Source organism: Ensifer sp. ENS09, from assembly GCF_014852425.1.
In the GTDB taxonomy this organism is placed as follows: Bacteria; Pseudomonadota; Alphaproteobacteria; order Rhizobiales; family Rhizobiaceae; genus Ensifer.
On sequence record NZ_JACVBP010000004.1, the window covers coordinates 515,495 to 630,837 of the forward strand.

General features: G+C 63.2%; 102 protein-coding genes (2 of these 102 running past the window's edge). 51 read left to right on the top strand and 51 right to left on the bottom strand.

The genetic code is table 11. From position 1 onward, the window contains the following. Nucleotides 1–43: the 3' end of an ABC transporter ATP-binding protein gene (locus tag IB267_RS22720; RefSeq protein ID WP_192449686.1), read on the top strand. 722 nt of this gene lie to the left of the window's left edge; 43 of the gene's 765 nt are visible here — the last part of the coding sequence; the start codon falls outside the window, past its left edge; it ends in the stop codon at nt 41–43. Between the two features lie 10 nt (nt 44–53). Next, nucleotides 54–1,205, top strand: a complete 1,152-nt coding sequence (locus IB267_RS22725) for a M20 aminoacylase family protein (protein WP_192449687.1) — start codon at nt 54–56, stop codon at nt 1,203–1,205. 26 nt (nt 1,206–1,231) lie between these two features. On the opposite strand, the gene IB267_RS22730 is transcribed toward IB267_RS22725, so the two are convergent. Both IB267_RS22730 and IB267_RS22735 read right to left on the bottom strand, forming a co-directional pair. Next, entirely contained in the window at nt 1,232–2,608 is a 1,377-nt protein-coding gene (locus tag IB267_RS22730) for an FAD-containing oxidoreductase (RefSeq protein ID WP_192449688.1), read from the bottom strand. Then, a complete protein-coding gene (locus tag IB267_RS22735) occupies nt 2,605–3,072 on the bottom strand; it encodes a DUF4126 domain-containing protein (RefSeq protein ID WP_192449689.1) in 468 nt (155 codons plus the stop codon). The genes IB267_RS22730 and IB267_RS22735 overlap by 4 nt, the downstream gene beginning before the upstream one ends. 333 nt (nt 3,073–3,405) lie before the next feature. Between IB267_RS22735 and IB267_RS22740 the strand changes: the two genes are divergently transcribed. The 14 genes from IB267_RS22740 to IB267_RS22805 all read left to right on the top strand — a co-directional run bounded on the left by IB267_RS22740 (nt 3,406) and on the right by IB267_RS22805 (nt 16,026). After that, nucleotides 3,406–4,317, top strand: a complete 912-nt coding sequence (locus IB267_RS22740) for an ABC transporter substrate-binding protein (RefSeq protein ID WP_192449690.1) — start codon at nt 3,406–3,408, stop codon at nt 4,315–4,317. 99 nt (nt 4,318–4,416) lie between these two features. Next, nucleotides 4,417–5,586: an ABC transporter permease gene (locus IB267_RS22745; protein WP_192449691.1), complete on the top strand. Its 1,170-nt coding sequence runs from the start codon at nt 4,417–4,419 to the stop codon at nt 5,584–5,586. Beyond that, complete coding sequence (locus IB267_RS22750; RefSeq protein WP_192449692.1) at nt 5,583–6,521, top strand: ABC transporter ATP-binding protein; 939 nt, start codon at nt 5,583–5,585, stop codon at nt 6,519–6,521. Before IB267_RS22745 ends, IB267_RS22750 begins: the two co-directional genes overlap by 4 nt. Next, the gene (locus tag IB267_RS22755) at nt 6,521–7,258 is read left to right on the top strand and encodes an ABC transporter permease (RefSeq protein ID WP_192449693.1); all 738 of its coding nucleotides are present in this window, start codon (nt 6,521–6,523) and stop codon (nt 7,256–7,258) included. Before IB267_RS22750 ends, IB267_RS22755 begins: the two co-directional genes overlap by 1 nt. A 78-nt stretch (nt 7,259–7,336) precedes the next feature. Further along, nucleotides 7,337–8,149, top strand: coding sequence for a pirin family protein (locus IB267_RS22760; RefSeq protein ID WP_192449694.1), 813 nt, complete (start codon nt 7,337–7,339; stop codon nt 8,147–8,149). A gap of 241 nt (nt 8,150–8,390) precedes the next feature. Next, nucleotides 8,391–9,548: a Gfo/Idh/MocA family protein gene (locus IB267_RS22765; protein WP_043613483.1), complete on the top strand. Its 1,158-nt coding sequence runs from the start codon at nt 8,391–8,393 to the stop codon at nt 9,546–9,548. Between the two features lie 13 nt (nt 9,549–9,561). Continuing rightward, nucleotides 9,562–10,446, top strand: coding sequence for a carbohydrate ABC transporter permease (locus IB267_RS22770; protein ID WP_192449695.1), 885 nt, complete (start codon nt 9,562–9,564; stop codon nt 10,444–10,446). Further along, nucleotides 10,443–11,300: a carbohydrate ABC transporter permease gene (locus IB267_RS22775; RefSeq protein ID WP_192449696.1), complete on the top strand. Its 858-nt coding sequence runs from the start codon at nt 10,443–10,445 to the stop codon at nt 11,298–11,300. Before IB267_RS22770 ends, IB267_RS22775 begins: the two co-directional genes overlap by 4 nt. Nucleotides 11,301–11,338: 38 nt before the next feature. Continuing rightward, entirely contained in the window at nt 11,339–12,568 is a 1,230-nt protein-coding gene (locus IB267_RS22780) for an ABC transporter substrate-binding protein (protein WP_192449697.1), read from the top strand. A gap of 95 nt (nt 12,569–12,663) precedes the next feature. Further along, on the top strand, nt 12,664–13,797 hold the full coding sequence (locus tag IB267_RS22785; RefSeq protein WP_192449698.1) for an ABC transporter ATP-binding protein: 1,134 nt from the start codon (nt 12,664–12,666) through the stop codon (nt 13,795–13,797). A gap of 154 nt (nt 13,798–13,951) precedes the next feature. Next, nucleotides 13,952–14,728, top strand: coding sequence for a helix-turn-helix transcriptional regulator (locus IB267_RS22790; RefSeq protein WP_192449699.1), 777 nt, complete (start codon nt 13,952–13,954; stop codon nt 14,726–14,728). Nucleotides 14,729–14,817: 89 nt separating this feature from the next. Further along, complete coding sequence (locus IB267_RS22795) at nt 14,818–15,213, top strand: VOC family protein (protein WP_192449700.1); 396 nt, start codon at nt 14,818–14,820, stop codon at nt 15,211–15,213. Between the two features lie 55 nt (nt 15,214–15,268). Continuing rightward, nucleotides 15,269–15,673, top strand: a complete 405-nt coding sequence (locus tag IB267_RS34015) for a VOC family protein (protein WP_192449701.1) — start codon at nt 15,269–15,271, stop codon at nt 15,671–15,673. Beyond that, nucleotides 15,670–16,026 (top strand): DUF1801 domain-containing protein, encoded by a 357-nt coding sequence (locus tag IB267_RS22805; RefSeq protein ID WP_192449702.1) that lies wholly within the window; start codon nt 15,670–15,672, stop codon nt 16,024–16,026. The genes IB267_RS34015 and IB267_RS22805 overlap by 4 nt, the downstream gene beginning before the upstream one ends. A gap of 36 nt (nt 16,027–16,062) precedes the next feature. Here IB267_RS22805 and IB267_RS22810 read toward each other — a convergent pair whose 3' ends face one another. Both IB267_RS22810 and IB267_RS22815 read right to left on the bottom strand, forming a co-directional pair. After that, nucleotides 16,063–17,538 carry a M81 family metallopeptidase gene (locus IB267_RS22810; RefSeq protein WP_192449703.1) on the bottom strand — a complete coding sequence of 492 codons (1,476 nt, stop codon included), beginning with the start codon at nt 17,536–17,538 and terminating at the stop codon, nt 16,063–16,065. 122 nt (nt 17,539–17,660) lie between these two features. Further along, nucleotides 17,661–18,158, bottom strand: a complete 498-nt coding sequence (locus IB267_RS22815) for a hypothetical protein (RefSeq protein WP_192449704.1) — start codon at nt 18,156–18,158, stop codon at nt 17,661–17,663. Nucleotides 18,159–18,272: 114 nt separating this feature from the next. On the opposite strand from IB267_RS22815, the gene IB267_RS22820 reads away from it, so the two are divergent. From IB267_RS22820 to IB267_RS22845, 6 genes are all read left to right on the top strand, one after another. Continuing rightward, complete coding sequence (locus IB267_RS22820) at nt 18,273–18,662, top strand: RidA family protein (RefSeq protein WP_192449705.1); 390 nt, start codon at nt 18,273–18,275, stop codon at nt 18,660–18,662. A gap of 71 nt (nt 18,663–18,733) precedes the next feature. Beyond that, nucleotides 18,734–19,597 (top strand): MurR/RpiR family transcriptional regulator, encoded by an 864-nt coding sequence (locus IB267_RS22825; RefSeq protein ID WP_043613460.1) that lies wholly within the window; start codon nt 18,734–18,736, stop codon nt 19,595–19,597. A 21-nt stretch (nt 19,598–19,618) separates the two neighbouring features. Then, nucleotides 19,619–20,395 (top strand): SDR family oxidoreductase, encoded by a 777-nt coding sequence (locus tag IB267_RS22830; protein ID WP_192449706.1) that lies wholly within the window; start codon nt 19,619–19,621, stop codon nt 20,393–20,395. Nucleotides 20,396–20,418: 23 nt separating this feature from the next. After that, on the top strand, nt 20,419–22,338 hold the full coding sequence (locus tag IB267_RS22835) for a beta-N-acetylhexosaminidase (protein WP_192449707.1): 1,920 nt from the start codon (nt 20,419–20,421) through the stop codon (nt 22,336–22,338). 11 nt (nt 22,339–22,349) lie between these two features. Then, nucleotides 22,350–23,792: a M81 family metallopeptidase gene (locus IB267_RS22840; RefSeq protein WP_192449708.1), complete on the top strand. Its 1,443-nt coding sequence runs from the start codon at nt 22,350–22,352 to the stop codon at nt 23,790–23,792. A 179-nt stretch (nt 23,793–23,971) separates the two neighbouring features. Continuing rightward, entirely contained in the window at nt 23,972–25,192 is a 1,221-nt protein-coding gene (locus IB267_RS22845) for an MFS transporter (RefSeq protein WP_192449709.1), read from the top strand. A gap of 1 nt (nt 25,193) precedes the next feature. Here the strand turns inward: IB267_RS22845 and IB267_RS22850 are convergent, their stop codons facing one another. The 14 genes from IB267_RS22850 to IB267_RS22915 form a co-directional block, all read right to left on the bottom strand. Next, nucleotides 25,194–25,832 (bottom strand): hypothetical protein, encoded by a 639-nt coding sequence (locus tag IB267_RS22850; protein WP_043613450.1) that lies wholly within the window; start codon nt 25,830–25,832, stop codon nt 25,194–25,196. A 263-nt stretch (nt 25,833–26,095) separates the two neighbouring features. Next, nucleotides 26,096–27,769 carry a urocanate hydratase gene (gene hutU, locus IB267_RS22855; RefSeq protein WP_192450030.1) on the bottom strand — a complete coding sequence of 558 codons (1,674 nt, stop codon included), beginning with the start codon at nt 27,767–27,769 and terminating at the stop codon, nt 26,096–26,098. Between the two features lie 2 nt (nt 27,770–27,771). Continuing rightward, entirely contained in the window at nt 27,772–28,590 is an 819-nt protein-coding gene (hutG, locus tag IB267_RS22860; RefSeq protein WP_192449710.1) for an N-formylglutamate deformylase, read from the bottom strand. A 1-nt stretch (nt 28,591) separates the two neighbouring features. Beyond that, nucleotides 28,592–30,127, bottom strand: a complete 1,536-nt coding sequence (gene hutH / locus IB267_RS22865) for a histidine ammonia-lyase (RefSeq protein WP_192449711.1) — start codon at nt 30,125–30,127, stop codon at nt 28,592–28,594. Then, entirely contained in the window at nt 30,124–31,368 is a 1,245-nt protein-coding gene (gene hutI, locus IB267_RS22870; RefSeq protein ID WP_192449712.1) for an imidazolonepropionase, read from the bottom strand. Before hutI ends, hutH begins: the two co-directional genes overlap by 4 nt. Nucleotides 31,369–31,666: 298 nt before the next feature. Continuing rightward, nucleotides 31,667–32,251 (bottom strand): phosphonate metabolism protein/1,5-bisphosphokinase (PRPP-forming) PhnN, encoded by a 585-nt coding sequence (gene phnN / locus IB267_RS22875; protein WP_192449713.1) that lies wholly within the window; start codon nt 32,249–32,251, stop codon nt 31,667–31,669. Beyond that, nucleotides 32,248–33,387 carry an alpha-D-ribose 1-methylphosphonate 5-triphosphate diphosphatase gene (locus IB267_RS22880; protein WP_192449714.1) on the bottom strand — a complete coding sequence of 380 codons (1,140 nt, stop codon included), beginning with the start codon at nt 33,385–33,387 and terminating at the stop codon, nt 32,248–32,250. The genes phnN and IB267_RS22880 overlap by 4 nt, the downstream gene beginning before the upstream one ends. Nucleotide 33,388: 1 nt before the next feature. Then, complete coding sequence (locus IB267_RS22885) at nt 33,389–34,096, bottom strand: DUF1045 domain-containing protein (protein WP_192449715.1); 708 nt, start codon at nt 34,094–34,096, stop codon at nt 33,389–33,391. 127 nt (nt 34,097–34,223) lie between these two features. Next, nucleotides 34,224–35,741 (bottom strand): phosphonate ABC transporter, permease protein PhnE, encoded by a 1,518-nt coding sequence (gene phnE / locus IB267_RS22890; protein WP_192449716.1) that lies wholly within the window; start codon nt 35,739–35,741, stop codon nt 34,224–34,226. Nucleotides 35,742–35,750: 9 nt separating this feature from the next. Beyond that, nucleotides 35,751–36,713 (bottom strand): phosphonate ABC transporter, permease protein PhnE, encoded by a 963-nt coding sequence (phnE, locus tag IB267_RS22895; protein ID WP_192449717.1) that lies wholly within the window; start codon nt 36,711–36,713, stop codon nt 35,751–35,753. Between the two features lie 170 nt (nt 36,714–36,883). After that, entirely contained in the window at nt 36,884–37,789 is a 906-nt protein-coding gene (gene phnD / locus IB267_RS22900; RefSeq protein ID WP_034799586.1) for a phosphonate ABC transporter substrate-binding protein, read from the bottom strand. A gap of 84 nt (nt 37,790–37,873) precedes the next feature. Next, nucleotides 37,874–38,716 (bottom strand): phosphonate ABC transporter ATP-binding protein, encoded by an 843-nt coding sequence (phnC, locus tag IB267_RS22905; protein WP_192449718.1) that lies wholly within the window; start codon nt 38,714–38,716, stop codon nt 37,874–37,876. Between the two features lie 241 nt (nt 38,717–38,957). Further along, nucleotides 38,958–39,341: a YciI family protein gene (locus IB267_RS22910; RefSeq protein WP_192449719.1), complete on the bottom strand. Its 384-nt coding sequence runs from the start codon at nt 39,339–39,341 to the stop codon at nt 38,958–38,960. Nucleotides 39,342–39,452: 111 nt separating this feature from the next. Continuing rightward, entirely contained in the window at nt 39,453–40,613 is a 1,161-nt protein-coding gene (locus IB267_RS22915; RefSeq protein WP_192449720.1) for a glycosyltransferase, read from the bottom strand. Between the two features lie 212 nt (nt 40,614–40,825). On the opposite strand from IB267_RS22915, the gene IB267_RS22920 reads away from it, so the two are divergent. Continuing rightward, nucleotides 40,826–42,346, top strand: a complete 1,521-nt coding sequence (locus tag IB267_RS22920) for a lipopolysaccharide biosynthesis protein (protein ID WP_192449721.1) — start codon at nt 40,826–40,828, stop codon at nt 42,344–42,346. A 12-nt stretch (nt 42,347–42,358) separates the two neighbouring features. Here the strand turns inward: IB267_RS22920 and IB267_RS22925 are convergent, their stop codons facing one another. The 5 genes from IB267_RS22925 to IB267_RS22945 form a co-directional block, all read right to left on the bottom strand. Beyond that, on the bottom strand, nt 42,359–43,393 hold the full coding sequence (locus IB267_RS22925; protein WP_192449722.1) for a sugar-transfer associated ATP-grasp domain-containing protein: 1,035 nt from the start codon (nt 43,391–43,393) through the stop codon (nt 42,359–42,361). After that, entirely contained in the window at nt 43,393–44,430 is a 1,038-nt protein-coding gene (locus tag IB267_RS22930) for a sugar-transfer associated ATP-grasp domain-containing protein (protein WP_192449723.1), read from the bottom strand. Before IB267_RS22930 ends, IB267_RS22925 begins: the two co-directional genes overlap by 1 nt. Continuing rightward, nucleotides 44,430–45,389 carry an ATP-grasp fold amidoligase family protein gene (locus IB267_RS22935; protein WP_192449724.1) on the bottom strand — a complete coding sequence of 320 codons (960 nt, stop codon included), beginning with the start codon at nt 45,387–45,389 and terminating at the stop codon, nt 44,430–44,432. The genes IB267_RS22930 and IB267_RS22935 overlap by 1 nt, the downstream gene beginning before the upstream one ends. A gap of 196 nt (nt 45,390–45,585) precedes the next feature. Continuing rightward, a complete protein-coding gene (locus tag IB267_RS22940; protein ID WP_192449725.1) occupies nt 45,586–46,713 on the bottom strand; it encodes an FAD-binding oxidoreductase in 1,128 nt (375 codons plus the stop codon). Between the two features lie 95 nt (nt 46,714–46,808). Further along, entirely contained in the window at nt 46,809–47,759 is a 951-nt protein-coding gene (locus IB267_RS22945; protein WP_192449726.1) for a LysR family transcriptional regulator, read from the bottom strand. A gap of 234 nt (nt 47,760–47,993) precedes the next feature. Here IB267_RS22945 and IB267_RS22950 point away from each other — a divergent pair, with 234 nt between their 5' ends. Continuing rightward, nucleotides 47,994–49,181 (top strand): acyl-CoA dehydrogenase, encoded by a 1,188-nt coding sequence (locus IB267_RS22950; protein WP_034799596.1) that lies wholly within the window; start codon nt 47,994–47,996, stop codon nt 49,179–49,181. A gap of 11 nt (nt 49,182–49,192) precedes the next feature. Further along, a complete protein-coding gene (locus IB267_RS22955; RefSeq protein ID WP_192449727.1) occupies nt 49,193–50,368 on the top strand; it encodes a CaiB/BaiF CoA-transferase family protein in 1,176 nt (391 codons plus the stop codon). Nucleotides 50,369–50,470: 102 nt separating this feature from the next. On the opposite strand, the gene htpG is transcribed toward IB267_RS22955, so the two are convergent. Next, on the bottom strand, nt 50,471–52,360 hold the full coding sequence (gene htpG, locus IB267_RS22960; RefSeq protein WP_192449728.1) for a molecular chaperone HtpG: 1,890 nt from the start codon (nt 52,358–52,360) through the stop codon (nt 50,471–50,473). A 357-nt stretch (nt 52,361–52,717) separates the two neighbouring features. On the opposite strand from htpG, the gene IB267_RS22965 reads away from it, so the two are divergent. Genes IB267_RS22965 through fabI form a run of 4 tightly spaced genes read left to right on the top strand, consistent with a single transcriptional unit; the run spans nt 52,718 to nt 57,895 of the window. Continuing rightward, entirely contained in the window at nt 52,718–54,934 is a 2,217-nt protein-coding gene (locus IB267_RS22965) for a DUF3141 domain-containing protein (RefSeq protein WP_192449729.1), read from the top strand. A gap of 14 nt (nt 54,935–54,948) precedes the next feature. Continuing rightward, nucleotides 54,949–55,905 carry a phosphate acetyltransferase gene (locus tag IB267_RS22970; protein WP_192449730.1) on the top strand — a complete coding sequence of 319 codons (957 nt, stop codon included), beginning with the start codon at nt 54,949–54,951 and terminating at the stop codon, nt 55,903–55,905. Nucleotides 55,906–55,907: 2 nt separating this feature from the next. Continuing rightward, nucleotides 55,908–57,092: an acetate/propionate family kinase gene (locus IB267_RS22975; RefSeq protein WP_192449731.1), complete on the top strand. Its 1,185-nt coding sequence runs from the start codon at nt 55,908–55,910 to the stop codon at nt 57,090–57,092. Nucleotides 57,093–57,109: 17 nt separating this feature from the next. Next, complete coding sequence (gene fabI, locus IB267_RS22980; protein ID WP_089043777.1) at nt 57,110–57,895, top strand: enoyl-ACP reductase FabI; 786 nt, start codon at nt 57,110–57,112, stop codon at nt 57,893–57,895. 122 nt (nt 57,896–58,017) lie between these two features. Here the strand turns inward: fabI and IB267_RS22985 are convergent, their stop codons facing one another. Continuing rightward, complete coding sequence (locus IB267_RS22985; protein ID WP_192449732.1) at nt 58,018–59,493, bottom strand: NAD-dependent succinate-semialdehyde dehydrogenase; 1,476 nt, start codon at nt 59,491–59,493, stop codon at nt 58,018–58,020. 254 nt (nt 59,494–59,747) lie between these two features. Continuing rightward, nucleotides 59,748–61,016, bottom strand: a complete 1,269-nt coding sequence (locus tag IB267_RS22990) for a 4-aminobutyrate--2-oxoglutarate transaminase (protein ID WP_192449733.1) — start codon at nt 61,014–61,016, stop codon at nt 59,748–59,750. A 225-nt stretch (nt 61,017–61,241) separates the two neighbouring features. Between IB267_RS22990 and IB267_RS22995 the strand changes: the two genes are divergently transcribed. Then, nucleotides 61,242–62,054 (top strand): MerR family transcriptional regulator, encoded by an 813-nt coding sequence (locus tag IB267_RS22995; protein WP_192449734.1) that lies wholly within the window; start codon nt 61,242–61,244, stop codon nt 62,052–62,054. A gap of 8 nt (nt 62,055–62,062) precedes the next feature. On the opposite strand, the gene IB267_RS23000 is transcribed toward IB267_RS22995, so the two are convergent. The 4 genes from IB267_RS23000 to fba all read right to left on the bottom strand — a co-directional run bounded on the left by IB267_RS23000 (nt 62,063) and on the right by fba (nt 66,693). Further along, the gene (locus IB267_RS23000) at nt 62,063–63,340 is read right to left on the bottom strand and encodes a DUF2254 domain-containing protein (protein WP_089043781.1); all 1,278 of its coding nucleotides are present in this window, start codon (nt 63,338–63,340) and stop codon (nt 62,063–62,065) included. A 287-nt stretch (nt 63,341–63,627) separates the two neighbouring features. Continuing rightward, nucleotides 63,628–63,840, bottom strand: coding sequence for a hypothetical protein (locus IB267_RS23005; RefSeq protein WP_192449735.1), 213 nt, complete (start codon nt 63,838–63,840; stop codon nt 63,628–63,630). After that, complete coding sequence (locus IB267_RS23010; RefSeq protein WP_192450031.1) at nt 63,837–64,967, bottom strand: DUF2092 domain-containing protein; 1,131 nt, start codon at nt 64,965–64,967, stop codon at nt 63,837–63,839. Before IB267_RS23010 ends, IB267_RS23005 begins: the two co-directional genes overlap by 4 nt. A gap of 682 nt (nt 64,968–65,649) precedes the next feature. After that, on the bottom strand, nt 65,650–66,693 hold the full coding sequence (gene fba / locus IB267_RS23015; protein ID WP_089043784.1) for a class II fructose-bisphosphate aldolase: 1,044 nt from the start codon (nt 66,691–66,693) through the stop codon (nt 65,650–65,652). 759 nt (nt 66,694–67,452) lie between these two features. Here fba and IB267_RS23020 point away from each other — a divergent pair. The 4 genes from IB267_RS23020 to IB267_RS23035 are packed head-to-tail and all read left to right on the top strand — an operon-like array spanning nt 67,453 to nt 72,755. Then, nucleotides 67,453–69,051: a peptide ABC transporter substrate-binding protein gene (locus tag IB267_RS23020; protein WP_192449736.1), complete on the top strand. Its 1,599-nt coding sequence runs from the start codon at nt 67,453–67,455 to the stop codon at nt 69,049–69,051. A 54-nt stretch (nt 69,052–69,105) separates the two neighbouring features. Beyond that, nucleotides 69,106–70,029 carry an oligopeptide ABC transporter permease OppB gene (gene oppB / locus IB267_RS23025; RefSeq protein ID WP_034799616.1) on the top strand — a complete coding sequence of 308 codons (924 nt, stop codon included), beginning with the start codon at nt 69,106–69,108 and terminating at the stop codon, nt 70,027–70,029. After that, nucleotides 70,022–71,152: an ABC transporter permease gene (locus IB267_RS23030; RefSeq protein WP_192449737.1), complete on the top strand. Its 1,131-nt coding sequence runs from the start codon at nt 70,022–70,024 to the stop codon at nt 71,150–71,152. Before oppB ends, IB267_RS23030 begins: the two co-directional genes overlap by 8 nt. A 1-nt stretch (nt 71,153) precedes the next feature. Beyond that, on the top strand, nt 71,154–72,755 hold the full coding sequence (locus IB267_RS23035; protein WP_192449738.1) for an ABC transporter ATP-binding protein: 1,602 nt from the start codon (nt 71,154–71,156) through the stop codon (nt 72,753–72,755). A 73-nt stretch (nt 72,756–72,828) separates the two neighbouring features. Here IB267_RS23035 and IB267_RS23040 read toward each other — a convergent pair whose 3' ends face one another. Both IB267_RS23040 and IB267_RS23045 read right to left on the bottom strand, forming a co-directional pair. Continuing rightward, nucleotides 72,829–74,190 carry a sigma-54 dependent transcriptional regulator gene (locus IB267_RS23040; RefSeq protein ID WP_192449739.1) on the bottom strand — a complete coding sequence of 454 codons (1,362 nt, stop codon included), beginning with the start codon at nt 74,188–74,190 and terminating at the stop codon, nt 72,829–72,831. Continuing rightward, nucleotides 74,187–76,013, bottom strand: a complete 1,827-nt coding sequence (locus IB267_RS23045; RefSeq protein WP_192449740.1) for a sensor histidine kinase — start codon at nt 76,011–76,013, stop codon at nt 74,187–74,189. The genes IB267_RS23040 and IB267_RS23045 overlap by 4 nt, the downstream gene beginning before the upstream one ends. A 235-nt stretch (nt 76,014–76,248) precedes the next feature. Here IB267_RS23045 and IB267_RS23050 point away from each other — a divergent pair, with 235 nt between their 5' ends. Next, a complete protein-coding gene (locus IB267_RS23050) occupies nt 76,249–77,178 on the top strand; it encodes a VOC family protein (RefSeq protein ID WP_192449741.1) in 930 nt (309 codons plus the stop codon). A 162-nt stretch (nt 77,179–77,340) separates the two neighbouring features. After that, entirely contained in the window at nt 77,341–77,943 is a 603-nt protein-coding gene (locus IB267_RS23055; protein ID WP_192449742.1) for an alpha/beta hydrolase, read from the top strand. On the opposite strand, the gene IB267_RS23060 is transcribed toward IB267_RS23055, so the two are convergent. From IB267_RS23060 to IB267_RS23095, 8 genes are all read right to left on the bottom strand, one after another. Beyond that, on the bottom strand, nt 77,944–79,056 hold the full coding sequence (locus IB267_RS23060; RefSeq protein ID WP_192449743.1) for an ABC transporter permease: 1,113 nt from the start codon (nt 79,054–79,056) through the stop codon (nt 77,944–77,946). Between the two features lies 1 nt (nt 79,057). Beyond that, on the bottom strand, nt 79,058–80,206 hold the full coding sequence (locus IB267_RS23065) for an ABC transporter permease (protein ID WP_192449744.1): 1,149 nt from the start codon (nt 80,204–80,206) through the stop codon (nt 79,058–79,060). Then, the gene (locus tag IB267_RS23070) at nt 80,203–81,933 is read right to left on the bottom strand and encodes an ATP-binding cassette domain-containing protein (protein ID WP_192449745.1); all 1,731 of its coding nucleotides are present in this window, start codon (nt 81,931–81,933) and stop codon (nt 80,203–80,205) included. The genes IB267_RS23065 and IB267_RS23070 overlap by 4 nt, the downstream gene beginning before the upstream one ends. After that, nucleotides 81,930–82,937 carry a secretion protein HlyD gene (gene hlyD / locus IB267_RS23075; protein ID WP_192449746.1) on the bottom strand — a complete coding sequence of 336 codons (1,008 nt, stop codon included), beginning with the start codon at nt 82,935–82,937 and terminating at the stop codon, nt 81,930–81,932. The genes IB267_RS23070 and hlyD overlap by 4 nt, the downstream gene beginning before the upstream one ends. Then, nucleotides 82,934–83,635 (bottom strand): CerR family C-terminal domain-containing protein, encoded by a 702-nt coding sequence (locus IB267_RS23080; protein ID WP_192449747.1) that lies wholly within the window; start codon nt 83,633–83,635, stop codon nt 82,934–82,936. The genes hlyD and IB267_RS23080 overlap by 4 nt, the downstream gene beginning before the upstream one ends. Before the next feature lie 181 nt (nt 83,636–83,816). Beyond that, entirely contained in the window at nt 83,817–84,983 is a 1,167-nt protein-coding gene (locus IB267_RS23085) for an HPP family protein (RefSeq protein ID WP_192449748.1), read from the bottom strand. A 146-nt stretch (nt 84,984–85,129) separates the two neighbouring features. Continuing rightward, a complete protein-coding gene (locus IB267_RS23090) occupies nt 85,130–86,488 on the bottom strand; it encodes a HAMP domain-containing sensor histidine kinase (RefSeq protein ID WP_192449749.1) in 1,359 nt (452 codons plus the stop codon). Continuing rightward, nucleotides 86,485–87,159 (bottom strand): response regulator transcription factor, encoded by a 675-nt coding sequence (locus IB267_RS23095; protein ID WP_192449750.1) that lies wholly within the window; start codon nt 87,157–87,159, stop codon nt 86,485–86,487. Before IB267_RS23095 ends, IB267_RS23090 begins: the two co-directional genes overlap by 4 nt. A 271-nt stretch (nt 87,160–87,430) precedes the next feature. Between IB267_RS23095 and IB267_RS23100 the strand changes: the two genes are divergently transcribed. The 4 genes from IB267_RS23100 (at nt 87,431) to IB267_RS23115 (ending at nt 91,348) form a co-directional block, all read left to right on the top strand. Beyond that, a complete protein-coding gene (locus IB267_RS23100) occupies nt 87,431–89,143 on the top strand; it encodes a phosphoethanolamine transferase (RefSeq protein ID WP_192449751.1) in 1,713 nt (570 codons plus the stop codon). A 158-nt stretch (nt 89,144–89,301) separates the two neighbouring features. Next, nucleotides 89,302–89,673 carry a hypothetical protein gene (locus IB267_RS23105; RefSeq protein ID WP_192449752.1) on the top strand — a complete coding sequence of 124 codons (372 nt, stop codon included), beginning with the start codon at nt 89,302–89,304 and terminating at the stop codon, nt 89,671–89,673. Between the two features lie 215 nt (nt 89,674–89,888). Beyond that, nucleotides 89,889–90,560 (top strand): metallophosphoesterase family protein, encoded by a 672-nt coding sequence (locus tag IB267_RS23110; protein ID WP_192449753.1) that lies wholly within the window; start codon nt 89,889–89,891, stop codon nt 90,558–90,560. A gap of 113 nt (nt 90,561–90,673) precedes the next feature. Then, nucleotides 90,674–91,348, top strand: a complete 675-nt coding sequence (locus IB267_RS23115; protein ID WP_192449754.1) for an HAD family hydrolase — start codon at nt 90,674–90,676, stop codon at nt 91,346–91,348. Nucleotides 91,349–91,407: 59 nt separating this feature from the next. On the opposite strand, the gene IB267_RS23120 is transcribed toward IB267_RS23115, so the two are convergent. Next, on the bottom strand, nt 91,408–92,997 hold the full coding sequence (locus IB267_RS23120; RefSeq protein WP_192449755.1) for an ABC transporter substrate-binding protein: 1,590 nt from the start codon (nt 92,995–92,997) through the stop codon (nt 91,408–91,410). A 165-nt stretch (nt 92,998–93,162) separates the two neighbouring features. Continuing rightward, the gene (locus tag IB267_RS23125) at nt 93,163–93,849 is read right to left on the bottom strand and encodes a GntR family transcriptional regulator (RefSeq protein ID WP_043613592.1); all 687 of its coding nucleotides are present in this window, start codon (nt 93,847–93,849) and stop codon (nt 93,163–93,165) included. 239 nt (nt 93,850–94,088) lie between these two features. Between IB267_RS23125 and IB267_RS23130 the strand changes: the two genes are divergently transcribed. The 4 genes from IB267_RS23130 (at nt 94,089) to IB267_RS23145 (ending at nt 98,986) form a co-directional block, all read left to right on the top strand. Beyond that, complete coding sequence (locus tag IB267_RS23130; protein ID WP_192449757.1) at nt 94,089–95,120, top strand: amino acid ABC transporter substrate-binding protein; 1,032 nt, start codon at nt 94,089–94,091, stop codon at nt 95,118–95,120. 175 nt (nt 95,121–95,295) lie between these two features. After that, on the top strand, nt 95,296–96,444 hold the full coding sequence (locus IB267_RS23135) for an amino acid ABC transporter permease (RefSeq protein ID WP_192449758.1): 1,149 nt from the start codon (nt 95,296–95,298) through the stop codon (nt 96,442–96,444). Nucleotides 96,445–96,447: 3 nt separating this feature from the next. Continuing rightward, nucleotides 96,448–97,554, top strand: coding sequence for an amino acid ABC transporter permease (locus tag IB267_RS23140; protein WP_192449759.1), 1,107 nt, complete (start codon nt 96,448–96,450; stop codon nt 97,552–97,554). Beyond that, entirely contained in the window at nt 97,547–98,986 is a 1,440-nt protein-coding gene (locus IB267_RS23145; protein WP_192449760.1) for an amidohydrolase family protein, read from the top strand. Before IB267_RS23140 ends, IB267_RS23145 begins: the two co-directional genes overlap by 8 nt. A 16-nt stretch (nt 98,987–99,002) precedes the next feature. On the opposite strand, the gene IB267_RS23150 is transcribed toward IB267_RS23145, so the two are convergent. Together IB267_RS23150 and IB267_RS23155 are read right to left on the bottom strand one after the other, a co-directional pair. Then, a complete protein-coding gene (locus IB267_RS23150) occupies nt 99,003–99,590 on the bottom strand; it encodes a YqaA family protein (RefSeq protein ID WP_192449761.1) in 588 nt (195 codons plus the stop codon). 129 nt (nt 99,591–99,719) lie between these two features. Continuing rightward, nucleotides 99,720–100,628, bottom strand: coding sequence for an AraC family transcriptional regulator (locus tag IB267_RS23155; RefSeq protein WP_192449762.1), 909 nt, complete (start codon nt 100,626–100,628; stop codon nt 99,720–99,722). Nucleotides 100,629–100,725: 97 nt separating this feature from the next. Between IB267_RS23155 and IB267_RS23160 the strand changes: the two genes are divergently transcribed. After that, nucleotides 100,726–101,469, top strand: coding sequence for an SDR family oxidoreductase (locus IB267_RS23160; protein WP_192449763.1), 744 nt, complete (start codon nt 100,726–100,728; stop codon nt 101,467–101,469). Nucleotides 101,470–101,498: 29 nt separating this feature from the next. Here the strand turns inward: IB267_RS23160 and IB267_RS23165 are convergent, their stop codons facing one another. The 3 genes from IB267_RS23165 to IB267_RS23175 form a co-directional block, all read right to left on the bottom strand. Continuing rightward, on the bottom strand, nt 101,499–102,308 hold the full coding sequence (locus tag IB267_RS23165) for a phosphate/phosphite/phosphonate ABC transporter substrate-binding protein (RefSeq protein ID WP_192449764.1): 810 nt from the start codon (nt 102,306–102,308) through the stop codon (nt 101,499–101,501). Nucleotides 102,309–102,440: 132 nt separating this feature from the next. After that, a complete protein-coding gene (locus IB267_RS23170) occupies nt 102,441–104,723 on the bottom strand; it encodes a methyl-accepting chemotaxis protein (RefSeq protein ID WP_192449765.1) in 2,283 nt (760 codons plus the stop codon). Between the two features lie 160 nt (nt 104,724–104,883). Further along, on the bottom strand, nt 104,884–105,531 hold the full coding sequence (locus IB267_RS23175) for a TetR/AcrR family transcriptional regulator (protein ID WP_192449766.1): 648 nt from the start codon (nt 105,529–105,531) through the stop codon (nt 104,884–104,886). A 134-nt stretch (nt 105,532–105,665) separates the two neighbouring features. On the opposite strand from IB267_RS23175, the gene ligD reads away from it, so the two are divergent. From ligD to IB267_RS23205, 6 genes are all read left to right on the top strand, one after another. Then, on the top strand, nt 105,666–108,137 hold the full coding sequence (gene ligD / locus IB267_RS23180; protein WP_192449767.1) for a DNA ligase D: 2,472 nt from the start codon (nt 105,666–105,668) through the stop codon (nt 108,135–108,137). Between the two features lie 26 nt (nt 108,138–108,163). Further along, nucleotides 108,164–109,048: a Ku protein gene (locus IB267_RS23185; protein ID WP_043613327.1), complete on the top strand. Its 885-nt coding sequence runs from the start codon at nt 108,164–108,166 to the stop codon at nt 109,046–109,048. Continuing rightward, nucleotides 109,048–110,133 (top strand): tetratricopeptide repeat protein, encoded by a 1,086-nt coding sequence (locus IB267_RS23190; protein ID WP_192449768.1) that lies wholly within the window; start codon nt 109,048–109,050, stop codon nt 110,131–110,133. The genes IB267_RS23185 and IB267_RS23190 overlap by 1 nt, the downstream gene beginning before the upstream one ends. Nucleotide 110,134: 1 nt before the next feature. Beyond that, complete coding sequence (locus IB267_RS23195; protein WP_192449769.1) at nt 110,135–110,776, top strand: alpha/beta family hydrolase; 642 nt, start codon at nt 110,135–110,137, stop codon at nt 110,774–110,776. Between the two features lie 13 nt (nt 110,777–110,789). Then, nucleotides 110,790–111,563 (top strand): exodeoxyribonuclease III, encoded by a 774-nt coding sequence (xth, locus tag IB267_RS23200; protein WP_192449770.1) that lies wholly within the window; start codon nt 110,790–110,792, stop codon nt 111,561–111,563. Nucleotides 111,564–111,725: 162 nt separating this feature from the next. Further along, nucleotides 111,726–111,932, top strand: a complete 207-nt coding sequence (locus IB267_RS23205) for a molybdopterin-binding protein (RefSeq protein WP_043613318.1) — start codon at nt 111,726–111,728, stop codon at nt 111,930–111,932. 58 nt (nt 111,933–111,990) lie between these two features. Here IB267_RS23205 and IB267_RS23210 read toward each other — a convergent pair whose 3' ends face one another. The 4 genes in view from IB267_RS23210 to IB267_RS23225 are tightly spaced (at most 23 nt apart) and all read right to left on the bottom strand, a layout consistent with a single transcriptional unit that may run on beyond the window. Beyond that, nucleotides 111,991–112,500, bottom strand: coding sequence for an SAM-dependent methyltransferase (locus IB267_RS23210; protein WP_192449771.1), 510 nt, complete (start codon nt 112,498–112,500; stop codon nt 111,991–111,993). Then, nucleotides 112,475–113,299: an ABC transporter ATP-binding protein gene (locus IB267_RS23215; protein WP_192449772.1), complete on the bottom strand. Its 825-nt coding sequence runs from the start codon at nt 113,297–113,299 to the stop codon at nt 112,475–112,477. Before IB267_RS23215 ends, IB267_RS23210 begins: the two co-directional genes overlap by 26 nt. Next, nucleotides 113,296–114,303, bottom strand: coding sequence for an iron ABC transporter permease (locus IB267_RS23220; protein WP_246810792.1), 1,008 nt, complete (start codon nt 114,301–114,303; stop codon nt 113,296–113,298). Before IB267_RS23220 ends, IB267_RS23215 begins: the two co-directional genes overlap by 4 nt. Before the next feature lie 23 nt (nt 114,304–114,326). Next, nucleotides 114,327–115,343, bottom strand: partial view of an iron ABC transporter substrate-binding protein gene (locus tag IB267_RS23225; RefSeq protein WP_192449774.1) — the 3' portion only. The gene runs 21 nt beyond the window's last position; 1,017 of the gene's 1,038 nt are visible here — the last part of the coding sequence; its start codon lies beyond the right edge, outside the window; the stop codon is at nt 114,327–114,329.

The window sequence follows — 115,343 nt, forward strand, 5'->3', positions numbered from 1 at the left end:
TCCGCAATCGGCGCGGCTGCGCCAGTTCCTGCAGATGGCTTGAGGAGGCCGAAATGCGCGACGCCAATTTTTCCGAGTTCCTGCCCGAGCTCGTCGACATCCGCCACAGGCTGCACGAAATGCCCGAGATCGGCCTTTCCGAGGTGAAGACCTCCGATTTCGTCGCCGGCCTCTTGCAATCCTGGGGCTTCGAGGTCACCCGTGGTCTCGCGACAACCGGCATCGTTGCAACGCTGAAGCGCGGCAACAGCAACCGCGCCATCGGCTTTCGCGCCGATATGGACGCGCTGCCGATGCAGGAAGAGACCGGCCTTGCCTATCAGAGCAAGCATCCGGGCGCGATGCACGCCTGCGGCCATGACGGCCATACCAGCATGCTGCTCGGCGCGGCCTGGGCGCTGTCGAAGGACGAGAGCTTCAACGGCACGGTTCACCTGATCTTCCAGCCGGCCGAGGAAAACTTCGGTGGCGGCAAGCTGATGATCGAGGACGGCCTGTTCGAGCGTTTCCCTTGCGAACGGGTCTATGCGCTTCACAATTGGCCGGGTCTTCCGGTCGGCCAGTTCTCCAGCCGCGCCGGCGCCATGGCGGCGTCGATCGACGTGCTGACGCTGACGATCAAGGGCAAGGGCGGCCACGGCGCGCAGCCGGAACTGACGGTGGACCCGGTCGTCGTCGGCTCCAGCGTGGTGATGGCGCTGCAGACGCTGGTCTCGCGCAACGTCTCGCCGCACCAGCCGTCCGTATTGACGGTCGGCTCGTTCCAGGCGGGTTCCGCCTCCAACATCATTCCGGATACCGCGGTGCTGGAAATCAGCATGCGCGCCATGGACCCTGTCGTCCGTAAGCAGTTGCAGGAGCGTGTCGAGCAGATCGCCCGCCTGCAGGCGGAAAGCTACAACGCCGAAGCTGTCTTCGACTGGCAGGTCGGCTATCCCGCAACGATCAACGATGCCGAGGCGGTCGAGGACGCGCGTGCGGTGATCGCCGACACATTCGGCACGGATGCCTATGTCGAGTTGCCTGAGCCGCTGATGGGCAGCGAGGACTTCTCGTTCCTGCTGGAAAAGGTGCCGGGCGCCTATGTGCTGATCGGCAATGGCGACAGCAGCGGGCTGCACACTACCCGCTACGATTTCAACGACGACATTCTTGAGCGCGGCGCGACCTATTTCTACCAGCTCGCACGCGCAGCGCTCGTTTAAGCGCGCGGCATCAAACGCCCGGCCGCTCAGGTGGCCGGGTGAAGGTCGCCGAAGACCGTCGGGATCAGCTCGGACACGGTCGGGTGGATATGAACCGCGTGCGTAATTGTCGTGTAGGGCTTGCCGGCATACATGACGTCGAGGATGCTCTGCACCGCCTCGTCGCCGCTCGTTCCGAGGATCGATGCACCGAGGATCTCGTTGCTTTCGGCGTCGACGATCACCTTCATGAAGCCTTCGGTCTCGCCCTTTTCCACGGCGCGGCCGACGCGGGTCATCGGCCGCGTGCCTATGAGCAGCTTGCGTCCTGACTTGCGCGCCTCGGTTTCCGTCATGCCGGCGCGTCCGAGCGGCGGATCGATGAAGAGGCCGTAGGTCGAAATGCGGTCGCTGACCTTCCGCGCCTCTCCGTCGAGCAGATTGGCGGCAATGATCTCGAAGTCATTATAGGCCGTGTGGGTGAAGGCGCCGCGGCCGTTGCAGTCGCCCATCGCGAAAATATGCGAGACGTTGGTGTTAAGCGTCTCGTCGACTTCGACATAGCCGCGAGCGTCGGTCTTGACGCCGGCGCGGTTAAGATCGAGATCGTCGGTGTTCGGCCGGCGCCCGGTCGCGAGCAGCAGGTGAGAGCCGACGATCTCGGGTGCGCCCGCCGTGCAATCCACGCCGGCGACGACATCGTCGCCGCTCCTGGCAAAGCGGATGCACTCGGCATTGAGGCGAAACTGGATGCCCTCTTTTTCGAGGATCGCGAGAATGGCGTCGGAAACGTCCGTATCCTCGCGGCCGATCAGCCGCGGCCCCTTCTCGATCACGGTGACTTCGGAGCCGAAGCGACGGAACATCTGCGCAAACTCGAGCCCGATGTAGCTGCCGCCGACGACGATCAGGTGGCGGGGCAGGGTGTCGAGATCCATGATCGAGACGTTGGTGAGATACGGTACGTCCGCGACACCAGGGAAGTCCGGGGTCGCGGCGCGCCCGCCGACATTCAGAAAGATCTGGTCGGCCGAGAGAAGCGTGTCGCCGACCCGGATCTCGTGCGGGCTTTCGAAGCGCGCGTGGCCCTGGAACACGGTGCAGTTCTCCATACCTTTCAGCCAGTTTTCGATGTTTCCACGGGAGGTGAACCGCACCGTGTCCTTGCGCGCCATGACGCGGGCAAAGTCGATGGTGACGGGGCCGGTCGTCACGCCATAGTCTGCGCCTCGTCGCGCCAAATGTGCGGCATAGGCGCTCGCGACCATCGCCTTGGTCGGCATGCAGCCGGTGTTGACGCAGGTGCCGCCGAAGTGCTTGCGCTCGATCAGGGCGACGGTTTTGCCGGCCGCCGTGAGCCGCCCGGCAAGCGATGGGCCGGCCTGGCCAGCGCCGATGATGATTGCGTCGAAATGTTTCGTCATGAGACCGAGGACACCACCCAGAGTGCGAGGAGAACGGCAACAGCATCCTCGAGAAGGGCGATCGGCAGGTCCTTGCCGCCGATGGCCGCAACGAGGCGCTTGCGCGCTTCATAGCCGCCGAGCGTTCCGATAATTGCACCGATGACGCCGGCAACCAGTGCGGGGAGCATAGCACCTCCGACCGTGCCAAGCACGGCGCCGCAGAAGGCGCCCGAAACGATGCGGGCGCCGAACTGCTGGGGAACCTTGCGGCTTGGCGTGCTCGGCAACTGATCGCCGACGAACTCCACGAGCGCCAGAAGGCCGGCGACATAGGGCGTGAACCGGAAGCCCATGAAGGCTGCCCAGGTGCCGCTGAGCGGCAGCCAGCCGGCGGCTGCGCCAATGCTGACGGCGGCGGGTGCGGTCATGGTGCGCAGGCCGGCAACCACGCCGATAAGCAGCGCGAGAAGATAGATCGACATGAATTCCCCGAACGTTCGCCGGGCGAGCCCGGCCGTCAGCCCCAGACGGGTCGGGTCGGGCGGCTTCGCGACCAAGAATGAAAGCGGTTGTTTTTGGCGGGCCGCAATCAGAGTGGCCGACAATGCCGGCCTTTGCAATCGCGCAATCACCGGCGGTTTCTCTTAGTCTATGCTTTCGATCGTCTTAGTCGCCGGCGAGATTATTCACCTGCTACAGTCTCTGCGTGCAACCCTATTTTTTGCCGGGGCCTGACATATATGGAATGCCTTGCCCCGACGGAGCGGGCGTTCCGTGATCAAACTTGCGGAGCGAAACTCGAGGAGAGACCCATCATGCGCCTAACCAGACTGCTTATCGGAACTGCCCTTGCCTTCACGCTGACTGCTGCCGCGGCGAGTGCCGATGTGGTCGTATCCTCGAAGATCGACACGGAGGGCGGTGTGCTCGGCAACATCATCCTTGCGGTGCTCAACGCCAACAACATCAAGACGGTCGACCGCGTCCAGCTTGGGGCGACGCCGGTCGTGCGCAAGGCGATCACCGCCGGCGAGATCGACATCTATCCGGAATATACGGGCAATGCCGCCTTCTTCTTCGAAAAGGCCGACGATCCGGTCTGGAAGGATGCGGCCAAGGGCTATGAGACGGCCAAGAAGCTCGACTACGACGCCAACAAGATCGTCTGGCTGACGCCGTCACCGGCCAACAACACCTGGGCGATTGGCCTGCGCAAAGAAGTGGCCGACGAAAACAAGCTCAAGACGCTGAGCGACTTTGGCAAATACATCGCTGGCGGCGGCAAGGTCGTACTGGCGGCGTCGTCGGAATTCGTGAACTCGGCCGCCGCACTGCCGGCGTTCCAGACGACCTACGGCTTCACTTTGAAGCAGGACCAGCTCATCACGCTTTCCGGCGGTGATACCGCCGCAACGATAGCGGCCGCTGCGAACCAGACGAACGGCGCGAACGCGGCCATGGTCTATGGCACCGACGGTGGAATTGCGCCGTCCGGCCTCGTCGTGCTGGAGGATGACAAGGCGGTGCAGCCCGTCTATCAGCCGGCCCCGATCATCCGCGAAGCGGTGCTCAAGGAAAACCCGCAGATCGAGGAACTCTTGAAGCCGGTTTTCGAGAAGCTGGACTTGGTGACGCTGCAGGAGCTGAACGGCCGCGTGCAGGTCGGCGGCGAACCGGCCAAGGCGGTTGCCGAGGACTTCCTGAAGAAGAACGGTTTCCTGAAATAAGTTGACGGACACCCGGGACGCTGGTCGGATGGCCGGCGTTCCGGGGATAGGCCTGCGGGTGCCGGAGACGCGCCGGCACAGGCGGGGAGGGAATGTGGTTTGAAAGCACTCCGCTTTGACAAGCTCGGAGCGATCATTGCGGTCTTGGCGCTCGGCGGTGCCTTCATCGCACCTTTTGCGACGTTTCGTGCCAACCGTATCGTCGCCGGTGAGGTCAAGTCGGTGGCCGACGCCTTGCCTGCGGGCGGGAGTGCCGTGCTGCTGGCCATCGTGGTCTGCGCGGTGGTCGTCGCGCTACTGCGCTCGCCCGCTTATCTGCGTCTCGCTGCGGCCTTTGTCACGCTCGCCACGCTGGCGCTCGGCATCGGTGTTGCCGCCACGCATCTGACGCCTGAAGCCAACACGTATGCCCGGGTGTCGCCCGCTTCGGGCTTCTGGATCATGCTCTTTGCCTTCGGGCTGCTCGCCGCAGACGCCTTGACGCGACTGCGGCCGGCGCCTTTCGTGCGCGTCGTGGTGCTCGTCGCCGTGCTTGGCTTTATCGGGATACTCTTGCTTTCCGGCACCTGGGATGGTCTTTCCATTCTGAAGGAGTATGCGAGCCGGGTGGACACGTTCTGGGCGGAGGGCCGGAAGCATGTGACCCTGGCGCTCGGCTCGCTCGTCGCCGCGACCCTCGTCGGCATTCCGCTCGGCATCCTCTGCCACCGGGTCACGCGACTGCGCGACGGATTGCTCGGCGTGCTGAACGCGATCCAGACGATCCCGTCGATTGCGCTCTTCGGGATTCTCATCGCCCCGCTCGGCTGGATCGCCCTCCATGTGCCGGGCGCCGCTTCGATCGGCATTCGTGGCATCGGCGTTGCCCCGGCCTTCGTCGCCCTCTTCCTCTATTCGCTGCTGCCTGTCGTCGCCAACACCGTCGTCGGACTGGCCGGCGTTCCGCGAGACGCGAACGACGCCGCGCGTGGCATCGGCATGACCGATTGGCAACGGCTGGTCGGCATCGAATTTCCGCTGGCCTTTCCGGTGATCCTCACCGGGATCCGCATCGTGCTCGTCCAGAATATTGGCCTTGCGACCATCGCTGCGCTCATCGGCGGCGGCGGCTTCGGCGTCTTCGTCTTCCAGGGCGTCGGCCAGACCGCGATGGACCTCGTGCTGCTCGGTGCCGTCCCGACGGTCGTGCTGGCGTTCGCCGCGGCGATCGTGCTCGACGCGGTCATCGAGATGGCCACACCCAACACCAGGCAGGCAGAGGCCGCATGATCGAGATCGAGAACATCACCAAGCGCTATGGCGAAAGCACCGTTGTCGATGACGTCAGCCTGACGATCGCGCCGCGCACGGTCACGGTCGTCGTCGGCACTTCCGGCTCCGGCAAGACCACGCTTCTGCGCATGGTCAACCGGCTGGTCGAGCCAACGTCGGGTACAATCCGCCTCGACGGCGAGGACAATCGTTCGCTACCGGGTTATGAGTTGCGCCGACGGATCGGCTACGCGATCCAGGGGCACGGCCTGTTTCCCCATCGCACTGTCGCTCAGAACATTGCGACCGTGCCGACCTTGCTCGGATGGGAGCGGGCGCGCATCGATGCGAAGGTGGAGGAACTCCTGCGCCTTTTCCAGCTCGATCCTGCTGATTTCGGTCCACGCTTCCCACACGAACTTTCCGGCGGCCAGCAGCAGCGTGTCGGCGTTGCCCGGGCGCTTGCCGCCGAGCCGAAGGTGCTGTTGATGGACGAGCCCTTCGGGGCGCTCGATCCGATCATCCGCGCCAAGGCGCAGGACGACCTGCTTGCCATCCAGAAACATTTTCAGACGACGATCATTCTCGTCACTCACGACATGGAAGAGGCCTTTCACCTGGCCGATCGCATCGCCGTCATGGACAAGGGCAAAGTTGTTCAGTACGCGACCCCCGCCGAAATGCTGCTGAAGCCGGCCACCCCCTTTGTCGAAAGCCTGATTGGGTCGGGCGAACGGCCCTATCGTCTGCTGGCGATCGCGCCGGTTTCGAGCGCGGTGGAGCCCGGGGCCGCAGAAGGCGCGCCGATTTCGAGCGATGCCAGCCAGAGGGAAGCCTTGGCCGAACTCCTCTGGTCCGGACGAGATGCCCTGCCGGTTGCAGGTCCAGACGGCGCCGTGATCGGCAAGGTTAGCCTCAAGGGGCTGGCCAAACGCGCGGCCGGTCCAGCCTGATGCCGAAGCTCGCCACCCTCATTCGCATCGCGGTTTTCATGGCTCTGGTCGCGTTCCTGCTGCAGCCCCATTGGTTCGAGCCGCTGCTGCGACCGCTGGTGCAGGACAACGCCCCTGTCATCTACAACCAGGGAAGCCTGCTGCAGCTGACGTTCTTGCATCTGCGCACGGTGGCGCTGGCGGTAGCAGCGGCCGCGCTGGTTGCACTGGCGCTTGCCATTCTCGTCACGCGCACCTCGGGAGCGGAATTCCTGCCGCTCTCGCGAAGCCTGGTGAATATCGGTCAGACTTTTCCGCCCGTTGCGGTCCTGGCGCTAGCGGTTCCGATCTTCGGCTTCGGCGAAAAGCCGACGCTGATCGCGCTCTTCCTCTACGGCCTGTTGCCGATTTTCGAGAATGCGCTGACGGGGCTGACGACCTTGCCTCCGTCGGTCATGGAGGCGGCGCGCGGTGCCGGCATGACCAGCGGCCAGCGGCTTCTCAAAGTCGAGCTGCCGCTGGCGATGCCGGTGATCCTGGCCGGCATCCGGCTTTCGGTGGTCATCAGCCTCGCAACCGCGACGATCGGATCGACGGTCGCCGCAAAAACGCTTGGCGAAGTGATCATCGCCGGGTTGCAGTCGAACAACCTTTCCTTCGTCGTTCAGGGGGGCCTGATCGTCGCAACGCTTGCAGTGCTTTTGCACGACGGGTTGCAGGCGGCGGAGCGGAAGCTTGCCGCGCGCATGGGCCGCTGAAGCCGCCTCACGGAACGGCCCAGGGGGCGCTCGCCATTCATCGGCGTGCCAAGCCGCAGCATCGTGTTAGAATGGACGATGCTTTATCGAGGGGCCAGAAGTCCGGTCGTCAGGGATGCCGGCGGATTTGTCGCCAGGCTCAACATGCCCGGATGGCTGCTGCCCTGGCCGCGCGATCATGGTTATGGTCCCCTGGCGATGGTCGTGGAATCGATGCTTTCGCCGGGTCGGCTGATCGCCATGCACGAGCACCGCAACGACGAAATCCTGTCCTGGGTGCCGGATGGCCTCATGCGCCACAACGACCGCTCGATCGGCGAGCTGGTCATCGACAGCGGACACCTGATGGTGATGAATGCGGGCACGAGCTTCTGGCATTCCGAAGAGACGTTGCCTGATGATCCGCCGCTCAGGATGCTCCAGATCCTCGTGCGTCCGCATGGCCTCGATCTGCCGCCGAACATCCAGCATGGGCCGATTGCCGCCGGGGCGGTCAACGAGTGGCGGCATCTTGTCGGGCCGGAAGGTGGGGCGGCTCCGTTTTTCGTCCGCAACGCCATCGACTTTTTCGACCTGCGACTCGAGGCCGGGGCAGGTACAACGTTTCCCCGAGTAGCAGGCCGTCACCTCTATTTCTATGTCTTCTCCGGTGCGATACAGGCGGGTCGAGCCAGTTTCCGCGCGACGGAGCAGGGTCTGTTCCCCGCCGATGAAGCTTTGGACCTTGTCGCCACCCGCGACGCAATGGTCGTTGCGTTCCTGATCGAGCCGGATGCGCCTGTCGCGAGACGAGGGACGGTCGGCGATCACCGAAAAATCCCGCCGCCCTATCTGGCTCGGCCCTTGCTCGGGCTTCTGCGCTGGCGTGACCGCCTGGTCGGAAAAACGTGAACCGTGAAAAAGATCGTTCCGCAACGTGCAGTGGTCTGGACCGCTTTCCTCCTGCCGTAGAGTTGCGCTGTATGCACCCTCTTTAGTTGTCCATGAAATGCCTGCTTTGTCGGCATTTGCCTGAGATATGAAAATGAATTTCACAATTTTACGAAATATGCGGATTTGAGTTGACGGCCTGAAAAAACTGTCCCAGTCTGCGAAAATAAATTACGCCAGAAGGCAGGGGAACAGGACGAGCATGAAAGTTGGCATCATCGGACTCGGATTCCGTTTGGGTTATCTCGGCTATGTCTTCAAGGCCATGGACGAGAGCTTCGAAATCGCCGGATACGTCGATCCGAACCCGGCCGGTCTGGCCACGCTCACCGAAAAAGGCATCTCTCCCGGCAAGGCCTATGCCACACCGCAAGAGTTGATCGCCAACGAGAAGCTCGATCTCCTGATGATCGGCTCGCCCAACCACATGCACCTCGACCATATCCGGATCGGCCTCGAAGCCGGCCTGAAGGTCTTCAGCGAAAAACCGATCGTGACGACGATCCAGGAGAGCCTGGAACTCGCAGCGCTCATGGCGAAGTTTGGTCATGAGCGGCTGATGGTCGGTCTCGTCTTGCGCTATGCGCCCATGTACCGCGATCTCCGCCAGGCGCTTGCTGAAGGCAAGCTTGGCCAGGTGGTCTCGATCGAGGCATCCGAGCATATCGAGCCCTATCACGGCGCCTTCTTCATGCGCGACTGGCGCCGCTACGAGCGCTATTCCGGCAGCTTCATGCTGGAGAAATGCTGCCACGACCTCGACCTCTACAATGGCGTCGTCGGTGCTCGCCCGGAACGCGTCGCGAGCTTCGGTGGCCGCAAGAGCTTTATCCCCGCCAACGATCCGGCCCGCGAAGGCATCAACGACCTCGAACTCTTCCACCGCAAGCCGAGCGGCTGGATGGGGTCTGACAAGGTCTTCGACAGCGACGGGGACATCATCGACTACCAGGTTGCGATCGTCGAATATGCCAATGGCGTCGGCATGAACTTCCACACCAATCTCAACGTGCCGGACCAGTTCCGCCGCTTCTGCATCATGGGGTCGCGCGGTATGGCCGAGGGCGATTTCATTCGCGGCTACTTCGACGTGCACGAGATGCTGACCGGCAAGAAGGTCATCGAGAACAAATACAAGGCCACCGAACTGTCGCAGCACTACGGTGCCGACGAGCAGATGGCGACCGATATCATCGGCCATGTGCGCGACGGCCGGCCGCTGCCGGTTTCGACGCGCGATGCGCTGGAAGCCGGCATCCTGGCGCTCTCCATGGACGAGGCTCGGCGCAAGAAGAGCGTCATAGACCTCCGGCCCATATGGGACCGTTTCGACGAAGCCCTGCATTCCCGCGCGGCGTAAGGGGAGGCGACGGATGAGTGTTCAACGCAGCACAGTCATCTTCGCCTGGATCCTGCTTCTTCCTGCTGTTCTCTACGTCACGGTGATCGTCGCCTATCCGCTGGTCGACACCTTCATCCTGTCGTTTACGGACGCGTCGCTGAAGAAGACGACCAATTGGGTCGGCTGGACCAACTACGACAAGATCTTCAACGAGACCTTCGCCGAGGTCATCTTCCGGACCTTCGTCTGGACGTTCTTCTCGGTGTCGATCAAGATGATCATCGGTGTTTTCGGCGCAACGATGCTGAATGCCGCCGTGCCCGGCCGGGCGCTGTTCCGTCTGCTCACCATGCCGCCATGGATCGTGCCGATGGCCATCGGCATCTTCATGTGGGGCTGGATGTACAACGGCCAGTTCGGCATGATCTCCGGCGTGCTGCAGAACCTCGGCCTCAGCAATGGACCGATCGCTTTCCTGGCGCGGGGCGAAACCGCCTTCTGGGCGACGATCGTCACCGACGTGTGGATCGGCGTGCCATTGGTAACGCTCTACATGCTGGCGGCCATGCAGGCGATCCCGCAGGATCTCTACGAGGCCGCCTGGACCGACGGGGCAGGGCGCTTCTATCGCTTCCGCCGCATCACGCTGCCGCTGCTCGTGCCGTCGCTGATCACCATGTCGATGTTGTCGCTGATTGCGACCTTCAACTCCTTCGACATCATCTGGATCCTCACCCAGGGCGGTCCCAATGGTGAGACGACCACGATGATCATCGACACCTATCGCACCGCGATCGGATCGAAGAAGTATGGCGAAGGGGCGGCGCGTGCGGTGCTGATCTGCATCTTCCTGTCGATCTTCTGCTTTGCCTATTTCCGGGTCACCAGCCGTCTTTCTCAGGGGGAACAGAAATGAGCCAGCCGGCCCTGATCAATCGCTACCGCTGGTACGAGCTTGTCGGAATCTATGCCGGTATCTTCGTGTTCCTGTGCTTTATCCTGGCGCCCTTCGTCGAGGGCTTCCTGGTGTCGCTGAAGCCGCTCGGGCTGCTGTTCTCGTCACCCTATCGCTTCTGGCCGGAAAACGGCTCGTTCGCCGCCTACTTTACGATGTGGCAGAGCGTGCCGGGCTTTGCCCGCTACATCTTCAATTCCTTCTTCATCTCCACCATCGTCACGGCCATCGTGCTGGTGCTGGTCATACCCGCTGCCTATGCCTTCGCCCGCTTCAACTTCCGTGGCGCCGGCGTGCTTTTGGGGGCATTCCTTGCCGTCAACATGTTTTCGGGCGCGGTGCTGCTGATCCCGCTCTTCCGGCTGATGCGCACCTTCGGCGTCCTCAACACCTATCTGGCCATGATCGTACCGGGCGTTGCCTTCCTGATCCCGTCTGCGATCTGGTTGCTGCGCACCTACATGATGCGCATCCCGCGCGAACTGGACGAGGCTGCCTTCGTCGACGGCGCCAGCCACTTCTACACGCTGCGCCGGGTGATCCTGCCGATCGCCATGCCTGGCATTACCGTGGTGGCGATCACCACGTTCATCGGCGCCTATGCCCAGCAGTTCATCTACGCGCTGACCTTCAATTCCAAGAGCGAATACATGCCGCTTCCCGTCGGGCTGTTTGCCTATTTCGGGCGCCAGGAGGTGGTCTGGAACGAACTGATGGCGGCAAGCTTCGTCGGTATCGCGCCGGCCGTCGTCGTGATCTTCCTCTTGCAACGCTATCTCGTCAGCGGGCTCACCGCGGGCGCGGTGAAACAATAAGACTTAAGTCAACCACCAGAGAACGGGAGCATAAAAACGTGTCTATCCAATTCAAGACGGGGGTGCTCGCCCTTGCCCTGCTCGGCTCGACCGCGCTCGGCGCCGTGACCGCAAAGGCGGCCGACCAGGAGATCAGCTGGATCTACTGCGGCGACACCATGGATGCGGTGCACGAGAAGTACATCAAGCAATGGGAGGAGAAGAACCCGGGCTGGAAGGTGACCCCGGAAGTCGTCGGCTGGGCCCAGTGCCAGGACAAGGCAACGACCCTTGCCGCCGCCGGCACGCCGGTCGCCATGGCCTATGTCGGCTCGCGCACGCTGAAGGAATTCGCCCAGAACGACCTCATCGTACCCGTGCCGATGACGGACGACGAAAAGAAGACTTACTACCCCAACATCGTCGATACGGTGACCTTCGACGGCAACCAGTGGGGCGTGCCGGTCGCGTTCTCGACCAAGGCGCTTTACTGGAACAAGGACCTGTTCAAGCAGGCTGGCCTTGATCCCGAGAAGCCGCCGAAGACCTGGGCTGAAGAAATCGAGTTCGCCAAGACGATCAAGGAAAAGACGGGCGTTGCCGGTTATGGCCTTCCGGCCAAGACCTTCGACAACACGATGCACCAGTTCATGCATTGGGTTTATACCAACAACGGCAAGGTCATCGACGGCGACAAGATCGTCATCGACAGCCCGCAAGTGCTCGCAGCGCTGCAGGCCTACAAGGACATCACGCCTTTCTCGGTCGAAGGCGCCACCGCCTACGAACAGAACGAAATCCGCGCCATCTTCCTCGACGGCAAGGTCGGCATGATCCAGGCTGGCTCGGGTGCCGCAACGCGTCTGAAGGAAACCAAGGTCAACTGGGGCGTTGCGCCGCTGCCGCTCGGCCCAGAAGCCAAGGGCGAGGGCACGCTGCTCATCACCGACAGCCTGGCGGTCTTCAAGGGTTCGGGCGTCGAGGAGAAGGCGATCGAGTTCGCCAAGTTCATCACGTCGCCCGGCCCGCAGGGCGAATATGAACTTCAGGGCGGCGCCGGCCTGACGCCGCTTCGTCCGTCGCCGATGGTCGATGAATTCGTCAAGAAGGATCCCTACTGGAAGCCGTTCATCGACGGCATCGCCTATGGTGGTCCCGAGCCGCTCTTTACCGACTACAAGGGCTTCCAGAACGTCATCATCGAGATGGTTCAGTCGGTCGTGACCGGCAAGGCCGAGCCGGCCGACGCCTTGAAGAAGGCGGCTTCCAGCCTCGAAGAGTACAAGTAAGGCCACCGGGGCCGCGCGCCGACGAGATCGGTTCGCGGCCCCACCTAACTCTGCTATAAATGAGCCGCTTCTCGCCGGTGGCCGGAGACAGTTTCTTGGGACAGCTCAATCTCAATCGGGTTCAGAAATTCTACGGGACATTCGAGGTGCTGAAAGGCATCGATCTCGAAGTCAGGAACGGTGAGTTCGTCGTTTTCGTCGGACCCTCCGGTTGCGGCAAATCGACCTTGCTCAGGATGATCGCTGGTCTCGACGAGACCAGCTCGGGGGACATCCTGATCGAGGGCAAACGTGTCAACGACCTGCCGCCGGTCAAGCGCGGCATCGCGATGGTCTTCCAGTCCTACGCGCTTTATCCGCACATGAGCGTCTTCGAGAATATCGCCTTTCCGCTTCGCGTGGAAAAGATGGCCGAGGAGAAGCTAAAGGCAAAGGTGGAGCATGCGGCGCGCATCCTGCACCTCGACCAGCGGCTGCAGCAAAAGCCGGGCATGCTGTCCGGCGGTCAGCGTCAGCGCGTGGCGATCGGGCGGGCTATCGTGCGCGAGCCGAAGATCTTCCTCTTCGACGAGCCGCTCTCCAATCTCGACGCGGCGCTTCGCGCCGACATGCGCATCGAGCTGGCGAAACTGCACCGGCAATTGCGGGCAACGATGATCTACGTCACGCACGACCAGGTCGAGGCGATGACGATGGCGGACCGGATCGTCGTTCTCAATGCCGGCCAGATAGCCCAGACCGGCGCGCCGCTCGAACTCTACCACAAGCCGGCCAACACCTTCGTTGCCGGCTTCATCGGCAACCCGAAAATGAACTTCCTGCCGGTCACCTGCAAGGGCGTCAGCGACGCGGGTGTCGAGGTCGATTACAAGGGGCAATCGGTGATCGTTCCGGTCGTGCCGCAAGCCGGCCTCGCCGGTCGGACGCTGACACTTGGAGTTCGTCCGGAACATATCGTGCTCGGCACCGGCGACCTGACGCTGAAGGTGACGCCGACGGTCATCGAACGTCTCGGTGCCCACACGGTTGCCTATGCCGCGATCGGCGGAGAAGGTGAGAACTTCTGCGCCATGTTGCCGGGAACGGCGGCGATCCAGCCGGAACAAACTGTGCAGGCCGGTATCCGTACGCCCGATTGCCACCTCTTCGACGAGGCCGGTATAGCGCTCGAACGTCGCGTCGAGTTGACCGACATCGATATGGGCGTGCTCAATCCCGCGGCTGCCTGAAACCAGGGGCCAGGATCACGGCCGCGTCCGATCAGGGCGCGGCCAGTGCTTGGTGGTATGGCTGGATATCCGGCAGTTCTGTCTGTAAAAATCGCCCGTCGCTGGCGCAATTCCTCCTGTTCAAAGGCGATCAAGCGCACTCGGATAGGGCATCATGACGCTTGGCCGTTATACGGAGCTTCCTCATCTCGTTGACGCCAATGCCGGGATCGAAGCCGTCTGGGCGTCTGTCAGCCGCAACGAGGGCAGCTACCGGGTCCTGCCTGACGGGCGATGCGACATCATCCTCAGGTTTGCGCTCAAGGCTTCGCCAATCCGCGACCTGACGCCGATCGTGACCGGTCCAACGACTGGCTATTACGACGTCCCGCTGGAACCGGGTGCCGCCTTCGTCGGCGTGCGGCTTCGGCCCGGCCATTTCCAGAGAATTCTCGGGCTGGAGCCGATCCGGTTGCACGGTGACGCGCTGATCGGCGCGGCGGCTCTGGGCCAATGGCCTGACCTGGCCGCCCTCTGCGCGCCTGCCTCGGACCAGCAGGAACTGGCCGGTCGGCTGGTGCAGTTCGTCCGCAAGCGCGATAACGAGAGCAACGTTGAGGTGGCACCGGTCAGCCGCAACATCATAAGCGCGCTGCACGCCTCCGGCGGTCGGTTGCGCATCGCCGAGCTCGCCGCGATGCATGGTGTCTCCGAGCGCACCGCCAGGCGCATCCTCCTTCACGCGACGGGTCTTACGCCGAAGGCGTTTGCGGCGATCATCCAGTTTCATCGGGCCCTGCGTCTTTTGCGCGATCACCGCCTCAGCCCAGCCGATGCCGCGTTCGAAGCCGGCTTTGCCGACCAATCCCACATGACCCGGGTCTTCCGGCGGTTGGGCGGGTTCTCGCCGGCGCGCTTGCCCGACGTCACGCTGGTGACGATCTCGGACTGATGTCCGAATTGTTCAAGAACGGAGCCAGGCAATGAACGATGATAGCCCGTGACCGACTTCAGTGGCGGGCAACTCTTGGAGACGAAAACATGACTGTCCGTTTCGGATACACGATCCTCTATGTTCCCGACGTGCCGGCAACGGTCTCGTTCTATGAGGCGGCGTTCGGTCTGAAGCGCGGGTTCGTGCATGAAAGCAACCTCTATGCGGAGATGCAGACCGGTGAAACGGCTCTGGCCTTTGCCAGCGAGACCATGGCGGAGCTGAATGGTTTTGCTGTTCGCGCAAACCGCAAGGGTGACCTCGCTGCCGGTTTCGAAATCGCGCTTGTCTGCTCGGTGCCGCAAGAGGCCTATGAGATGGCAGTCTCTGCCGGAGCATCGCCGGTGAAGCCGCCGGAAGAAAAGCCGTGGGGGCAGGTGGTCGGCTATGTCCGCGATCTCAACGGCTGCCTTGTCGAGCTCTGCTCCGCGATGCCCGCTTAGCGGCCCGGCACGACCGCGCAACCCACGAACGCCCTAACTCAGGAGGAACCTGCCTGTGCGCCCGACCACAGCCTCGCCCTATATTACGACCAACCGGATTGCCGCGTCGCGAGACTTTTACCTGACATACTTCTCTGCGCGGCTGACGTTCGACTGCGGCTGGTACATCAGCCTGGAACTGGGCCAAGGCCTGTCGTTGCAATTCATGGAGCCGCAACAGGGGCGGCCCGTGTGCAACACCGAAGGCCTGACCTACAATTTTTGCGTCGCGGACGTCGACGGCGAGTATCGCCGGATCACGGCGGCAGGCCTTGCCGCGGCACTGCCGATCGAGGATCACGCTTGGGGAGATCGTGGCTTTGCGGTGAAGGACCCGAACGGCGTGCTGCTCTACATCTACTCCAACCGCGAACCTGCGCCGGAGTTCAGGCCGTTTGTCATCGCCTCGGGTGCCGCATGACCGATGACCGGATCCAGGCCCTTCTGCGGGAGATCGAGCTTGATCGCGGCGATCAGGTCGCGATCGTCACCCGACTACGGGAAATCGCGCTTTCCTCAGGCCCCGCGGTCACCGAGGAGGTGAAATATGGCGGCATCCTGTTTTCGTCCGCTGAGAGCTTCTGCGGCGTCTTTTCCTACGCCCATCACGTGACGCTGGAATTTAGCCGGGGCGCCGCCTTGCCCGATCCGCATGCTGCCCTGGAGGGTTCGGGCAAGCTTCGTCGCCACATCAGGCTCCTGAGCCCGGCGGATATAGATGAGAAACACGTCGCACAGTACATCGAGATGGCCCGCCAGGCCGTCGATCGCTGAAGGAGCGATCGCGCCCGGCGACGCTGCCACAAATCGTTAGGCCGCGCCCTTCTCGGTTGCGTGCGGGTTCTCGACCTTCGGCCAGATATTCTTCGGCGCGCGCTTGTAGTCGGTCTTTGCCGGATTGTTGGGGTAGGGCGTGCCGGCCGAGCAATAGAGGATCTCCGCAGCGATCTTGGAGAACGAGGCGTAGAAGTGGTTGGTCGACTTGATGACCAGGATCTTCTTTTCCGTCGGGTCGATGCCCATCACCGAAAACAGGCTCGGATCGAAGCTTTGCGCCCGGGTCGAATTGAGGATGATGTCGATACCCTTGAAACGGATGTGAGCCGCATCGCCGAAGGGAGCGAAGCTCTCGCCGAAGCGCATCTCGGCATTCCGCACCAGCTTGACCACCTTGACCGTGCCATCGACCGGATTGCCGGTTCCCGGCGCCGACTTCGCGCCGAAGCGCAAGGGGATTTCGGCGCCTTCGCCCGCCGCCATGCAGATCTGCACCGCCATCGGATCCCAGATCGTGCCGACGGCAACGTCGGTTGCGCCGCGGGCGAGCAACTCTTCAAGCAGCACCGTCGCGTCGCCGGCCGTACCGCCGCCCGGGTTGTCCCAGACATCGGCGATGACGACGGGGCCTCTGGTTGCCGCGAGCGCCTCGTCGACCGCCTGCTTCTCGTCGATTTGCGGCATGATGAAGGTGCCGCGGTGGGAGAAGAGTTCGAGACCCAGTTCCCGCGCGAGGTTCGCGCCCTTCTCCGGCTTGCCGTTGGTGACTGCAAGCAGCTTCGTTCCCATTTCCGGGACGTCGCCGGCCATGAAGCCGTGGATCACCGAGAGCGAAAGCACGTCTGCGTCTTCCTTCTCGATGCGCATCAGCTTGTCGACGAAGGAGCGCATCGGATCGCGTGAAGTCGGATAGACGTCGATCATCCGACAGTCGAAGATCGACATGACGGGCGTGACGCGGCCTTCGAGCGTGTCGACAGCGATCTTCCACAGATCCTCGGCGCGGTCGACGAAGTCGGTGTGCGGGAACTCCTTGAAGTAGACGAAGAAGCTCGATGCGGCGGCGCGCTTGGCGGTCAGGTGGCTATGGGGGTCGAGTTCGGCGCAGACGAGGATATCGGGGCCGACGATCGCGCGCACGCGCGTCAGCAGGTCGCCCTCGGGGTCTTCGTAGCCATCGGCGACCATGGCGCCGTGCAGGCCGAGCACCACGGCGTCGACGGGCATGGCGGCGCGCAACTGGCCAAGGATCTCGTCGCGCAGGCCTTCATAGGTTTCGCGATTGACGAGGCCAGCCGGGTCCGCCCAGGTCGCGGTCCCCTCGATCAGGTCCCAGCCCTTCTCCGCGCAGACGCGCCGGCCGACGGTGATCGGCGCCGTGCAAAGCGTCGGCGTCTCCGGGTGTTCTCCCGGCGGAGCGTAGAGCGAGGCTTCGAAGGCCCTGCGGTCGATGCAGATCGGAGAGAAGGTGTTGGTCTCGGTCGCAAGCGCCGCTGTGAAGATCCGCAATGCCGTTGCCTTTTCTATTGCGTCACGCCTGCAGCGCCACTCATCCGGCCGGATGAGCGAAAGCCGCTGCAAGCTCTAAGTCTGGCGCATGATTTTTCCCGGGCGGGTGACGATCCAGGAAATTATGCGGAAGCCGTGCCCATCGGGTTTGGCAGGTAGCCGGTAAAGCCGGCGATCTTCCAGCGTCCCTGATGTAGACGGCAGTAATAGACTGTCTGCCATTTCAGGATATCGACGCTGCCGTCCGTCTTCTTCAGGCTGCCATCGAACTTCTTGCGCGCCAGCGCTTGCTCGCCGTTGATCTCGATGTCCTCGAGCGTCGTCGTGGTGAAGATCGCAGTGCGCGGATCCTCGGCGAAGCTCTGTGTCGCAAAATCCTGCGCCTGGCGCAGCCACTCTTCGCGATAGGCGGCGAGCGACGGGAACGTCAGTCGCCAATTGTCCGGATTGGTTTCGCGGCGTCCGTCGATGCCGATGAAGCTCTCTCCGACGAAATCGTCTGCAACCATCGACCAGTCGGCTGCCAGAAAGGCAGTGATGTCGCGGGAGACCAGCATCTCCCAGATCGAGTGGCGTGCAGCATCGGAAGAGGGGAATGGATTGAGAAAAGGATCCCGCATATTCGCGCCCTGGATTGAAATTCTTTTCATGAATGGTGTTTTTCGCTAGCCAAATTCAGCTTTCTATGGTCACTTGTCAACGATCAAAGAAAATAATTTGCAAGAAGGCTCAAGATGACGATCAAGCGCTATGGTGCGGAACAGGTCGGCGCTGGCGGCAAAACTTTGCCCTTTGCGCGCGCTGTCGAGGCGGACGGCTGGCTCTATGTCTCCGGTCAGGTCGCCATGGAAAACGGCGAGATCATCGAGGGCGGGATCATCCCCCAGACCCACAAGACGATCGCCAATGTGATGGCCATCCTGGCGGAAGCCGGCTACGGCCCGGAGCACGTGGTGCGTTGCGGCGTATGGCTCGACGATCCCCGGGACTTCTGGACATTCAACAAGATCTACCAGGAGTACTTCGGCGCGCATCCGCCGGCACGGGCCTGCGTCCAGTCGTCGATGATGGTCGATTGCAAGGTCGAGATCGACTGCGTGGCCTATAAGCCGAAGGAAGGTTGATCCTGGAGCGGGAGCGGTTTTCGGTCCGCAGCCCGCTCTCATTCGTGATCCGAGCAAGGCGTAAGCGGGCGATGGACATCTTCGCGACACTGCAGGAAGAAAAAGGGCGGCTCTCCCAATCGGAAAACCGCATTGCCGATATTCTCCTGAACGACTTCGAGTTCGCGGTGAACGCCTCCATCATCGAGCTCGCGGGCAAGGCGGACGTTTCGCCGCCGACGGTCACCCGCTTCTGTCGCCGGCTGGGCTGTGACAGTTTCTCCGACTTCAAGGTGCAGCTTGCGCGCACCGCCTACATCGGCATGCGCTACCTGAAGCCGGAGCCGAAGAGCCGCGAGACCGGCGACGTCGCCCAGGACATCATCACCAAATCGCAGAACGCGCTGTTCTTGCTGCATCGTTCGCTCGATCTGGCCGCGATTGAACAGGCGGTCGAGCGCATCGCCTCAGCGGAAATGATCTACGCCTTTGGTTCCGGTGGTAATTCGTCGATGATCGCCGGCGAGCTTCAAAACCGGCTCTTTCGTTTCGGGCTGCGCATCACGTCCAGCTCTGATCACAGCATGCAACTGATGATGACGGCGGCGGCCCGGCCGACGGACGTGCTGATCGGCTCCTCCTTTTCCGGCCGTAACGCCGAACTGGTGCGCGCCTTCACGCTCGCCCGCGAACTGAAAGTGCCGACCATCGCGTTGACGCAGAGCGGCAGCCCGGTGGCCAACGCTGCCAGCATCACCGTTCCGGTCGACCTGCCCGAGGGCAACAACATCTACCGTCCCACCTCCACCCGCATCGCCTATCTGGCGCTGCTCGACATCCTCTCCAGTCTCGTCGCCTACCGGGTTCAGCCGCAGGCAACGGCCACACTTCGGCGCATCAAACAGCAACTGGTGACGCACCGCGACGGTGACGACCGCCAGCTTCTCGGAGACTGACGTGCCGCGAAAGGTCAACGCATGACGCAATCTCTCGCGATCGTCACCGGCGCCGCCGGCGATATCGGCCGTGCTATCGCCCGCAAGCTTTCCGAAGACAATGACGTGGTCCTGCTCGTCGACATCGATGCGGAGGCCGCCGAAAAGGCAGCAACGGCGCTTGGCGACGAGAAGCGCTTCATCGCTGTCGCCTGTGACGTGACCAACGCCGAAAGCGTGGCGGCGATGGCGCAGATGGCCGCGGAGAAGGGCGCCGTCCGCACCCTCGTCAACAATGCCGGTGCCGCCCGTGCCGTCAGCCTGCACGACACGACGCCGGAGATCTGGCGCATGGACAATGCGCTGAACCTCGAGGCAGCCTTCCTCACCTTTCGCGCCGTCGAGGACATGCTGAAAGAGACCCACGGTTCGGTCGTCAACATCGCCTCGGTCAACGGCATGAACGTCTTCGGCCACCCGGCCTATAGCGCCGCCAAGGCCGGCCTCCTGCACCTGACCCGACTGATCGCGGTCGAGTACGGCAAGTTCGGCATCCGCTCGAATGCGGTGGCGCCCGGTACGGTGCGCACCCAGGCCTGGGAGGCGAGGGCGGCATCGAACCCGGACGTATTCGAAGAGGCGCGCCGCTGGTATCCGCTGCAGCGCATCGTCAATCCCGATGACGTCGCCAATGCCGTGCACTTCCTGGCAGGCCCGCTGGCGGCCGCCATTTCGGGCGTCTGCCTGCCTGTCGATTGCGGCCTGACCGCCGGACAGGCGGAGCTGGCCCGCACGTTCTCGCAATCAAGCCACTACTGACATAAGCATACTGGAGGATGAGCATGCACCCGGTTTCCTACCGTCTCGAGGCGTCCTGGCAGCCGGATGGCGGGCCGTTCGGGCGGTTTACCTTCACGCTGTTCAATTTCTCCGGAGCACCGCTTTCCGGTTTCAGGATCGTCTATACCTCGCTCACCCGGGTGATTGATCCCAAGGCCTGCGACAATGCCGTGTTCCTGCGCCGCAACGCCAACTTTCACGAATTCGCGCCGCCTATGGGGCTGACTATCGAAAACGGCGAGAGCTGGACCTTCACCGTCAGCGGCCTTCACCGCAATGCGCGCCATTGCACCGATGGTGCGAAGTCCGCCTATCTGACGCTTGCCGATGGCCGGCACGTGCCGGTTGCCGTCTCCGACCTGCTGCTTGAAAATGCTGTCAGCGAGCCGCCGCCTGTGCGGCTGCCGGAAGGCAAACTCGATCAGCCCTATGCGTTGCAGCCCTGGCCGGCGAAGCTCGAGCTTCGTGCTGGAGACGGTTTTCCAGTCGTTCTCTATCCGGCGGTCGGCGCGTCGTGCGAGGATGTCGCAGCCATCGATACGGTTCTGGCGATGTACCATCGGCTGTTTGCTGCGGGTCACGCCCCCTTCAGCCTGGCGGCCTCAAAGCAGGGGCGGGCGATCGTCTTTGCCGCCGACGCTGGTCTTAAGGCCGAGGCCTATCGGCTCGACTTTTCCGAGACCGAAATTCGCCTGAGCTTTGGCGGCAGCGCCGGCCGGCAATATGGTTTGACCAGTCTGGTCCAGCTTTTGGACGGGGCACGCAACCATCCGGGCAAGTTCCGCTTTCCGGCGAGCGGCACAATTTCGGATGCGCCGCGTTACAGCTGGCGCGGTTGCCATCTCGACGTCTCCCGCCAGTTCTATCCGACGGCGGATGTGGCGCGGCTGATCGACATTCTCGCCTGGTTCAAGCTCAACGTTTTCCATTGGCATTTGACCGACGACGAGGCCTGGCGCCTGGAGATCAAGGCCTACCCGCAACTGACGACGCTTGGCGTGTTGCGCGGGCCGGATGAGCCGCTGTTGCCGCAGCTCGGCAACGGCGCTGAGCCCGTCGGCGGCTTCTACAGCCAGGAGGACATCAAGGCGATCGTCGCGCAGGCGACGGCACTGCATGTCGATGTCGTGCCGGAGATTGACATTCCCGGCCACAGCACGGCGACCCTGGTGGCGTTGCCGGATCTGACCGATGGCCAGGAGGCGCCGGAGAGCTACCACTCGGTTCAGGGCTATCCCAACAACGCGCTCAACCCAGCCGTTGCCTTCACCTATGAATTCCTGGAGACGGTCCTCGACGAGATGGTCGAGCTTTTCCCGAGCGCCTACATCCACATTGGCGGCGACGAAGTGGCGAACGGGTCATGGCTCGCTTCGCCGCTGGCCAAGAAGCTGATGGAGCAGGAAGGCATTTCCGGCACGTTCGCGCTGCAATCCTACTTCCTGAAACGGGTCAAGCAGATGCTGACGGCGCGTGGCCGCAAGCTCGCCGGCTGGAACGAGGTGGCGCATGGCGGCGGTGTCTCGACCGCAGATACGCTGCTGATGGCCTGGGAGCGACCGGAGGTCGGGATCGAACTCGCCCGCGAAGGCTATGATGTGGTGATGACCCCCGGCCAAGCCTATTACCTCGACATGGCGCAGGCCGACGCCTGGCAGGAGCCGGGCGCAAGCTGGGCCGGTACGGCGACACCTGCGCACACCTATGGCTACGAGGCCGAGGGCGAGTTCCCGGACGAATTGAAGGCGCGCCTCAGAGGCGTGCAGGCCTGCATCTGGTCCGAGCATTATCTTTCGCGCGGCTACTTCAACCGTCTCGTCTTCCCGCGGCTTCCAGCGATCGCCGAAGCGGCATGGACACCGAAGTCGGCGAAGGACTGGCTTCGCTTTGCGGCCATCGCGCCGCTCAGCCCGAACCTCTGAGGGGAACGCCCATGCGCATCGCCGTTGGTGGGATCCATACCGAATGCAGCACCTACTCGCCTGTCCTGATGACGGAGGAAGATTTTCGCGTGCTGCGCGGAAAGGCGCTGCTGGACGCCGAGTACTTCGGGTTCATGAAAGCCGAAGGCGTCGAGCATCTGCCGCTGTTGCATGCGCGCGCCGTTCCGGGTGGCCCAGTGTCGCGCCCGACCTACGACGCCTTCAAGGCGGAGTTCCTCGACAAGCTGCGTGAAGCCCTGCCGATCGACGGCCTCTATCTCGCCATGCACGGCGCCATCAAGGTCGATGGGGTGGACGATGCGGAAGGGGACTGGATCTCGGCCGCCCGCGCTGTCGTCGGCCCCGCTTGCCCCATCGCGGCCAGTTACGACCTGCATGGCAATGTCAGCCAGAAGATCATCGATCAGCTCGACATCTTTGCCGCCTATCGAACCGCGCCGCATATCGACACGCCGGAGACCATGACCCGTGCCTGGTCGATGCTCGTCTCGGCGCTGAGAGATGGCACGCGTCCCGGCATCGCCTGGGCACCGGTTCCGGTCCTGCTTCCCGGCGAATGCACATCGACCGAGGAAGAGCCGGCAAAGTCGCTTTACGCGCAACTGCCCGAAATGGATAAGCGGCCGGGCGTTCTCGATGCCAACCTGATGGTCGGCTATGTCTGGGCCGACGAGCCACGGGCGACCGCCTGTGCGGTTGTAACTGCCACCGACAGGGCGCTGGCGAAACGGACAGCGGAAGAGATTGCCGCCGGCTACTGGTCCGAACGTCGAAACTTCCGCTTCGGTCCGGCGACGGGCCCACTGAACGAAATGCTCGATATCGCCGAGCGGGCAACGACGATGCCGATCATTCTTGCGGATTCCGGTGACAACCCGACCGGCGGCGGCGTCGGCGACCGCGCCGATGTGCTGAAGGCGCTGCTCGCCCGCGGCTGGCGGGGCGCCTTGATTGCCGGTATCACGGACCTGCCTGCGGTCGAAGCCTGCTTTGCCGCTGGTATCGGCGAAACGTTGATGCTCAAGCTCGGCGGCAGCCTCGATCCGGCAAGCCCTCGCGCAGAGATGCTGGCTGAGGTCGTCACGCTGGATGATCCCGGGCCTGCGAAAGAGCGGCAGGCGGTGGTGCGTGTCGGCGCGATCGATGTGGTCATCGCGGCACGCCGCAGGCCCTACCACAACATCGAGGATTTCCGGCGGCTGGGCCTGGATCCCAAGGCCGTTCGGCTGCTCGTCGTCAAGTCGGGCTATCTTTCGCCTGAACTGGCGCCGATCGCCAACCCCAACCTGATGGCCCTGACTGACGGGGTGGTCAATCAGGACATAGAGGGGCTCGCGAGCCTGCGCCGCCAGCGCCCGGCCTATCCGTTTGACCAGGACTTTGCCTTCGAGCCCGTCGCCCGCTTTTCGGCGCGTTGGTCGAGCGGCGCCTGAGACATGTTTTGCACCTTCCCTCCCCGATTTTCGGGTAGGGGCTTTCCTCAAAGCGCCGCGTGTCGTTCGACCTGCAAGAAGCGCAGAACCTTGGCCTTCCGCATAACACCGTCCTTAAATCGATCACAATTTAAGCGATTGTGCGATATCCTCCACCCGCTTCGCGGACACGTTCTAGCATGACCTCCACCATTCTCAGCGCCATGCGCAACCCGGCCATGCGGATCAGCATGCTGGCAATCTTCCTGTTCGGGTTTGCCGGTGCGGCCACCTCGCCCTATCAGTCGGTCGTCGGTATCAACGAGCTGGGGCTCAGCGACGCTGTCTATTCGCTGCTGATCCTGCTTGCGTCGACGGTGAACGTCATCGTCAGCGTTTCAATCGGCATCCTGGCCGATCGCGTCGGCAACTACCGACTGCTGATGTCGACGGCGATCTTTTTCGGCGTTGTCGGCTACGGCATCGTCTATGTGCTCCCGCACCAGATGAGCTTCGTCGTCAGCGTCCTCTTGCTGCTGCCGATCTACGGCGCGGTCTACACGCTGCTTTTCGCCAATGTGCGCAGTATCGCCCGGCGGATGAGCGGCCATGATGCTGCATCGCTGACGACGGGCGCCCGCGCGGCCATATCCGTGTCCTGGGTTCTGGTGCCCGGACTGGTCGGCTTTGCGCTCGCCGGCGGCGACAGCATGTTGCCGGCCTACCTGCTCGCCTGTCTCGGTTGCCTTGCCAATCTGCTGATCGTCTATTTCAAACTGCCCAACGAAAGCGGGGCCGACGCATCGCTCGGCAAGCGGCTTTCGTACTGGACGTCTTTTCGGGAGATCCTGGCGCCGCGGATTTTCCTGCGCGTGATCGCGGTTGCGATCATCACCTCGTCGCTGCACGTCAACGCCGCCGTGCTGCCTTTGATCATGACCGACGAGATTGGCGGCAGTGTCACCGATATCGGCATCATCGTCGGCATTGTCGCCTTCCTCGAAGTCGTGTTCATCTTCGTCTGGGCGCGCATCCAATTGAGCCTCGTTCCATTCAAGGCGCTGGCGCTCGGGACCGCAATCTATATTGGCTACATGGTGCTGCTCGGCTTCTCGACCGCGACCTGGCAAATCTACGCGCTTACGCTGATCAGCGCCTTTGGCGCCGCCGCGTTGATCACCATCCCGATCAGCTACCTCCAAGACCTGATTGCCGACCGACCGGGATTGGGAAGCTCGCTGCTCGCCGTGAACCTTTTCCTGAGCGGCGGTCTTTGCGCCGGGCTTTTTGCACTCGGCACGCGGATCAGCGATTACTCGGGCACCGCCCTGCTTGGCGGTGCCGGGGGCTTTGCCGGGCTGGTGCTGCTGCTCGCGCTCGACGGCGATAAATCAGGGAAGAAAACAATCCGGCGCTCGTGAGTCAGTCCCAGGGCTCGTCGACAAAAGTGCAGGTGAACTTTGTCTGGTTGTCCTGGAGACATCTCTTCTTCTGATCGGCGAGGATCATGATCCTTGCGAAGAAGCGCGAAAAGTCGGCTTTGCTGGAGGTAAAGGTGGCGATCCCCAGAGCGTGCGCCTGGGCCTGCGCCACGCAAGTCGCCAATTCCTGGTCGGGGACATCGCTGTTTGCAACGATGACGGCTCGGTCAAACCGTCCTTCCGCAGAATAGTTTACGGCGGAAGCGCAGTTCGGTACGCCAGTTGCGGCAGTATCGTTCAGTAGGCGCTCGTAGTAGGCGTCGAAGCCGAAGTCTTCAATCTTGCTGACGTCGACCCGCCCATTCTTGACGACGTCCTTTCTGAAGATCACGCCGATGGTATTTCTTCCAAGGCCCGGTTGAGCCTTGGTCTCAAGTCCGGCGGCCATGGCGATCATTTGAATAGTCGAGAAGACCACGTCCCTCTTCTTGGTCTCCCCTTGGCTCATTCCGACGCCGATAAACTCCGGGAAGGCGGTAAAATGCCGTTCGCCGTTGCGAACAGGGCCGAAGAAGCTCACGGTCTGAGCGAGCGCGGACGAGGCAACAAAGACGCTCGCAAGAAGCCCGGTGGCAAACATCAGATGTCTAATGGTTCTTCTCCTGTTCGTGCCCCAACGCATGAAGCCTTCTCATCAAAGCCAGCGCGTGAGCGAACGGAGACGTCCTGCAACGCGTCGCGGGCAATGCGATGGCATCTCGATTTTTCTAGCATTGCTATCAACGGCTGCAAGGCGCCGGAGCCTGGAAGACGCACTCCTGACAGCGGTCTCATCAAAAAGTGATAGGGGCGCCTTTCGACGCCCCTATCTATAGGTCCTTGATTATGTCGGTCGGGCGCGGCTCAGTTGCCGAGAATGCCCGGCAGGCGCAGGCCTTTTTCCTTGGCGCAATCGAGCGCGATCTCGTAGCCCGCATCGGCATGGCGCATGACGCCGGTTGCCGGGTCGTTCCAGAGCACGCGCTCCAGGCGCTTGGCCGCATCATCGGTACCGTCGGCGCAGATGACGACGCCCGAATGTTGCGAGAAGCCCATCCCGACGCCGCCGCCATGGTGCAGCGACACCCAGGTGGCCCCCGATGCGGTGTTGAGCAGAGCGTTCAGAAGCGGCCAGTCGGAAACGGCGTCCGAGCCGTCCTTCATCGCTTCGGTCTCGCGGTTCGGCGAGGCGACCGAGCCGGAGTCGAGATGGTCGCGGCCGATGACGACCGGCGCCTTCAGTTCGCCGTTCCTGACCATCTCGTTGAAGGCGAGGCCAAGTCGGTGGCGATCGCCGAGACCGACCCAGCAGATGCGCGCCGGCAGGCCCTGGAAGGAGATGCGCTCGCGCGCCATGTCCAGCCAGTTGTGCAGATGGGTGTTGCCGGGGGTCAGTTCCTTGACCTTGGCGTCGGTCTTGTAGATGTCTTCCGGATCGCCCGACAGAGCCGCCCAGCGGAACGGACCGATGCCGCGGCAAAACAGCGGGCGGATATAGGCCGGCACGAAGCCCGGGAAGGCGAAGGCGTTTTCGAGACCCTCTTCCTTGGCGACCTGGCGGATGTTGTTGCCGTAGTCGAAGGTCGGGATGCCCATGTCCTGGAAGGCGATCATCGCTTCGACATGCTCGCGCATCGAGGCGCGGGCGGCTTTCTCGACCGCCTTCGGGTCGCTTTCGCGCTTGGCCTTCCATTCGGCCATCGTCCAGCCCTTCGGCAGGTAGCCGTTGACCGGGTCGTGCGCCGACGTCTGGTCGGTGACCATGTCCGGGCGGATGCCGCGGCGAACCATCTCCGGCAGGATCTCGGCAGTGTTTCCGAGCAGGCCGACGGACTTGGCTTCGCCGTTCTTCGTCCAGCGGGCAATGATTTCCATTGCCTCATCCAGCGTCTCGGCCTTCTCGTCGAGATAACGGGTGCGCAGGCGGAAATCGATCGAGTCTGGATTGCACTCGACGGCAAGGCACGATGCGCCGGCCATGACGGCGGCGAGCGGCTGGGCGCCGCCCATGCCGCCGAGACCACCGGTCAGCACCCACTTGCCCTTGAGATCGCCGCCGTAGTGCTGACGGCCGGCTTCCACGAAGGTCTCGTAGGTGCCCTGCACGATGCCTTGGGTGCCGATGTAGATCCACGAGCCGGCGGTCATCTGGCCGTACATGGCGAGACCCTTCTTATCCAGTTCGTTGAAATGGTCCCAGTTCGCCCAGTGCGGCACGAGGTTGGAGTTGGCGATGAGAACGCGGGGCGCATCCTTGTGGGTGCGGAACACGCCGACCGGCTTGCCGGACTGCACCATCAGGGTTTCGTCGTCGTTGAGGTCCTTCAGCGTCTCGACGATCTTGTCGAAGTCAGCCCAGGTGCGCGCCGCGCGACCGATACCGCCATAGACGACCAGCTCGTGCGGGTTTTCCGCGACGTTCGGGTCCAGATTGTTCATCAGCATGCGCAGCGGCGCTTCGGTCAGCCAGCTCTTGGCGTTGAGCGTGGTGCCCTGAGGGGCGCGCACGTCGCGAATGTTGTGGCGCGGATTGTTGATGGTCATGCCTCGCTCCCTGTCAGTGTCTTGAGGTCAAATGCGATGGTTTCGATGCGGTTCAGGATCGCACCCAGCGGCTTTCGCAAAAGGGCGGATCGTGTGGCGTCGAGCGCGAAAGGCGGCTCTTCGGCGGCGAGATGGGTCGATTGCGCGAGCTCCATCTGAATGGCATGCACGCCGGTTTCCGGGCGACCATAGTGGCGGGTGGTCCAGCCGCCCTTGAAGCGGCCGTTGAGAATGCTGCTGTAACCTTCGGCACCGGCGGCGATTTCGGCCGTCGCCTTCTCGATCTGGGGCGCGCAGGTCTTGCCCATGTCGGTGCCGATGTTGAGGTCCGGCAGCTTGCCTTCGAACAGGAACGGGATGTGCGAGCGGATCGAGTGGCAATCATAAAGCACGACCACGCCATGGATCGCTTTCACCCGCTCGATCTCGGCGGCAAGGGCCGCGTGATAGGGTGCATGGAACCCTTGGAGACGTTCGGCGATATCGGCTTCGGTCGGTGACTCTCCATCCTTCCAGATCGATTTGCCGTCGAAATCCGTTTCCGGGATCAGCCCGGTCGTGTTCTGACCGGGGTAGAGGCTCACGCCTTCGGGATCCCGGTTGGCGTCGATCACATAGCGATGGAAGGTGGCGCGAACGACGGTCACCTCCGGCAGAAGACCATCATAGAGCTGGTGGATATGCCAATCGGTATCGGCGAGGATCCGGCCGTTGTCGTTCAGCCGATCCCAGATCGCGGGCGGCACGTCGGTCCCGGTATGCGGAAAGCCGAGAATGATCGGCGAGTTGCCTCTTTTGACTTCGACGACAGCCATCTCAAGCCTCCAGGCTTGGCAGGATGCCGGCAGCGACGGCGGCGTTCAGTCGGCCTGAGGCGATGAGGTCGCCGGCGGCCTTGAGGTCGTCGGCCATGTAGCGATCCTCTTCGATCGTCGGCGAGACGGCGCGAAGGGCGGCAGCGGCCTTCTGCAATTCGGGGCTGGTGGCGAGCGGGGCGCGGAATTCGACGCCCTGGACGGCGGTCAGTGCTTCGATGCCGACGATCGAGAACAGGTTTTCGGTCATCTGCAGCAGGCGGCGCGCGCCGTGGCATGCCATGGAAACGTGGTCTTCCTGGTTGGCCGACGTCGGCGTCGAGTCGACAGAGGCGGGATGCGAGAGTTGCTTGTTCTCGGACATCAGGGCCGCCGAGGTGACCTCGGCGATCATCAGACCGGAGTTCAGGCCCGGCTTCTTGGCGAGGAAGGCCGGCAGGCCGTAGGAAAGGGCAGGATCGACGAGCAGCGCGATGCGGCGCTGCGAGATCGCGCCGATCTCGCAGACGGCAAGGGCGATCTGATCGGCGGCAAAGGCGACCGGCTCGGCATGGAAATTGCCACCGGAAACAACGGAATTGTCCGAAAGAACCAGCGGGTTGTCGGTGACGGCGTTGGCTTCGGTTTCGAGCACGCGTGCGACTGAGCGCAGGAGATCGAGGCAGGCGCCATCGACCTGCGGCTGGCAGCGGATGCAGTAGGGATCCTGCACGCGCTCGTCGCCTTCGATATGGCTTTCGCGGATCGCGGAACCCGCGAGCAGAGCGCGCAGCGCCGCGGCCGTGTCGATCTGGCCACGATGGCCGCGCAACGTATGGATATCTGGATGGAAGGGCGCGGACGAACCCATGGCTGCGTCCGTCGACATGGCGCCGGTGATGAGCGCTGCCTGTGCGGCACGGTGGGCGCGGAAGAGGCCGGCGAGCGCCAGCGCCGTCGAGGTTTGGGTGCCGTTGATCAGCGCCAGGCCTTCCTTGGCGGCAAGCACCACAGGCTTGAGGCCGGCGGCGGTCAGCGCTTCGGCGCCGGCCAGGCGGCGGCCCTCGAAGTAAGCTTCGCCGTGGCCCATCATGACGGCGGCCATATGGGCGAGTGGCGCGAGGTCGCCGGAGGCGCCGACCGAGCCCTTTTCGGGGATGACCGGGATGACGCCCTTTTCGAGCATGGCTTCGATCAGGCGTACGAGTTCGAGGCGGACGCCGGAGGCGCCGCGGCCAAGCGAGACGAGCTTCAGCGACAGGATGAGGCGCACGATATTTTCGGCAAGCGGCTCACCGACGCCGCAGCAATGCGACAGGATCAGGTTGCGCTGCAGTGTTGCGACATCGGCACTGTCGATCTTGATCGAGGCGAGTTTGCCGAAGCCCGTGTTGATGCCGTAAACCGGGGCGTTGCCGGCGACGATTTCGGCAATGCGGCGCGCGGCCTTGTCGATGCCGGCATCAAAAGACGGATCGAGACGGGCCGGCTCGCCGGTCCAGTAGATGGTTTCGAGGTCGCGGAGGGGCACGGAGCCCGGGTGTAGAGTGATGGTCATTGACCGGTCCTTTGCCCTCTAAAGATGCGTTCATGAAGCGGATTGAAGCCGATGCGGTAGACGAGTTCGGCCGGATCCTCGATGTTCCAGATTGCCAGATCGGCGGACTTGCCGACTTCGACCGTGCCGGTTTCGGCCAGCAGGCCAAGCGCGCGGGCGGCTTCGCGCGTTGCACCGGCAAGGCATTCGGCAACCGTCAGTCGGAAGAACGTCGCCGACATGTTCATCGTGAGAAGCAGCGAGGTCAGCGGCGAGGTACCGGGATTGCAGTCGGTGGCGATCGCGATCCGCGCGCCAGCGTCACGCAAAGCCTGGACCGGCGGCAGGCGCTCTTCGCGTAGCGCATAGAAGGCGCCCGGCAAGAGCACGGCGACCGTGCCTGACTTCGCAAGGGCTACAGCGCCTTCTGCGTCGAGATATTCGAGGTGGTCGGCCGAAAGCGCGCCGTAAGAGGCCGCGAGCTTTGCGCCGCCGAGATTGGAAAGCTGTTCTGCGTGCAGTTTGACCGGCAGGCCAAGTGCCTTGGCGCGGTCGAAGACACGGGCGATCTCGGTGGTCGAAAAGGCAATGCCCTCGCAGAAACCGTCGACCGCATCGACCACGCCCTCGGCATGGGCGGCGTCTAGTCCAGGCAGCACGACGTCGGTGATGTAGTCACCGTTGCGGCCCTTGTAGTCCGCAGGCGTTGCGTGTGCGGCGAGATAGCTCGTGACAACGCGCACCGGCCGCAGTGTTTCGAGCTTGCGGGCCGCGCGCAACATGTCGAGCTCGGCCTTCACATTCAGTCCGTAGCCGGACTTGACCTCGACGGTCGAGACGCCCTCGGCAAGTAGCGTGTCGAGCCGCGGCAGCGCGGTTTCGACCAGTTGGTCGACCGTCAGCGCATTGGTCGCCTTGACCGACGAGACGATGCCGCCGCCGGCGCGCGCGATCTCTTCGTAGGTCGCGCCTTCCAGCCGCATCTGGAATTCGCGGGCGCGGTTGCCGCCGTGAACGAGATGGGTGTGGCAGTCGATGAGCGCGGGCGTCATTACGCGGCCCTGGCAGTCCGCAGCTTCGAGGCTGCGTGCGAGTTCGGCGGGCACCCCGTTCTCCGGCCCGGCATAGGCGATCCGCCCATCGACGACCGCCACGGCCGCATTCTCGACGAGGCCAAGGCCGTCAACGGATTCGCCAAGCGTCACGAGACGCGCATTGCGCCAAATGCCGGATGCTGGCTTGCGGGTCGAGAGTTCGTTCATCAGGTCGCCTCCACTGGATATAATGTATATACATATTAACTTGCTCCACAAGAGGAAATTTATGGAGCCTGCGGAAAAGGAAAGGGCGAACGGCCGAGTGAAGCAGAGCGGGAGCTTTGAGAAAATGGCCGTAGAACTCTGACTTCGCTGGAATTTCTTCTCGTGGGTTCGTCATCACGGCAGGTAAAAAGAAAAGGCTCCGAACCCTGAGGTTCGGAGCCTTCGCCTGTCCTTGTAATGGAGATCGCGATGCATGCCCGCGACTCGCAAGCCTGCCGGGCCGCAAAGGTGGATCACGCTAAACCGCGTGATCCACCTTTGCGCGCAGCCGTTCGACCACCTCGACGAAGCGGTTTCCGGCAATGTCGAGGCGCCCGCTGTTGTCGATGACGCTGACATCGGGGCCCGAGGTGACGTCAGGCGCCTGGCGGCTGAGGCGCCGCAAAACTTCCTCTTCACTCTCGCGACCGCGCTCGGCAAGTCGTTTTGCAAGCACCGGCGTCTCGGCTGTAACAACGACGACGGCGATCTCACCGAAGGCTTCGCGGAACGCCGGCAGGGCACCGCGGCTGCCATTGACGATCGCCGTCATGCCGTCCCTGACATTCCTGAGCACGACGGCGGGGATGCCGTATCTCAGCCCATGCGCATCCCAGAAGACGGCGAAGGCGCCGTCCTTCTGCATCTCGACGAACTCGTCTTCCGAGACGCTTTCATGCACTTCACTGCCGGCATCCGACGGACGGGTGATGACGCGGCGGACGAAATGCACGTCGTGACAATCGGCAAAGTGCCGGGCGGCAAAGCCCATGACGCTGTCCTTGCCGGCGCCGCTCGGTCCGACAACGACGACGAGCGCGCCGCCCTTTTCGGTCGCGCTCATGCGACACGCCGTCCTTCGCGCCAAACGGAGCGCACGACCGGGATGCCTTCTTTGCGGTGCACGCGGGCGATATCGGCGCGAAGGCCAACCGCGATGCGACCGCGGTCATCGAGACCGACGGTGCGCGCCGGCGTCGACGTCACCATGGCGATTGCTTTCGGCAGGTCGACGGCGTCGAGTTCGTCGGAGAGCACGAAGGGGGCGTGAATCAGGCTGAAGGGCACATAGTCCGACGACAGCACGTCGAGCACGCCGCGCTCGGCGAGATCGCGGGCGGCGATGTTGCCGGAGTGCGACTTGCCGCGCACGATGTTCGGCGCACCCATCAGCACGCTGAGACCCGCGCGGTGCGACGCCTCGGCGGCCTCGAAACTCGTCGGGAACTCCGCAAGCTTGATACCGAAGCCGATCGATTCCTCGACGTGGTCGACGGTCGCGTCGTCATGGCTGGCGATCGTGATACCGCGGGCCGCACAGGCCCCGGCGAGCGCGGTGCGGTGCGGACCGGCATACTTTGCCGACAATGCCTGCTGCCGCTCAACGAAGCGCGCGAATTCCTCGTCCGAGAAGCCGCGCTTGGCTTTGTAGTAGAGCGTGTACTGGTCCATCGTCTGGAACTGCCGCTGGCCCGGCGCATGGTCCATCAGCGAGACGAGCTTGACCTGCGGATCGTTCTGGAAGTCCTCGTAGTGATCGAGCACGTCGGACGTTGAAACTTCGCAGCGCAGGTGGATCAGGTGATCGGCGCGAAGGCGACCCTCTTCCTTGGCCTGGGCCAGCGCGTCGGCCATGCTGCGCATCTCGCCCTTCTGGAAGCCGCCATCCTCGTCGGAGCCAAGACGCAGGCAGTCGAAGACCGTGGTGATGCCGGAGGTGACCACCTGTGCGTCATGGGCCTGGATTGCCGCGATCTTCAGCCAGCGCACGCCTGGGCGCGGCGAGTAGTGGGCTTCGAGGTGGTCGGTGTGCAGCTCGATGAGGCCGGGGATCAGATAGTCGCCTTCAAAGTCCTCGCCGCTGGCAACCGTGCCCTCGGAAATGTCGGCAATCTTGCCGTCGCGGATCAGCACCGAACCATCGAGGATGCTATCCTCGAGGACGATGCGGGCGTTGGTCAAAACCTGTTCTTTGCTCATCTCATGCGATCTTTCGTTGGGTGTCGCTGCCGAGCGGCAGCAGGGAGCGGACAGTAAAGGGTGCGCCGCGCTCCGGTTCGACGAAAAGCGCGACTGACGTAACGTGAAGCGGCTTGCCGATATGTTCGGCAAAGGTGGTTTCGAGCGCGGTACGCATCACGCCGCTGGTTTCCGTGGGCACCGGGCCGGTCAAGGTCAGGTGGAACTGGAACTCTTCGAAAACATAAGGATACCCCCATTCTCTGAGGTAGCGTCTCTGTCGTTCCGGCAGGCTGTTTGGATTGCGGCGGGCAAAGTCGGCGTCCGACAGCGGCGCACGGAACGGGTCGAAGCGGTGGACGGCGTCTTCAGCCAAATCCTGCAAGTCGGCGCAAGGCGCGGACGGCACGAGAGCGAAGAACGGGCCCAACTGGTGCAGCACGATCTCGGGGACCTCGAACGGGTCGAGGTCGGCGGCAAAGCACTCGAAAATACTTAGAAGCTCGCCTTCGTCCCGACCTTCGGCAAGTTCGAAAGGCGCTTTCAGCGTGCCGTGAAAACCGTAGCGCCGAGGGTCGGCCGTCAGTGCGCGTTGCGTCTCTTCGTCAATCCCGGCGATTGTCGGAAGCGTGAGGTCTTCGCTGGTAAAGGCGTCGCGCCCCAGCCAACGGGAGGCGACCTGCGACAGCCGGCTGTCCGCCGGCGGCGCGAAATAGATGGCATAACGCACGGTCTTCACTTTCTTGTAGCGACCGGCCCGCCTGGGCGGCGGGTCGATTGTTTGCGGGATGCGATGCGCAGCTAGCCGATTTCCATGACAACATCATGATGGCGGACACGCAAATGCTTGGCTGTCGTCAATGTGCCTTGCTGCCCATCAGGCGCGAACGGCACGCGTTCGAGATGCTGTCGAAAATAAAGACAACCAGCAAGATCAGAAGCACCATATAGGCGACATTTTCCCAATCGGAATTGGTACGCATCGCTTCCCAGAGTTTGAGGCCGATGCCGCCGGCGCCGACGGCGCCGATGATCGTTGCCGAACGGGTGTTCGATTCCCAGAAATAGAGCGCCTGGCTGGCAAAGACCGGCAACACCTGCGGAAGCACGCCGAAGCGTTGCACCGCAAGCGGCGTCGCTCCGACCGATTTCACGCCCTCGCGCTGCTTGTCGTCGATGTTTTCCAGCGCTTCGGAGTAGAGTTTTCCGAGTGTGCCGGTGTCGGTGAAAAAGATCGCCGAGATGCCGGCAAGCGGTCCGGGGCCGAACGCGCGGGTGAAGAACAGTGCCCAGATGAACATGTCCACCGATCGCAGGAAGTCGAAGAAGCGCTTGACCATCTGGTTGGTCAGGAAGCTCGGGGTGATGTTGCGGGCGGCCAGGAAGCAGAGCGGGAAGGCGATCAGCGACGCAAAGAGCGTGCCGACGAAGGCCATAACGACGGTCTGTAGCAGCTTCGTCCAGACGTCGAGATGCTGCCACTCGGCATTATAGAGGATGTTGTTCCAGGCAAGCGACAGGTTGGAACGGGCCGGATCGATGCGCTCGCCGGAGGCGATGAGCGAGGCGACCTCGCCGTAGCTTTTGCCGAAGAAGGGCGAGTTGGTGTCGAAGAGGAAGTTCGCCCAACCGAAGAAGCGGTTTCGGACGGAAACCTCGTCGCCTTCGACTTCCGCCCAGCCGGTGGCGCCGAAGGCAAGCACGATCTTTTCACCTGGCCGCTTCTGCGTCGCCCAGGCCGGAAGTGCGCCTTGCGGCCGCACCGTGTCGGCGCCGTCGACGGCCATGACAAGCGTGTCGCCACCATGGGTCGCCTTTACCAGGCCATCGGCGATCTCGATCCTGGTCGAGCGGTTGTAGGTGACGACGACGCGCGTCAGGACTTCTTCCGTCCGGGTTTCGACACGCGCTTCCGCCTCAGGCGTTGTAGTGGAACCCAAGGCCGAGCCGGGCGTCATGAAGCTGAAGGACGAACTGGCCTTCGGCTTTGCTGTCTGTGTCGTCGATGCCGGTATCTCGACTTTGCGGGTCACCGTCTCCTTGTCGAGTTCCACCCAGTCAGGATCGGGATTGGGGCCAAGCGGCGAATTGCGCTGATAGTTGAGGCTCATCGTCCGGTCCGGGGCGACGTGGATCTCGGGGCGCACCTCGTAGGAAACCCAGTCGGCAAGGTAGGTCCCTGCAATGCCCCAGTTGGCGTTGCCGAGCACTTGGCCGATCGAGAAGAACCACCAGCTGAAAATGAGATAGACGATGACGCCGCCGGTGATTGCGGCCGTGCGCACGCGCTGCGAGGTCGAGGATTTCAGGAGCTCGGGATGGCGGCTCGCGATCGCGTCCATTTCCATCGGGTTCAATCGTGTGGTCGTGGTCATGGTGCGCACCTACTGGGCAAGCTGGAAGGCCTGCTCGCCAACAAGGCGGCGGCGAAGCCAGGCGGAAAACTGGTCGACGGCGAAAATGGTCGCAAACAGCAGGAGAACAATTGCAAGGGTCTTGGCCTGGTGTCCCTGGCCGATCGAAAGGCGGAGAAGCTCGCCAATGCCGCCGCCACCGACGGCGCCGATGATCGTCGAGGCGCGCACGTTGATCTCGAGGCGCAGCAGGAAGTAACTCGCGAAGTTGGGCAGCACCTGCGGCACCATGCCGAACCACACGCGCTCGATCCAGTTGCCGCCGGCAGCCCGCAGGCCCTCGTCCGGCTTCATGTCGGCGTTTTCCACCACTTCATAAAAGAGCTTGCCGAGCGCGCCGATCGTGTGGATCGAGACCGCGGCGATCGCCGGAATGGGGCCGAGCGAAAGGATCGCAAGGAAGAAGCCGGCGATCACCACCTCCGGAAAGGCGCGAAGAACTTCCATGATGCGGCGAACGATGCCGCGGATCCACGGATTGGGCATCAGGTTGCGGGCGGCGAGGAAGCAGAGCACGAAGCCGAAGGCCGTGCCGATCACCGTCGAGAAGATCGCGATGTTCACGGTCTCCAGCATCTTGTGCACGTATTCGGGGATGTAGAAGCTTTCGGTCAGGTACAGCCGGCCCTCAGGATAGTTGTACTTGAAGCTGCCGTCGTCATAGGGCGAGGGCAGGTCGAACATGGCGCGGAAAATCTCCAGCCCGTCGCGCGGCGCGAGATCGCCGACGAAATCGAAGAAATGCGGCAAACGGTCGAAGAACTTGCCGGCATTGGAATCGTTGGCGAACCAGAGCGAACCCGACAGCGCCAGGAGGAAAACGCCAAAGCCAAGCCAGGAATAGAGCCGGCGGCGGGAACTGAGTTCCTGCCAGTGACGCTCGATGACGGCGCCGTTGTCGCTCAGATGTCGCGGGAGCAGGGAAGTTGCCATGACCGTTCCGGCTTTCGCCGGCCTCTAGAGCATTTCCAGGAAATTTGCGAAGCGGTTTTCCGCCCCGGAAATGCGTGAAAAAAAATGCGGCGAAGGATGCGAAAGCACCCCTTCAAACAGTGAAACGCTGGCCGTTTGGGCGGCCAGCGTTCCCGAGTGGTGCGGGTCTATCAGCCGCCGATCGTCGCCTTGCGGGCGTCGATGATCGGCTTGTAGAAGTCGGCGTTGACTTCGGTGTAGCCGGTGAAGTCACCGCCCTGGATGGCCGAGAAGCAGGCCGCGTCAGTCTTCGGCAGGTCCAGCATGAACTGCTTGAACTTCGCCTTCATGTCGTCGTTCATCGTGTTGCGCACGACGATCGGGCCGTTCGGGATCAGCGGCGACTTCCAGAGCTCGACCAGGTCGTTCATGTCGAGGATGCCCTTGTCGACCATCTTCTTCAGGTTGCCCGAGGTGTAGCCGTCCTTGAATTCGCCGACGCCCGAGCCGAAGGTCGTGCCGGCATCGAAGGTGCCCTTGACGACTTCGAGAACGAGGTTTTCGTGACCGCCGCCGAAGCCGGTTTCACCGAAGAATTCCTTGACCGGGGCGCCGATCGCTTCCGGGAGCGTGACGAGCGGGACGAGGTAGCCCGAGGTCGAGTCCGGGTCGGCGAAGCCGAGCTTCTTGCCCTTCAGGTCTTCGATCTTGGTGATGCCGGAATCCTTGCGGGCAACCATGATCGAGTGGTAGCCGGTCGAACCGTCGGTCTGAACGGTCGTCAGGATCGGCTCGACGGCGTCAGCCTTGGCGAGGTAGATCTTGGCGTAGCCGGAAGCGCCAAGTTCGGCGTAGTCGAGCGTGCCGCCGAGCAGGCCCTGGATAACGCCGTCATAGTCGGCGGCCGGGAACAGCGAGACCTTCTCGACGCCAATGGCGGCCGGCAGCTTGTCGACCAGGCACTGGAAGTTGCGCAGGCGGTCGGCTTCGTTTTCGCCGCCGAGGATGCCGATGCGGAATTCCTTCAGGTCTTCAGCCTGGGCGTGGCCGACGAGGGCGAGGAGCGCTACGGCGCCCAGAAGAGCTTTCTTCAGCATAAGGTTCTCCCGTGTCCGGCTTGGCCGGATCCTATTGGGTTTCAAAGAGGTGCCCTTGACGCGGGCTTTCGATCATGGCGGGCGTCAGATGCCGGCCAGTGCCAGCGGCTTGAGGCCGGCCGATGCCGTTTCTTCCTGCGGTACTGCCGCCGGAATGTTGATGCTGGTGGAGGTCATCGATTCCTCGATGCCCGTGTCGGCGCCGTAGATCTCGGCAACGGCTGCTGCCGTCAGATCCTTGGGCTGGCCGTCGAAGACCACGCGGCCGTGCGCCATGCCGATGATGCGTTCGCAATAGTTGCGCGCGGTATCGAGCGTGTGCAGGTTGGTGATCACCGTGATGCCGTCGCGCTCGTTGATGTCGCGCAGCGCATCCATGACGATCTTGGCGTTCAACGGATCGAGCGAGGCGATCGGCTCATCGGCAAGCAGAACCTTCGGTTGCTGCATCAGTGCGCGGGCGATCGCGACGCGCTGCTGCTGACCCCCCGAGAGTGTTCCGGCCGGCTGCAGCGCGGTCTGCTCGATGCCGAGACGCTCGAGCGCGCCGATCGCCATGATGCGCTCCTCGCGGGTAAACATGTTGAGGATGCTCAGGACGGTCGAGCGGTGGTTGAGGCGGCCGAGAAGCACGTTGGTGAGCACGTCGAGGCGCGGCACCAGGTTGAACTGCTGGAAGATCATCGCGCAGTCGCGCTGCCAGGTGCGAAGTGCCGACCCCCGAAGCGACGAAACTTCCGTGCCGTCGAAGACGATCGCGCCGGAAGACAGGTCCACGAGGCGGTTGATCATGCGCAGGAGCGTCGACTTACCAGCGCCGGAACGGCCGATAACGCCGACCATCTGGCCTTGCGGGATGTCGAAGGTAACCGAACTCACGGCTGTCTTCTTGCCGAACTGGCGGGTTACATTCTTCAACTGAAACATGTCTAGCAGGTCCTCTTTCGGGGAGACCGGTCATCGGTATGACCCTGCCATATCGCCGCTTCATGAAGCCGGAATGTCAGTTTGTTGTAAGTTCTGTTACAGTTCACAGCCCCCGCATGGTTGCTTAACCAAATTTGAATGCCGGCGCGCAGGCGCCTGCACTCCCATCAACTTTCAGGGGGAGTTCGCATCAACATCGAGCGGATACCTGTGGTCGTCGGCGCAGGACCGGTGAGGGGCGCTAGTTCTGCGGACCGGGGTCCAGCGTCGCGCCGGGAATGTAGAGTGCAATCGGCCGGATTTCGTAGATCGCGCTCGGATTGGAGCGACGCAATTCGCGTGCGGCGTCAACGGCAGCGTCGATGGCTGGGAAGTCGACGACGTAGAGGCCGAGCAATTGCTCCTTGGTTTCGGCGAAGGGGCCATCGGTGACGATGCCTTCGCCCTTGCCCCTCAGCGTCACGGCACCTTCGGCGGGTCCGAGCCGGGCGGCCGGGCCAAAGGCCTTCTGCTGGACGAACCGGTCATGAACCTGAAGCAGGTCGGTCATCAGCGCTTCGTCCTCCTCCTCGGTCCAGGATTCGACGACGCCTGCGGCGTGGTAGGCCAAGATTGCGTAATACATGAACCGTCCTCCCGCGTGTATAACTGTCAGGTTTTGCCGGCCGCATCAACGTCTCGTCGCGCGGACGGCATCACCGGGCGTGCCGCCGGAGAGGGGCGCGTGTTCGTCGGATCAGCCCCAGGCCGTCGCCGCCCATCGACAGGCCTGCCGGGCGATCCGCGAACTGCGTGTGAGCTCGCCGCGGGTCGCCGCATCGCGGGCCCTCCAGACGAGGCCGCGCGCGAGCGAGCGGGCAACTTCGCGCCCCGACGGATATCGGCGGCTGAGTGCGCGCAGGCCCTCATCGATCGCGGCATTGCCGAAGACCTCGTCACAATCGTATTTCGATCCCGTTGCGCGCCGCAGGATGCGCTTCTCATGGCCGGTCAAAGCGCTGCGGCTTTCCTCCATCGCGTGTCCGAAGTCGGTGATCGCCACGTCCCAGCGCTTCTTGCGGGCCATGATGGCGCCGCGCTGGAGAAGGGCTCGGCGTCGCTCTTCGGCGCTCTCGATCCGCCGTGTGGGTAGGTACTCCGCCAGCGGCAGTGTCTGGTGCAGGCGGTCGAATATGAGGGCGTCGTTACTGATCCAGTTTTGATTTCGGCGATGTGCCTGGAAGCGGCTTGCCGCCGGTCCTCTGTCGCCGTCGTGCAAGCGCTGGTGAAAGATGATGTTGCGGGTCGACGTCGCCCTGCCGAGAAGCGACAGCCGGATCAGCATGTCATAGTCGACGGATCGCGGCAGCGCTTCGTCGAAGGGGCCCGCCGCTTCGTAAAGCCGGCGGCGCACGAGCATGCCCGGCTGATGGACGAAAAAGTCTTCCAGTGTGGCGATCAGGAAGTCGTCCGGCGAGCAGTCGGTCCAGTAGCCGGTGTCGAGGAAACGGGCAGGGGTGTCCAGCTCGTGCTGAAAGCGGACATAGCGCCCATAGGCGATGTCGGTTGATGGATCCGCCTCGAAGACCCGCAGGAGATCGGAGAGGGCCGTCGGACAGACGATGTCGTCATCGTCGACGATCCAGACATATTGGCCAGTGCTCTGTTGCAAGCCGACATTGAGGGCGCGTGCCTTGCCGGCATTTTCCTGGTTGAGGACGCTGATCCTGTCACCGTATCGGGACAGCACATCCATGGTCTCATCGGTCGAACCGTCGACGACGACGACGATCTCGTCATCCCCCGCGATCTGCGGCAGCAGCGCGTCGATTGCAGCCGGCAGAAACTGCGCGCGATTGTAGGTCGGAACGATGATCGACACGCGGGCGCAGTTGCGAGATTCTTTCGACAATTTCATGCTTTATGCTCCTCCTCGATCGCTGCCTCCCCTGCAGCGCATTCGCTCGATGAACCGGGTGTCACCCGGAAAACGTGCACAACCATGACGCTTGAAACGTCCACAAAAAGGCGGCCTGCCCTCAATTTCGACAACAAGGCAAAATCTATCGTGAGATGGAAAGCAGGCTTGCTTCGGCTAGTTTGCGAGCCGAACGACGGAAGGCAGATCTATTGAGCCGTGCAGTAAAACTGACCGGGCAAGCCATCTGGGCGTCATTGGGCCAACTGGCGCAGGCGTTGCTTGCAACCATAAGCACCATCATCCTGGCACGAATTCTTGGCGCTGAGACTTATGGTGTGTTCGCGCTCGGTTTGTTGATCGTCGGCTTCGCGGAGATCTTCGTCGGCGGTCATGCCGCCGACATCGTGGTGCAGAAACCGGATGTCACAGCCGGCCATCGCAATGCCGCCTTCGTCGCGCTGAGCGTGATTTCGGTTTTCTCGGCTGCCGTGATCTGGGCGGGTGGGACCGCTGCGGCGGACTTCTTCGAGGCGCCGCAGCTGCAGGCGCCGCTTCTTGCGATGACGGTTCTGCCCGTTCTCACCGGGCTTGCGAGCGTTCCCAACCAGATCCTCGTGCGGCGGCTGCAATTCAATGATCTCGCTCGCATCGGGGCGGTCAGCGGAACCCTGGCCGTTCTTGTTGGCGTGCTCCTGGCCTTCTCGGGCGCCGGCATCTGGAGCCTTGTTATCATGGAGATCGCGCGGCGCGCGATGAACCTCGCGATGCTCTTTCCGGCAGCGCGCTGGCGACCCGGCCTCGGCTTTCAGCGGCAGGAACTCGTCGAAGTCCTGCGCTTTGCATCGCGCCGGGTCGAAAACAACGGACTGACCTACATCTCGCAGAACGCGCTGCCGCGGCTCTTCATCGGCCAATCGCTAGGCACCGAAGCGCTCGGCCTGTTTGCTGTCGCCCGCCGGCTGCTCGACCAGTTGCACAACATTCTGAGCGGTCCCGTTGCGGCAGTCGCCTTTCCCGCCGCCGCGCAGCTGCAGCACGACCGGGAGCGCCTTGCCCGGCTGATCGAGACATCCGTGCGGTTGACGACCTGGGTGTTCTGGCCGGTCGTCCTTGGTGTCGCAATGGTCGCCCCGGTCCTCGTGCCGTTGGCGTTCGGCGACGGATGGGCCGGCGCGATCCCCGTGCTTCAAATCCTTGCGCTTGGAACCCTGCGCGCGCCGGTCTCGAGCTTCAACACGGCGGTGCTGGTCGCGTTCGGCCGCATGGGGGCCGTATCCTTCATTTCCGTTCTGTCGATTGTTCTGGGCGCGGCCTTCCTCGCAGTCGGCGTCCAATATGGCCTCGTCGGCGTTGCCGCCGCGCTGTCGCTCCGGCAATGGGCGCTCTGGCCGGTCGGCGCGATGCAGGTCTATCGCGTCTCCGGTCTGCATCCCCTCGGCCAGTTGCGCATGCTTTTCATTGCAGCGCTTCCGTCCTTGATCATGGCCGGTTCCGTCTGGTTTGCCAGCGAGACCATTCATGGCTTGCAGCCGGTGCCGTTGCTCTGCTCACTGGTTGCGATCGGCGTGATCGTGTACGGGCTGGCCTGGGCCGCCTTCAATCCGCGGCAGACGATCCTGTTGCTCAAGGCCATGTCCGATGTCGTGCGTGGGGATTGGGCTTCGGCGAAATCGCGCATCCCGCTGATCCTCGGAACGATTGCCGACCCGCAGGCATCGCGCAACGGCTGATCGGACCGCTCGTCAGGCAGCGAAGGCGCGCAGGCGCTTTACCCGGCGGGGGCTGATCGTGCCCTTGGCAGCGAAGAAGTCCCGCGCCTCTTTGCGAAGCAGCATCGGCTCATGGAATTGGATGAGGTTGGGATTGGCCAGCGCGGCATTGCCCTCGATCACGACCGGGCCGGCTTCGGTCGACACGATATCCCAGCCGACATAGCTGAGACCGGGGATAGCGCGCGTGCATTGCAACGCCAGCGTCTTGATGTCGTTCCAACGTGGGATGATGGTTCCAACGATGGCAGTGCCCGTCTCGGGGTGACGATCGAAGATCGTCCTTTCAGGACCGCCATCATCGGCGATCGCAGCGGTCAGCTGACCACTCTTGAGATCGACCAGCGCAACGATGCCGCCGGCCTTGAAGTTGTCCGTCGGGCGCGAGCGTTGCGTTCCGAAGCGGTGTGCGGCACCGAGCAGCACCGTCTTCCCGGTCGCCTCGTCATGGCCGACAAGGACGCGGATCGTGTTGACCGCGTGCGGGTAGATGGCGGAAGCGTAGGGATGCTGCACGACGGCGGCTTCGATCAGATAGCGGCCAAGTCGGTCGACGTCATCGATCGACGCTATGCGCTTGACGCCTCGCCCACCGCTGCCGTCGACCGGCTTTGCGATCATCGCGCGGCCGTCGGCTTCGGCGCGCGGCAGCGGGCCGCCGTCGAGCCGTCTCGCGACACCATCCTCGACGATCCCGATCAACTCCGGACAGGATGCGGGAAAGGTGCCCGTGCCCGCCCATTGGTGGAACCGCAGCTTGTCGCCGAGAAGCGCCATCGCCTCCGGGCTGTTCAACCGCGGCAACCGCGCTTCCGCCTCTAGGTCGGTCAGAAACAGGTGCTGGTGGAACTGGTCGAAAGGGTAGAGCCAGGCGCGGTTGGACAGGAACCCGCGGGTCAGGAGCTGCAACTTTGGACGACCGGCATTTCCACGTCGTTCCAGCGCCCAGAACTGCCGCAGCAAGGAGACGCGGTGCCGGATGGTGCCGACGATCGGGAGCACGGCCATCAGAGTGGCTCACCGTTGGCTCGGGGGATATAGCGGGCAAAGATGCGGCGTAGTCGTGGATCGTCGAGCAGGCGATCATAAAGCTGAAAGAAGCGCAGGCTCGGATGCGCATTGCCCTCGATGACAGTCGGTCCATCGGGCGTCACCGCAATGTCCCAGCCGACATAATGCAGATAGGGAAAGGCGCGGCCGAGATCCTCGACCAGCCGCAGGACCACCGGCCAATGGGCGATCTCGACATCGGTCATCGCTACCCGCGTATCCGGATGCAAGTCATGATGACAGACGTGATTGTCCTTGCCGATCGAAACGGCCCGCGAAAGCCGCCCCGTTTTCAGGTCCACCTTGGAGACGAGGCCGCCGGCGCTGAAGTTGTCGACCGGCACCGAACGCGCGCTGCCGAAGCGATGGATGGCGGCGGCCGGGACCGGAGTGCCATCGTCGTCGCGCAGCATGAGCAGGCGTATCGTGTTCAAGGCGTCCGGAAAAATTACCTGGGCATAGTCGGCCTGCTGCACGAAGCCGGTGAGAATGGCGTCTTCGCCGCGATAGCTGTCGACGGCGTCCGGGGTCGTGCCGATCTGCACCGAACGCCCCTTCGATCCGAGTGTCGGCTTGATGACGAAACGGCCGCGAGCGGCGAGTTCGTCGTGGTAAGCGCTTCGTCTTTCATCGCGCCAATGCCACCGATCTGCGAAGTAGCAGGCGAAGATCTGCGGCGTGGGCAGTTGAGCCGAGACGAGAAGCTCGGTGAACACGGCCTTGTTGTCCAGCACATAGGCATAGTGGCCGTTTAGGCCATGCAGGTGCTGCTCTCTTTCGCAATTGGTGACGACGCCCCTGACATCACCGCGGATCTGGCGATACCAGTCGGCCTCCTTGGGGTCGAAGCCAGCCAGAATGTCCTGGATGCGCTGCAGCGGCGCCAACTGCCGCACCTCGGTGGAAGCGCTGTCTGACCAGTAGCGCCGCGCGTGGCTTTTCAGAAAGCGAAGACGGCGTGTGTCGATCGTCTGTCGAACCAAAGTTTGCAGCATCAGGTGTGGGCCTCCGCTCCTGGTTCCGCTGTCGGCAATCGCAGCAGATCCCCGAAACGCAGTTCCCACTCATAAGGTTCGAAAACATCCATGCCGCCCTCCGGGAAGAAGGTGATTTCTCCGAACAGAACCCGACCGAAATTCTCGTAGAGATCGACGCGGCTGAAAGCGAAGGGTGCAGCGAGTTCCGTCGCGACATCGAGCAGGGTGCGAAGGGACTGGGGTGCGGCGATCGCTTCCCGTTCGCTCGGCGCGCCGCGCCGACGCACCGGCAACGGCTGCCAATATGTGTCGAAGACCGTCTTGGTGCGCACGCCGTCCTTCTCGCGGATGACCATGATGAAATTTGGCCGACCGTGGAAACAGAAGATCTTGAACTCGCGCAAGCCATCGGGACTATCTGCGTGGAGAAACTCTTCGACGAGGACGCCCGGCCGGATGTCCCGATACACCGGCTCCCGGTGCCGATACCAATGGTTGAACGCCAGATGGTCGGCGAGCTTCGCTCGGGCGGCACCCCAGTCGAAGGCGTTCCTGTCCCGGCAGATTACCACGCCGCCGAAGTCGTGGTTCGTCTTGAGGACAAAAGCATCCTGCCGGATGTTACGGGGTGTTAGGTCCCTCAGCCGATAGGTTGCGAGGATGGCGGGGATGAGCAGATCCGCGCCGACGCGCTCGGCAACGTAGTCGCGCACCCGGATTTTGTCGGCGCAGATCGTCTGCAAGTCCGTCGCAGGCAGAAGCTTCAGCGCATTGAGCTTTTCGCTCAGTCCCCGCGGCCTGTCGACTTCGAGCACCCGTCCGGTTTTGCCGCGATACTGCGCCTCAATGAAGGCGCGCGTGCTGGTTCGGCGCTCGTCGCGGAAACGGCGGGAGCGGCACCAGCGGTAGAGTTGCGTCAGGAGATCGGGGGCCTGCCGCGCCAGCAGCCGGCGGGAATATTCCTTCATGGTGGACATCGTTTATCCGTCACTAAGAAACCTCGGTGCCGGCGATCCGCTTGGGCGCGCGACGAGGCGGAGGTTTCCAGAACGATATGGCGATACGGTGGCCGGGGCGCCGGCAGTCGGCTCGGCGCGTCGTTTGCTTTGGGGTGCCCGGGCGCAACCAGCCCCCGACGGGAGATCTGCGGTTGGGTCCGCAACCCTGCTCGAGTTAGCGTTCCAGCCGGGCCGGGCTGAACGTCGAGGCGTCGAGCCCGGCCGCTTCGAAGCCCTCGGGCGCGGGTGCACCGACGAGAAGGCTTGCGGCGAATGCGCCGAGCGCCGGTGAGGTGAGGATGCCATAGCCGCCCTGGCCGGCGAGCCAGAAGAAGTCCGGGCGCTCGCGGGCAAAGCCGATCACCGGAAGCTTGTCCGGCGAGAAGCTGCGCATGCCGGCCCAGCTCTTGAAGATACGGCGCACCGGCACGGTTGTCGCCTCCTCGACGTAGTGCGCGGCCCAGGCGACGTCGATCTCCTCCGGCTGGACGTCGGCCGGCTCGCACGGCGTTGCGTCGGCGGGCGAGGAAAGCAGTCGCCCGCCTTCAGGCTTCATGTAGAAGTCTTCGTCGATCTCGTTGATTTCGGGCAGCGTCAGCGCGTCGACGCTTTCGGGCAGGTCGACGGTGATCGCCGTGCGGCGATGCGGCACGATGCCGACGGGGGCGACGCCGAACGATTGCGCGACGGGATCGGCCCAGCCGCCGGCGGCATTGACGATCGTCTTGGCGCCAACCTCGCCGGTACTCGTAGCCAGAACCCAGCGGTCGCCGTCTCGGCGCGGTGCCAGCACGTCCGAGCGCTCGATGATCGCGGCACCATGGCGGCGCGCGCCCCGGACGTAACCCTGCAACAGGTTCTCGACTTCGATGTCCCAGAACTGCGGATCGTAAAAGGCCGCAGCCACATAGTCGCCGCGCAGGATCGGCACGCGTGCGATCGCCTCATCGACGCTCAGCCGTTCAATTTCGGCGTTTGCACGGCTCTCCGCGGCAAACACCTCTTCGAACCGCGCAAGCTTTTCGGCATTGGCGATCATCACGCCGCCGCGCTGCTTGAGCAATGCGATTTCGGAGAAGCCTTCGGGCGGGTTGTCGAAGAAGCCCTTGGAAATCGCCGCGAGCGCACAGACTTCCGGCGCATTATAGCGAAGCACGAACTCCGCCGCCGAGCGACCGGTGCTGTGATAGCCGAGCCCTTCCTCCCGCTCGATCACCACGACGGAGCGATGCGGCGCCAGGAAATAGGCCAGCGACAGGCCGGCAATTCCACCGCCAATAATCGCCACATCGTAGTCCTGCATGTCCCGCCTCCGTTGGTTGTCGGTCGGACCATAGGCAAGGCGACATCCGCGTTCAAATTTATAACCGGAAAGGTGACTATCAATTCTGATGATGGTCAGGCGGCGTCGAGGCAGTGATCCAGCGGCTCCGTGTCGGCCACATGGGCAAGAAATGCGGCTTCTGCCGGATTGAGGATCGCGTTCGGATTGGAAATGCGAAAGACGTCGGTGGTCGGCAGATCGCTATAGGGTGGCAGCTGCCAGAGCTGGCCCGCCGCGACGGCAGGTGATGCCAAGTGATCCGGCAGCATGCCGATGCCGACATTGGAGGCGATCAGTCGCATCACCTCTTCGACATTGCAGGAGACGGCGCGGACCTGCTGGCCGAAAGACCCGACCGCGCGCACGGCCGTTACCGAGTTCATGTGCTGGCCGCCGAGAACGTCGGCGATGAAGGCGATGTAGGGATTGCCCCTGAGATCGTTGAAGTCGACGCCTTCGACCCCGAATAGCGGATGGCTTCTGCCGCAATAGAGCGCATAGCGCTCGCGCACATGAAAGCGCCTGTTCAGCCAGTCGGGAATGTTGCCGTCGCAAAGGCCCATCGTCGCGACATTGCGTTCGACGGCACTCAACACATCCACGGTCGTTGCGACCGTGACCGACAGGGTCACCTTGGGGTGCAGGCGAAAGAAGCTTTCGAGCTTGCGGTCCCAGGCGGGATTGTGGGCGTGGCTGACCGAGTGGATGTTGAGATGGCCGGTAATCTCCTCGCCGGCGGTTTCAAGAACGTTCGGCAGACGGATGACCGCTGCGAAGATATCGCGGCACTGGGCATGCAGCCGGGCACCGGCATCCGTCAGGTTGAAACGTCCGGGACGGCGGTCGATGAGCTTCTGGCCGACGGTCTGTTCCAGCCGCTTCAGCGCCATGCTGACGGCCGGCTGTTGCAGGAGCAGCCGGTTGGCCGCTGCCGTGATGCTGCCTTCCTCGACGAGCACGACGAAGGTGCGCAGCAGGTTCCAGTCGAGATTGTGGGCGAAGCGTTCGAGGCGGTCATTGGCCATGGTCGTGGCTTGCTTCTGATCTCTGGCGTTGCACTGGCATTCGGTCTGCAAGGAGGGCAGGCAGAGCGAAAGACATCTCTTCTTCTCGTCATATTCCAGCGATTTTGCAACAAGGCCGCGCAAAGCCGGACGAGGGGCCATTCCCCGGACGCATGAGGCGGTGCCTCAATTTCGTTTGAAACGCCATGCACCCCTTGCGATAACGTGAGCTGAATAATCCGATGGGAGAGAAACATGGCCGGCAAGACGCAATTTCAATGGGATGATCCGTTCCTCCTCGACGATCAGTTGACCGAGGACGAGCGCATGATCCGCGACACCGCGCGGGCCTATGCGCAGGACCGTCTGCAGCCGCGCGTCATCGACGCCTACCGCGAAGAATCGACCGATCCGGAGATCTTCCGCGAAATGGGCGAGCTTGGCCTGCTCGGCGTCACCGTTTCGGAAACCTATGGCGGCGTCGGCGCTTCCTACGTTGCCTACGGTCTGGTTGCCCGCGAAGTCGAACGCGTCGATTCGGGCTACCGTTCGATGATGAGCGTGCAGTCGTCGCTGGTGATCTATCCGATCTATGCCTATGGCTCCGAGGAGCAGAAGCAGAAATACCTGCCGAAGCTGATCAGCGGCGAGTGGATCGGTTGCTTCGGTCTGACCGAGCCGGACGCTGGTTCTGACCCGGCCGGCATGAAGACCCGCGCAATCAAGACCGAGAGCGGCTACCGCCTCGTCGGTTCGAAGATGTGGATCTCCAATGCACCGATCGCCGATGTCTTCGTGGTGTGGGCGAAGTCGGAAGCGCATGGCGGCGCCATCCGCGGCTTCGTGCTCGAAAAGGGCATGAAGGGCCTTTCCGCCCCGAAGATCGCCGGCAAGCTGTCGTTGCGTGCGTCGATCACCGGCGAGATCGTCATGGACAATGTCGAGGTCGGCGAGGAGGCACTGCTGCCGAATGTCGAGGGCCTCAAGGGTCCGTTCGGTTGCCTCAACCGCGCCCGCTACGGCATTTCCTGGGGTGCGCTGGGTGCTGCCGAATTTTGCTGGCATGCGGCGCGCCAGTATGGTCTCGACCGCAAGCAGTTCAACCGCCCGCTCGCCCAGACGCAGCTCTTCCAGAAGAAGCTCGCCGACATGCAGACGGAGATCACGCTCGGCCTGCAGGGGTCGCTGCGCGTCGGCCGCCTGATGGACGAAGGCCGCATGGCTCCGGAAATGATCTCGATCGTCAAGCGCAACAATTGCGGCAAAGCGCTCGACATTGCCCGCATGGCCCGCGACATGCACGGAGGCAACGGCATCTCCGAGGAATATCAGGTCATGCGCCACATGGTGAACCTCGAGACCGTCAACACCTACGAGGGCACGCATGACGTTCATGCGCTGATCCTCGGCCGCGCCCAGACCGGCCTCCAGGCCTTCTTCTGAGCGGCGCCGTCATGGAAGCGCCGCTGAAGGGCATTCGTGTGCTCGAACTGGCCCGCATTCTTGCAGGCCCATGGATCGGCCAGACGCTGGCCGATCTCGGTGCCGACGTCATCAAGGTGGAAAGCCCTGATGGCGATGACACCCGCACCTGGGGCCCGCCCTTCGTTGCGGGCGAGGACGGCGAGACGCTGGACGCCGCCTATTTCCACGCCTGCAACCGCGGCAAGCGCTCCGTCGTGCTCGACTTCACGACCGAGGAAGGGAGGGAGGCCGTGCGCCGCCTTGCCGCCCAGTCGGACGTGCTGCTCGAAAACTTCAAGGTCGGCGGGCTTACCAAATATGGGCTCGACTACGAGAGCCTGAAGAAGATCAATCCGGGGCTGATCTATTGCTCGGTCACCGGCTTTGGCCAGGATGGCCCCTATGCCCATCGCGCCGGCTACGATTACATCGTCCAGGGCATGAGCGGCATCATGGACCTGACCGGCGAGCCCGATCGCGAGCCGCAGAAGATCGGCGTCGCCTTTGCCGATATCTTCACCGGGCTCTATGGCGTGATCGCCGTGCAGGCGGCGCTTGCCCAGCGCGAGCGCACCGGCGAGGGGCAGCAGATCGACATGGCTCTGCTCGACTGCATGACTGGCGTGCTCGCCAACCAGGCGCTGAATTTTCTGGTCTCCGGCAAGGCGCCGCGCCGGCTCGGCAATGCGCACCCGAACATCGCGCCCTATCAGGTCTTCCCTACATCCGATGGTCACCTGATCGTTGCCGTCGGAAACGACCGGCAGTTCGTGAAGTTCTGCACCTTGCTCGGACGGTCGGATCTTGCGACTGACGAGCGTTATCTGACCAATGCGCTTCGCGTGCAGAACCGGGACACGCTGACGCCGGAACTGTCAGCCGAAACGGCGAAGATCGAGCGCGACACGCTGTTGAAGTTGCTGGAAGATGCCGGTGTGCCCGGCGGGCCAATCAACACGGTCGCCGACGTCTTTGCCGATCCGCAGATCGAGCATCGGCAGATGCGGGTGGATACGCCGCATTCGGGTGCTGCTGCCGGTACCTCGCCCGGGGTCCGGACGCCGATCCGGTTTTCGGCCGCCGAGCTTGCGCTTGAGCGTGGCGTGCCGCGGCTTGGGGAGCATACGGCCGAAGTGTTGGCCGAAATCGGGATGGACGCGTCGTAGCGTGACTAACGCTACGTGAGATGCTGAGCGTCTCGTTGAGGCGCGACCTGAAGAAAACAGCGAAAAGCCCTGGAAATCGGAGAGATTTCCAGGGCTTTTCCGTTAAGCCTTGAGGGCGCGGTCGAAGACGCGCGACAGCCGTTCGGCGAAGCCGCGCGGGTCCTGCGGCTTGTCGCCGTCGAGCACGCGCGCCTGGTCGAGCAGGAGTTGAACGGCGTCCGTGCGGAACGCCGTATCGCCGGCGGGGCTTGCGGCCATGGCGGTGATCAGCGCGTGGCTCGGGTTGATTTCGAGGATCGGCTTGGGGGCATCGTCGAGACGACCGGCGCCCTGCAGCATCTTTTCGAGCTGGCGGTCGGGGCCGTGTTCCGGTGCCACCAGGCAGACCGCACTTTCAGTCAGGCGGTCGGAGGTGCGCACGTCCGAGACGGCCGCGCCGAGGGTTTCCTTGGCAAAGGCGACGAAGTCGATGACCAGCTGGCTCGCCTGCGGCGCCTCTTCCTTGCTGCCTTCGGGCTTGGCGATGGCGCTGAGATCGGCCGCCCCTTGCGTAATCGACTTCCAGGGCTTGCCGTCGAAATCCGGTGCTGACGTCACCCAGAAGCTATCGACCGGATCGGTCAGGAGAAGCACCTCGATGCCGCGGGCGCGAAAACCTTCGAGCTGTGGCGAGGCCTTGAGTTGGGCGAGATTGTCGCCGGTCAGGTAATAGATCGCCGACTGGCCGTCCTTCATGTCCTTGACGTAATCGGCAAGGCTGCGCTGGCTCTCATCCGACGTGGTGGTACGGAAGCGCGACAGCGCCACCAGCTGTTCGCGGCGCTCGTAGTCTTCGTAGATGCCTTCCTTCAGCACGCTGCCGAAGTTTTCCCAGAGTTTGTCGAAGGTCTCGGTCTCGTTTTCCGCAAGCTTCTCGATCGCCGTCAGCACACGGTTGGTCACGCCCTTGCGGATGCTGGCGAGCAGCGGGCTTTCTTGGATCATCTCGCGCGAGACGTTCAAGGGCAGGTCGGAGGTATCGACGAGACCGCGCACGAAGCGCAGGTAACGCGGCAGCAATTCCGCTTCGTCGGTGATGAAGACGCGCTTGACGTAGAGTTTCATCCGGCCCTTGCGGTCCGGGTCGAACAGATCGAAGGGCTTCGAACCAGGCAGGAAGGCAAGGGCCGTATATTCGTGCCGGCCTTCGGCGCGGAAATGCACCGTCAGCGCCGGATCGTCATACTGGCCGGCGACGCCTCGATAGAAATCGGCGTAGTCTTCCTTGCTGATCTCGCTCTTCTGCTTCGTCCAGAGCGCGGTGCCGTCGCCGACCTGGACCGGTTCCGCATCGGGCTTTTCGAGAATCGAGATCGGCACAGGCACGTGGCCGGACTGGTCCTTGACGACGCGCTCGACGGTCCAGCGCGATGTGTAGGTCTTCGCGTCTTCCATCAGGTGCAGCGTGATGCGCGTGCCGCGCGCCGGGGCGTCGGCAAGCTCTGCTGCAGAAACGGTGTAGCTGCCCTTGCCGTCGGACGACCACAGGAAGGCATGCTCGGAACCGGCGCGACGCGATACCACGTCCACCTTGTCGGCGACCATGAAGGCGGAATAGAAGCCGACGCCGAACTGGCCGATGAGCTGCGCGCCCTCCTTGCCCTGGGCGGCTTCGATACGCTCCATGAAGGCGCGCGTGCCCGAGCGGGCGATCGTGCCGAGCGCTTCGACCAGCTCGTCGCGGCTCATGCCGATGCCGTTGTCCTCGACGACGAGCCGGTTGTTTTCCTCGTCCAGCTTCAGCGTGATGCGCGGGGTCGGGTCACCGGCCAGAAGCTCCGGCGAGACGATCGCTTCGTAGCGCAGCTTCTCGCAGGCATCCGCGGCATTCGAAATCAGTTCGCGGAGGAAGACGTTCTTGTCGGAATAGACAGAATGCACCATCAAATGGAGCAGTCGCGCCACATCGGCTTCGAAGACATGTTTCTCTACGGACATTTCGATTTCGCTCATTGCCTGGCAACTCCTTTGGGTTTCGCCCCAATTGGCAAGCGGTGTTCGGAATTTCAAGGCCTGACTTGCGCGCTCCCCATTTCTGGATAATGCTGCAGTGCGAAAGATCAGTGAACGCTGGCGAAACGATGCTTCTTCAACGGGGTCCACGGCGAAGAATTCGCGCGGGCGACAAATCGCCGTAACACTCCGCAGTTATGCTGCTTCGACCCGAGCAATGGCCTTGGGTTATCATGCCGAGTTCATATCGCGGCCTGCCGCCTGTCTCTTTGACTAAGGTCAATGCGAGACGAATTGCGTTGTTCTATTGGCTCTGGAAACGGGGCCGACCTTCAATCGCACCGAGGAGTGGACATCATGCCCAAGCATTCCACGAGCCCGACCATCCCGACTTTCGCAGATGCCTATTCCTATTCGCTCGATGCCTGGCAGCGTTCGGTCCTCTTTCTCGATGTGATGCGCCAGCGTGGGGCGCAATATGAGGAACACCGCACCCAGACCGCGCCGAATGTGCTGGAGTTCGAGGCCCAGCTTGTTACCGATGGGCGCACGCTCGCCCGGCCGGTGAACTATGCTCTGGTCAGCATCGTTCCGCCCGAGGGTATCACGATCGATCCGACGAAGCGTCCCTTCGTTGTCGTCGATCCCCGGGCGGGGCACGGCCCCGGCATCGGCGGCTTCAAGGCTGACAGCGAGATCGGCGTGGCGCTGAAAGCGGGCCATCCCTGCTATTTCATCGGCTTCCTGCCGGATCCTGTTCCGGGCCAGACGATCGAGGACATCGCGCTGGCCGAAGCCGGTTTTCTCGAAACCGTCATCGCCCGCCATCCGCAGGCAGATGGCAAGCCCTGCGTGATCGGCAATTGCCAGGCGGGCTGGGCGGTCACGATCGTTGCGGCGCTGCGGCCCGAACTCTTCGGCCCGATCATCATTGCCGGCGCGCCGCTTTCCTATTGGGCGGGCGTGCGCGGGCAGAACCCGATGCGTTATTCCGGCGGGCTTCTCGGCGGCAGCTGGCTGACGGCGCTGACCGGCGACCTCGGTGGTGGCATTTTTGACGGCGCCTGGCTGGTGCAGAACTTCGAGAACCAGAATCCGGCGAACACGCTCTGGACCAAGCAGTACAATCTCTTTTCGAAGATCGACACGGAAGCGGCACGCTACCTCGGCTTCGAACGCTGGTGGGGCGGCCATGTCACGCTCAATGCAGAGGAGATGCAGTTCATCGTCGATGAGCTCTTCGTGGGCAACAAGCTCGCGGCCGGCGAAATACGAACCTCCGACGGCACCGCGATCGACCTGCGCAACATCCGCTCGCCGATCGTGGTCTTCTGCTCGACGGGCGACAACATCACCCCGCCGCAACAGGCGCTTGACTGGATCCTCGATCTCTACGACAGCGTCGACGAGATCCGCGCCTACGGCCAGACGATCGTCTATACCGTGCACGAGACCGTGGGCCATCTCGGCATCTTCGTCTCGGCGGGCGTCGCCAGGAAGGAACACGATGAATTCGCCTCCAACATCGAGCTGATCGACGTTCTGCCGCCGGGGCTTTACGAGGCGGTGCTGACGCCGGTAAGCGAAACGGTCGAGGGCCGGGCGCTCGTCTCCGGCGAATGGCTGATGCGCTGCGAGTCGCGCACTCTTGAGGACATCCGCGCACTCGGCGGCAACGACATCGAGGACGACAGGCGTTTCGCCGCCGCGGCGAAGCTCTCGGAGATCAATCTGGCGCTCTACCGCACCTACCTGCAGCCGATGGTCAAGGCGGCGGCGACGCCGCCCGTGGCAGAGGCGATGCGCAACATGCATCCGCTGCGCCTGCAATATGCGCTTTTCGGACCGGACAATCCGTTCATGGCCTGGACGTCGGCGCTGGCGGACCATGTGCGCGAAAACCGGGAACCTGCCGCCGCCGGCAACCCGTTTATCGCCTGGCAGGAGGCGCTGTCACAGCAGATCGTCGACGGCCTCGAGACCTGGCGGCGGACGGCCGAGTACCTTTCGGAGCAGAGCTTCCACGCCCTCTACGGCGCTCCGAGCCTGCAGGCCGCACTCGGTGTCGACACCAACACAAAGCAGCCGCCGCGAAAGGCGGAGAAGAGCCTGCTGCACCGGGAACTCGTCAAGGCGCGGATCGCCGAACTCAAGGCCCGGATGGCAGAGGGCGGAACGTGTGAAGGCCTTGCCAGAGCTCTGATTTTTGTCGGCATGGCGCGCGGCGGCGCTGATGAACGCGGCTTTGAGGCCATTCGCCGGCTCCGGCTTTCCCATCCGGAAGCAAAGCAACTGAGCCTGGCCGACTTCAAGACCGTTATGCGGGAGCAGTATTTCATGCTGCTGATCGACGAGGCGGCGGCACTCGCCGCTCTTCCGAAGCTACTGCCGGAAGCGGTCGAGGAGCGTCGCACCGCCTTTACGGCCCTTCGTGTGATCCTGGAGGCATCCGGGGCCGTGATGGGCGTGGCTGCCGAGCGGTTGCAGCAGGTTGCCGCGCTATTTCGCCTGGACAGTGAGCCGCCGGTTCCGATCGCAGCGGGTAAGACCATTCGCAACCGCACTGCATCCTGATAGGGGGAATCGACTTGTCCGAGGTAACTGAACTGCCGGTTGGGCAGTCCAAATACGATCTCCTGATCGCCACCGCGCGAGACGAAACGCCGGCGGTCACCATTGTCGTGCATCCCTGTGACGAGACGTCCCTGCGCGGTGCGCTCGAGGCTGCGCAAATGGGCTTGATCGCGCCCGTTTTGGTCGGGCCGGAGGCAAAGATCCGCAGCGTTGCCGCAGAATATGGACTCGACCTCGGCCAGAGTGAGATCGTAGATGCGCCGCACAGCCATGCGGCGGCGGCCAAAGCGGTGGCGATGATCCGGGAAGGGTGGGGCGAGCTGTTGATGAAAGGCAGCCTGCACACCGACGAGTTGATGAAGGAGGTCGCGGCGTCGGCAACCGGGCTCAGGACTGACCGACGGATCAGCCACGTCTTCATCATGGACGTGCCGGGGCATAGCGAAACGCTATTCATTACCGATGCCGCCATCAACATCTTCCCGGACCTCGAAGCCAAGCGCGACATCGTGCAGAACGCCATCGATCTTTGGGTGACGATCGGCCTCGGTGAGCCGCGGGTCGCCATTCTTTCGGCGGTCGAGACCGTGACGACGAAGATCCCCTCGACGATCGAGGCGGCCGCACTCTGCAAGATGGCCGAGCGCGGCCAGATCACCGGCGGCCTGCTCGACGGTCCGCTTGCCTTCGACAACGCGATCGACCCGGAGGCAGCAAGGATCAAGGGCATCACCTCCGCCGTGGCCGGTCGCGCCCAGATTCTGGTGGTGCCGGACCTTGAGGCGGGCAACATGCTCGCCAAGAACCTTACCTTCCTGTCGCACGCCGACGCTGCCGGCATCGTGCTTGGAGCGCGCGTGCCCATCGTGCTGACGTCGCGGGCGGACTCCGTGCGCACGCGTCTCGCCTCCTGCGCCGTCGCCTCGCTCTACGCGGCGCGGCGCCGGGCCGCGCAAGTTGCGGCGGTGTGACCATGGATGCGCTTCTCGTCGTCAACGCCGGATCGTCGAGCCTGAAGTTTCAGGTGTTCGGGATCACGGATCAAGGGCTCGAACGCCAGATCAAGGGCCAGATCGGTGGCATCGGCACGCGTCCCCGCCTGCAGGCGAAAGCGGCCGACGGCAGCACGCTGACCGACAAGAGCTATGATGCCAACGTCGTTGGCGATCTGCCGGCGGCGATCGCGGCGGCGCGCGATTGGCTGCTGACGCTGGAAGGCTTCACCCTGCGGGCGGTCGGCCATCGCGTGGTGCACGGCGGTCCCGATTATGCCGCGCCGGTGCTGATCGACGCGAACGTCCTTGATCGCCTCGCGAGCTACCAGGATCTGGCGCCGCTGCACCAGCCCAACAATCTGGCGCCGATCCGCCAGGCGATGGCGATCAATCCGGATGTGCCGCAGGTCGCCTGTTTCGATACGGCCTTTCACCACGGTCACCCGCAAGAGGTGAACTGCTACGCGATGCCGCGCAGCTACTATGATGAAGGCGTGCGGCGCTACGGCTTCCACGGCCTTTCCTATGAATACATCTCCGAGCGACTGCGGGATGTAGCGCCTCAGGTCGCAGGTGGTCGCGTCATCGTCGCGCATCTCGGTAGCGGTGCCTCGATGTGCGCCCTCAGCAATGGTCACAGCGTCGAGAGCACGATGGGCTTTACCGCCCTCGACGGTCTGCCGATGGGAACCCGGCCCGGCCAGCTTGATCCGGGCGTCGTGCTCTATCTCATCCTGCAGCGCGGCATGAGTGCCCGGGCCGTTTCCGATCTGCTCTACCACGAGGCCGGCCTCAAGGGTCTCTCGGGCGTGTCGAACGACATGCGCGATCTGCTTTCAAGCGCGGATCCTCACGCCAAGCTTGCCATCGACCACTTCATCTATCGCTCGGGGCTCAATGTCGGGATGCTGGCAGCCGCGCTCCGTGGCGTCGACGCCTTGGTTTTCACGGCGGGCGTCGGGGAAAACTCCGCCCAGATCCGCGCTCGCATCGCCGAGAACATTGCCTGGCTCGGCGCCGAACTCGATCGTGTCGCCAACGAGGCGGGCGCCACGCTGATTTCGACGCCTTCGAGCCGCGTCGCGCTCTACGTCATTCCGACGGACGAAGAACTGATGATCGCTCGCCACACGCTTTCTCTGCTTAAATCCCGCGCAGCCTGATCCATCGGAGACGATTGATGTCCATTCCTGTCGCAAAGGCCAAACTTCTCGATGGCCGCAAGGGCTTGATCGTCGGCATTGCCAACGATCGGTCGATCGCCTGGGGCTGCGCCCGCGCTTTCCGCGCTTTCGGGGCGGAAGTCGCCGTGACCTATCTGAACGACAAGGCAAAACCTCATGTCGAGCCCCTGGCTCGCGAAATCGAAGCGCCGATCTTCCTGCCGCTTGACGTTGCGGTGCCGGGCCAGATGGAAGCGGTGTTCGAAGAGATCGAGAAGATCTGGGGCGAACTCGATTTCGTCGTCCATTCGATCGCCTTTTCGCCGAAGGACGCGCTCGGCGGCCGGGTGGTCGATGTCCCACGCGAGGGTTTTTTGAAGACCATGGATATTTCCTGCTGGTCCTTCATCCGCATGGCGCATCTCGCCGAGCCGCTGATGAAGAACGGCGGCACGCTCTTCACCATGACCTATCATGGCTCGCAGGTGGTGGTGGAAAACTACAACATCATGGGCGTCGCCAAGGCGGCGCTGGAAAGCGCCGTGCGTTATCTTGCCTCCGAACTCGGCCCAAAGGGGATCCGCGTGCATGCGATTTCGCCGGGCGCGCTGGCGACTCGCGCCGCCTCCGGCATTCCGGAATTCGACGCGCTGCTCGAAAAGACCAAGGTCAAATCGCCGAGCCGCGAGCTGATCGACATCGACGACGTCGGCGCGGCCACCGCTTTCCTTGCGCATGACGCCGCCCGTCTGATCACTGGGCAGGTGCTCTATGTCGACGGTGGCTACCACATCATCGACTAAGCTCGTCGCGCAAAAGTGCGCAGCGGTTTTGCGGTTGCGACATGCGGCAAATCAACGGCGTAAAGCGCGGGGGCGATCCTGAAAGATCGCGACGCGCTTTAGCCGCCGGGTCTCCGCACGGGTCAGATATTGCCCATGCAAAGATATTTCATTTCCAGATAGTCCTCGAGCCCGTGGCGCGAGCCTTCGCGGCCGATGCCTGATTGCTTGATGCCGCCAAAGGGCGCGGCTTCCGAGGACATGCGGCCGGTGTTGATGCCGACCATGCCGTATTCCAGCGCTTCGGCCACATGCCAGACCCGCTTCAGGTTCTCGGCGTAGAAATAGGCGGCAAGACCGTAGATCGTGTCATTGGCCTCGGCGATGACCTGCTCGGCCGTCTCGAAGCGGATGATCGGGGCGATCGGGCCGAAGGTTTCTTCCTGGGCGACGCGCATGTCGGTTGAAATGCCCGTGAGAACAGTCGGCTCGAAGAAGGTGCCCGACGCGCCGATCCGGTGGCCGCCTGCGCGCACCTTGGCGCCCTTGGAAACGGCGTCGGCGACGTGGGCCTCGATTTTCTCGATCGCGTGCTTGTCGATCATCGGGCCGAGTGTAACGCTAGGCGTAAAGCCGTCGCCGACGGTCAGTTCGGCGACGCGCCTGACGAACTTCTCGGCAAAGGCATCGTGTACGCCCGATTGCACATAGATGCGGTTGGCCGAGACGCAGGTCTGGCCGGCATTGCGAAATTTTGCCTGGATGGCGCCGTCCACCGCTTCGTCGATGTCGGCGTCGTCGAAGACGATGAAGGGGGCGTTGCCGCCGAGCTCGAGGCTGACCTTCTTGATCTGGTCGGAGCATTGCCGCATCAACAGCCGCCCGACCTCGGTCGAGCCGGTGAAGCTGATCTTGCGCACCTTGGGATTGCTGCAAAGTTCGCGGCCGATCGCGGCACCTTCTGCGGCATAGAGCAGGTTGACGACGCCGGTGGGGAAGCCGGCTTTTTCGGCGAGCACGAACATCGCGCCGGCAACGAGCGGTGTCTGTTCGGCCGGCTTCAAGACGATGGTGCAGCCGGCGGCAAGGGCCGGAGAAATCTTGCGGGCGACCATCGAAGCCGGGAAGTTCCACGGCGTGATCGTACCAACGACGCCGACGGGCTGCTTGATCACAAGCATGCGCCGGTCGTTGGCCGGGGCCGGGAAGGTTTCGCCATAGATGCGCTTGGCCTCTTCCGCATACCACTCGACATAGGCAGCTGCATGCAGCACTTCACCCTTCGATTCGCCGATCGGTTTTCCCATCTCGGCCGTCAGGATGGCTGCAAGATCGTCCGCATGCGCGACGATCAGGTCGTACCAACGGCGAAGCACGGCGCTCCGGTCCTTGGCGGGTTTTGCCGCCCAGAGAACCTGCGCTTCGGCAGCAGCTTCGATTGCCGCATGGGCCTCGTCGATGCCCATGTCCGGAAGCGTTGCCAGCTTTTCGCCGGTCGATGGATTGAAGACATCGAAGGTCGCGCCCGCCCAGTTTCTGCCGGCCTCCGGAACGGTATGAAGCGATGCGAACAGGTCGGCGTCACGCAAGTGCTTGGTCAAGGCGGGGGTCAAGGTCATGGGCATCCTCCGGCGATGGCCTGCCGCGAGACGGCAGGCCCGCTTTTGCTTGTTCTTGCGGGCACCGACTTATCCCGGCACCCGAGCATTGCGCGTCTGAAATTGGCGCGCAGCACCCACAGCGACGCGCGTCCTTCAAGACGCGCTAAGGTCGCCGTAGCACTTTGAATTGCTGCATAATTTTGCCCTCAAGTCGATCCCGAATTGAGGAATTATGCACCGGGCAACCGCGTTGGCGGGCGCCCGGTCGAGGATCAAGCGCGCGCCGCGAGAATCGAGGCTTCGAGAATGTCGAGCGCTTCGGCGAAGACTTCGTCCTGGATGGTGATCGGCGCCAAGAAACGAATGACGTTGCCGTGCACGCCGCAGGTCAAGAGGATCAGGCCCTTTTCCAGTGCGATCAGGCGCACCTTGTTGGCAAAATCGGCGCTCGGCAGGTGGGTCTTCACGTCGTTGAACTCGACGGCGTTCATGAAGCCGGGGCCACGGATGTCGACGATTTCAGGTGCCTGCTCGCGGATCGCGGCAAGGCGCTGCTTAAGGCGGCCGCCAAGCTGTTCGGCGCGTTCGCAAAGTTTCTCCTCAGCGATGACGTCAAGCACGGCATGGGCTGCAGCGATGCCGAGCGGGTTGCCGCCATAGGTGCCGCCAAGGCCGCCCGGAGCCGGTGCGTCCATGACTTCAGCGCGGCCGGTGACGGCTGCGAGCGGGAAGCCACCGGCAAGGCTTTTCGCCATGGTGATGAGGTCGGGCGCGACATCATGGTGGTCCATCGCAAACATCTTGCCGGTACGGGCAAAGCCGGTCTGGACTTCGTCGGCGATGAGCAGAATGCCGTGCTGGTCGCAGATTTCGCGCAGCGCCTTCATGAAGGCGGCGGGCGCGGGGTAGAAACCACCTTCGCCCTGAACCGGCTCAAGGATGATCGCAGCGACGCGGCCCGGATCGACGTCGGCAGCAAAGAGCTTCTTCAATGCGGCGAGCGACTGTTCGGTGGTGATGCCGTGCAGTTCGATCGGGAAGGGGGCGTGGAAGACGTCGCCCGGCATCGCGCCAAAGCCGACCTTGTAGGGAACGACCTTGCCGGTGAGCGCCATGCCCATGAAGGTCCGGCCGTGGAAGCCGCCCGAGAAGGCGATGACGGCCTGGCGGCCGGTCGAAGCACGGGCGATTTTGACGGCGTTTTCGACAGCCTCGGCGCCTGTTGTCACGAAGATCGTCTTCTTGGCGAAGTCGCCCGGGGTCAGCGCATTGAGGCGCTCGGCGAGGTGCACGTAGGTTTCGTAAGGAACGACCTGATGGCAGGTGTGGGTGAAGCGATCGATCTGCGCCTTGACCGCTTCGATGACCTTCGGGTGGCGATGGCCGGTGTTGACCACGGCGATACCGGAGGCGAAATCGATATAGCGATTGCCTTCCTTGTCCCAGATTTCCGAATTTTCCGCGCGATCGGCGTAGATCTGGGTGGTCATGCCGACGCCGCGCGAGATGGCGGCGTTCTTGCGGTCGGTGAGGCTGGTCATGGCGCGTTCCTGTCGTCTGGAGTTAATATATTGCATTTTTTCTGCAAGTTTATTGTGGAAGTGGTACACCTTTCACAGTCGATTGCAAATCAAATTTGGTGATCGAGACACCACGGTTGCTGATGCGCCGTTCTTGTCAGATCTCGATCGCGGCGGCTAAGGTTGCGGACACGCCGGAATTGCAAGGATTCGGGCAGCGCCGCTGGGCGGTAAAGGGAAATTGGAATGGGCGCAGTGCGCTACAAGGTCGCCGAAGCGGCACGATTGGCGGGGGTTTCTGCCTCGACGCTGAGACTATGGGAGACGCAGGGTCTCGTTGTGCCCGAGCGCTCGCCGACGGGACATCGGCAGTACACCGAGAACGATCTTGCCCGATTGAAGCGCATCTCCTGGTTCCGGGCCGAGCGCGGTCTCAATCCGGCTGCGATCCGTGAGGCGCTGGACGCTGAAGGGGCTGCGGACGACCAGCCCACATCGGCGGCGAGCGACGGCCCTGAAAACCAGGTGGGGCGCAAGCTGCGCAGCCTCAGGCACGCCGCCGGCAAGACGCTGGAGCAGGTCGCCGGTGAGATCGGCATCGCCGCCTCGGTGCTTTCGACGCTGGAGCGCACCTCGCAGGGCGTCTCGGTCGCGGTGCTGCACAACATCGCTGAATTCTTCGGCACCACCGTTTCCAGCCTCGCCGGTGAAGAGGAGGCGGATGCGCGCGCCGTCGTTCGGGCCGGCGAATGGCGGACATGGCCGCGCACGACCCCCGGCGTCACGGTGCAGCTTTTGGCCGATGGCCGCAACCAGATGGACTGCCACCGCTTCGTGCTGGAGCCCGGCGCGTCCAGCGAAGGCGCCTATGGGCACGAGGGCGAGGAGTTCGTCTATGTCCTCTCCGGCCGGGTCGAGTTCATTCTCGACAGCGACCAATTCTACGACCTCGGCGTCGGCGACTCGCTCTATTTCGAAAGCAAGCGGCGGCACGCCTGGGCAAACCGTCACGACGGCGAAACCGTGCTTCTCTGGGTCAATACGCCGCCGACATTCTAGCCGGACGCTCACGCGTTAACCGACCCGCCGAGCCCCTGGGTATCCGCGATCCTTGCAAGTGCCGCGTCTTCCGGCAGCAGGTAGACCTTGTCGATCATCCGGTCGAGCAGCTCGCGTTCGACGCGCAGGACGGATTTCCGGCAATCGGGCAGGACCTCCTCGAGATTGTCGATCATGGCGTGCAGCCTTCGCGCGATCTGCAGGTTATCGGCGCCGTAGATCCTGATCTCGCGGCATGTCAGCTGTACGAAATCTCCCCAATCCGGAGTCCTGAACATCACGCGCAGGCGGCCCTGCGGGTCAAAGACGCTGTCGTTGCGCAGGTTACGGTTGCCGACGCTGCGCAGCAAACGATGCAGCTGGTCAATGGCCAGAACCGCCGTCGTCGGGTCATTGATCGCCTTGGAAAGCGCCTTGGTGGCGATGTCGACAATGATCCTGAAGGCGAAGGTCGGGTCCTGTTCGACCGTCCGCTCGCGCCCGAAGGCCACGCTGCTGCGAAGATCGTGGGACGAGATCGTCTTGGCACCGCCATAGAGCCGAAAGAGCGGCTGCCCATAGGAGACGAAGTCACCAATACGGGCGACCAGCTCGACGATACCGCCAGCCCGCGTCGCCCGGCTTGCCAGAAACTTCATGTCCACGGCGAGAACGATGTCTGAGGAGCCGATATGCGTGACCACACGATCGGGCGGGCCAAGTGAACCGTTTGGCGGCGGCTCTTCGCTCGTCTCCCTGAGATTGTCGGGGTACACGGCTTCGATCATGGCGAAACCCTGCTCGGCAACACGGTGGATGATGCTGACCGGACGCAAGAGACGGGCGGAGTAATCGATGAAATAGAGGAAGGCGGCCAATGAGAGGACGCCGAGGACGCCGGAGATCCAGACGATCGAGGGCGGGGCCGATGCGTTTACCCGACTGATCACCCCGATCGCAAAGAGCAGCGTGAAGATGAACAGGCCCACGGTGAAACGAATGACGTTGTCGCGCAGAAGCGTGATGGCGATGATGCGCGGCGTCAATTGACCGCTGGCGATCTGGATCGCAACGAGCAGCGACCCAAACGTGAAGACGATGAAGGAAAGCGCGAGGCTGATGATCGCTTGCATCGCAGCGACGGTACCCTCGACGCTCAAGGGCCACGGCGGCACCCAAGTTGTCCAGTCATCGTGCGCCATCACCGTGCGAAACAGAACCTGCTCCACGATAAGCGCAAAGAAGGGGATGATCCAGAGCGAGGACCGCATGTAGTTCTTGAACCGATACAGCCTGCTCCAGTTCATGTGACCTTGCCCCCGACGATGGCCGACGCCATCACCTCGAAACCGAAGCCGTCTTGCGCAGTCCTCGCGGCGCGCCACGTCTCTGCCATGCCCGATCGCCAGCTTGCCCCGCATGAGATAGGAGACATGATTATACGCTAATATTCAGGATTGCGCGAACTCGAACAACCCGGTTGGCGGGTGCCGCAGTCTGCGCGGCACTTCTGCCGGAAGGCGGTCAATCACGTGTGCTGCTGAGCGGCGCACCCGCTCAGCAGTCTGTCGTTCCCTCAGCAATCGAACCGTTTCTAGCAGTTATAGACACCGGCCGCGCAACGTCGAGTCGTGCGACGGGCAACGCCCGCCACGCTGACCGGCGTCAGCGGTCGTCCTACCCTGGCAATGGCAGGAGAGACGAAGGTGGGGATCGCTATGCTCAGCGCTTCGCTCGTCAAGTCGCCCATGATGAGTGCGGCGGCCAGAAAGAGCCAGATGATTCCCGTGCGTTTGCAGAAGCTCATTTTTTATCTCCCACAACGAAGTTGTCCGGCAGTTCGCTCAAGGTCTGTTTGAGGTCGGCGACATCAGCCTTTTCGGCATTCGTCGCGTTCTTGAAAGCAAAGTCATCCGCGGGCACGCCGTCTCCGGATTTCCAGTCCCTGATCTGGAGGCTGTATTCCGGCCCGCCCTTGACCTTGCTGGAGGTGATGACCAACCGGCAGGGATACGGTTGTTCGCCATGTGCGACCCAGATCTGGAAATCCACGTCGTCCTTGCGAAACGCCAGGGAGTCGCATTCCTGGCCGTTAATGACGCCGCTTCCCAAATCCTTGGCGTCATAGACGCCCTTCATCAGTTCGTCATAGGCATTGGTCATCAGCAGGTCTGCAGCCGGCAGGGGCAGCCCATGCTTGTCCTTCAACTCGTCGATCAGTTGATCGACTGTCCCTTGCATTTCCACCTGGGTGTACTTGTTGACGTTCTTTCCGAGAAGCGTGAGCGTTTTCCCGTCAAACAGGGTCTCGGTATCGACAAACCCACCGGAACGGGTCGTATGCACCTTGTCCGGCCGGCTGAGGTTCACGGTGCCGGAGCTCGATAGCCCAAGCTTCTGGTCTGCGCTGGTGATGACCTGAAGATTGGAATCATAGCTGAACGACAGGGCCTTCTGAGCGGCCAGGTAGTCGGACATCGCCTTGAGCAACTTCTTGGCTTCCGGCGAGTCGGTCACTCTCACGAGCTCGACCCGGCGATTGAGCGCCCGACCTTCCGCCGTATTGTTGCTGGCAACCGGCATCATCTGACCGACACCGGAGGCTATCAGCCTGTCGGCGGGAACCCCTCTCTTGACCAGAGCGGCCTTGATCATTTCGGCACGTTCCTGCGAGAGACGCTGGTTGGCTTCCTCGCCGCCGCTCGCATCGGTATGGACGACGATCCTCAAGCTCCAGTCAGGGAACCTCTTCAGCACGGCGGCAACGTCGTCGAGAAGTTCAGCGCCGGCCCGCAAGGTGGACTTTGCGATGGCGAAGCGCAGGCCAGAGAGATCGTACTGTTCTCTCGTCTGCAATGCCTGCTGCAAGGCTTCCTTGCTGTATCGCATATTTGCGCCATCCGGGCCCTGCGCCCACGTGACGGTGCTTGGCATTGCAGTCAGAACGGCGAGCGCGAGCATTCCCCGCGCGAGGCGTCTGCTGATCGATAGGTCTGTTCTGGATACCCTGCCGAGGTTCGAAACTTTTTTGTGCTCAGGCAGGACGGCTGGCGCTCTGGACATCGCAACAATCCTTCTCGTTCGGTTGAGAATTGAATCACAATGCGCTTGCAACGCTACGTCGTGGCATTCCTCGAACGCGCTGGCCGATAGGGCTCGCTCTGCGCGAAACTACGACCAGACAAATCAGATCCAGGGGTAACTCTCGGCCCGACACTATCGACCGAGCAGTGGCCGCTAGAGACAGGGGCCTCTGCCAACTGAGCAGAGGCTCAGGGACACCGTGCGATTGCGACGCCTTCGCCGCAGCCGCACGCGCACATGGTACATCCGCGCGATTTGCGCGCAATTCATCCTAACGGATTAGGGCAGAGGCAGCCCTTGTCCAGCGTGGTGCGTGACTGATGCCGGCGCTCTTTGAGCGGTTGCGGCCAGATCGGGCGGCCGTTGGCGGAAACGGAGATTCTAGCGTTTTCCTCTTGTCCGCGATGAGCGGACAGCACCACCGAACGAGATCGGCGCGCGCCCCGGTTTGCGGGGCGCGCGCCGATCGTCGGTTTTTTACTCACATCACCCCGCTGAGACTGCCGACAGCGGCGGGGCGACGAGCGGCGGATCAGCCAGCCGCGTAACGCTTTGCCATTTCCGGCAGGCGCAGCGTGCGGATCTTCGAGGCCTTGCCGGCGGTGCGGAAGGCTTCGAAGCGCTCGCGGCACACTTCGGTCATCAGCGCCGTTGCCGGCTTCAGATAGGTGCGCGGATCGAAGTTCTCCGGGTTTTCGGCGAAGTTCTTGCGGATCGTGCCGGTCATGGCGAGACGCAGGTCGGTGTCGATGTTGACCTTGCGCACGCCGAGCGGGATCGCCTTCTGGATTTCCGAGACCGGAACGCCCCAGGTCGGCTTCATCTTGCCGCCATAGGTGTTGAAGAGATCCTGCAGATCCTTCGGTACCGACGACGAGCCGTGCATGACGAGGTGGGTGTTCGGCAGCTTCTTGTTGATCTTGGCGATCGTTTCGATCGACAGGATGTCGCCATCGGGCTCGCGGGTGAACTTGTAGGCGCCGTGGCTGGTGCCGATCGCGACGGCCAGCGCGTCGACGCCGGTCCTGCTGACGAAGTCGAGCGCCTGGTCGGGGTCGGTCAGCAGTTCTTCACGCGACAACTTGCCTTCGAAGCCGTGGCCGTCTTCCTTGTCGCCTGCGCCGGTCTCAAGGTTGCCGAGGCAACCGAGTTCGCCTTCGACCGAAACGCCGGCCGCATGCGCGATCTTCACGACTTCCGCGGTGACGGCGACATTGTATTCATAGCTGGCAACGGTCTTGCCGTCCTTCTCCAGCGAGCCGTCCATCATGACGGAGGTGAAGCCGTTGGTGATGGCCGAGATGCAGGTCGACGGCTGGTCGCCGTGGTCGAGATGCAAACAGACCGGGATATGTGGATATTCTTCCGCGGCACCCAGGATGAGGTGGCGCAGGAACGCGTCACCGGCGTAGGAGCGGGCGCCACGGCTTGCCTGGAGGATGACCGGGCTGTCGGTCGCATCGGCGGCGCGCATGACGGCCTGAATGTATTCCAGATTGTTCACATTGAACGCCGGCAGCGCGTAGTCGTTCTCCGCCGCATGGTCGAGCAGTTGCCGCAATGTGATCAATGCCATTCGCTATCTCCCTTTGGATACTCGGTGCAACCTATGCGGCGCACCACAAAAACAATCCGGCCGTTGAACCGCACGAAATGCATCGATGGCAAAGTCGATGGCCGGCTTTTTCGTGCGGCGTGACGGCGCGCGCGAATTGGTCGCGCCCACCGAAGTCAGGCGCACAATAGTTCATCGAAGTGGTTTGACAACCGGGCAAAAGGCAGGTTGCCAGAGGTCGAAACTCGCTTCAATCGATTTTACTGTGGACTGGATGCAACACCTTCAGTGTGAAGTGTTTTCACTTTCTGGTGGTGGCTGAGAGGAAGGGGAGTCGAGGGGTCTGAATGCAACCTCTGGGCGCTGATTTCGTCTTCTGCACTATAGTGGTAGATGCACTGTCGGAAACAGTCTGTCGACAGAAGTTGAACGGCTCGCAAGAAGATTGCGGCAACACCCTTCTTTCTTTGCGCAGATTACGTAAACTGCCGCTAAAATTCACAAACTTTGCATCGCGGGCGATTCGAGGCGCGATACGGCCGAGGAAAAGCGCGGACCTAAAACGTTGCAGTAGATTTCGCAGAAATGCCCTGTTCACGTCATATGTCCGTCGCAAAGGCGATGAAAAGAATCGCAAACAAAATACAACCTATGGGGTAGGTCGATCCCCTGCCTATAGATAAAGATGCAGACAGTCGCAGAATCCGCCTTGCGTTCGCGAACGATTTGCACTTCTCTCCTGCGATCACAAACCCAAAAAAGGGGAAGGAGAGAAACAAAATGGCATCACTGAAACTCAACCTGAGCGCTGCTGCGCTACTCGGCTCTTTGCTTATCACAGCGAGCCCGGCGCTTGCCGAAGCTGTCCTGCATCGCGGCAACGCAGGTGAGCCGCAGACGCTCGACCAGCACCACACCTCGATCAACATCGAAGCGTTCATCCTCAAGGACCTCTATGAAGGCCTGACGATCTATGACGCCTCTGCCAAGATCGTCCCTGGTGTTGCTGAGACGTGGGAGCTTTCGGACGATGGCACGGTCTACACCTTCAAGCTGCGCGCCGATGCAAAGTGGTCGGACGGTTCGCCGGTAACGGCTGAAGACTTCGTCTTCTCCTTCCGCCGCGTCGAAGATCCGAAGACCGCAGCCGGCTACGCCAACATTCTCTTCCCGATCAAGAACGCTGAAAAGGTCAACAAGGGCGAACTGCCGGCCGACCAGCTCGGCGTAAAGGCCGTTGACGAAAAGACCGTCGAAATCACGCTTGAGCGTCCGACCCCCTTCTTCCTGGAACTGCTCGCACACCAGACGGCACTTCCGGTCAGCAAGGCAAGCGTCGAAAAGAACGGCGCCGACTTCGTCAAGCCGGGCGTCATGGTTTCGAACGGCGCATTCACGCTGCAGGCCCACGTTCCGAACGACAGCCTTACCGTCGTCAAGAACGCCAATTACTGGGATGCCGCCAACGTCAAGCTCGACAAGGTCATCTTCTACCCGATCGACGACCAGGCTGCCTCGGTTCGCCGCTTCGAAGCCAAGGAAATGGACCTCGTCTATAACTTCTCGGCTGACCAGATCGACCGTCTGCGCACGTCCTACGGCGAGCAGGTCCACGTCTCGCCGTCGCTCGCGACCTACTACTATGCCTTCGACACCCGCCAGGAGCCCTATAGCGACGTTCGCGTCCGCCAGGCCCTTTCCATGGCTGTAGACCGCGACTTCCTTGCCAAGGAAATCTACGCTGGCTCGCAGCTGCCGGCCTACTCGATGGTTCCCCCGGGCATTGAAAGCTACGGCGAGCCGTCCAAGGCCGAGTTCAGCACGATGTCGCAGCTCGACCGCGAAGACAAAGCCATCGCTCTGATGAAGGAAGCCGGTTACGGCGAAGGTGGCAAGCCGCTCGACATCGAGCTGCGCTACAACACCAACCCGAACCACGAGCGCGTCGCGACTGCCGTCGCCGACATGTGGAAGAACACCTTCGGCGCCAAGGTGTCGCTGGTGAACCTCGACGTGTCCTCGCACTACGCCTACCTGCAGGAAGGCGGCAAGTTCAACGTTGCCCGCGCCGGCTGGCAGGCTGACTACGCGGACGCCGAGAACTTCCTGGCGCTCAGCGTCGGTTCCAACAAGACCTTCAACTACGGCCACTTCGAAAACGCTGAATTCGACGGCCTGATGAAGAAGTCCTACGACGAGCAGGACCCGGCAGCCCGCTCCAAGCTGATGCATGACGCCGAAGCGCTGCTGATGAAGGAACAGCCGATCGCTCCGCTTCTGACACAGGCCGACCTGTGGCTGGTTGCCAGCCGGGTCAAGGGCTGGGCGGACAATGCTCCGAACGAGCACCTCAGCAAGTTCCTGAGCATCGCCGAATAACGAACAGAGACGACGCGCGGTCGGAAGGCCGCGCGTCGCCTCCGGAGTACGTCCATGATTTCCTTCATCCTTCGCCGATTGGCGAGTGCGGTGCCGACCTTGTTTATCGTCGTCACCATTTCGTTTTTCTTGATGCGGTTCGCCCCTGGTGGCCCCTTCAACCTCGAGCGTCCTCTTCCGCCACAAACGATGGCGAACCTGATGAAGACGTACCAGCTCGACCAGCCTCTTTGGCGCCAATACACGCACTATCTCAGCAATGCGGTGACCGGCGACTTCGGGCCGAGCTATGTCTACAAGGACAACAACGTCGCTGAACTGATCGGCAAGGGTCTGCCCTATTCGATGGAGCTCGGCTTCTACGCGTTGCTGATTGCGCTGATCGGCGGCGTCACCGCCGGAACGATCGCCGCGCTGCGGCAAAACAGCGTGCTTGATTTCACCATCATGTCGTTTTCGACGATAGGGGTCACCGTGCCCAATTTCGTCGTCGGCCCGGTGCTGACGCTGGTCTTTGCAATCGTGCTCGCATGGTTGCCAGCCGGTGGCTGGGGTGATGGATCGTTGCGCTTCCTGATCCTGCCGATGATCGCGCTGGCGCTGCCGCAGCTTGCAGTTTTCGCGCGTTTGACGCGCGGCTCGATGATCGAGGCGCTGCATACCGATCATATCCGAACGGCCAAGGCCTATGGCCTGCCATCTCGAACGGTTGTCGTCACCCATGCCATGCGTGGTGCGATGTTGCCGGTCGTCTCCTATCTGGCGCCCTGCGCTGCGGCCCTTCTGACCGGCTCGGCCGTCGTCGAGACGATCTTCACCATTCCGGGCGTCGGCCGCTACTTCGTCCTTGGCGCTATCAACCGCGACTACACGCTGGTGATGGGCACGGTTATTCTCGTCGCCATCTTCGTCATCGTCTTCAATCTCCTGGTCGACATTCTCTACGGCCTGCTCGATCCGAGGGTTCGCCATGACTGATATCGCCCAGACCCCGGCGTCGACGCCGGAAACGAAGGGGCGCAGCCTCTTCCAGCTTGCCGCCATGCGCTTCCGCCGCAACCGCGCCGCCATGGCCGGCTGCTTCATGCTGGCGCTGATCGCACTGTTCTCGTTTCTCGGTCCGTTCTTCGTTCCGCACACCTATGACCAGGTGTTCCCGTCCTACGTCTCGATCAGCCCGAGCCTCGAGCCGCGGCCGGATACGTCGACGCTTCAAGACGTGATGGAAGGTGTCGCCACCCGGGCACGCGTCACGCTGAAGGAGTTCAATCTCGAGGGTGAAACCTTCACCGCGACGATTACCTCCGAACAGCCGATCGATTCCCGTGCCACGCGCTACTTCGACCGCGCCAACGAATTCCGCGATACCCAGGTGGTGGCATCGGAAAACGACGGCAAAACGCTGAAGGTGACCGGCCAGGTCGACCGGGAATATTTCCCCTTCGGCACGGATTCCAACGGCCGCGACCTGCTCGTTCGCGTCATGCTCGGCGGCCAGATCTCGATCGCCGTCGGCCTGCTCGCGAGCCTCGTGTCGCTCGGCATCGGCGTCGTCTACGGCGCGACATCGGGCTATATCGGCGGCCGTGTCGACAACGTCATGATGCGCCTGGTGGAGATCATGTATTCTCTGCCCTTCGTCTTTCTCGTCGTCGTGCTCGTCGTGTTCTTCGGCCGCTCGTTCATCCTGATCTTCCTGGTGATCGGGGCGGTGGAATGGCTTGACATGGCCCGTATCGTGCGCGGCCAGACATTGGCGTTGAAACGTCGAGAATTCGTCGGCGCCGCTCAGGCGCTCGGTCTGACGGACTGGCAGATCATCCGCCGGCACATCATCCCCAACACGATCGGCCCGGTCATCGTTTTCGTGACCGTCGTCGTGCCCAAGGTGATCCTGCTCGAGAGCTTCCTCTCCTTCCTCGGCCTCGGCGTTCAGGCGCCGCTGACGAGCTGGGGGGCGCTGATCTCGGAAGGCGCAAACAACATCCAGTCGGCGCCGTGGCTTCTGATCTTCCCGGCCATCTTCTTCGTCCTGACGCTGTTCTCGCTGAACTTCGTCGGCGACGGCCTGCGCGACGCGCTCGACCCGAAGGATCGCTGACATGGCAGATACCAAGGAAACCATCCTGGCCGTTCGCGGCCTCAAGGTGAACTTCTCGACGCCCGATGGCACCGTCGAGGCGGTCAAGGGCATCGACCTCGATGTGCGCACCGGCGAAACGCTTGCCGTCGTCGGCGAGTCCGGCTCCGGCAAGAGCCAGACGATGATGGGCATCATGGGACTGCTCGCCAAGAACGGCACCGTGACCGGCTCGGCCCGCTACCGCGGGCAGGAGCTCGTCGGCCTGCCGCCGAAGGCGCTCAACCAGGTGCGCGGCGCGAAGGTCACCATGATCTTCCAGGAGCCGATGACCTCGCTCGACCCGCTCTACCCGATCGGTCGCCAGATCGCCGAGCCGATCGTCCATCACCGGGGCGGCTCGTTCAAGCAGGCGCGGGCGCGCGTGCTCGAACTGCTGGAGCTCGTCGGCATCCCCGAGCCGGGACGCCGTATCGACAGCTACCCGCACGAGCTTTCGGGCGGCCAGCGGCAGCGCGTGATGATCGCCATGGCGCTTGCCAACGAGCCGGATCTGCTGATTGCCGACGAACCGACGACGGCGCTCGACGTGACGATCCAGGCGCAGATCCTCGATCTCCTGAAGTCGCTGCAGCAGCGCTTCGGCATGGCGATCGTGCTGATCACCCACGACCTCGGCATCGTCAAGCACTTTGCGGACCGCGTGGCCGTGATGCGCCGTGGCGAAGTGGTCGAACAGGGCACGACGGCCGACATCTTCGAGCGGCCGCAGGCCGACTATACGAAGATGCTGCTGGCTGCCGAGCCGAGCGGCCGCAAGGCATCTCCGCCCGACAGCGCGCCGATCATCCTGGAAGGCCGCGACGTCTGCGTCGACTACCAGATCGGCGGCGGTCTCTTTAAGGGCGGCAAGTCGGTCTTCCGCGCGGTCGACAGCGTCAATCTGCGCCTGAAGGAAGGGCAGACCATCGGCGTCGTCGGCGAGTCCGGTTCCGGCAAGTCGACGCTCGGCCGGGCGCTCCTGAGGCTCCTGCCGAGCAGCGGTCACTACCGCTTCGGCACGACGGATATTTCCGGCTTCGACCGTGGCCAGATGCGGCCGTTGCGCCGCACCCTGCAGCTCGTCTTCCAGGATCCCTACGGCTCGCTTTCGCCACGGCGCACCGTCGGTGAAATCATCACCGAAGGCCTGCACGTGCACGAGCCCGAGCTTACCCGCGCCGACCGCGACCGCCGGGCGTCGGAAGCGTTGAAGGAAGTGGGGCTCGATCCCGCCTCCCGCAATCGCTACCCGCACGAGTTCTCGGGCGGCCAGCGCCAGCGCATCGCAATCGCCCGCGCCATGATCCTGAAGCCGAAGGTCGTCATCCTCGACGAGCCGACTTCCGCGCTCGACCGTTCGGTCCAGGGCCAGGTGATCGAACTGTTGCGCGACCTGCAGCGTTCGCACGGGCTTTCCTACATCTTCATCAGCCACGACCTTTCGGTGGTGAAGGCGATGTCGGACTATGTGATCGTCATGAAGAACGGAAAGATCGTCGAAGAAGGCGAGACCGACGCGATCTTTGAGGCGCCGAAGCAGCCTTATACCAAGACGCTGATTGGCGCTGCCTTCAACGTCTGAGCCGCCGGGCCTTCAAAATTTGGCGGGGACGCGAGCGATCGCGTCCCTATTTCCGTTCTCGGCGTAGCAAACGTCAGGTCTCGTTCTCTGCGGAGAAGTCGGAAGCCACGAGTTTCTTGTCGAGCCCGAACTTCTGCATCTTCTCGTAGAGGGTCTTGCGCGAGATGCCGAGGGTCTCGTAGACCGGCTTCAGCGCGCCGCCATGGGCCGCGATGGCGCTGGCGATGAGACCCTTTTCATAGGCTGCGACCTTGTCGGCAAGACGGTTGCCGTTCTCCGATCGTGCGCTGTCGTCGGGGGCCGCATCGAGCCCGAGCACTAGCCGCTCGGCGGCATTGCGCAGCTCGCGCACATTGCCAGGCCAGTCGCGCTCGGCGATTTCGGCCAGCATCGACTGGGAGATCTCCACTTCATCCCGGCCGTAGCGCGCAGCCGACTCCCTGACCAGTTGCAGAAAGAGCAGCGGAATGTCGGCGCGTCTTTGCGCAAGCGAGGGGACGCGGAGCGTTGCGACGTTGAGGCGATAGAGGAGATCCGCCCGGAAGCGTCCGGCTGCCACTTCCTTCTCGAGATCGACCTTGCTGGTGGCGATGAAGCGCACGTCGAGCGGCACCTGCTCGTTCGATCCGAGCCTCGTGATGACGCGCTCCTGAAGAACCCGCAGAAACTTTGCCTGCAGGTCGAAGGGCATCGAGCCGATCTCGTCGAGCAGGATCGTGCCGCCGCGACCATGTTCGAACTTGCCGTAGCGCGGACGAATGGCGCCCGGGAAAGCGCCGGGCTCATGGCCGAAGAGTTCGCTTTCGATCAGGTTTTCCGGCAATGCGGCGCAGTTGATGGCGATGAACGGGCTGTTGGCGCGGGTGCTGAGGTCATGCAGCGTCCGGGCCAGCACCTCCTTGCCGACGCCGGTGTCGCCGATAATCAAGGTATCGGCATCGGCCGCGCCCAGTGCGCGGATACGGTAGCGCAGGTCGACCATCACCTGGCTTCGCCCGGGCAGCCGTTGCTCGATGTCGTCGCGCTTGCCGGCAACCGCCTTCAGCCGCCGGTTCTCGAGAACGAGCGCGCGCCAGTCCAGCGCCCGGCGGATCGTGCCGGCGAGCATCTGGGCTGCAAAGGGTTTCTCGACGAAATCATAGGCGCCTTCGCGCATGGCGCGAACGGCAAGCTGCACATCGCCATGGCCAGTGATGAGAATGACCGGTACTTCCGCATCGATCTCGCGGATGCGCTGCAGGAGCGTCATGCCGTCCATGCCCGGCATACGGATATCGCTGATGACCACGCCCGGAAAGCTGTAGCTGATGAATTCGAGCGCGTGTTCGGCGGCCGAAAAGGCGTCGACGCGGAAACCGGCGAGTTCCAGCGCCTGGGCGCTCGAATGGCGCACATCCTCTTCGTCGTCGACGAGCAGGATCCTGCTCTCGATCATTCGGCGGCCTCCCGGGCATTGCTGTTTTCGGCAGCGAGTTCGATGCGGAACTCGGCGCCGCCGCCCGTAGGGTTGGTGGCGATCAGGCTTCCGCCGAAATCCTTGATAATGTTATAGGAAATCGAAAGGCCAAGGCCCAGCCCCTTGCCGACGCCCTTTGTGGAAAAGAACGGATCGAAGATGCGCTCGGCAATCGCCGGGGCAATCCCCGGTCCCGGGTCGCTGACGGTCAGCACGACTTTGCCGTCTTCCTGTCGCGCACGCAGGCGGATGGTGCGGTCATCGAGCCCTTCGACAGCATCGGCGGCATTGGAAATGATGTTGACGAGCACCTGCTGCAGGCGCACCGAGCCGGCGCGAACGACGAGCGGCTCGTCGCCGAGATCGATATCGATGCTCGCTGCCGCCGCCTTCAGCCGAACCGAGACGATCTCCATCGTATCGCGCACCACGTCTTCGACGAGAACGGGCCCGAGTTTCTCGTTCGGCTTGCGGGCGAAGTTGCGCAGGTGCTTGCTGATCGCCGCCATGCGGTCGACGAGCCCGGAGATGCGGCGGATATTGTCGGTCGCCTCGTCGGATCGACCCCGCTCGATCAGCAGTGCGGCGCTGTCGGCATAGGTCTTGGCGGCGGCAAGCGGTTGGTTGAATTCGTGCGAGAGTGCGGCCGACATCTGCCCGAGCCCTGCCAGTTTCCCGGCCTGGATCAGATCGGCCTGCGTGCGGCGCAACTGCTTCTCCGTCAGCCGCCGTTCGGCGATCTCTTCCTCGATCTGGGCGTTGACGCGCGCGAGGTCGGCGGTGCGTTCGTCGACCCGGCGCTCCAGCTCGGCCCGGGCCTCCGCCTGCATCGACAGGCGCTCGTTGAGCCGTGCCCGCCGCTGAAAAATGATGGCGACGCCGAGGCCGGCAAGGCAGAGCAGAAGCAGGGCGGCGATGACAGTCGTCAGCGCCTGTGTTCGCACCGACGCCGTATCGACCAGCACGTTCACGGTCCAGTCGGCGTCGGGCATCCGCTGCGAAAGCATCAGGTATTCGCGGCTCGAGTTTCCGGCCGAGACGGTGAGGAAGTGACGATCGGACGAGACGCGCTCCAAGACGGGAAGGGCGTGCACGGTGGCGTCGGCGTAGCGCCTGGAGGCCTCGGTTCGTGCCAGCCGGTCCGATGTCAGCGGCAGGACCGACGCGTAGCGCCACTCCGGATCGCCGGACATGAAGATGATGCCTTCCGGGTCGGAGACGAAAATCTTGTACTCACCGCCCTGCCAGGAGGCTTCGATGCGCTCGACATCGACCTTGAACACCATGACGCCGCGGATCTCGTTTCCGACCCGGATCGGGGAGCCGAAAAAGTAGCCGCGCTTCAGCGATGTGGTCCCGAGCGCATAGAACCGCGATTGCTGCCCGCGAAGCGCTTCCTGGAAATACGGCCTGTAGCTGAAATTCTGTCCGACGAAGCTCGTCGGCCCGTCATAGTTGCTGGCGGCGATGGTGTTGCCATCCGGCGTGATCACGTAGATGTCCGAGGACTGCAGCAGGCCGTTGATGTCCTTGAGGTAGCTGTCGACGGCCTCCCGTAGCCGCCGGTCGCGCGGGCGGGTGACGAGCTCGCGGACGTCGTCATGATCCGCAATTAGCGCCGGCAGCGCCTGGTATCGGTTGAGGTGGCCGTCGAGCGCGGTGACGGCGAGGCGCAGCGCCGTCGTCGCCTGGGCGCTTGCCTCGCGCAAATAGCTGTCGGTCGTGACCGCATAGCCTTTCCATGCCAGCATGGCTGCAAGCAGCGGCAACAGCAGGAACGCCAGGACTAAGCGATGTTTCACAGATATGCGCACCCCCTCCTCGTGCTACCGCCGCAAATGCCGACGATCGATCTTAAGCATCGCGGCGAGGGCTCACAAGTCGCCTCCGGAATTCGTGTCCGTTGACGAATCCCGGGTGTCGTCAATGCCGCGTTGACAATGCGTTTGGTCGCGGCCGTCTTTCGCGGAGGAGCGGATAGGCGCATCTAAGACCCAACGGAGCGCCCGGTGGCGCCGGAGAGAAAGGATCACGGCAATGCTCAATCAGATCAAGGGTCTGCATCACGTCACTTCGATGGCCGACGATGCGCGCGAGAACAACCTGTTCTTCACCAGGTCGCTCGGCCTGCGCCGGGTCAAAAAGACGGTCAACTTCGACTCGCCCGATGTCTATCACCTCTATTACGGCGACGAAGCCGGCACGCCTGGCACGGTCATGACCTATTTCCCATTCCCGCAGATGCCGCGTGGCCGCGCCGGTACCGGCGAAGTCGGAACCACCGTCTTCTCTGTACCTGAAGGCTCGCTCGGGTTCTGGAAGGAGCGGCTGGCGACGCTGGGCGTCACCGGTCTCAAGGATGAGGAAACCTTCGGTGAAAAGCGCCTGAATTTTGCCGGTCCTGACGGCGACGGCTTCGCACTCGTCGAGGTCAAGGACGACGGGCGGGCGCCCTGGACGGAAGGCGGCATTTCGGCGGACCATGCAATCCGCGGCTTCCATTCCGCAGCCCTGCGTCTGCGCGACGAAGGGGCGACGGCCGAGCTTCTGAAGTTCATGGGCTACGAAGAACTCGATCGCAAGGATGGCGTCACCCGTCTGATCGTGCCCGGCGGCAACGATGCCCGCGTCATCGACCTCGAAACGATGCCGAACATCGGCCGCGCCGCGCAAGGGGCAGGCTCGGTGCATCACATCGCCTTTGCCGTCGAGGACCGCGAAAAGCAGCTCGAGGTGCGCAAGGCGCTGATGGACACGGGCTATCAGGTGACGCCGGTCATCGACCGCGATTACTTCTGGGCGATCTACTTCCGCACGCCGGGCGGCGTGCTGTTCGAGATCGCGACCAACGAGCCGGGCTTCGAGCGGGACGAGGATCTCGCCCATCTCGGTGAGGCGCTGAAGCTGCCGCAGCAGCACAAGCACCTGCGTCCGATCCTCGAAAGCCACCTTGAGAAGATCGACTAGGAGACCAAGACAGAGAAGGCTCGCCGCTGCGGCGAGCCTCCGGTACCAGCACTTGCACAGAACGGTTCACAGTTTCGTCGAAACCGTGAAGCCAACGCTTTGAAATCAGGCAGGTTCGAACGCGGCATCGACTCGTTTGGAAGCCTGCTCCAGGAGACAAAAATGGTAGATCATGGTTATGTTCACAAGCTGAAGGCCGGGAAGCCCGGCCAGCCGATATTTTTCGTGTTCCACGGGACTGGCGGTGACGAGAACCAGTTCTTCACCTTCGCATCCGAGCTTCTACCCGAAGCGACGATCGTCTCGCCGCGTGGCGACGTTTCGGAATATGGCGCCGCACGCTTCTTCAAGCGCACCGGCGAGGGTGTCTACGACATGGCGGACCTTGCCCGCGCCACCGAGAAGATGGCGGCCTTCGTCAAGGCGCTGGCTGCGGAGCATCAGGCTTCACAGGTGATCGGCCTTGGTTATTCCAACGGCGCGAACATTCTCGCCAACGTTCTGATCGAAGGCGGTGTTTTCGACAAGGCAGTGCTGATGCATCCCTTGATCCCGTTCCGCCCGAAAGACAATGCGGCGCTGAATGGGCGTCGCGTCCTGATTACCGCCGGCGAGCGTGACCCGATCTGCCCGGCGCCGCTGACCCAGGCGCTCGCGGACTACTTCCAGGGGCAGGGTGCCGCAACCGAGACCGAGTGGCATTCGGGTGGGCACGACATCCGTCAGAATGAGATTGCGGCGATCGCGCGCTTCCTGAAGGACTGATCACTCCAGCCGGCGACGGAAGAGCCAGGAGGCGGCCGAGAGGGTGACGATGGCGATCAGAAACAACGGAATCGTCTGTCGCGCCACCTCGACCGCCGGAATGTCCTTGAGGAACACGCCCTTTACGATCACGAGGAAGTAGCGCAGCGGATTGATATAGGTGATCGGCTGCAGCCAGGACGGCATGTTCTCGATCGGCGTGGCAAACCCCGAAAGCAGCATCGCCGGCACCATGAACAGGAATGCGCCGAGGATCGCCTGCTGCTGCGTCATCGACAGGGCCGAAATGAACAGGCCGAGACCGACGACGGAGGCGAGGTAGAACACCGCGCTGCCATAGAGCAACAGCAGCGAGCCGCGCAGCGGCACCCCGAAGATGAAGACGGCCGCCAGAATATAGATGGTGATGTGGAAGAGCCCGATCATCATCGGCGGGATCAGCTTGCCGATCAGGATCTCATGGGTTCGAAGCGGCGACACCATGAGTTGGTCGAACGTCCCCAACTCGCGTTCGCGCGCGATCGACAGCGCGGTCACGATCAGGCCGATCAACAGCGCGATGCTGGCGACGAGGTTCGGGACCATGAACCACTGATAGGTAAGGTTCGGATTGAACCAGTTGCGGGCGACGACGGTGACCGCCCCCGATGCCAAGCGCTTGCCGGCGGGCGTCTCTGCGGCAAGCGTGCCGACGATACGGCCGAGATAACCGGAGACGATCTGCGACGCATTGGAGCGGCGGCCGTCGAGGATGACCTGCACCTCCGCCGGCCGGCCTGCTTCGATATCGCGTGAGAAAGTGGGGCCGATTTCGATCGCCGCAATGACCTGCTGGGTGTCGATCGCCAGGCGCACCTCCTGCGGACTGTCGGTGAAGCGGATGCTTCGGAAGGTGGGCGAGCCGTCGATCCCCTCGATCAGATCCTGGCTCCAGTGGCCGTTGTCGCGGTTCAGCACCAGCACGTCGACATTGGTGACCTCGAGCGTCGCGGCGTAGGAAAATACCAGAAGCTGCAGGATCGGCGGCACGATCAGCACGGTGCGCCCCTTGGGGTCGCGCAGCACCGCCAGCAATTCCTTGACGATCAGGGCTTTTAGCCTCGTCCACCACATCTCAGCCGATCCTCTTGCGGGTGCTGCGAGCGGCGAGCGCAAAGAACACGCTGCCGATCAGGAGCATGGCGGCAATGGACTTACCGAACATCGGCCAGATGTCGCCGGCCAGAAACACCGTCTGCAGGCTCGGGATCAGATAGCGCGCCGGCACGATGAAGGTGATCCACTGAATGACCGTCGGCATCGAATTGATCTCGAAGAGAAAACCCGAGAGCAGGAAGGCCGGAAGAAACGCCGAAATCAACGCGAGCTGCGAGGCGAGGAACTGGTTCTTGGTCGCCGCGGAGATCAGTAGGCCCTGGCCGAGCGCCGGCATCAGAAACGTCGCTGACAGTGCATAGAGCGCTGCGACGGAGCCGCGAAAGGGGACACCGAAGAGGAAGACGGCAAGCAGTACGCAGAGCGTCATCGAGGTGAGCCCGAGGATAAAATAGGGCAGGAGCTTGCCGGCAAGGAGCTCGGCTGCCGAAACCGGCGTTGCCATCATCGCCTCCATCGTTCCGCGCTCCCATTCGCGCGCAACGACGAGGGAGGTGAGCAGCGTCCCGACCAGCGTCATGACGATGGCGATCGAGCCCGGCACCAGGAAGTTCCGGCTGGTGAGCTCCGGATTGAACCAGAAACGCTGCTCGGCGGAAATCGCCGGCGGCCGACCGGCGCCATCGCTCAGCCGCTGGCGCTCCCAGTTGGCAACGGTCGCCTGCGCATAGTTCTGGACGAAGTTTGCCGTATTGGGATCGGAGCCATCGACGAGCACTTGCACATTCGGGTGCCGGCCGGCGGCGTAGTCCGCCATGAACCCAGCGGGAATCACGATGATGCCGCGCACGCGGCCGAGCACCAGATCCTCCTCGAAATCACGCCGATCGCGCCCGACCGTTACAAGGAAGTAGCGTGACGCCTGGAAACCGGCGGCGAGATCGCGGGTCAACGGCGCTTCTTCCTCGACGACGAGGCCGATCCGGGTCTGCGTCGTGTCGAGCGAAACGCCGTAGCCGAAGAGAAACAGAAGGATCATCGGCAGCACGAAGGCGATCAGGATACTGCTCGGGTCGCGAACGATCTGATAGCTTTCCTTGAGCACCAGCGCGGCAAAGCGTCTGGCTCTCGTGGCCCGGCCCTCGGTCGTTGTGGCGCGCGCGCTCATGCGGCCTCTTTCTCCTCCGAGCCCTGAACCAGGGCGATGAAGGCATCCTCCATCGTCGGGTCCGGAAGCTCGGGGCTGGCGACCTGCGCCTTCAATTGGTCCGGTGAGCCCAGCGCGATCGACCGGCCGCGATAAATCAGCGAAATGCGGTCGCAATATTCGGCCTCGTCCATGAAGTGGGTGGTGACGAGGACGGTCACGCCTTTCTCGACGAGGCCGTTGATATGGGTCCAGAACTCGCGCCGGGTTATGGGATCGACGCCGGAGGTCGGTTCGTCGAGAAACAGCGCTTCCGGTTCGTGCAGCACGGCACAGGCGAGCGCCAGCCGCTGCTTGAGGCCGAGCGGCAGATCCTTCGCCGACATGCCGAGCAGGCGGGCGAAGCCGAAGATTTCCGTCATCAACCGGATGCGCTCGCGTTTGCGCGCGCCGGATAACCCGTAGACGCCGGCAAAGAAGCTCAGGTTCTGGCCGACACTCAAATCGCCGTAGAGCGAGAATTTCTGCGCCATGTAGCCGAGCCGGTTGCGCGCCTCGGCGGCATCGCGGCGCAGATCGAAGCCGGCGACGCGGCCTTCGCCGGCGGTTGGCTTCAACAGCCCGCATAGCATCTTGAAAGTCGTGGATTTGCCGGCCCCGTTCGGACCCAAGAGCCCGAAGATCTGGCCGCGTGGTATGTCGAAGGTGATTGCGTCGGCGGCAGTGAAATCGCCGAAGCGCTTCGTCAGTCCGCGCGCTTCGATGACCGGGCGCCCGTTGTCGGTCGGGAAAGGTGTCTGGGTTTCCGCGAGCTTCGAGCGGCCGCCGGGGCCGCCGCCGAGCATGTCGATGAAGGCATCCTCGAAACGTGGCGTGGTGGTCGCCACGCCCGCTGCTGCGGAATGTTCGTCCGGGGCCGGCGGCTTGGTCCCGGGCTTCATGACCAGACGGATCGCTTCGCCCTGGATGACGCCGTCGACGACATCGTCGCCGTCGAGATAGCTTGCGAGCTTCTGGCGTCGCGCATGCGTAATGCCGGAAACCTTGAAGACGCGATCGGCGACCCTGGCGGTCAGTTCGGCGGGACTGCCCGTGAACAGGAGCTTGCCTTCGTTCAAGAGCAGAACGCTGTCGCAGGCTTCCGCTTCGTCCAGATAGGCCGTGGACCAGACGACGCCGATGCCTTCCTTCGTCAGGTTCTCGACCATCTTCCATAGATCGCGGCGCGAGATCGGGTCGACGCCGACGCCCGGTTCGTCGAGCAGGAGCAGCCTCGGCTTGCGCAGCAGGGCGCAGGCCAGGCCAAGCTTCTGCTTCATACCGCCGGAGAGCTTGCCGGCAAGGCGCGTGGTGAAGCGCTTGAGGTCGGTGAATTCGAGCAGTTCGTTAAAGGTCGCTGCACGCTCGCCAAGCGGCAGGCCGCGCAGATCGGCGTAGAGATTGAGGTTCTCCTGAACGGAAAGGTCCTCATAGAGGCCGAAGCGCTGTGGCATGTAGCCGATGGCCGCCTGGATATCGGCGGCATTCGTCACCGTGTCGAAACCGAGAACCTCGACCTTGCCCTCGTCCGGCACCATGAGGCCGGTCATCAGCCGGATCAGTGTGGTCTTTCCCGCGCCGTCAGGGCCGACGAGCCCGGTAATCCGCCCGCCGAGGATCTCGCCAGCGATATGGTCGAGCGCTGGCGGAGCATCGCCAAAACGCTTGACCACATCGGCGATGCGAACGAACGGCGCCTCGTCGCTCATTGCGCGGCTCCAGCTTTCTCCGGCAGATGTACGGTCACCGGCATGCCCTGCCGCAGATCGGCCCCCGGCTTGTCGACCACGATGCGCAGGCGATAGACGAGATCGGTGCGCAGTTCCGGCGTTTCCACCGACTTGGGCGTGAATTCGGCGACCGGTGAAATGAACCCGACTGTCGCCTTGTAGCGGTGGTCCGGCGCACTGTCGGAGGTGACCTCGACGGTCATGCCGGGATGTACGCGGCCAAGGTCCGGCTCCGCCACATAGGCGCGAACCCAGACGGGCTCGTTCAGCGAGACGACGTAGACGGTGTCGGAGGGCGCGACGATGGCGCCGGCTTCACGCACCCGCGACAGGACCGTGCCGGCGCTCGGCGCATACAGCTGGGTATCGGCAAGCGAGGTGCGGGCGCTTTCGAGCTTGGCTTCGGCGGCAAGCACCTGCGCTTGGGCCGCTTCGATATCCTCGATCCGGCTTCCCTCTTCGATGAGCGCCAGGGCCTCGCGGGCGGAAGTGGCGCGCGCTGCGGCCGCTGCCCTGTTGGCGCTCGCTTCGTCGAGATTGGCCTGGGAGATGGTGCCGTTCGGGCGCAATTGCCGGGCACGCTCATAGGCGAGATCGGCGTTTTCGAGATCGGCCAGGCGCTCCTCATGGGTGGCGCGCGCCTGGGCGATTTCGGTCGGGCGTGCGCCCGCCCTCAGTTTTGCAAGGTTGGCTCTGAGCGCGCCGAGATCGGCCTGCGCCGCGGCGACCGCCTGCTCGAACGGGACGGCGTCAAGCGTCGCCAGAACGTCTCCGGGTTTGACCGTGTCGCCCTCGTCGACGCCAAGGCTTGCGATGCGGCCGCTGACGCGGAAGCCAAGCGAAACCTGCCGGATGTCGATGTTGCCGTAGAGCACCGAGGTCTGCTCCTTGCCGATCCAGCCGAGCCGCTCGGGAACGTCGAACCACCAGGCGCCGGCCGCGGTACCGGCGATCACGATCAGCGCTATTGCTGGCTTGTTCATGACCGGTCCTCCCGCTTGCTTTCAATGGCCGCGACCAGTTCGGCGGCATGCCGGCGCAAGAGGTCGAGCTCGTCGGGGCCGACCGCCTGCCATTTCATCTGCCGAAGAACGGCTGCGTGGGCCATGCGGAAGACGAGGATGCTGCCGACGAAGGACAGGGTTTTCAGCCGGACCTGTTCCGATTGCGGAGCCTCGCCAAGGATGGTGGCAACCAGTCGGCCGGCCATGCCGATCATCGGGCCCATGACGTTGGCATAGACGCGCTCGAAGGCTTCCGTCGGCTCCATCTGCTCGCGGATGATGAAGCGCGCCCAGCTTTCGGACTGACGGCTGACGAAGAGGGCGACCATGTGCTGCGCCAATCGGCTGAGCATGTCGCGGGCTTCGTGGGCTTCCAGCGGCTGGCCCTGGCCGTCGAGATGGGCAAGGCGGGCAAGAACCGCGTTTCGAAGGTCCGCGACGTGGTCGATGATGATCGAGGCAAGGTGTTCGGCAGCGGCGATGTAGAGGCCTTCCTTGCCGCCGAAGTAATAGGGGATCGCCTGGAGGTTCACGCCGGCCGTTTCGGCGAGCATGCGGGTGGTGGCGCCGTCAAAGCCATAGCGGCCGAAGACGTCGATGGAACTGGTCAGCAGTTTCTCGCGGGTGGCATCTCCGCGGTCCTGCTTCGTCGGGCGGGGCGAGGTTTCTTTTTTCATGACATGCTGAATTTATATCATTCCATTGATTAAGTCAATCGAATGAATATTGTTGGCAAGCGACGACGTGCCTTGGGTCGATAGGGGAGTATTGCCGAAGGCATGTCGTGCAAAGTTCGCGCAGCCGGTTCGTGCTACCGGCCGCTGTGCTGGCGAAGGATTTTCAGGCCGGCCCTGCTGCTTAAGCGACGTCGCGCTCTTCGCCCCGTTCGAGGCGGCGTTGGAAGAGGGCGGCGATGAGGTCCGATTGGGTCACGACGCCGAGCAGCCGGTTGTCCGGATCGACCACCGGCATATGGTGCAGCCCCATGTCGGACATCGGCGGCACGAGTTTGGCGATCATGGTTTCCGGCAAGGCCGATTGCACCTTGCGGGTCATGATGTCGGACACGAGCCGCGGCGTTTTCGGGCCGAAACCGATGACGTTTCCGAGCCGCTGGCGGATGCCGCCCTGCGGCGTGACCATCGCGTGCTTCATGAAATCGGTTTGCGTGACGATGCCGACAAGTCCGTCCTTTTCGGTCACGACCGGCAGCGCCTTGATGTGATGCTTGATCAGGGTCTGCCAGGCCTGGCGCAGGGTCGTCTCCGGCGTGGCCGTCGCGACGTCGCGCGACATGATCTCGGCGCAGGTGATTTCGCCGGAGCGGCGGTTGAAGGCGTGGATCTGCGCCTGATGGATCAGCGCGTCGAGCTCTTCCGGGCTGACGTCGACCACTTCGCCATATTGGGCGAGGACGGCCTGCAGGTCTTCGGGAACGATGCCGAGCCTGTGCATCGGCGCGGGGTCGCTTGTTCCATGCAGCGTCGGCGCCTGCGCGAGGTGCGGGTAGCGTCGGCCGGTCACGTTGTTGAACGCCAAGGCGATCAGGAGAATGACGACCGAATTGATGGCGACCGGCGAGAGGACGAACCAGTAGCCGGCCTCATGGATCGTGGGCCCCCCGAGTACTGCGGTCAGCGCCACCGCTCCGCTCGGCGGATGAAGGCAGCCGAGCAGCAGCATGATCGCGATGGCAAGGCCGACGGCGACTGCGGCAGCAATCACCGGATCCGGGATCAGCAACGCCGCGGTCACGCCGATCAGCGAGGAGACGGTGTTGCCGCCGACGATCGACCAGGGCTGGGCGAGCGGGCTTGCCGGGGCGGCAAAGAGAAGCACGGCCGAGGCGCCCATCGGTGCGATCAACAGCGGCAGGCTGGCGCCGGCGCCCAGCGCATAGGTGCTGATCAAGCCGGTAAGCAGGATGCCAAGAAGCGCGCCCAAAGACGCACGCAGGCGCTCCAGATGGCTGATCGGAACGAGGGAGGGAACGAAACGCTTGATGTAGGCGCGGGCCTTCGACATGGAGCCTCTCGGGAGGGGAGGTGCAAACTTGGGCAGCCCAATAGCACATGGCACGGCGTTGGGCATGAAATCCGCATCCAAAAACCGGCGCTGGATTGAAATATATGCATCGCGCCTAAAAAATGTGCGCTGCACACGCGGGCGCGTCAGCCCGACACGGCGGCGGAAAAATCGATCGAGAACCGAGTGCCGCGGCCGGGCGTGGTGTCGACAGCGACGGTTGCCTGGTGCAACTCGCTGATGCGCCTAACGATCTTCAGGCCGAGGCCGATCTGGCCGGAGCTCTTCACAAAGCCGAGGTCTTCGTTGTGTTCCGGCAGGTCGATCATCCCCTTGCCGTCATCCTCGACGGAGACGACCGGGCCGGGGCCACAGGTCAGGACGATCCGGGTTCCCGGTGGGTTATGCTTGACGGCATTCTCGATGAGGTTGCGCAGCATGTTTTCGACCAACGCCGGGATGGCGGTGACCGTCGGCGTGCCTTCGTCTACGAACTCGAGGGACTTGTCGTGGTCGAAGACAAAAGGTGCGATCGCCTCCGCAACTGCGGCGCCGATCTGAGAAAGGCTGGTGCGCTGGTAGGCGGAAGGATCGACGGCGTCGGCGCGCGCGAGCGAGGTCAATTGCTCCAGGATATGGGTAAGCGCGTCGAGATCGCGCTCCGCGTTGCGCGCTCGCGGGTCGTCGATGCGGCTCAGCTCCATCTTGGCGATCGACACCGGGGTGCGGATTTCGTGGGCGATCGACGACGAGAACAGCTTCTGCGACTGGATGAGATCGGCAACGCGGGCCAGCATCCGGTTGACGGCGGTGACGAGAGGGGCGATCTCCTGTGGCATTCGTGTCAGCGGCAGGCGCGCATTGCCGTCGCGAGGGTCGAGGGCATCGGCGGCCTGGGCGGCCATGGCGACCGGCCGAAGGGCGCTGCGGACCGACCAGATGGTCGCGCCGACCACCAGGCAGAACATCAGCGTCATCGGCACGATCATCGAATCGAACATCTCGTGCAGCAGGGCGCCGTACATGAAACCGTTCGGGTCGTTGAGGATCGCCAACTCGACAAGGACGACCAGGCCGCCCCGTTCGAAGGTCTGGCCGCCGGCAACGCTGAAGGGTTTGCCCGGTGCGATCAGGCGTTTCCAGAATTGCGGCGCGTCGACATTGAGCGGCAGGAAGTGCTGGGCACATTCGGCCGTGCAGTTCGAATGGATCATCTCTCCGGACGCCGTGCGGATGCGTAGGAAAATTGCGCCGTTATCGTCCGATCGGTCGAGATAGCGTTCGCGTGCGTCGCGATCTGGCTCGTAATGCGCCACGCCGTCGCGCACATGGACATACTCGATCAGCTTTTCGGTTTCCTGCTGCAGCATGAGCACGCTCAGTTTGTCGTCGTCGAACCAGTAGTCGGCGAAGACGACGCCGATCTGGATCGCCATGGCCAGCAGCGAAAAGGCAACGATGCGCCGGGAGACGATACCGATCAGCGAAGGGTTTCGGCTCCTCATGGGGCTTGCCTGAGGAGATAGCCGATGCCCCGGACCGTCTCGATCTGCACGCCGGTTTCGAGCGGCTGCAGACGCTTGCGCACCCTTGAAACCGCCAGTTCCAGGGCATTGGGCGTGACTTCCTGGCCATATTCAGAAAGGGCCGTTTCGAGCTTTCGCTTCGGCACGACACGGCCGACCTCGCGCATCAGGATCTCGATCAGTGACCGCTCGCGCGGCGGTAGCGGCACCACCGTGCCGTCGCAGGTGAGATTGGCGGTCGCCGGGTCGTAGCGCAAAGCTCCGGCTTCGAGCACCGGCTGTACGGCCTGTGGGTTGCGCCGGAGCATGGCGCGGCAGCGCGACAGCAGTTCCCGGTGGTGGAACGGCTTGACGAGATAGTCGTCGGCCCCGGCGTCGAGCCCGGCAATGCGCTCGTCGACGGAGCCCTTGGCCGTGATGATCAGCACCGGCAATCCGGGATATTCCTGGCGGACACGGCGAAGCAGCGACAGCCCGTCGCCATCGGGCAGCCCGAGGTCGAGAAGCACCAGGTCGTGCTCGCGCGCCGCGATTGCCGTTTCGGCATCGGCCACGCTTGAAACCGCATCGAGGCGCCAGCCCGCATCCCGCATGGTTTCACCGACCAGTTCAACCAGTCGCGGACTGTCTTCGACCAAGAGCAGGCGCATTGATTCGTCTCGATATTACAGGGGCCACTACCGACCATATGGACTTTCGCCGGGGCTGCCAACTGCCTGCGCGATACCTACCAGCGCGCGCATACGCGGGACAAAGAGCAATCTTGACGGGGTTTGGACAGCTTGTCCGTCGTATCTCAACAGCTGAGGGGGAGGCTGCAACCTAGCAGGTGGCCGCCACGCGGTCTCCGTCTCGATTGAATGGCCGTGACTGCAACGTCCCTCCCAGACGCTCTTGCAGTCGCCGCAGGAGAGTACAGTTTTGAGATTTTCAGGTATTCGCCGCCCCGAAATCGGCAGTATTTCGCTGAGCGCTCTCGTCAGCGCCTATCTGCTGCTTGCCACCAATAATTCCTTCTGGACACACACGGTCGCCTATTTCGACGATTCCGTCACGGCGCTTCTGTCCTTCAGCGCCGCTCTGTGTTTGCTGACCCTCGCAGGCCTCACACTCGCCTCCGTCAAATATGTGATGAAGCCGGTGATGATCTTCCTGATCATGGTGTCGGCGGCCGCCTCCTACTTCATCGACACCTTCGGCGTCATCATCGACAAGGACATGATCGGCAACGCGGCGGTAACGACACAGGCCGAAGCCAGCCATATCTTGACCGGCAGTCTGGCGACGCACCTGCTGCTTTACGGGGTGCTCCCGTCGCTGGTGGTGATCTGGTTCAAACTGCGCTACCGGCCCTTCCTGTCCAATGCCGCGATCAACCTGGCGGTGATCATCCCCTGCCTGCTCGTCAGCGGCGGGCTGGTCTACGCGAACTTTGCAAACGTCGCCTACGTGATCCGCGAACACAAGGATCTGATGAAGCGGTTCAATCCGACGGGGCCGGTCTCGGCGGCGGTCCGCTACGCATCCTCGACTTACAAGGAACGCAACATCGTCGTGCAGCCGCTCGGCACAGACGCACGCCAGGGTGCGCGGATTGCCGCGGCCGGCAAGCCGGTGGTGGTCGTCGTCGTGGCCGGCGAAACGGCGCGCGCGATGAACTTCTCACTGAACGGTTATGGCCGCGAGACCAATCCGGAACTGAAAGCGCTTGGCGTCGTCAACTACACCGACACCACGAGCTGCGGCACGGCGACCGCAACGTCGCTGCCCTGCATGTTCTCCGTCTACCCGCGCGACGAGTACAGCGACTGGAAGGCGCGCTCGACGGAAAACCTCATGAACGTGCTGACGCGTGCCGGCGTTTCGACCACCTGGTGGGACAACAACACCGGCAGCAAGGGCATCGCCGACCTCATCAATTTCGCCAGCATGACCGACCAGAAGAACAGCCCGCTCTGCAAGAACGGCGAGTGCCTGGACGAGATCTTCCTCGGCGAACTCGACAAGAAGCTTTCGGCGACGAAGAAGAACAGTGTGATCGTTCTCCATCAGCTCGGCAGCCACGGACCGTCCTACTATCTGCGCTACCCTGAGAAGTTCCGGCGCTTTACGCCCGATTGCCGCACGCCCGAACTGATGAAGTGCTCGGTTGAAGAAATCACCAACGCCTATGACAACACGATCCTCTACACCGACCATGTGGTGGCGAGTGTCGCCCGGTTGCTGGAAAAGCATCAGGATCAGATCGCGGGCGCGATGATCTACATGTCCGATCACGGCGAGTCGCTCGGCGAGAACGGCATCTATCTGCACGGGGCGCCCTATTCCATCGCACCGCGCGAACAGACGCAGGTACCGTTCGTCGCCTGGTTCTCGAAGCCTTACCAAGCGGCAATGGGTGTCGACACGGCGTGCCTCGCCAAGGATACGGCGCAGCCGAAATCCCACGACAACCTGTTTCATACCGTGCTCGGCATGATGAATGTCGAGACCAAGGTCTACAAACAGGGCCTCGATGCCTTTGCGAGCTGCACGAAGAAGCCGGGCGTCGGGTCGACGTTCCAGGCGGCGGATACGGCCAACGACTTGCCGCCAAGCCCCGTGCGTTCCTTAAGCGGTCCGGGCGCCCTTTAGCACCAAGCGTAACCTCAAAATTCGCCCGTGGCCGGAACAAAAACCGGCCTCGGCGCTTCCTTGAAAAGATGTCCCGATTCCGTCCCGGCGCCGCCGAAACCGCCAATGCAACCTCGGGACTACTCAAGCCCGGGACTACTCAAGGAAGGAGAGGTTCCATGCGTATCGTCGGCCTGCAGGTCACTGCCGAAAGAGCCGGTCGCTCAGGTTTCACGGTGGAATTCATAGGCGACGGCGACGAGGTGGTGACGGTGATGTGTCCCCAGGACGGGGCCGGCTCCCTCAACCGGCTGAACGCGATTGCGAAGGCCAAGGAAATTCTGCAGGCCGCCATTGCTGCCGACGAGGCGGTCGCGGGTTCTAGCGGCCAAGCAGGAATGCGCCGCGGAACTTTGCCAAACGCGCGCCAGGCGCATGACCGCGATGCGATGGAGGAGCAACTGGACGAGGGGCTCGAGGATACCTTCCCGGCAAGCGATCCGGTGTCGATCGCCAGTTCGACCATCGCCAAGGGTAATTCCCGACGCTGAGATCAGGACGTCATTGGCGTAGCTGCCACCTCCCGGTTATCTCGCCCGAGGTTTCCGCCCTCAAGATCCGCATTACCAACTGTCGCACGCGTCCGCGTCGCGGCCGATGCATCTTGCATCCTTTCGGCAAAAGGCATGTTATAGCGCCTTGATCTGGCGATGTTTTCGGCCTCGATACGGCCATCGCCCGCCATCGGAATTTGGAGAGTGAATGCATGGCCGTCCGGCATCTGACGTTCGCCGTCGGCGATATTCACGGCTGCCTCGATCAGCTGCGCGCGCTGCTGGATGAAATCGAAGACTATGCGCCGACGGGGCGGGTGATCTTTCTCGGCGACCTCATCGACCGGGGGCCGGACAGCCGCGCTGTCATCGAGCTGATCATGGCCGGCCCGACCAAGCCCGGCTGGACCTGGCAGACCCTCAAGGGCAATCACGAGGAAATGCTCTGGGGCGCAAGCAGCGGCGAAAGCGACGTCGACTGGTGGCTGGTCAACGGCGGCCGCGAGACGCTGATCTCCTACGACGGCACGGTTCCCGGGCGGCACCTGAAATGGATCAAGGAACTGCCCACGATCCTGGTCGAGCGCTTTCGCATCTTCGTGCATGCCGGCGTCGACGACACGCGGCCGCTGGAACAGCAGGACGACGGGGTCTTTCTCTGGATCCGGCCGCCCGAAGATTATTCCGGCGAATACTGGGGCCGGCATCTTTGTCACGGGCACACGCCGAGTACGGCCAACCCGCGAACGGTCGGAAACCGCACCAATGTGGATTCCGGCGCGGTGTTCAGCGGTATCCTTTCCTGCGCCATCTTCGACGACGATGAGCCGGGCGGACCGATCGATTTCCTGACGGCGAGCAAGGCTGCCTGGCGCGTCGAGTGAGTGGTAGCATCGGTGGTGTAAATGGCATTGTGCGGGCGGCTCTGCGGTAGTAGGTGTGGCTTCTCCGCTGGGCGAAGCCTTTGCCGCCCGTCTCATCATCTCAGGGGATTGCCTTGGACGCCGCGCCTTCATCCGTTTTCACGAAGAATTTTGCTGCCCTGCTGTTCGATATGGATGGCACGTTGCTGAACTCCATGGCCGTGGTCGAGCGCGTCTGGGGCGCCTGGGCGGAGCGCAACGGTCTCGACCCGGTCGAATTTACCAAGACCGTGCATGGCGTGCGCGCCGTCGATACGATCCGTAATCTCGAGCTGCCGAACATCGACCCGGAGAGGGAAGCCTATGACCTGGCTCTTGCGGAAATTGCCGACGTCGAAGGCATTGTCGAGATCCCCGGCGCGGTCGACTTCCTGAATTCGCTGCCGCCGGAACGGTGGGCGATCGTGACGTCCGCGCCGCTGGACCTCGCCGTGCGCCGTCTCGCCGCCGCCGGCATTCCGACGCCGCAACTGTTGATCACCGGCGAGGATGTTTCCATCGGCAAGCCCGATCCGCAGGGCTACCGGATGGCGGCCGAGCGGCTGGGCGTGCGTGCGGAAGACTGCCTAGTGTTCGAAGATGCGCCGGCCGGAATCCTGGCCGGGCTCGCCGCCGGGGCCGATGTCGTCGTCGTCACCGGCGCGCATGCGGCCGCCGAAGGCACGCCGCACATGACGCTCGCCCGCTACCACGACATCGCGGTGGAGCGCGCAACTGACGGCACGGTATCGTTGCGCCCGACCGCTTGAAATACCGTCGTTGAGGCCGGGAGGCCGCTTGCCGACCTCCCGTCATTTGCGTCGCCAGCTTAGGCGTTGAGCCAGCATTTCGTCAGTGCGTGCCCGCCCATCAGTTCGCCGTTCGGATCGTCGATCCAGCCGCCGACCTTGTCGTTGGTCGCGTCGATGTAGTTGTTGAACATCGGCACGATGACGCCGCCTTCGTCGCGCAGGATCACCGTCGCCTGACGGTAGAGCGCCTTGCGCTTGGCGTTGTCGAGTTCAGCGCGCGCCGCAAAGATCAGCTTGTCGAAGTCCTCGCGGAAGAAGCGGGTGTCGTTCCACTCGGCCTTGGAGAGATAGGCGATCGAATAGACCTGGTCCTGCGTCGGCCGTCCGGTCCAATAGGACATGCTGAAGGGCTGCTTGTTCCAGACGTCCGACCAGTAGCCGTCGCCCGGTTCGCGCTTCAGGTCGATGGTGATCCCGCACTTGGCGGCGCTCATCTGGAACAGCTGCGCCGCATCGACGGCGCCGGGGAAGGCGACATCGGAGGTTCGAAGCAGCACCGACCCGCTGTGGCCGGATTTCTTGTAATGGAACTTTGCCTTCTCCGGATCGAAGACGCGCTGCTCGATGTCGTTGTCGAACAGCGGATAGCCCTTGATCATCGGCGTGTCGTTGCCGACCGTGCCGTAGCCGGCGAGGACCTTCGACACCATTTCCTCGCGATCGACGGCATATTTCAGTGCCAGGCGCAGGTCGTTGTTGTCGAACGGCGACGTGTTGCAATGGGCGATGAAGACATAATGGCCCTTGCCGGGAACGTTGCGGATGACGACGCCCGGAAGGCGGCTGATCAGGGCGACGACCTTGGGCTCGATGCGGTTGATCATGTGGATCTGGCCGCTCTGGAGAGCCGCGGTGCGCGCGGTCGAATCGTTGATGACAGCGATTTCGATCTGATCGGCATGGCCGCGCTCGGCCGAGCCCCAATAGCCTTCGTGCCGCTCGGCGATGTGTTTGACGCCCGGTTCGTTGGAAACGACCTTGTAGGGACCGGTGCCGATGCCCGCCGTCGGGTCGTCCTTGCCGCCGTTCGGCTGGATCATCAGGTGGTAATCGCTGACGATGTAGGGCAGGTCGGCATTGGGCGCGCGCAACGTGATGACGACGCTGTCGCCATCGACCTTGATCGTCTCGAAGTCCTGAACGAAGGGCAGGGCCGCAGACTTGGAGTCCGCGTCGCCATGCCGCTCCAGCGTCGCCACCACGTCGGCCGGGGTCAGTTCCTTGCCGTTGTGGAAGGTCACGTCCTTGCGGATCTTGAAGCGCCAGGTCTTGGCGTCCGGCGTCGCCTCGTAGGCTTCCGCAAGCCGGTACTCGATCTCGCCGGTCGGCGAGACTTCGACAAGCTGTTCACCCCAGCAGCGCCCGAGCGTATAGGGAACCTGGCTTGCCCACGTTGCCGGGTCCAGGCTGTTTGTCGATTCCCCGCCGACGAGGCCCGCCTTGAGTGTTCCACCCTTGACTGGCCCTGCGGCGCGGGCCGCCTGGCCGAGCAGCAGGTTCGCCGAGGCGGCCGTTATCCCCAGTGCTGCGGCGCGTCCGAGAAACTCCCGCCGCGACAGCCGGCCCGCGGCAACCTGCTTGCTCATGAATTCCAGTTCAATTGGCATGCCTTACTCCCTCCCTTGCAAGACCCACCCGGCGTAACCGGTAACGTTGCAGATATTGGAGGCAGATGCCGCGCCTGGTGTGTTGCCGCGCGACAGATGGTGCCGCAGATCGGCGAAAGAAAGTCGTATCCGCGACCGCCTGCGCCGGAAACGGCGGGTGCAGCGTCAGCCCTTGCGGGCGTAGCGCTGCAGGATCGCGGAGATGTCCGGCTCGGTCTTGTCGGTGTCGAGTTCGGCGCGAAGCTCGACCGCGTCGAGGTGTTCAAGCATGATCCGCTCCGCCGTGGCGGTGTCGCGCGATTGCAGGGCACGGATGATCTGGACATGCTCGTCGACGGCGCATTCGGGTGAATGCAGCCGCGCGAAGCGGGCGAGGATCAGCGAACAGCGCGAGACGATCTCGCGGACGAACCGCGTCAGCGCCTGCGAACCTGTGAGTTCGGCAAGCAGGATGTGGAATTCGCCGGCCAATCGGATCGAAAGCGGTCCATGGTCGGAAAGTGCAGTCTCCTCCTGCTTCACATGCTGCTGCAGCCGCTTGACGCCGGCAGCGTCGAGATCGGCGACGAGCCGCCGGATCACCTCGGCTTCGAGCATGCGCCTTAGCGCGAAGATGTCACGGGCTTCCTCCAATGTCGGCTCGGCCACGCAGGCGCCCTTGTTGGCGCGCAAATCGACGATGCCTTCCGCGTTGAGCCGGACCAGGGCCGCCCGGACGCTGGTGCGGCTGACCTTGAAATGGTCGGCGATCGTGTCTTCGGAAAGCTTCGTTCCGGGCCTCAGAGCCTGTTCCAGGATCGCCTGGCGCAAGAGCTTGTAGACCACTTCGCTGCGGCTAGATTTCTCAGACAAGGTTGCCTCCCCCAACGGGCCGATCGGAGACCGGCCGAACATGTCCCTCGTCTTCGATAACGCCCGTCGAAATGGTCGTCAATATTGTATACAATAATGTTGATGTTTGTATTCTCTTGTCGTATGCAATTGCAGGCGCCGACAAACAATGCGGCGCCGGCCGGTTCGGGAGGAGGCGTGCGGAGAGGGCCGTGCGACCTGAAAAGGCCTGAAAGGGAACAGCCAATGGGAGGGAATTCATGAACAGCAGGATTCTGCAGCTCTGTGCGACAGTTGCCGGCATCGCCGTCGGCCTGGTGGCCGCGACCACTGCCAACGCTGCGACGACGCTCGAAACCGTAAAGGCGCGCGGCAAGCTGATCTGCGGCGTCTCGATGAGCACGCCGGGCTTTGCGACGGCCGATGCCAAGGGGCACATGGAGGGCTTCGACGTCGACGTCTGCCGCGCCGTGGCGGCAGCCGTATTCGGCGACCCGGAAAAGGTCGACTTCGTCCTCACCAACATCAATACGCGCTTCCAGGCGCTTCAGTCCGGCGAGATCGACATGCTGTCGCGCCAGACGACCATGACCTTCTCGCGCGAAACCTCGCTCGGGCTCGATTTCGGTCCGACCGTCTTCTACGACGGCCAGGGTCTGATGGTGCCGAAGTCGCTCGGCGTCAGCAGTGCCAAGGAACTCACCGACGCGGCGATCTGCACGCTGCCGGGCACCACGACCGCCCAGAACCTCAGCGACTTCTTCCGCTCGATCGGCGGCAAGTTCGAACTGGTCGTCTTCGAAAGCCCGGACGAAAACCGCAACGCCTTCTTCTCCGGCCGTTGCGAGGCGATCTCGTCCGACCGTTCGGACCTTGCCTCGATCCGCGCCGTTGCCAACAACCCGGATGATTACGTCGTCCTGCCGGAAACCATCTCCAAGGAACCGCTGGCGCCTGCCGTTCGCCAGAACGATTCCAACTGGCGTGACATTGTCTCCTGGTCTGCCTGGATGCTGATGGCGGCCGAAGAGCGTGGGATCACCCAAGCCAATGTCGACGAGATGACCAAGAGCGAGGATCCGGAGATCCAGCGCATGCTCGGAGTCAGCGAAGAACTCGGCAAGATGCTGAACCTCGACAACAAGTGGGGCTACAACATCATCAAGGGCGTCGGGAACTACGGCGAAGTCTTCGAGCGTAACCTCGGCACCAAGACCGCACTCGGCCTGACGCGTGGTCCGAACACGCGCTGGAGCGAAGGCGGACTGCTCTACGCACCGCCGTTCCGTTGAGAATTGACGGGCCCGCGCGTCTCGCGCGGGTCCACGTCTCCACATGGTGCTCCCTAAGCGGCCTATGGAGAGTTCGCGCGGCATGCCGCCCGTACTATAAACGATGGAAATCGATCAGGTTATGATCTTGGGTCGTGCCGGCCCGAGATCATTGTGCTCCAAGGGACGGGTGCCGATGCCCCTGTTTTATGATGCGCGCATTCGCGCCTATCTTTATCAAGTGATCGCCGTCGGCGTCGTGCTGCTCGTCGCCTGGGTGATGTTCAGCACCGCAAGCGCCAATCTTGCCAAGCAGGATATTGCGACCGGTTTCGGCTTCCTGGCCCGCCAGGCCGGATTCGTCATTACCGAATCCGCCATCACCTATGAGCCGACCGATACGATCGGCCGCGCGATCCTCGTCGGCATCGCAAACACCGTCAAGGTTTCGCTGCTCGCCGCCCTGTTTGGCACCGTTCTTGGGCTATTGGTCGGCATCGGGCGGCTGTCGCACAATCCGGTACTGTCGCGGCTGATGCTTGCCTATGTGGAAGCGCTGCGCAACGTGCCGCTGCTGCTTTACCTGCTGCTCTGGTACTCGCTGATCATTTCCGTCTTTCCGCCGGTCAAGCAGGCGATCGAGATGCTGCCCGGCGTGTTTCTGTCGAACAGCGGTCTGGTCACGCCGGCTCTGCACTGGCAGAGCGGTTTCGCCGCGCTGGCCGCCGCCTTGGTCGTCGGCGTTGCCGCCGCCTTCGTCACCGTGCGCGTTCTCGGCCGCCGCCGCATCGTCACCGGCATGGAGCGGCCGATTGCTCTGTTCGCAGCGATCGCGTTTCTGTTGCCGCCCGTAGCAACCCTGCTCTTTGCAAACATCTCGGTCGCTTGGGATGTGCCGGAACTCGGCCGCTTCCGACTGAGCGGCGGCTACCACCTGCGCCCCGAATTCGTGGCGCTTCTGCTCGGCCTGACGCTCAGCGTGTCGGCCAATGTCGCGGAAATTGTTCGCGCCGGCATCCAGGCGGTGAGCAAAGGGCAGTGGGAAGCGGCGACGGCTCTTGGCCTGTCGCGGGCACGCACGCTGAAGCTCGTGATCCTGCCGCAGGCGCTGCGTATCATCATTCCGCCGCTCACCAACACCTATCTGACCGTGTTCAAGAACAGCTCGCTTGCGATCGCCATCGGTTATCCGGATCTGGTGATGGTCTCGAACACGATTATGAACCAGACGGGCCAGGCGATTGAAGCCATTGCCATTTTTATGGGCGTCTATCTCGGTCTGTCGATCCTGATCTCGCTGGTGATGAACTGGTACAATGCGCGGGTCGCGCTGAGGGAGCGCTGAGCCATGACACAGGTCGACACCCTCGTGAGCAGCGCGGCACTTGCGCCGAGCCGCGAAGCGCCACCGGCATCGCGCAGCCGCTGGCTCAGCGCCTATTTCGGCACGCCCGGCAATGCGCTGATCACCATCCTTTGCCTCGGCACGGTCTTTGCGCTCGCCAAGCTCGCAATCGGCTGGCTCTTCGTCGACGCCACCTTTGTCGGCACGCCGGCGGAATGCAAGGCGACGAGCGGCGCCTGCTGGCCGTTCCTGTCGGCGAAGATGCGCTACATCTTTTTCGGCTTTTATCCCTTTGAAGAGCAATGGCGCCCGCTGACGGCGATGCTTCTGTTTCTCGGCGCCTGCCTCGTCTCGATGGTGCCGAAGGTCTGGGGGCGGGGGCTGCTGGTCGCCTGGGTGGCCGTCGTCCTGCCGGTGCTCTATGTGCTGATGGCGGGTGGCTATTTCGGCCTGACGGTCGTGCCCACGACGCAATGGGGCGGGCTGCCGCTCTCCTTCATGCTCTCCTTCATCGGGCTTTCCTGCGCGCTCCCACTTGGCATTGCGCTGGCGCTCGCCCGTGCGTCGAACCTTCCGGCAATCCGCGTTCTCGGCGTCGGTTTCATCGAGATCGTGCGCGGGGTGCCGCTGATCAGCATCCTGTTCATGGCGACCGTCATGCTGCCCCTGTTCATGCCCAATGGCATCACCATCGACAAGCTCGTTCGGGCGCAGGTGGCGATCATCCTCTTTGCCGCGGCCTATATCGCCGAGATCGTGCGCGGCGGCCTGCAGGCGGTTCCCAAGGGGCAGGTCGAGGCCGGCCATTCGCTCGGTCTGCATTACTGGCAGATCATGCGCAAGATCGTGCTGCCGCAGGCGCTGAAGAAGGTCATACCGCCCTTGGTCAGTCTGTTCATCGGCTTCTTCCAGGATACGACGCTGGTGACGATCGTCGGCCTGCTCGACTTCCTCGATACCGTCCGCACCGCCATGCGCGACCCGCAATGGCAGGGTATCGCAGTGCTGGAGGGTTATGTCTTCGCCGCTGTCGTATACTTCGTTTTCAGCGCCCTTATGGGGGCTTACAGCCGTTTCCTCGAGCAATATTTCAGGACCACGCATGACTAAAGAGATCCACGTCATCCGCAAAGCGCATACGCTCGTCGCCTTCGACCGCGAGCTTAATGGCCATGTCTATCTCAACGACGCCGACGTCGCCTATGACGACGCGGGCTTCGTGCATGTCGGCGGCCATTATGACGGTCCTTATGCCAGCGAGAGTTCCGGCCGCGACCGGATGATCATGCCGGGCTTCGTCAACGTGCATTGCCATTCCGGCGAGGAGCCGATCTCCAAGGGCATCTTCGAGGACATGGGGACGGCAGCGCTTTGGGGCAACGCGCTCTACGAATACTCCAACCTTCTGGAAATCGACGACGACGCGATCGAGGCGTCGCTGACGGTCATGGTCGGCGACCTGATGCGCAGTGGTGTCACCACGCTGCTCGATATTGCCGGCCCGCATGCGAGCTGGCTGCCGACGCTTGCCAAAAGCGGCGCACGCGCCTTCGTCGCGCCGGGTTTCCGCGAAGCACAATGGCACGTCGAAGACAGCCATCGTCTCGACTTCGGCTGGGACAAGGCGCGGGGGCGCGAAGCCTTTGCGCGAGCGCTTGAGGTCGTCGATACGGCGAATGCACACCCCTCGGGGCGCCTTGGCGGCGTCGTCGCACCGTCGCAGATCGAAACCTGCTCGCCGGAACTGCTGCAGGATGCGGTGGCGGCGGCGCGTGAGCGCGGCATGCCGATCACCATCCACGCCGCCCAGACCATGACCGAGCACGAGGAGCTTTTGCGCCGGCATGGGCTGACGGCCGTGCAGTATCTCGAGAAGCTGGGTCTGCTCGGCAGGGACCTGATCCTCGGCCATTGCATCTTCGTCGACAGCCATTCCTGGACGCGGCAGCGCACGGAGATCGATTTGCGCCTGCTTGCCGATCGCCAGACGACGGTCGCCCATTGCCCGGTCACCTTCTCGCGCAGCGGCATGGCGCTGGAATCGGTCGGCCGCTATCGCCGCGCCGGCGTCAACGTCGCGCTCGGAACCGACAGCTACCCGTTCAACATGCTTGAAGAAATGCGCCAGGCGATGATCTGCGCGCGGCTCTCGGGCAAGTCCGTCTTCGACGTTTCGACCGGCGACATCCTCGAGGCGGCAACGACTGCCGGTGCCCGGGCGCTCGGCCGCGACGACATCGGCCGGATCGCCGTCGGCGCGAAGGCGGATTTCCTGGTGGTCGATCTCAGGCACCACGCCATGCAGCCGGTCTACGACCCCTTGCGCAATCTCCTGCATTGCGCGGCCGAGCGGGCGATCGAGCGTGTCCATGTGGACGGCGCTTGCGTCGTCAGTGATGGCCGCCCGACCTTGATCGATTATGACGGCGCGCTCGCAAAGCTCCAGGAAGCGCAGGACTACGCTTGCCGCAAGGCGGCTGAGAACGACACGAAGGGTCGCGCAATGGGGACACTTGCGCCGCTCTCACTGCCGCGCAGGTAATTCCGGCCGCGGTCCGTCAGGACAGAAAGCGGTGTGCGGCGAAGAGGCAGATCAGGACTGTCGCCGCCGCGCCCGCCAGCGCGCCAAGACGCCTTTCGAGGAAATCCCGGATCTCTTCGCCGAAACGGCGCAGCAGCCAGGCGAGCAGGAAGAATCGCGCGCCGCGGGCAATGATCGCCGAGACGATGAACAGGCCGAGATTGATGTTGGCGGCGCCTGAAAGGATGGTCACGACCTTGATCGGCGGCAGATGCGCCAGGCCCGAGGTGACGAGCAGCAACGCCAGCATCTCGCTGTCGACCGAGGCCTTCAGGTGCTCGAACGTGTCGAGCTTGCCATAGAACTCGAGCAGCGGTTTGGCGAGCGTGTCGAAGGCGTAATGGCCGAGATACCAGCCGGCGATGCCGCCGAGAACCGAGCAGACAGTTGCCACGAGAGCATAACGCCAGGCCCGCTCCGGGCGCGCCAGCGCCATCGGGATCAGGAGAAGATCGGCCGGAACCGGGAAGATCGAGCTTTCGACGAAGGCAATGATGCCAAGCCAGACAATGGCGGTCTCCCGTGTTGCGAGCGACATTGTCCAATCGTACAGGCGTCGGAGCATGAGGTGCGGTTCTCTGTTGGCCCAGGGGCCGTTTACAGGCCCCAAGGCTCGTCTATAGGCCCGAGAGCAGGGTGTAAATGTGACTGACTTCTGTATTTGAGATAATTCTCACGAAAAGCCGTGCCGGCGTTATTGGGCGGCCACGGCCAAGCGCGCGTAGCGCCCTGGCGGTTGCCCGACATGGCGGCTGAAGGCGGTGCTGAAGGTACTTGCCGAGCTGTAGCCGACCCGTTCAGCGACAGCTGCAAGGTCCAGTTCGCGTTGCCGCAGCAGGTCCTTGGCGATCGCCATGCGCCAGACGAGCAGATACTCCATCGGTGGCAGCCCGACGGCGCGGGTGAAGCGCTCGAAGAAGACGGATCGGGACAGTGCGGCCTCGTGCGCCAGTTCCGCCACGGTCCAGGCACGGGCCGGATCATCATGGAGCTGGCGAATGGCCGCCGCCAGCCGCGCATCTCCCAGCCCGCGAAAGAGGCCGGGTGCAGCGCTCTCCCCTTCGATGGATCGCAGCGCCTCGACGAGCATCACTTCCACAAGCCGCGCCAGAACCAGATCGCGGCCGGGACGTTCGTCGCGTGCTTCTTCGCCCACAAGGCGCACGAGTGTCGAAAGCCGGTCCATCCCGCGCAGATGCATCAATGCCGGCAGCAGCGAAACCAGCAGTCCGGCGTCGGGCGAGTCAAGAACGAAATAGCCGCCGAGCAGGCGCACGTCCGGTTCGCCGTCCTGCCTGCCATGACGAACTTCGCCGACCAGTGAAGGCACCGCCTTGGGATCGATGAAAGTCGGCTGCACCGCGTCAAAGCCCGACATGGTGAAGCCGGGCGTGCGCGGCAACAAGACGAAATCGCCTGCCTGCAGCGTCACCGGCGCCTCGCCGTCGACTGCCAGCCGGCACGATCCCTCGATGACGGTACAAAAACTCGGATGACCGAATTCCGAGTAGCGAACCGCCCAGCGGCCGGCGCCGCTGATGCCCTTGGTGAACACGGTACGTGGGTGGAGAAGCTGAATGAGTTGCGAGAGGGGATCTGTCATGTCAGGACGATAGCAAACGTAATCCGGACTTCAAGTCGTAGATCATCCGAAATCCCCGCGGTATTCCGGTTTCATCCCAACCACGAAGGAAAACGTTATGAAGACCGTACTGATCACTGGCTGCTCTTCCGGCTACGGACTGGAGACTGCGCGCCGTTTCCATGCCGAAGGCTGGAACGTCATTGCGACGATGCGCTCTCCCCGACACGACATCCTGCGGCCGGCGCAGCGGCTTCGCCTGCTGACACTCGATGTCAGCGACCCCGACAGCATCTCAGCCGCCATTGCGGAAAGCGGCCCGATCGATGCGCTTGTCAACAATGCCGGCGTCGGCGTGGTGGGTGCCTTCGAGGCGACGCCGATGTCTCATATCCGCAAGATCTTCGACACCAACACCTTCGGCACAATGGCGATGACCCAGGCGGTGATCCCGCAGTTCCGCGCCCGCCGGTCCGGCGTCGTCGTCAACGTCACCTCGAGCGTAACGCTTGCTTCCATGCCGCTGGCCGCCGCCTATACCGCAAGCAAGACCGCGATCACCGGCTTTACCGGTTCGCTTGCCCATGAGCTTGCGGCCTTCGATATCCGCGTCAAGCTGGTCGAACCGGGGTATGCGCCGACCACGCGCTTCGCCCACAACACCGCGGTACGCGTCGAGGACCTGATCCCCGAGGCCTATGCCGATTTCGCAGCGCCAATCTTCGCCCAATTTGCAAAACCGCCCCTGGTGACGACCGAGGCCGATGTCGCGGAGGCTGTCTTGCAGGCGGCAAACGATGTGTCCGCCCAACAGCATTTCCCGGCCGGCGCCGACGCGGTGGCGCTGGCACAGGTACGCTGACGAAACTGGCTCCGACAGCTTGCGCGTGTTCAAGCAATCTCGGGGTAACCAAGGCGGTGTGCGAACCGCGCCAGCTCGGCCACGGGCTCGTAATCCGCATCGGACAGAACCGCGAAGTCTTTTAGGGAAAGCACATCGCGGGCCTCGGCCAAAGTGGGCTCCTTGATCCCTCGTCCCAGTGAGCGGCGCAGCAGCAAAAGCTCGTCGGCCGAGGCATCGCCGCGGGTGATGAGAGGTAGGCCCGGCGTTCTTGCGGTGGTGGTCAAGACCCGTAGCCCGGCCACGCGTTCCGGATCAAACCGTTGCGTGTTGCCATAGGTCACGCAGTCGATGGCGGCTACGTCCGCAGTGCCCGATGCAACCGCATCTATGCTTGCCAGATGGCTGCCGGTTTCGGCGATAAAGGAGAAGAACTGGCCATTGCGGCTGAGGGGCGCGATCGCCGCGCGCAACAGGTTTGTTCCGGAATTGCTGGCGGGATCGTTGATGGCAGCCCGTGTCCCCCGCAGATCTTCGAGGGAACGGGCCGGGCCGTCTGCTCGCACGATGATGAAGCTGCACATGTCGGCGCCGTCGCAGCCCGGATGCCCGTAGACCGGTGTGGCGACAAGGCGAACCTTGCCGCGTAGGTGCCGGACGTAGGGATAACCGCAGGTCTGCGCGAGCAGCAGCGTCGGATGAAGCCAGGCGTCGGTATGAGAGAGGGCAGCGTCCAAGCGGTCGGGCACATGCGTCAGGCCCTCGCGCCGCAGGTCGTCGCGCAGGAACGCCCAGAGCGTTGCCGTTGCCGCCGCGAGCGGCGGAGGGCTGACATACATCGCAAGACTGGCTATCCGCATGATTTCCCCGCGCTCGATGAGCACTCTCGTTATGGGCGTAAAATGCGTTCGGGGAAGCGTCAAGACCATGGCCGCCGCGCCAAAGCGGGTGGCATGTACGCATATGGATGGCGGCCACCTGAGTGGCGGAGGTCAGGCCGTGCGCCGAAGGTGGACCGGCTCCAGGGCGTGCGTCTCCGATCGACCTCCGTCGGATGCCGTGTGGAAGCGCTCGACGAGATCGAACAGGCCCGACGCCTGGCTTGTAAGCCTGTGGGTCATGGCCGTGCTGTCCTCGACCATCGCATTGTTCTTTTGGGTCACAGCGTCCAGCGACAACATGGTCTGGTTGATGTGCTGCAGGTCGATCGCCTGGTCGCGCGCGTCGCCGGCGATCTGCAGCGTCTGCTCGTTGATCGCGTGGATCTGACCGGAGATCTCGTCGAGCGCGTCGCCAGCGGCCCGAACCAGAGAAACGCCCTTCGCCACTTCCTCGGCCGACGTCGTGATGATCGCCTTGATCTCCCGGGCGGCCTGCGCCGATTTCTGCGCCAGTTCGCGAACCTCATGGGCAACGACCGCAAATCCCTTGCCCGCTTCGCCGGCGCGCGCCGCCTCGACCCCCGCGTTCAGCGCCAGGAGGTTGGTCTGGAAGGCGATGTCGTTGATCGTGCCGATGATCTGCGAAATGGCGACAGATCCCTTTTCGATCTGGGCCATGGCCCCAACGGCATTCATCACCACCTCACCCGAACGGTCGGAACTCGCCTTGGCGGCGGCCGCGATCGCGGTCGCCGATGTGGCATGCTCGGCGGTGCGACCGATGGTGGCGGTGATTGCGCCGAGCGCCGCGGTTGCCTCTTCCAGCGTCGCCGCCTGATGTTCGGTGCGCTTGGCGAGTTGGCCGATGGCGTCGCGCATCTCACCGGTTTCGCCGTCGATCTCGGCACTTCTCGCCTTCACGTCGCCAAGCGTGATCGCGAGGCTCTCCAGCGACAGGTTGAAATCCGAGCGCAGGCGATCGAAACCGGCGCCGAAGGGGCGGTCGATGCGGGCTGTCAGATCGCCATGGGACAAGCGTTCGAGCCCCGAAGCCAGAATTTCGACGGCATCGTTGATCTGGCGGGACACCTCCGCCTGCGCCGTCTCGCGGCCGTGCCGTTCCGCTTCGATCATGGTTCGCGTTTCCGCGGCCTCGGTTTCGAGGCGGGCGCGGTCACGGAGGGCATCGCGAAAAACGAGGACGGAGCGGGCCATGTCGCCGATCTCGTCCCTGCGGGTGCCTCCGACACCATCGATCGTCGTGTCGCCATCGGCGAGCCGGCTCATGTCGTGGACGAGACCGGTGATCGGGCGCGTCAGTCGGCGCGAATACCAGACCGAGATCGCCAGCGCGGCCGCAAGGACGGCGAGTGCCGTCACGAGCGTCCAATTGCGCAAGGCGGTAACAGCAGCAAAGGCCTCCCGCGAGGTCATGACCGCGGCCATGGTCCAGCGCGTGCCGAATGCATCAAGGCTGGTCGCCGCCATCTGCGCCTCCTCGCCACGGAAATCCGTAAGCCTGCTGCTGATGATGACACCGTCTTCCTCTGGCTGGTCGGTCGCGATCCGGGCCTTCAGCATATCGTTTTCGGCTGTGGCGGCGCTGTCGGCAAGGAAAAACCCGCTGGTGTCGAGCAGGATCGTCTCGCCGGTTTCGCCAAGGCCGGTGCGGTTGCCGACGATTTCGCCAATGCGCCCGTCCGGCATTTCAAGGATCAGCGTGCCGATCTTGCCGTCGATCGATTCCAGGGGGATGGCGATGAACGCGGCGGGGCTGCCGCCAAGCGGCGCATAGGCCCCGTAGGATGCAAAGGCGAGCTTGCTCTTGTCGGTTCCCTCGGCCGTCTCCCGGAAAACGCGGCCAAGGCCGGTGTCCTTCCAGGCAGCGTTCTTGAGGTTGACGCCAAAATCGCCCTTCTTGTTGAGGGCGTAGACGACGTCGCCGCTGAGATTGGCGAGCAGCACGTCGCGATAGCCGTGGGCTTCCGCGAAGCGCCGGAAGAACGGGTGATAGCGCGCGTGCAGCGTATCGTAGTCGTCGATGCCTGCGGAACCGTAGAGCGCGCGCTTGTCTTCGGCGTTGGGGTTTTCCGCCAGATAGCGGCGCTGCAGTTCGTTTTCGGTCTTGTCGCCGAACTTGGCAGCCGCACCATTCAGATCGCTGAGCGCCTTGGCGACGGACTTCTGCGCCTGCAGATTGCGCAGGTCGTTTTCCACGGTTGTAAGGTAATGGCGAAGCTCGTTGCGGCGGGCATCGGCAAGCGCCTCCAGCTTCTCGATCGCCGCGCGTGACGAGAGATTGCCGCTGACCGTCAGGCTGGCAAGGCTGGTTGCGGCAATGGAAAAGGCGGCCAGAGCCGCCGCAGCGAGAGGAAGCTTCGCGGACAAACGCATAACAATCACCGGACGTGCAAGGGAGAGGCCATGCCGAAGGCTGGTCGCGACGCCTCATGCGTCCGGCGGAAGGGCTTCCGCGCGGAGAGTTATACGGCCCCACGTTACAGCTTGATGACAGCTGGATGACATCGGCAAAGTTTGCCGTGGAGCGAAGGGCTTATCTCGGCAAGGCGCCCGTCAGGAAGATGTCGGCGCAGCTTTCGGCCCGTGCCGTGATCGTCGCCTCGTCGATCGTGCCAAGGCACCCCATCATGACGGCGCGTTGCGGCTCCATCGCCATCATGCCGCGCAGCATGCCCGCGGCCAGACGCGGGTCTGCGACCGCGAGCCGGCCCTGGGCCACTTGTGTCCTCAGCCATCGCTCCAAGGTGGCACTCGTTCGCTGGATCGCCTGTTCCCAGAAGGTGGCGGCAACTTCCGGAAAGCGCTCCGCCTCGGCGAGCACCAGGCGGATGATCGCGATCGTGTCGCGCGAGAGCACGAGATGTCCGTAGGCGGCAAGCAGGTGCACCAGGCCACCCCTCACGCCCAGATCGTCCAGGTTCTCTTCGGCCGCCTCCAGCACGAACTCGGCGATCCTAAGGGAAATGACGCGCTCGAACAGATCGGCCTTGGTCGGAAACAGCCGATAGAGCGTCTTGGTGGAAACGCCGGCGTTCTGGGCGATGATATTGATGTTCGCCGCCTCGTAGCCGAGGTCGCAGAACTGCCGTTCGGCGGCGAGGACGATCACCTGGCGCGTCTCGTCGTCCGGCCGGACCTGGGGACGGCCGCGCGAGCGTGGCGTCTTTTGCTTTTCGATCATGGCGGCTTTCCAAATTCTTCGAATTTTTTAGTCGGACCGAGTTGCGAAAGCAATTGTTTTCCGAAATTTCTGGGCTGTGCGTCCCTGCCGTGACGGATATTGCGACCTTTGCGAACACGTTCTAGCTTTGCCGCATGGCGACGTCGAAACTCACGACCTATCGTGCGAAGCGGGACTTTTCCCGGACGCCTGAGCCTGCCGGAAGAACCGGTGGGCAGGGCAATCGTTTCGTTGTGCACAAGCACCATGCCACCGCCGATCACTATGATCTGAGATTGCAGGTGGGCGACGTGCTCAAAAGCTGGGCGGTCCCCAGAGGCCCCTCGCTCAACCCCGCCGACAAGCGGCTGGCCGTCGAGACCGAAGATCATCCGCTCGACTACATCGACTTCGAGGGCGTGATCCCGGAAGGCGAGTATGGCGGCGGGCCGATGATCGTTTGGGACACCGGCGTCTGGGCGCCGATGGACGATATCGAGAAAAGCCTGAGAACGGGCGCATTCAAGTTTCGTCTCGCCGGCGAGAAGCTCAATGGCGGCTGGATGCTGACGCGGCTGAAGCCGAAAACGGACGACGACGACAAGCGCAACTGGCTGCTGTTCAAGGAGCATGATCCCGCCGCCGATCCCGATGTCGACATTCTGACGGCGCGTCCGGAGAGCGTGAAAAGCGGGCGGCGGATCGAAGAGTTGGTCGAGCCGCCGAAGAAACCGACGAAAGCGGCAAAGCCGGCCGTCCTCAAGCCCGGTTCGCTAACGGGCGCCGTTAAAGGTCCGAAGCCGCAGCGGATCGAGCCGCAACTGGCCAGCCCGACCCCGAAGCCACCCGGAGGGCCACCGGAAAAACAAACCTGGTTGCACGAGATCAAGTTCGACGGTTATCGCACGATGGCGGATATCTCGGATGGCTCAGTGCGGCTGATCACACGTAGCGGGCTCGACTGGACGAAGCGCTACGGTGATCTTCCAGACGCATTCGGCAAGTTGCCCTGTCGGGAGGCGATGATCGATGGCGAGATCGTCGCTCTCGACGACAAGGGCATCAGCCGCTTCTCGCTGTTGCAGGAGGCTCTATCGTCCGGGACGGATGGCAAGCTCGTCTTCTATGCCTTCGACATCCTCCATCTCGACGGCTGGAACCTTGCCGAAGCTCCGCTGGAAAAGCGCAAAGCTCTGCTGGCGCAACTACTCCAAGGGCAGATATCGAGCCGCTCAGCCATTCAGTTCAGCGACCATGTGAAGGGCGATGGGCGCGGGCTCTACGATCAGGCGGCCGAGCTTGGGCTGGAAGGGATAGTCTCAAAGCGCGCTTCCTCGCCCTATCGTAGCGGACGCACTCAGACCTGGACCAAGACGAAAGCGCTCAAAAGCGAAGACTTCGTGATTGCGGGTTACACAGTTTCGGAGGCGGCCGAAGGCCTTGCGGCACTGGCGCTTGGGGAATGGGAGAACGGAGAACTGCACTACCGCGGCAAGGTCGGGACCGGCTTCGATGCGGGGACAGCCAAGCAGTTGCTCGCGCGGTTGGAAGCCTTGCGCGGTGGCGAAACCGCGCTCGATGGCGCGCCCAAGGAAATCCTCTGGGTGCGGCCGGTGTTATCGGCCCGCATCCACTACTCCAACCGCACGACCGACAATGTGCTGCGCCACGCGGTTTTCAAGGGGCTTCGCGATGTCGAGCTTTCGGCTCCGGCGACGGCGCCGCGCAAACGGCTGATCACCGACGCCGACCTCGCGACGATCCAGGTGACCAATGCCGACCGCCGGGTCTTCGGAAGATCTGGACCGACCAAGCTCGACATTGCCGTTTACTATGCGCTGGTCGGCGATTTCATGCTGCCGCATATCCTCGGCCGCCCGGTGTCGCTTTTCCGCTGCCCGACGGGAAAGCAGGCCGATTGCTTCTTCCAGCGCCATCCCTTCACCGGCATGCCGCCTTCGATCGTCAGCTTCAACGCGGCCAATTCCGAGGGCGAGAGCAAGTCCTTCCTCTCGATCGAGGGTACGAAGGGTTATCTGGCGCTCGCCCAGTTCGGCGTGATCGAGCTTCACAGTTGGGGTTCGCGGCGCGCGCGGCTGGAGAAGCCCGATCGCGTCGTCTTCGATCTCGATCCCGGCGAAGGGGTCTTGTGGCGCGACGTGGTCGAAGCGGCCGTCCACATACGCGACGAGCTCGAAGCGCTCGGCCTCGTTCCCTTCGTCAAGACGTCAGGCGGCAGCGGCATCCATGTCGTGGTGCCGGTCAAACCGAAGCTGGACTGGAAGAAGACACACCAGGCAACGAGCGCGATTGCCACCCGGTTGGCGGCGACCGCGCCTCAGACTTTCACCACGACCATGGGCAAGGAGAACCGTGTCAGGCGGATCTTCATCGACTTCCACCGCAACGCGCGCAGCCATACGGCGGCCGCTCCCTATTCGCTGCGCGCACGCACCAATCTGCCGGCTTCGGCGCCGCTTCAGTGGGCGGATCTGGAGACTATCGACGCTCCGGAGGATTTGAACTATTCTTCGCTGCCTGGACTTCTGGATACTTTCGGCGATCCCTGGGCGGATATCGACGACTTTGCCAAGGAACTGCCGCTTCTGTCCGAAACGAGGACGTAATGCGTTTGGCCGCGTAGGAGACATCAATGGCGCCCAGGGCAAGTTGGAAAGGTTACCTCAAACTCAGTCTCGTCAGTTGCCCCGTCAGGCTCTATCCGGCGACCAGTTCGAGCGAGCGCATCAGCTTCAACCAGTTGCACAAGGACACCCATAACCGGATCAACATGAAGCCGGTCGACCCGGAACTCGGGCTCGTCGAGCGTTCGGATCTGGTCAAGGGCTACGAATACGAAGACAAGAAGTACATCATCATCGAGGACAGCGATCTCGACAGCGTCAGGATCGAGTCCAATCATACCATGAACATCGAGGCCTTCGTCGACGAAGGCTCTGTCGATGTGATCTATCAGGACGCGCCATACTATCTCGCCCCAGACGGCGCGATGGCTGAGGAGACCTTCGTCGTGCTGCGCGAAGCGTTGAAAAAGAGCGGCAAGGTGGCGATCGCGCGCCTCGTGCTTTCGAGCCGCGAACGGGTGGTGACCATCGGTGCGCGCGAAACCGGGATGTTCGTGTGTACACTGAGAAACCCGAGCGAAGTGCGCGGAACCGCTGAATATTTCGGCAATGTACCCGTTGGTCACCCGGACCCGGAAATGCTGCAACTCGCCGAAGCCTTGATCCAGCAGAAGATGACGGTCTTCGATCCGAAGAACTATGAGGACCGCTACGAGATCGCGCTGATGAAGATGATCCGCGAGAAGCTCAAAGGTCACAAGCCGATCATTGCGGCAGCCCCTGAGCGTGGCAACGTCATCAACCTCATGGATGCGCTGAAGGCGAGCCTGTCGCAGTCGAAGCCGCCTGCAAAGAGCAAGCCCAAGGCCGAGCCGGCAGCGAAGCAAACCTCCAAGGCGGCAGCGCCAGCCAAGCGCACGGCGGCAAAACCGGCCGCGAAGAAGAAAGCCTAATGGCTGTAGCAGGCCAGACATTCGGTATCGTCGGGGCGCTCTCGGCCTTCCCGCGCCGGCTGGTGGCGCGCGAGGTCGAGCGCCAGCACGGACACCTGCGTCGCGGCGTCACGCGGCAGACGACCTATCTGGTGTTCGGCCGTAGTCTGCTTGCCAAATCGAGCGAGGCGGAGATCGAAGCCCGCTTCGATGGCGAACGCGAAAGCGGGCGATGGCTTGTCAGCGAAAACGGCTTTCTTCGCCTTCTGGGGTTGATGTCCGTGCCGGTGGCATCCGCGCTCAGTCGCCAATCGCTGATCGATCAGGCGAGGCTCTCGCCGCGGGTCTTCGACCTGCTCTCCCTGTTCGACGCTTTCGAGCATGACCGCGAGCCTTATTCGTTCCGCGACCTCATCCTTGCCCGGAAATATGCCGAGCTGATTGCCAGCGGGGCGAGTTGGAGCGCGATCGCCCGGTCCGTCCATCGCTCCGGACCGGTCGCCTCGCTGACGGCGCTTTCGCTACACCATGGCGGCACCGATGCGATCTACGCCCGCAGCGCCGAGGGCTTGAGCGAGCTGAATGGGCAATTGCTCTTCGATCTCGATACACCGGACGATGGCGCCCTCGAAGATCTCTTCGATCTGGCCGAGGAGGCGGAAGCCAATGGCGACTACCTGGATGCTGCGGCTTTCTATCAGCGCTATCTTGCCATGGACCGGACGGATTCGGTCGCGGCCTTCAACCGCGCCAATTGCCTGAAGGCAGCGGGACGGGAGCTTGATGCGGCCCATGATTACGCCCGTGCCATCAAGCTCGATCCATCCTTCGTCGAGGCCTGGTTCAACCTCGCGGGGCTGATGAACGAACGGGGCCGGATCGACGCCGCGCGCCGGCATCTCAGGAAGGCGATCGAGATCGACGACGACTATGCCGACGCCGTCTTCAATCTGGCGAAACTCGAATTCGATGCCGGCGATCTCGCGGAGGCGAGACGCTGGTGGAGCCGCTATCTCGAACTCGATAGCGATAGCGAATGGGCGCGAACGGCGGAGCGCGGCGTGCAATATGTCGACCTGCAGGACCGCCCGAGAACAGCAGGCTGATATGGGCGACAAATTTCTCTTCGACGGACCCGACGATGCCGCGGTCACCATCCTCCTTGCCCATGGCGCCGGCGCCCCGATGGATTCGGCGTCGATGACCGCGACCGCAGGGGCGCTTGCTACGGCAGGCTTTCGCGTCGCGCGCTTCGAGTTCGGCTATATGGCGGCAAGGCGCACGGTGGAGGGGCGCAAACCGCCGCCCCGCGCCGACACGCTTAATCCGGAATACCTCGCCGCCATCGACGATCTGGACGTCAAAGGCCCACTTATCATCGGCGGCAAGTCGATGGGGGGACGCGTCGCGAGCATGGTCGCCGATCCGTTGCATGCGGCCGGCAGGATCACCGGGCTGCTCTGCCTCGGCTATCCCTTTCATCCGCCGGCCAAGCCCGAGCAGCTGCGCACCAAGCACCTGGCCGACCTCAAGACGCCGACGCTGATCTGCCAGGGAACGCGCGACGAATTCGGCACGCGCGAGGAAGTGCAAAACTACGTGCTTTCCAATGCGATCGAAGTCCTGTGGCTCGAGGACGGAGACCATGACCTCAAACCGCGCAAGAGCATTTCCGGCTTTTCGACTGCCGATCATTTAAGGACCTTGGCCGATGCGGTGGCAGCCTGGGCTGCCCGGCTGACACGCTGATCCGATCGCCGGGATGAAGATCGCCAGCTTCAACATCAACGGCATCAACAGGCGGCTCGATAACCTGATCGCCTGGCTGGGCGAGGCGGAGCCGGACATCGTTTGCCTGCAGGAGTTGAAGGCGACCGATCGGCAGTTCCCACGCTCGGCGATCGAGGCGGCCGGTTATGGCGCGGTCTGGCAGGGACAATCCGCATGGAACGGTGTGGCGATCCTCTCCCGCGGCAGCGAGCCGGTGCTGACCCGTGTCGGGCTCGACCATGACCCGTCGGATGCCGAGGCGCGTTATATCGAGGCTGCCGTCAGCGGCCTCCTGGTCGCCTGTCTCTACGCGCCCAACGGCAACCCGCGGCCAGGCCCGAAGTTCGTCTACAAGCTTGGCTGGCACGAGCGTTTTGCCAAGCATGCGGCCGAGCTCTACGCGCTCGATCTGCCTGTCGTGCTTGCCGGCGACTACAACATCGTTCCGGAGCCGCGCGACATCTACCCGACGACCTCCTATGACGACAACGCGTTGGTCCAGCCGGAAAGCCGCGCCGCATTCCGCGACCTTCTCGATCAGGGCTGGCTCGACGCCTTGCGCAAAAAACACCCGAAAGAAAAGCTTTTCACCTTCTGGGACTATCGCCGGAACCGTTGGCAGCGCGACGCGGGGCTTCGGCTCGATCATATGCTCCTCAGCCGGAAGCTTTCCCGCAAGCTGACCGGCGCCGGCATCGACCGCGAGGTTCGTGGCATGGAGGGCGCGAGCGATCATGCGCCGGTGTGGATCACCCTCCGCGATTGACATGACAATGCCGTGGGGAGACTGCACGTCCCTGCGCGACGATGATACCGTTTCGCCTCGCAGGCTGCTATTCGCAGCGCCGATCCGGGATAAACCCCGTCCGGCCTGGCGGATGAACGCGGCAACGCGACATTCAGCCTAGCCAACACGGAGGAGAACCGCATGAAAATCAGCGCACGCAACCGCCTCAAGGGCAAAATCGTCGAAGTCGTCAAGGGCGCGACCACCGCCCATGTCCGGATCGATGTCGGCGGCTCGATCGTGACGGCTGCGATCACCAACGAGTCGGTCGACGAACTCGGCCTGAAGGTTGGCGGCGAAGCCTACGCGGTCATCAAGGCTTCGGACGTCATGGTCGGTATCGACTGATAGGCTTGCGGCAAGGGCGCGCGAGCCGACCGTAGCGCCTCGCCAAACCGCGGCCGGATTACGACTTCTGGCAATGATGCACGTTGCCGTCGCCGGTCTCAAAGTCGCCGCGTTGCGGCGGCGCAATCGGCTTGAACAGCGTCCGGTCGGGCTTGAGATCGATGAGCGGCGTGCCGTCGAGGCAGTCGAGACCGCGAACGAGAAGGCTCGAGCCTTCCACTGCCTCGAGCTTGACGATCGAGTTCGGCCGAACCGGCGAGCGTAGCGAGAATGTTCCGTGCACTTCGCCGTTGCTGGCGGGGCTCTGCAGCACCAGGTCGCGCCGCGAGCGATCGAGCCAGTAAAGTACTTCCAGTCGCTCGAACGCTTCCACGCCTTTCAAAGCGAGAACCCAGGGTTCGAAGATTTCCATGCGGCAGACCGGGCCGTCATGCCGCCCCTGGCGTGGGGTTTCCATGCGCGACGTCCAAGGCGTGGAAATGCGGCCGATAAAGACGAGACCGGCGTCGGTTGGTGCGGGCGGCGCCACGGCCACCTCGTTCTCACGGATTTCGTTCTGGCGAACCATGGTCTGTTCCTTTCCTTGCAGAGGGGGCGGTGAGGCGCGGCGCACAGAGGCGGGCCTCGCTGCCGTCGATCGAGCCGATCACCACATCGATGTCGTAGAGTTGTTTGAGGGCGGTGGGCGTCAACACGTCCTTGGGCAAGCCGAGCGCGATAAGCTTTGCTGCATGGAGAAGGGCGACCCGGTCCGCAACGAGGAAGGCGTGATCCGGATTGTGCGTCGAAAGCACAACAGAAAGCCCCTGTTCCGCCAGCGCCCGGACATGCGAAAGCACCCGCATCTGGTTACCGTAGTCGAGATTGGCGGTCGGCTCGTCCATGACGAGGATGGCGGGTTCCTGCGTCAGCGCGCGAGCGATCAACGCCATCTGGCGCTCGCCACCGCTGATCTCAGTATAGGCGCGCAGGGCAAGGTGGGACATGCCAAGGCCGACAAGCGCTTCCATGGCTATCCGGCGATCGCGGGCGCCAGGCGAGGAGAACGGCACGAGGTGAGGGGCTCGTCCCATCAAGACAACCTCCAGCACCGTAAAGGGGAAAAGTGCGGCATGCGCTTGCGGCACATAGGCGATCTGCTTGGCGCGCTCGCGCCGTGGCCAGGCGGAAAGCGGTCGCCCGTCCAGGAGAATGTCTCCAGCCCTGACTGGCAGAAGGCCGAGGACGGTCTTGAACAGCGTCGTCTTGCCGGCGCCGTTGGGGCCGAGCAGGGCCAGAACCTCGCCGGATGCAAGCGACAGGGAGACATTCTCACCCACCGAGCGTCCGCCATAGCCGAAGGCGAGATTCGTGATCTCCAGCGTCATTGCCAGGCCCTCCGGCCGGAGGCGAGCAGCCAAAGGAAGAAGGGCGCGCCAACGGCCGCCGTCAGAATGCCGAGCGGCACTTCGACGAGCGCTATGCTGCGCGCCAGCATGTCGACAACAAGCAGATAGGCAGCCCCGGCGATCATCGACGCCGGCAGCAGGCGGCGGAAGTCCGGGCCGACCAGCATGCGCGCGATGTGCGGGATGACAAGGCCGATCCAGCCGATGACGCCGCTGACGGAGACGGCCGCCGCGGTGATGAGCGTAGCTGCCGCGATCAGCAATGCGCGGGTCGTACGCGTGTCGACGCCCAGGGTCTGTGCTTCCTCGTCGCCGAGCGTCATCAGGTTCATGCGCCAGCGAAAAAGCATCAGCGGCACCAGCCCGATCAAAAGCGCCGGCAGGATCGAGATGACCTCGAAACGGGTGATCGCCGTCAGGCTGCCGAGCAGCCAATAGGTGATCGCCGGCAGCTGGTCATAGGGATCGGCAAGGATCTTGATCAGCGATATGCCTGCACCCACAAGGGCGCCGATGGCAATCCCCGCCAGGACCAGTGTCAGGGCCGGATCGCGTCCGCGGATCGCCAAGCCGACAGCATAGACCGCGGCGACCGCAAGCAGCCCACCGGCAAAGCTGATCGTCTGGATTGCGAGGACCGGCAGCGACAGAAAGATGCCGATCACAGCGCCGAGACTGGCGCCGCCGGAAACGCCGAGGATATCCGGCGAAACGAGCGGATTGCGGAAAAGCCCCTGATAGGTGGCGCCGGCTGCGGCAAGTGCCGCGCCGATCAGCATCGCGCCTGCAACGCGCGGCAGCCGCACATTCCAGAGCACGGTCGAAAGAACGGGATCGCTCGGCTGTCCCGACAGGGCCGCGCGCAGTGCCCCGGCGATTTCCGCAGGGCCGGCATATTTGCCGACAGACATCGACACCAGGGCCAACAGCAGGAGGGGGCCGACGAGGAGCCAGAGATTGCCCTTGCGCCCGTCGACCGTCATTTCCGATGTTTCCTGTCTCCGGTTCATCTCGAAGCCGGCACCGCCCCCTTCAGGAGCGTGGCCACTTGTTCTTCCGTCAGGTCGACCTGGTAGAACAGCTTGTAGAAATCGCGGGTCTCAGCCTTCAGATCGCCCTTGAAGCTATCGGGATAGAACAGCTTCTGCAGCCAAACGACGCCGATCAGTCGGTTTATCGCAGGCGGCGAGTCGAACCAGCCGTAGGGCAGGGACGGCGCAGTGAACACCCGGCCTGTGGTGATTGCCTTCACATCGGCCCATAGCGGGTCCTTCTTGGCAGAAGCTGCGAACTTGCCGCTTGCTGCGATGATGACGTCCGGGTTCCAGGAGAGGATCTGTTCGAGCGATACCTGGGTCAGGCTGCCCTTGCCGGCTGCCGCCGCAACGTTTTCGGCGCCGACGGCTTCGAGGATCTCGACATTGATCGAGCCGGCAAGTCCCGTTTCCAGGCCTTCCGGGCCGCGACCATAGTAGACGCGTGGCCTTTGATCGACCGGTATCTTGGCGAGGTTGTCGTTCAGATCCTTGATCCGCTGGTCGGCATAGGTCGCGAGCGTTTCGGCCCGATCTGCCACGCCAAGCAGGGCGCCGACGTCGCGCAGCGTCTTGCCGCTATCGGTGAAGCGGCCGTCGATCAGCACGTAGGGAATGCCGGTCTGCGCCTGCACCTTGTCGGCCAGTGAGCGGTAGGTGTCGTTGACGGTGCCGACGTCGAGAATGATGTCCGGCTTGGCGGCCAGCACCGCCTCGACATTGGCGCTGCCGCCCTTGCCCGTGAGCTGGCCGTAGGTCGGCAGGTCCCGGACCGACGGCATCAGATATGCCTTTTGTTCCTCCGTCGGCTCCCGCACCCAGCCGGCGAGCTTGTCCGGTGCCAGCACGTAGGTGAGTACCGAGGCCGGCGGGCCGGCGGCAAGCACGCGGGTGATGGTGTCGGGAACCTCGACCGTCCGCCCGGCGGCATCGGTGATCGTACGCGCCTCGGCTGCGCCTGAGGCAAGGCCGAGCATGGCGGAAAAGAT

Bases quoted from the DNA above. Each gene is read 5' to 3' on its own strand.
- IB267_RS23030 (WP_192449737.1), top strand. From the start codon at position 70,022: ATGACTGATATCGCCCAGACCCCGGCGTCGACGCCGGAAACGAAGGGG.
- IB267_RS22940 (WP_192449725.1), bottom strand. From the start codon at position 46,713: ATGCAGGACTACGATGTGGCGATTATTGGCGGTGGAATTGCCGGCCTG.
- hutH (WP_192449711.1), bottom strand. From the start codon at position 30,127: ATGACCATCACTCTACACCCGGGCTCCGTGCCCCTCCGCGACCTCGAA.
- IB267_RS23055 (WP_192449742.1), top strand. From the start codon at position 77,341: ATGGTAGATCATGGTTATGTTCACAAGCTGAAGGCCGGGAAGCCCGGC.
- IB267_RS22975 (WP_192449731.1), top strand. From the start codon at position 55,908: ATGGATGCGCTTCTCGTCGTCAACGCCGGATCGTCGAGCCTGAAGTTT.
- IB267_RS23160 (WP_192449763.1), top strand. From the start codon at position 100,726: ATGAAGACCGTACTGATCACTGGCTGCTCTTCCGGCTACGGACTGGAG.
- htpG (WP_192449728.1), bottom strand. From the start codon at position 52,360: ATGAGCGAAATCGAAATGTCCGTAGAGAAACATGTCTTCGAAGCCGAT.
- IB267_RS22740 (WP_192449690.1), top strand. From the start codon at position 3,406: ATGCGCCTAACCAGACTGCTTATCGGAACTGCCCTTGCCTTCACGCTG.
- IB267_RS22985 (WP_192449732.1), bottom strand. From the start codon at position 59,493: ATGACCTTGACCCCCGCCTTGACCAAGCACTTGCGTGACGCCGACCTG.
- IB267_RS22945 (WP_192449726.1), bottom strand. From the start codon at position 47,759: ATGGCCAATGACCGCCTCGAACGCTTCGCCCACAATCTCGACTGGAAC.
- IB267_RS22835 (WP_192449707.1), top strand. From the start codon at position 20,419: ATGCACCCGGTTTCCTACCGTCTCGAGGCGTCCTGGCAGCCGGATGGC.
- phnE (WP_192449717.1), bottom strand. From the start codon at position 36,713: ATGGCAACTTCCCTGCTCCCGCGACATCTGAGCGACAACGGCGCCGTC.
- IB267_RS22750 (WP_192449692.1), top strand. From the start codon at position 5,583: ATGATCGAGATCGAGAACATCACCAAGCGCTATGGCGAAAGCACCGTT.
- fba (WP_089043784.1), bottom strand. From the start codon at position 66,693: ATGGCATTGATCACATTGCGGCAACTGCTCGACCATGCGGCGGAGAAC.
- IB267_RS23175 (WP_192449766.1), bottom strand. From the start codon at position 105,531: ATGATCGAAAAGCAAAAGACGCCACGCTCGCGCGGCCGTCCCCAGGTC.
- phnN (WP_192449713.1), bottom strand. From the start codon at position 32,251: ATGAGCGCGACCGAAAAGGGCGGCGCGCTCGTCGTCGTTGTCGGACCG.
- IB267_RS23035 (WP_192449738.1), top strand. From the start codon at position 71,154: ATGGCAGATACCAAGGAAACCATCCTGGCCGTTCGCGGCCTCAAGGTG.
- hutG (WP_192449710.1), bottom strand. From the start codon at position 28,590: ATGGCTGTCGTCGAAGTCAAAAGAGGCAACTCGCCGATCATTCTCGGC.
- IB267_RS22765 (WP_043613483.1), top strand. From the start codon at position 8,391: ATGAAAGTTGGCATCATCGGACTCGGATTCCGTTTGGGTTATCTCGGC.
- IB267_RS22825 (WP_043613460.1), top strand. From the start codon at position 18,734: ATGGACATCTTCGCGACACTGCAGGAAGAAAAAGGGCGGCTCTCCCAA.
- IB267_RS22915 (WP_192449720.1), bottom strand. From the start codon at position 40,613: ATGAAATTGTCGAAAGAATCTCGCAACTGCGCCCGCGTGTCGATCATC.
- IB267_RS23140 (WP_192449759.1), top strand. From the start codon at position 96,448: ATGACACAGGTCGACACCCTCGTGAGCAGCGCGGCACTTGCGCCGAGC.
- IB267_RS23130 (WP_192449757.1), top strand. From the start codon at position 94,089: ATGAACAGCAGGATTCTGCAGCTCTGTGCGACAGTTGCCGGCATCGCC.
- IB267_RS23000 (WP_089043781.1), bottom strand. From the start codon at position 63,340: ATGAACTGGAGCAGGCTGTATCGGTTCAAGAACTACATGCGGTCCTCG.
- IB267_RS23060 (WP_192449743.1), bottom strand. From the start codon at position 79,056: ATGTGGTGGACGAGGCTAAAAGCCCTGATCGTCAAGGAATTGCTGGCG.
- IB267_RS23205 (WP_043613318.1), top strand. From the start codon at position 111,726: ATGAAAATCAGCGCACGCAACCGCCTCAAGGGCAAAATCGTCGAAGTC.
- IB267_RS23155 (WP_192449762.1), bottom strand. From the start codon at position 100,628: ATGACAGATCCCCTCTCGCAACTCATTCAGCTTCTCCACCCACGTACC.
- IB267_RS23120 (WP_192449755.1), bottom strand. From the start codon at position 92,997: ATGCCAATTGAACTGGAATTCATGAGCAAGCAGGTTGCCGCGGGCCGG.
- IB267_RS23005 (WP_192449735.1), bottom strand. From the start codon at position 63,840: ATGAGCTTCTGCAAACGCACGGGAATCATCTGGCTCTTTCTGGCCGCC.
- IB267_RS23085 (WP_192449748.1), bottom strand. From the start codon at position 84,983: ATGTCGAAGGCCCGCGCCTACATCAAGCGTTTCGTTCCCTCCCTCGTT.
- IB267_RS23095 (WP_192449750.1), bottom strand. From the start codon at position 87,159: ATGCGCCTGCTCTTGGTCGAAGACAGTCCGCGACTGGTTGAACTGGTC.
- IB267_RS22805 (WP_192449702.1), top strand. From the start codon at position 15,670: ATGACCGATGACCGGATCCAGGCCCTTCTGCGGGAGATCGAGCTTGAT.
- IB267_RS22925 (WP_192449722.1), bottom strand. From the start codon at position 43,393: ATGGCCGTGCTCCCGATCGTCGGCACCATCCGGCACCGCGTCTCCTTG.
- IB267_RS22790 (WP_192449699.1), top strand. From the start codon at position 13,952: ATGACGCTTGGCCGTTATACGGAGCTTCCTCATCTCGTTGACGCCAAT.
- IB267_RS23220 (WP_246810792.1), bottom strand. From the start codon at position 114,303: ATGACGGTCGACGGGCGCAAGGGCAATCTCTGGCTCCTCGTCGGCCCC.
- IB267_RS23185 (WP_043613327.1), top strand. From the start codon at position 108,164: ATGGCGCCCAGGGCAAGTTGGAAAGGTTACCTCAAACTCAGTCTCGTC.
- IB267_RS22850 (WP_043613450.1), bottom strand. From the start codon at position 25,832: ATGTTTGCCACCGGGCTTCTTGCGAGCGTCTTTGTTGCCTCGTCCGCG.
- IB267_RS23190 (WP_192449768.1), top strand. From the start codon at position 109,048: ATGGCTGTAGCAGGCCAGACATTCGGTATCGTCGGGGCGCTCTCGGCC.
- IB267_RS22880 (WP_192449714.1), bottom strand. From the start codon at position 33,387: ATGAGCAAAGAACAGGTTTTGACCAACGCCCGCATCGTCCTCGAGGAT.
- IB267_RS22775 (WP_192449696.1), top strand. From the start codon at position 10,443: ATGAGCCAGCCGGCCCTGATCAATCGCTACCGCTGGTACGAGCTTGTC.
- oppB (WP_034799616.1), top strand. From the start codon at position 69,106: ATGATTTCCTTCATCCTTCGCCGATTGGCGAGTGCGGTGCCGACCTTG.
- IB267_RS22965 (WP_192449729.1), top strand. From the start codon at position 52,718: ATGCCCAAGCATTCCACGAGCCCGACCATCCCGACTTTCGCAGATGCC.
- IB267_RS22910 (WP_192449719.1), bottom strand. From the start codon at position 39,341: ATGTATTACGCAATCTTGGCCTACCACGCCGCAGGCGTCGTCGAATCC.
- IB267_RS23050 (WP_192449741.1), top strand. From the start codon at position 76,249: ATGCTCAATCAGATCAAGGGTCTGCATCACGTCACTTCGATGGCCGAC.
- phnC (WP_192449718.1), bottom strand. From the start codon at position 38,716: ATGTTTCAGTTGAAGAATGTAACCCGCCAGTTCGGCAAGAAGACAGCC.
- IB267_RS23170 (WP_192449765.1), bottom strand. From the start codon at position 104,723: ATGCGTTTGTCCGCGAAGCTTCCTCTCGCTGCGGCGGCTCTGGCCGCC.
- fabI (WP_089043777.1), top strand. From the start codon at position 57,110: ATGTCCATTCCTGTCGCAAAGGCCAAACTTCTCGATGGCCGCAAGGGC.
- IB267_RS23165 (WP_192449764.1), bottom strand. From the start codon at position 102,308: ATGCGGATAGCCAGTCTTGCGATGTATGTCAGCCCTCCGCCGCTCGCG.
- IB267_RS22845 (WP_192449709.1), top strand. From the start codon at position 23,972: ATGACCTCCACCATTCTCAGCGCCATGCGCAACCCGGCCATGCGGATC.
- IB267_RS22760 (WP_192449694.1), top strand. From the start codon at position 7,337: ATGCTTTATCGAGGGGCCAGAAGTCCGGTCGTCAGGGATGCCGGCGGA.
- IB267_RS23150 (WP_192449761.1), bottom strand. From the start codon at position 99,590: ATGCTCCGACGCCTGTACGATTGGACAATGTCGCTCGCAACACGGGAG.
- IB267_RS22725 (WP_192449687.1), top strand. From the start codon at position 54: ATGCGCGACGCCAATTTTTCCGAGTTCCTGCCCGAGCTCGTCGACATC.
- IB267_RS23065 (WP_192449744.1), bottom strand. From the start codon at position 80,206: ATGAGCGCGCGCGCCACAACGACCGAGGGCCGGGCCACGAGAGCCAGA.
- IB267_RS22735 (WP_192449689.1), bottom strand. From the start codon at position 3,072: ATGTCGATCTATCTTCTCGCGCTGCTTATCGGCGTGGTTGCCGGCCTG.
- xth (WP_192449770.1), top strand. From the start codon at position 110,790: ATGAAGATCGCCAGCTTCAACATCAACGGCATCAACAGGCGGCTCGAT.
- ligD (WP_192449767.1), top strand. From the start codon at position 105,666: ATGGCGACGTCGAAACTCACGACCTATCGTGCGAAGCGGGACTTTTCC.
- IB267_RS23040 (WP_192449739.1), bottom strand. From the start codon at position 74,190: ATGATCGAGAGCAGGATCCTGCTCGTCGACGACGAAGAGGATGTGCGC.
- IB267_RS22820 (WP_192449705.1), top strand. From the start codon at position 18,273: ATGACGATCAAGCGCTATGGTGCGGAACAGGTCGGCGCTGGCGGCAAA.
- IB267_RS23110 (WP_192449753.1), top strand. From the start codon at position 89,889: ATGGCCGTCCGGCATCTGACGTTCGCCGTCGGCGATATTCACGGCTGC.
- IB267_RS23210 (WP_192449771.1), bottom strand. From the start codon at position 112,500: ATGGTTCGCCAGAACGAAATCCGTGAGAACGAGGTGGCCGTGGCGCCG.
- IB267_RS23070 (WP_192449745.1), bottom strand. From the start codon at position 81,933: ATGAGCGACGAGGCGCCGTTCGTTCGCATCGCCGATGTGGTCAAGCGT.
- IB267_RS23215 (WP_192449772.1), bottom strand. From the start codon at position 113,299: ATGACGCTGGAGATCACGAATCTCGCCTTCGGCTATGGCGGACGCTCG.
- IB267_RS22815 (WP_192449704.1), bottom strand. From the start codon at position 18,158: ATGCGGGATCCTTTTCTCAATCCATTCCCCTCTTCCGATGCTGCACGC.
- IB267_RS23135 (WP_192449758.1), top strand. From the start codon at position 95,296: ATGCCCCTGTTTTATGATGCGCGCATTCGCGCCTATCTTTATCAAGTG.
- IB267_RS23080 (WP_192449747.1), bottom strand. From the start codon at position 83,635: ATGAAAAAAGAAACCTCGCCCCGCCCGACGAAGCAGGACCGCGGAGAT.
- IB267_RS23010 (WP_192450031.1), bottom strand. From the start codon at position 64,967: ATGCCAAGCACCGTCACGTGGGCGCAGGGCCCGGATGGCGCAAATATG.
- hutI (WP_192449712.1), bottom strand. From the start codon at position 31,368: ATGAACGAACTCTCGACCCGCAAGCCAGCATCCGGCATTTGGCGCAAT.
- IB267_RS22830 (WP_192449706.1), top strand. From the start codon at position 19,619: ATGACGCAATCTCTCGCGATCGTCACCGGCGCCGCCGGCGATATCGGC.
- IB267_RS22770 (WP_192449695.1), top strand. From the start codon at position 9,562: ATGAGTGTTCAACGCAGCACAGTCATCTTCGCCTGGATCCTGCTTCTT.
- IB267_RS23090 (WP_192449749.1), bottom strand. From the start codon at position 86,488: ATGAGGAGCCGAAACCCTTCGCTGATCGGTATCGTCTCCCGGCGCATC.
- IB267_RS22935 (WP_192449724.1), bottom strand. From the start codon at position 45,389: ATGTCCACCATGAAGGAATATTCCCGCCGGCTGCTGGCGCGGCAGGCC.
- IB267_RS22990 (WP_192449733.1), bottom strand. From the start codon at position 61,016: ATGACCAGCCTCACCGACCGCAAGAACGCCGCCATCTCGCGCGGCGTC.
- IB267_RS22795 (WP_192449700.1), top strand. From the start codon at position 14,818: ATGACTGTCCGTTTCGGATACACGATCCTCTATGTTCCCGACGTGCCG.
- IB267_RS23145 (WP_192449760.1), top strand. From the start codon at position 97,547: ATGACTAAAGAGATCCACGTCATCCGCAAAGCGCATACGCTCGTCGCC.
- IB267_RS22755 (WP_192449693.1), top strand. From the start codon at position 6,521: ATGCCGAAGCTCGCCACCCTCATTCGCATCGCGGTTTTCATGGCTCTG.
- IB267_RS22995 (WP_192449734.1), top strand. From the start codon at position 61,242: ATGGGCGCAGTGCGCTACAAGGTCGCCGAAGCGGCACGATTGGCGGGG.
- IB267_RS23195 (WP_192449769.1), top strand. From the start codon at position 110,135: ATGGGCGACAAATTTCTCTTCGACGGACCCGACGATGCCGCGGTCACC.
- IB267_RS23020 (WP_192449736.1), top strand. From the start codon at position 67,453: ATGGCATCACTGAAACTCAACCTGAGCGCTGCTGCGCTACTCGGCTCT.
- IB267_RS22730 (WP_192449688.1), bottom strand. From the start codon at position 2,608: ATGACGAAACATTTCGACGCAATCATCATCGGCGCTGGCCAGGCCGGC.
- hlyD (WP_192449746.1), bottom strand. From the start codon at position 82,937: ATGAACAAGCCAGCAATAGCGCTGATCGTGATCGCCGGTACCGCGGCC.
- IB267_RS23105 (WP_192449752.1), top strand. From the start codon at position 89,302: ATGCGTATCGTCGGCCTGCAGGTCACTGCCGAAAGAGCCGGTCGCTCA.
- IB267_RS22930 (WP_192449723.1), bottom strand. From the start codon at position 44,430: ATGCTGCAAACTTTGGTTCGACAGACGATCGACACACGCCGTCTTCGC.
- IB267_RS22955 (WP_192449727.1), top strand. From the start codon at position 49,193: ATGGAAGCGCCGCTGAAGGGCATTCGTGTGCTCGAACTGGCCCGCATT.
- phnE (WP_192449716.1), bottom strand. From the start codon at position 35,741: ATGACCACGACCACACGATTGAACCCGATGGAAATGGACGCGATCGCG.
- IB267_RS22840 (WP_192449708.1), top strand. From the start codon at position 22,350: ATGCGCATCGCCGTTGGTGGGATCCATACCGAATGCAGCACCTACTCG.
- phnD (WP_034799586.1), bottom strand. From the start codon at position 37,789: ATGCTGAAGAAAGCTCTTCTGGGCGCCGTAGCGCTCCTCGCCCTCGTC.
- IB267_RS22950 (WP_034799596.1), top strand. From the start codon at position 47,994: ATGGCCGGCAAGACGCAATTTCAATGGGATGATCCGTTCCTCCTCGAC.